Source organism: Buttiauxella izardii (genome assembly GCF_003601925.1).
Lineage (GTDB): Bacteria > Pseudomonadota > Gammaproteobacteria > Enterobacterales > Enterobacteriaceae > Buttiauxella > Buttiauxella izardii.
Genome location: NZ_QZWH01000016.1, coordinates 1 through 91,551, shown reverse-complemented (window position 1 = coordinate 91,551; position 91,551 = coordinate 1). Strand labels below are relative to the sequence as shown.

83 protein-coding genes, 2 tRNA genes, 1 rRNA gene and 4 pseudogenes are annotated in these 91,551 nt (G+C 48.8%); 38 read left to right on the top strand and 52 right to left on the bottom strand.

The window, feature by feature from the left end; translation table 11 throughout:
• Positions 1-437 (bottom strand): contractile injection system protein, VgrG/Pvc8 family (locus D6029_RS09185; protein WP_272482837.1); only part of this gene is annotated, 437 nt, incomplete at its 3' end.
• A gap of 264 nt (positions 438-701) precedes the next feature.
• Entirely contained in the window at positions 702-1,613 is a 912-nt protein-coding gene (mak, locus tag D6029_RS09180) for a fructokinase (RefSeq protein ID WP_120064480.1), read from the bottom strand.
• Positions 1,614-1,738: 125 nt separating this feature from the next.
• On the opposite strand from mak, the gene rdgC reads away from it, so the two are divergent.
• Complete coding sequence (gene rdgC, locus D6029_RS09175) at positions 1,739-2,650, top strand: recombination-associated protein RdgC (RefSeq protein WP_120064479.1); 912 nt, start codon at positions 1,739-1,741, stop codon at positions 2,648-2,650.
• Positions 2,651-2,694: 44 nt separating this feature from the next.
• Here rdgC and ppnP read toward each other — a convergent pair whose 3' ends face one another.
• The 5 genes from ppnP to D6029_RS09150 all read right to left on the bottom strand — a co-directional run bounded on the left by ppnP (position 2,695) and on the right by D6029_RS09150 (position 5,447).
• Positions 2,695-2,988, bottom strand: coding sequence for a pyrimidine/purine nucleoside phosphorylase (gene ppnP / locus D6029_RS09170; RefSeq protein WP_120064478.1), 294 nt, complete (start codon positions 2,986-2,988; stop codon positions 2,695-2,697).
• Positions 2,989-3,068: 80 nt separating this feature from the next.
• Positions 3,069-3,746: an AroM family protein gene (locus D6029_RS09165; RefSeq protein ID WP_120064477.1), complete on the bottom strand. Its 678-nt coding sequence runs from the start codon at positions 3,744-3,746 to the stop codon at positions 3,069-3,071.
• Between the two features lie 399 nt (positions 3,747-4,145).
• Complete coding sequence (locus tag D6029_RS09160; protein WP_120064476.1) at positions 4,146-4,337, bottom strand: YaiA family protein; 192 nt, start codon at positions 4,335-4,337, stop codon at positions 4,146-4,148.
• Positions 4,338-4,381: 44 nt separating this feature from the next.
• On the bottom strand, positions 4,382-4,906 hold the full coding sequence (gene aroL / locus D6029_RS09155; protein ID WP_120064475.1) for a shikimate kinase AroL: 525 nt from the start codon (positions 4,904-4,906) through the stop codon (positions 4,382-4,384).
• A 79-nt stretch (positions 4,907-4,985) separates the two neighbouring features.
• Positions 4,986-5,447, bottom strand: a complete 462-nt coding sequence (locus tag D6029_RS09150; protein ID WP_120064474.1) for a YaiI/YqxD family protein — start codon at positions 5,445-5,447, stop codon at positions 4,986-4,988.
• Positions 5,448-5,596: 149 nt separating this feature from the next.
• On the opposite strand from D6029_RS09150, the gene proC reads away from it, so the two are divergent.
• Positions 5,597-6,406 (top strand): pyrroline-5-carboxylate reductase, encoded by an 810-nt coding sequence (gene proC / locus D6029_RS09145; RefSeq protein WP_120064473.1) that lies wholly within the window; start codon positions 5,597-5,599, stop codon positions 6,404-6,406.
• Positions 6,407-6,439: 33 nt separating this feature from the next.
• Here the strand turns inward: proC and adrA are convergent, their stop codons facing one another.
• The 5 genes from adrA to D6029_RS09120 form a co-directional block, all read right to left on the bottom strand.
• Positions 6,440-7,567 (bottom strand): diguanylate cyclase AdrA, encoded by a 1,128-nt coding sequence (adrA, locus tag D6029_RS09140; protein ID WP_418230255.1) that lies wholly within the window; start codon positions 7,565-7,567, stop codon positions 6,440-6,442.
• 90 nt (positions 7,568-7,657) lie between these two features.
• The gene (locus D6029_RS09135; protein ID WP_120064471.1) at positions 7,658-7,990 is read right to left on the bottom strand and encodes a PsiF family protein; all 333 of its coding nucleotides are present in this window, start codon (positions 7,988-7,990) and stop codon (positions 7,658-7,660) included.
• Between the two features lie 129 nt (positions 7,991-8,119).
• Entirely contained in the window at positions 8,120-8,383 is a 264-nt protein-coding gene (gene iraP / locus D6029_RS09130) for an anti-adapter protein IraP (RefSeq protein ID WP_120064484.1), read from the bottom strand.
• Positions 8,384-8,540: 157 nt separating this feature from the next.
• Positions 8,541-9,761, bottom strand: a complete 1,221-nt coding sequence (locus tag D6029_RS09125) for a multidrug efflux MFS transporter (RefSeq protein ID WP_120064470.1) — start codon at positions 9,759-9,761, stop codon at positions 8,541-8,543.
• A gap of 72 nt (positions 9,762-9,833) precedes the next feature.
• Positions 9,834-10,532 carry an extensin-like domain-containing protein gene (locus tag D6029_RS09120; RefSeq protein WP_120064469.1) on the bottom strand — a complete coding sequence of 233 codons (699 nt, stop codon included), beginning with the start codon at positions 10,530-10,532 and terminating at the stop codon, positions 9,834-9,836.
• 133 nt (positions 10,533-10,665) lie between these two features.
• On the opposite strand from D6029_RS09120, the gene ddlA reads away from it, so the two are divergent.
• On the top strand, positions 10,666-11,766 hold the full coding sequence (gene ddlA, locus D6029_RS09115; protein ID WP_120064468.1) for a D-alanine--D-alanine ligase: 1,101 nt from the start codon (positions 10,666-10,668) through the stop codon (positions 11,764-11,766).
• On the opposite strand, the gene D6029_RS09110 is transcribed toward ddlA, so the two are convergent.
• Positions 11,752-12,000 (bottom strand): DUF2754 family protein, encoded by a 249-nt coding sequence (locus D6029_RS09110; protein WP_120064467.1) that lies wholly within the window; start codon positions 11,998-12,000, stop codon positions 11,752-11,754. The two genes, ddlA and D6029_RS09110, sit on opposite strands and share 15 nt — an antisense overlap.
• A 238-nt stretch (positions 12,001-12,238) precedes the next feature.
• Here D6029_RS09110 and D6029_RS09105 point away from each other — a divergent pair, with 238 nt between their 5' ends.
• Entirely contained in the window at positions 12,239-12,562 is a 324-nt protein-coding gene (locus D6029_RS09105; RefSeq protein ID WP_120064466.1) for a DUF2755 family protein, read from the top strand.
• Between the two features lie 42 nt (positions 12,563-12,604).
• Here D6029_RS09105 and D6029_RS09100 read toward each other — a convergent pair whose 3' ends face one another.
• Positions 12,605-13,708, bottom strand: a complete 1,104-nt coding sequence (locus tag D6029_RS09100; RefSeq protein WP_120064465.1) for a DUF1615 domain-containing protein — start codon at positions 13,706-13,708, stop codon at positions 12,605-12,607.
• Between the two features lie 195 nt (positions 13,709-13,903).
• On the opposite strand from D6029_RS09100, the gene D6029_RS09095 reads away from it, so the two are divergent.
• The 3 genes from D6029_RS09095 to D6029_RS09085 are packed head-to-tail and all read left to right on the top strand — an operon-like array spanning position 13,904 to position 17,104.
• A complete protein-coding gene (locus D6029_RS09095; RefSeq protein WP_120064464.1) occupies positions 13,904-14,359 on the top strand; it encodes a MarR family transcriptional regulator in 456 nt (151 codons plus the stop codon).
• Positions 14,360-14,379: 20 nt separating this feature from the next.
• Positions 14,380-15,558: an HlyD/EmrA/EmrK family protein gene (locus tag D6029_RS09090; RefSeq protein ID WP_120064463.1), complete on the top strand. Its 1,179-nt coding sequence runs from the start codon at positions 14,380-14,382 to the stop codon at positions 15,556-15,558.
• Positions 15,559-15,568: 10 nt separating this feature from the next.
• Positions 15,569-17,104, top strand: a complete 1,536-nt coding sequence (locus D6029_RS09085) for a DHA2 family efflux MFS transporter permease subunit (RefSeq protein ID WP_120064462.1) — start codon at positions 15,569-15,571, stop codon at positions 17,102-17,104.
• Positions 17,105-17,138: 34 nt separating this feature from the next.
• Here the strand turns inward: D6029_RS09085 and sbmA are convergent, their stop codons facing one another.
• From sbmA to lpxP, 3 genes are all read right to left on the bottom strand, one after another.
• A complete protein-coding gene (sbmA, locus tag D6029_RS09080; protein ID WP_120064461.1) occupies positions 17,139-18,356 on the bottom strand; it encodes a peptide antibiotic transporter SbmA in 1,218 nt (405 codons plus the stop codon).
• A 99-nt stretch (positions 18,357-18,455) separates the two neighbouring features.
• Entirely contained in the window at positions 18,456-18,977 is a 522-nt protein-coding gene (locus tag D6029_RS09075) for an isochorismatase family protein (protein WP_120064460.1), read from the bottom strand.
• Positions 18,978-19,033: 56 nt separating this feature from the next.
• A complete protein-coding gene (gene lpxP / locus D6029_RS09070; RefSeq protein ID WP_120064459.1) occupies positions 19,034-19,960 on the bottom strand; it encodes a kdo(2)-lipid IV(A) palmitoleoyltransferase in 927 nt (308 codons plus the stop codon).
• A 429-nt stretch (positions 19,961-20,389) separates the two neighbouring features.
• Here lpxP and ampH point away from each other — a divergent pair, with 429 nt between their 5' ends.
• The gene (gene ampH / locus D6029_RS09065) at positions 20,390-21,547 is read left to right on the top strand and encodes a D-alanyl-D-alanine-carboxypeptidase/endopeptidase AmpH (RefSeq protein WP_120064458.1); all 1,158 of its coding nucleotides are present in this window, start codon (positions 20,390-20,392) and stop codon (positions 21,545-21,547) included.
• Between the two features lie 33 nt (positions 21,548-21,580).
• On the opposite strand, the gene D6029_RS09060 is transcribed toward ampH, so the two are convergent.
• The 4 genes from D6029_RS09060 to proB form a co-directional block, all read right to left on the bottom strand.
• Positions 21,581-22,201 (bottom strand): helix-turn-helix domain-containing protein, encoded by a 621-nt coding sequence (locus tag D6029_RS09060; RefSeq protein ID WP_120064457.1) that lies wholly within the window; start codon positions 22,199-22,201, stop codon positions 21,581-21,583.
• Between the two features lie 151 nt (positions 22,202-22,352).
• Positions 22,353-25,199, bottom strand: coding sequence for an autotransporter outer membrane beta-barrel domain-containing protein (locus D6029_RS09055; protein ID WP_120064456.1), 2,847 nt, complete (start codon positions 25,197-25,199; stop codon positions 22,353-22,355).
• Between the two features lie 596 nt (positions 25,200-25,795).
• Positions 25,796-27,049 (bottom strand): glutamate-5-semialdehyde dehydrogenase, encoded by a 1,254-nt coding sequence (gene proA, locus D6029_RS09050; RefSeq protein ID WP_120064455.1) that lies wholly within the window; start codon positions 27,047-27,049, stop codon positions 25,796-25,798.
• Between the two features lie 10 nt (positions 27,050-27,059).
• On the bottom strand, positions 27,060-28,163 hold the full coding sequence (gene proB, locus D6029_RS09045; protein ID WP_120064454.1) for a glutamate 5-kinase: 1,104 nt from the start codon (positions 28,161-28,163) through the stop codon (positions 27,060-27,062).
• A 294-nt stretch (positions 28,164-28,457) separates the two neighbouring features.
• On the opposite strand from proB, the gene phoE reads away from it, so the two are divergent.
• Entirely contained in the window at positions 28,458-29,510 is a 1,053-nt protein-coding gene (phoE, locus tag D6029_RS09040) for a phosphoporin PhoE (RefSeq protein ID WP_120064453.1), read from the top strand.
• 44 nt (positions 29,511-29,554) lie between these two features.
• Here the strand turns inward: phoE and crl are convergent, their stop codons facing one another.
• The 3 genes from crl to gpt form a co-directional block, all read right to left on the bottom strand.
• Positions 29,555-29,956, bottom strand: a complete 402-nt coding sequence (gene crl / locus D6029_RS09035; protein WP_120064452.1) for a sigma factor-binding protein Crl — start codon at positions 29,954-29,956, stop codon at positions 29,555-29,557.
• 57 nt (positions 29,957-30,013) lie between these two features.
• Complete coding sequence (gene frsA / locus D6029_RS09030; RefSeq protein ID WP_120064451.1) at positions 30,014-31,261, bottom strand: esterase FrsA; 1,248 nt, start codon at positions 31,259-31,261, stop codon at positions 30,014-30,016.
• Positions 31,262-31,373: 112 nt separating this feature from the next.
• The gene (gpt, locus tag D6029_RS09025) at positions 31,374-31,832 is read right to left on the bottom strand and encodes a xanthine phosphoribosyltransferase (RefSeq protein ID WP_034493602.1); all 459 of its coding nucleotides are present in this window, start codon (positions 31,830-31,832) and stop codon (positions 31,374-31,376) included.
• Between the two features lie 265 nt (positions 31,833-32,097).
• Here gpt and pepD point away from each other — a divergent pair, with 265 nt between their 5' ends.
• Positions 32,098-33,555, top strand: coding sequence for a beta-Ala-His dipeptidase (gene pepD / locus D6029_RS09020; protein ID WP_120064450.1), 1,458 nt, complete (start codon positions 32,098-32,100; stop codon positions 33,553-33,555).
• Positions 33,556-33,668: 113 nt separating this feature from the next.
• Here pepD and dinB read toward each other — a convergent pair whose 3' ends face one another.
• From dinB to D6029_RS08980, 8 genes are all read right to left on the bottom strand, one after another.
• On the bottom strand, positions 33,669-34,724 hold the full coding sequence (gene dinB / locus D6029_RS09015) for a DNA polymerase IV (protein WP_120064449.1): 1,056 nt from the start codon (positions 34,722-34,724) through the stop codon (positions 33,669-33,671).
• A 107-nt stretch (positions 34,725-34,831) separates the two neighbouring features.
• A complete protein-coding gene (gene nqrM, locus D6029_RS09010) occupies positions 34,832-35,056 on the bottom strand; it encodes a (Na+)-NQR maturation NqrM (RefSeq protein ID WP_120064448.1) in 225 nt (74 codons plus the stop codon).
• Positions 35,057-35,067: 11 nt separating this feature from the next.
• On the bottom strand, positions 35,068-36,291 hold the full coding sequence (gene nqrF / locus D6029_RS09005) for an NADH:ubiquinone reductase (Na(+)-transporting) subunit F (RefSeq protein ID WP_120064447.1): 1,224 nt from the start codon (positions 36,289-36,291) through the stop codon (positions 35,068-35,070).
• A gap of 12 nt (positions 36,292-36,303) precedes the next feature.
• Positions 36,304-36,900: an NADH:ubiquinone reductase (Na(+)-transporting) subunit E gene (gene nqrE, locus D6029_RS09000; protein WP_120064446.1), complete on the bottom strand. Its 597-nt coding sequence runs from the start codon at positions 36,898-36,900 to the stop codon at positions 36,304-36,306.
• Between the two features lie 6 nt (positions 36,901-36,906).
• The gene (locus tag D6029_RS08995) at positions 36,907-37,545 is read right to left on the bottom strand and encodes an NADH:ubiquinone reductase (Na(+)-transporting) subunit D (RefSeq protein ID WP_081908371.1); all 639 of its coding nucleotides are present in this window, start codon (positions 37,543-37,545) and stop codon (positions 36,907-36,909) included.
• Positions 37,538-38,332, bottom strand: a complete 795-nt coding sequence (locus D6029_RS08990; RefSeq protein ID WP_120064445.1) for a Na(+)-translocating NADH-quinone reductase subunit C — start codon at positions 38,330-38,332, stop codon at positions 37,538-37,540. Before D6029_RS08990 ends, D6029_RS08995 begins: the two co-directional genes overlap by 8 nt.
• The gene (locus D6029_RS08985; protein WP_120064444.1) at positions 38,325-39,563 is read right to left on the bottom strand and encodes an NADH:ubiquinone reductase (Na(+)-transporting) subunit B; all 1,239 of its coding nucleotides are present in this window, start codon (positions 39,561-39,563) and stop codon (positions 38,325-38,327) included. The genes D6029_RS08990 and D6029_RS08985 overlap by 8 nt, the downstream gene beginning before the upstream one ends.
• Positions 39,564-39,566: 3 nt before the next feature.
• Positions 39,567-40,910, bottom strand: coding sequence for a Na(+)-translocating NADH-quinone reductase subunit A (locus tag D6029_RS08980; RefSeq protein ID WP_120064443.1), 1,344 nt, complete (start codon positions 40,908-40,910; stop codon positions 39,567-39,569).
• Positions 40,911-41,396: 486 nt separating this feature from the next.
• Between D6029_RS08980 and dpaA the strand changes: the two genes are divergently transcribed.
• Positions 41,397-42,134 carry a peptidoglycan meso-diaminopimelic acid protein amidase gene (gene dpaA / locus D6029_RS08975; RefSeq protein ID WP_120064442.1) on the top strand — a complete coding sequence of 246 codons (738 nt, stop codon included), beginning with the start codon at positions 41,397-41,399 and terminating at the stop codon, positions 42,132-42,134.
• Here the strand turns inward: dpaA and D6029_RS08970 are convergent.
• Both D6029_RS08970 and lpcA read right to left on the bottom strand, forming a co-directional pair.
• Positions 42,105-42,872 carry a class II glutamine amidotransferase gene (locus D6029_RS08970; protein WP_120064441.1) on the bottom strand — a complete coding sequence of 256 codons (768 nt, stop codon included), beginning with the start codon at positions 42,870-42,872 and terminating at the stop codon, positions 42,105-42,107. The genes dpaA and D6029_RS08970 overlap by 30 nt on opposite strands.
• Positions 42,873-42,954: 82 nt before the next feature.
• Positions 42,955-43,536 carry a D-sedoheptulose 7-phosphate isomerase gene (gene lpcA / locus D6029_RS08965; protein ID WP_115631891.1) on the bottom strand — a complete coding sequence of 194 codons (582 nt, stop codon included), beginning with the start codon at positions 43,534-43,536 and terminating at the stop codon, positions 42,955-42,957.
• A gap of 213 nt (positions 43,537-43,749) precedes the next feature.
• Between lpcA and fadE the strand changes: the two genes are divergently transcribed.
• Together fadE and D6029_RS08955 are read left to right on the top strand one after the other, a co-directional pair.
• Positions 43,750-46,194, top strand: coding sequence for an acyl-CoA dehydrogenase FadE (gene fadE, locus D6029_RS08960; RefSeq protein ID WP_120064440.1), 2,445 nt, complete (start codon positions 43,750-43,752; stop codon positions 46,192-46,194).
• 87 nt (positions 46,195-46,281) lie between these two features.
• Positions 46,282-47,049: an amidohydrolase gene (locus D6029_RS08955; RefSeq protein ID WP_120064439.1), complete on the top strand. Its 768-nt coding sequence runs from the start codon at positions 46,282-46,284 to the stop codon at positions 47,047-47,049.
• On the opposite strand, the gene uraH is transcribed toward D6029_RS08955, so the two are convergent.
• The 5 genes and pseudogenes from uraH to D6029_RS08935 all read right to left on the bottom strand — a co-directional run bounded on the left by uraH (position 47,050) and on the right by D6029_RS08935 (position 51,471).
• The gene (gene uraH, locus D6029_RS08950; RefSeq protein WP_120064438.1) at positions 47,050-47,385 is read right to left on the bottom strand and encodes a hydroxyisourate hydrolase; all 336 of its coding nucleotides are present in this window, start codon (positions 47,383-47,385) and stop codon (positions 47,050-47,052) included.
• Positions 47,382-47,894, bottom strand: coding sequence for a 2-oxo-4-hydroxy-4-carboxy-5-ureidoimidazoline decarboxylase (gene uraD, locus D6029_RS22660; RefSeq protein WP_244212394.1), 513 nt, complete (start codon positions 47,892-47,894; stop codon positions 47,382-47,384). Before uraD ends, uraH begins: the two co-directional genes overlap by 4 nt.
• Positions 47,883-49,133: pseudogene (hpxK, locus tag D6029_RS08945) on the bottom strand (allantoate amidohydrolase); the annotation flags it as partial. The pseudogene hpxK and the gene uraD, both read right to left, overlap by 12 nt.
• Positions 49,133-50,374, bottom strand: a complete 1,242-nt coding sequence (locus tag D6029_RS08940) for a pyridoxal-phosphate-dependent aminotransferase family protein (protein ID WP_120064436.1) — start codon at positions 50,372-50,374, stop codon at positions 49,133-49,135. The gene D6029_RS08940 and the pseudogene hpxK, both read right to left, overlap by 1 nt.
• A gap of 257 nt (positions 50,375-50,631) precedes the next feature.
• Positions 50,632-51,471, bottom strand: a complete 840-nt coding sequence (locus tag D6029_RS08935) for a MurR/RpiR family transcriptional regulator (protein WP_120064483.1) — start codon at positions 51,469-51,471, stop codon at positions 50,632-50,634.
• A 115-nt stretch (positions 51,472-51,586) separates the two neighbouring features.
• On the opposite strand from D6029_RS08935, the gene D6029_RS08930 reads away from it, so the two are divergent.
• The 4 genes from D6029_RS08930 to hpxZ are packed head-to-tail and all read left to right on the top strand — an operon-like array spanning position 51,587 to position 55,142.
• Positions 51,587-53,173 carry a gamma-glutamyltransferase family protein gene (locus D6029_RS08930; protein ID WP_120064435.1) on the top strand — a complete coding sequence of 529 codons (1,587 nt, stop codon included), beginning with the start codon at positions 51,587-51,589 and terminating at the stop codon, positions 53,171-53,173.
• Positions 53,174-53,183: 10 nt separating this feature from the next.
• Positions 53,184-53,372, top strand: coding sequence for an oxalurate catabolism protein HpxX (gene hpxX, locus D6029_RS08925; RefSeq protein ID WP_120064434.1), 189 nt, complete (start codon positions 53,184-53,186; stop codon positions 53,370-53,372).
• Entirely contained in the window at positions 53,369-54,748 is a 1,380-nt protein-coding gene (locus tag D6029_RS08920) for an AtzE family amidohydrolase (RefSeq protein WP_120064433.1), read from the top strand. The genes hpxX and D6029_RS08920 overlap by 4 nt, the downstream gene beginning before the upstream one ends.
• 10 nt (positions 54,749-54,758) lie before the next feature.
• Positions 54,759-55,142: an oxalurate catabolism protein HpxZ gene (hpxZ, locus tag D6029_RS08915; protein ID WP_120064432.1), complete on the top strand. Its 384-nt coding sequence runs from the start codon at positions 54,759-54,761 to the stop codon at positions 55,140-55,142.
• Between the two features lie 36 nt (positions 55,143-55,178).
• Here the strand turns inward: hpxZ and puuE are convergent, their stop codons facing one another.
• On the bottom strand, positions 55,179-56,126 hold the full coding sequence (gene puuE, locus D6029_RS08910; RefSeq protein ID WP_120064431.1) for an allantoinase PuuE: 948 nt from the start codon (positions 56,124-56,126) through the stop codon (positions 55,179-55,181).
• A gap of 31 nt (positions 56,127-56,157) precedes the next feature.
• A complete protein-coding gene (hpxA, locus tag D6029_RS08905; protein WP_120064430.1) occupies positions 56,158-56,895 on the bottom strand; it encodes an allantoin racemase in 738 nt (245 codons plus the stop codon).
• Positions 56,896-57,117: 222 nt separating this feature from the next.
• Between hpxA and D6029_RS08900 the strand changes: the two genes are divergently transcribed.
• Both D6029_RS08900 and D6029_RS08895 read left to right on the top strand, forming a co-directional pair.
• Positions 57,118-58,611 carry an NCS1 family nucleobase:cation symporter-1 gene (locus tag D6029_RS08900; RefSeq protein ID WP_120064429.1) on the top strand — a complete coding sequence of 498 codons (1,494 nt, stop codon included), beginning with the start codon at positions 57,118-57,120 and terminating at the stop codon, positions 58,609-58,611.
• A 155-nt stretch (positions 58,612-58,766) separates the two neighbouring features.
• Positions 58,767-59,537: a lipoprotein YafT gene (locus D6029_RS08895; RefSeq protein WP_120064428.1), complete on the top strand. Its 771-nt coding sequence runs from the start codon at positions 58,767-58,769 to the stop codon at positions 59,535-59,537.
• A 58-nt stretch (positions 59,538-59,595) separates the two neighbouring features.
• On the opposite strand, the gene D6029_RS08890 is transcribed toward D6029_RS08895, so the two are convergent.
• On the bottom strand, positions 59,596-60,114 hold the full coding sequence (locus tag D6029_RS08890; protein ID WP_120064427.1) for an Hcp family type VI secretion system effector: 519 nt from the start codon (positions 60,112-60,114) through the stop codon (positions 59,596-59,598).
• 530 nt (positions 60,115-60,644) lie between these two features.
• Between D6029_RS08890 and tssB the strand changes: the two genes are divergently transcribed.
• The 15 genes and pseudogenes from tssB to D6029_RS08815 all read left to right on the top strand — a co-directional run bounded on the left by tssB (position 60,645) and on the right by D6029_RS08815 (position 80,127).
• Positions 60,645-61,142 (top strand): type VI secretion system contractile sheath small subunit, encoded by a 498-nt coding sequence (gene tssB / locus D6029_RS08885; RefSeq protein ID WP_120064426.1) that lies wholly within the window; start codon positions 60,645-60,647, stop codon positions 61,140-61,142.
• Between the two features lie 20 nt (positions 61,143-61,162).
• Entirely contained in the window at positions 61,163-62,647 is a 1,485-nt protein-coding gene (gene tssC / locus D6029_RS08880) for a type VI secretion system contractile sheath large subunit (RefSeq protein WP_120064425.1), read from the top strand.
• Between the two features lie 2 nt (positions 62,648-62,649).
• The gene (tssE, locus tag D6029_RS08875; protein WP_120064424.1) at positions 62,650-63,081 is read left to right on the top strand and encodes a type VI secretion system baseplate subunit TssE; all 432 of its coding nucleotides are present in this window, start codon (positions 62,650-62,652) and stop codon (positions 63,079-63,081) included.
• A gap of 5 nt (positions 63,082-63,086) precedes the next feature.
• On the top strand, positions 63,087-64,925 hold the full coding sequence (tssF, locus tag D6029_RS08870; protein ID WP_120064423.1) for a type VI secretion system baseplate subunit TssF: 1,839 nt from the start codon (positions 63,087-63,089) through the stop codon (positions 64,923-64,925).
• Positions 64,889-65,926, top strand: a pseudogene (gene tssG / locus D6029_RS08865) (type VI secretion system baseplate subunit TssG). Before tssF ends, tssG begins: the two are co-directional and overlap by 37 nt.
• 26 nt (positions 65,927-65,952) lie before the next feature.
• A pseudogene (gene tagH / locus D6029_RS08860) lies at positions 65,953-67,278 on the top strand (type VI secretion system-associated FHA domain protein TagH).
• The gene (gene tssJ, locus D6029_RS08855; protein WP_120064422.1) at positions 67,275-67,805 is read left to right on the top strand and encodes a type VI secretion system lipoprotein TssJ; all 531 of its coding nucleotides are present in this window, start codon (positions 67,275-67,277) and stop codon (positions 67,803-67,805) included. The pseudogene tagH and the gene tssJ overlap by 4 nt, the downstream one beginning before the upstream one ends.
• 5 nt (positions 67,806-67,810) lie before the next feature.
• Positions 67,811-69,154 carry a type VI secretion system baseplate subunit TssK gene (tssK, locus tag D6029_RS08850; protein WP_120064421.1) on the top strand — a complete coding sequence of 448 codons (1,344 nt, stop codon included), beginning with the start codon at positions 67,811-67,813 and terminating at the stop codon, positions 69,152-69,154.
• A gap of 4 nt (positions 69,155-69,158) precedes the next feature.
• On the top strand, positions 69,159-69,920 hold the full coding sequence (gene icmH / locus D6029_RS08845; protein WP_120064420.1) for a type IVB secretion system protein IcmH/DotU: 762 nt from the start codon (positions 69,159-69,161) through the stop codon (positions 69,918-69,920).
• A gap of 16 nt (positions 69,921-69,936) precedes the next feature.
• Complete coding sequence (tssH, locus tag D6029_RS08840) at positions 69,937-72,570, top strand: type VI secretion system ATPase TssH (RefSeq protein WP_120064419.1); 2,634 nt, start codon at positions 69,937-69,939, stop codon at positions 72,568-72,570.
• Positions 72,567-73,259 (top strand): type VI secretion system-associated protein VasI, encoded by a 693-nt coding sequence (gene vasI / locus D6029_RS08835; protein ID WP_120064418.1) that lies wholly within the window; start codon positions 72,567-72,569, stop codon positions 73,257-73,259. Before tssH ends, vasI begins: the two co-directional genes overlap by 4 nt.
• Before the next feature lie 18 nt (positions 73,260-73,277).
• Positions 73,278-74,666, top strand: coding sequence for a type VI secretion system protein TssA (tssA, locus tag D6029_RS08830; RefSeq protein ID WP_120064417.1), 1,389 nt, complete (start codon positions 73,278-73,280; stop codon positions 74,664-74,666).
• A gap of 21 nt (positions 74,667-74,687) precedes the next feature.
• Positions 74,688-78,230, top strand: coding sequence for a type VI secretion system membrane subunit TssM (gene tssM / locus D6029_RS08825; RefSeq protein ID WP_147365227.1), 3,543 nt, complete (start codon positions 74,688-74,690; stop codon positions 78,228-78,230).
• 46 nt (positions 78,231-78,276) lie between these two features.
• Entirely contained in the window at positions 78,277-79,632 is a 1,356-nt protein-coding gene (locus tag D6029_RS08820; protein WP_120064415.1) for a VasL domain-containing protein, read from the top strand.
• Positions 79,633-79,647: 15 nt separating this feature from the next.
• Positions 79,648-80,127 carry an Hcp family type VI secretion system effector gene (locus D6029_RS08815; protein WP_120064414.1) on the top strand — a complete coding sequence of 160 codons (480 nt, stop codon included), beginning with the start codon at positions 79,648-79,650 and terminating at the stop codon, positions 80,125-80,127.
• Between the two features lie 398 nt (positions 80,128-80,525).
• Here the strand turns inward: D6029_RS08815 and D6029_RS08810 are convergent, their stop codons facing one another.
• The 3 genes from D6029_RS08810 to dnaQ all read right to left on the bottom strand — a co-directional run bounded on the left by D6029_RS08810 (position 80,526) and on the right by dnaQ (position 82,637).
• On the bottom strand, positions 80,526-81,365 hold the full coding sequence (locus D6029_RS08810; RefSeq protein WP_244212392.1) for a DUF4225 domain-containing protein: 840 nt from the start codon (positions 81,363-81,365) through the stop codon (positions 80,526-80,528).
• A 329-nt stretch (positions 81,366-81,694) separates the two neighbouring features.
• Positions 81,695-81,771 (bottom strand) — tRNA-Asp (locus tag D6029_RS08805).
• Positions 81,772-81,905: 134 nt separating this feature from the next.
• Positions 81,906-82,637 (bottom strand): DNA polymerase III subunit epsilon, encoded by a 732-nt coding sequence (gene dnaQ, locus D6029_RS08800; RefSeq protein WP_120064413.1) that lies wholly within the window; start codon positions 82,635-82,637, stop codon positions 81,906-81,908.
• Here dnaQ and rnhA point away from each other — a divergent pair.
• Positions 82,591-83,166 carry a ribonuclease HI gene (rnhA, locus tag D6029_RS08795; protein ID WP_167455990.1) on the top strand — a complete coding sequence of 192 codons (576 nt, stop codon included), beginning with the start codon at positions 82,591-82,593 and terminating at the stop codon, positions 83,164-83,166. The genes dnaQ and rnhA overlap by 47 nt on opposite strands.
• Here rnhA and D6029_RS08790 read toward each other — a convergent pair.
• Entirely contained in the window at positions 83,120-83,881 is a 762-nt protein-coding gene (locus D6029_RS08790; RefSeq protein ID WP_120064411.1) for a methyltransferase domain-containing protein, read from the bottom strand. The two genes, rnhA and D6029_RS08790, sit on opposite strands and share 47 nt — an antisense overlap.
• A 36-nt stretch (positions 83,882-83,917) precedes the next feature.
• Here D6029_RS08790 and gloB point away from each other — a divergent pair, with 36 nt between their 5' ends.
• Together gloB and mltD are read left to right on the top strand one after the other, a co-directional pair.
• Complete coding sequence (gene gloB / locus D6029_RS08785) at positions 83,918-84,673, top strand: hydroxyacylglutathione hydrolase (protein WP_120064410.1); 756 nt, start codon at positions 83,918-83,920, stop codon at positions 84,671-84,673.
• A gap of 71 nt (positions 84,674-84,744) precedes the next feature.
• Positions 84,745-86,103 (top strand): murein transglycosylase D, encoded by a 1,359-nt coding sequence (gene mltD / locus D6029_RS08780; RefSeq protein WP_120064409.1) that lies wholly within the window; start codon positions 84,745-84,747, stop codon positions 86,101-86,103.
• Between the two features lie 58 nt (positions 86,104-86,161).
• Here the strand turns inward: mltD and D6029_RS08775 are convergent, their stop codons facing one another.
• The 3 genes from D6029_RS08775 to D6029_RS08765 all read right to left on the bottom strand — a co-directional run bounded on the left by D6029_RS08775 (position 86,162) and on the right by D6029_RS08765 (position 89,129).
• Positions 86,162-86,929 (bottom strand): class I SAM-dependent methyltransferase, encoded by a 768-nt coding sequence (locus tag D6029_RS08775; RefSeq protein ID WP_120064408.1) that lies wholly within the window; start codon positions 86,927-86,929, stop codon positions 86,162-86,164.
• Positions 86,930-87,005: 76 nt separating this feature from the next.
• Entirely contained in the window at positions 87,006-87,803 is a 798-nt protein-coding gene (locus D6029_RS08770) for an endonuclease/exonuclease/phosphatase family protein (RefSeq protein WP_120064481.1), read from the bottom strand.
• A gap of 150 nt (positions 87,804-87,953) precedes the next feature.
• Complete coding sequence (locus tag D6029_RS08765; RefSeq protein WP_120064407.1) at positions 87,954-89,129, bottom strand: MFS transporter; 1,176 nt, start codon at positions 89,127-89,129, stop codon at positions 87,954-87,956.
• Positions 89,130-89,233: 104 nt separating this feature from the next.
• On the opposite strand from D6029_RS08765, the pseudogene yafC reads away from it, so the two are divergent.
• Positions 89,234-90,147 (top strand): annotated as a pseudogene (gene yafC, locus D6029_RS08760) (DNA-binding transcriptional regulator YafC).
• Here yafC and dkgB read toward each other — a convergent pair.
• The 3 genes from dkgB to rrf form a co-directional block, all read right to left on the bottom strand.
• Positions 90,144-90,947: a 2,5-didehydrogluconate reductase DkgB gene (gene dkgB, locus D6029_RS08755; protein WP_120064405.1), complete on the bottom strand. Its 804-nt coding sequence runs from the start codon at positions 90,945-90,947 to the stop codon at positions 90,144-90,146. The pseudogene yafC and the gene dkgB overlap by 4 nt on opposite strands.
• Before the next feature lie 177 nt (positions 90,948-91,124).
• A tRNA-Asp gene (locus tag D6029_RS08750) sits at positions 91,125-91,201 on the bottom strand.
• A gap of 64 nt (positions 91,202-91,265) precedes the next feature.
• Positions 91,266-91,381 (bottom strand): 5S ribosomal RNA (rrf, locus tag D6029_RS08745).
• Positions 91,382-91,551: the final 170 nt, after the last annotated feature.

Sequence of the window (91,551 nt, the reverse complement as noted above, 5' to 3'; positions counted from 1 at the left end):
CAGAACTCACGCTCAGGATGCGGGCGGCGGAACAGCGTGTCGTGGGTGCGGATATCCATTTCTTTAAGCAGCTTCGCAAAAATGTACGCGATGTCGTAGTTCTGAAAGCTGCGGCAGTTCTGACGTTGTGAACTGCGCCAGAACTCGGGGTGGACGGTCATGGTGTACAGCGTCTGGTGTTTGCCGGTGTCGCCCTGTTCGCAGAAGGTCACAATGCCGCACACCCGGCGCTGAAGGGTTTCCCCCTGCCAGATGGTGAGGGTGGCCATTTCGTCGAGTACCTGTTTAAAGCCAATCGCCGGGTCGTTACAGACGACGGTGATATCCAGACGAAACAGAGAAGAAAGGGACTGCTTAAGGGTAAAGCCCACCACAGCGAAGGTTTCAGCCGGAGTCCGGCCAGCGGTGAAGATAAAGCGAGTGCCATCTGAAGCCATGATGGAAGTCCTTTCCTGTCCGTGGAATTATTGACCAGAACGTATGGCTTGAGCACAACCATCACGCAGATAAATACAATGAAATCAACAATATATTGGACGTGAAAGATAAATTGGGAACGAGAATATGACCGTGACGAATGTCACATAACCAGAAATAGGAAAGCGTACAAAGTGAATGAGGAATTCAGGATAAAAATGGCAGGATGATGCTTCGCTTATCCGGCCTACTTTTGTTTTCGCAGGACAGATAAGCGATATTTTTTACTTCTCTAGCGGCCACAACCAAGCAGCACCACGCACACCGCTGGAATCCCCGTGCACCGCTTTGCGGATTGGGGTTTCACATTCGCCGCCAAATACCCACGGTTTCACCAGTTGTGGTACGGTTTTGTACAAGCGTTCGTTGTTACTCATCCCACCGCCTAGCACGATCACGTCGGGATCAAGAATGTTGACGATATGAGCCAGTGATTTCGCGAGTCGCATTTCGTAGCGAGCGATCGCCAGTTCTGCAACGGGATCTTGTTGCTCAACTAAATGCATGATCTCATTACCTTTCAGCGGCTTCCCGCTCAGGCGATGGTAGTCGGTGCCAAAACCGGTGCCGGAAATAAAGGTTTCGATACAGCCTTGTTTACCGCAGTAGCACGGGACTTCTTCGCGAAAACGCAGCTCGTCCTCATCCATCCACGGTAATGGATTGTGGCCCCACTCGCCCGCTGTGCCGTTGCCGCCAATCAGGCTACGCCCGTTAATGGCAATGCCCGACCCACATCCTGTACCGATGATCACCGCAAAGACGATAGCCGCACCTGCTGCCGCGCCGTCGATTGCCTCGGAAACCGCCAGGCAGTTAGCATCATTTGCGAAACGAACTTCACGTTGGAGCGCGTCGCACAAGTCTTTATCGAAAGGTTGGCCATTGAGCCAGGTCGAGTTAGCGTTTTTCACCATGCGCGTATACGGTGAAATCGAACCAGGAATACCGATCCCCACCGTTCCTGTCTCGCCTGTGGCTTCTTCCGCCAGGCGCACCAGCTCAACAATGGTGCCGATAGTTTGCTGATAATCGTTTTTCGGCGTCGGCAAGCGATGGCGAAAAAGTTGTTTTCCATCATTCGCCAGAGCGATAACTTCTGTTTTTGTTCCACCTAAGTCGATACCAATGCGCACAGCGATGCCCTCATTTAATTAGTGTTATCAACAGAATAGAAGCGTGCCCTTGTAAAGGCAATGAAACACAGCGCCTGATTCGTTATCATGCCCGCTGCGTTTAACTGACAGTCCGGGAAATAATCATGCTGTGGTTCAAAAATTTAATGGTTTACCGTTTAAGCCGTGACATCACGCTTTCAGCGGATGACATGGAAAAACAGTTGGCCGCGTTTACTTTCACCCCTTGCGGTAGCCAGGATATGGCGAAGACCGGCTGGGTGTCGCCAATGGGTTCGCACAGCGATGCATTAACCCATGTTGCCAACGGGCAGATTGTGATTTGCGCCCGTAAAGAAGAAAAAATTCTCCCGGCTCCGGTGATTAAACAAGAACTGGAAGCGAAGATCAGCAAGCTTGAAGCCGAGCAGGCTCGTAAGCTGAAAAAGACCGAGAAAGATTCTCTGAAAGATGAAGTGCTGCACTCTTTGTTGCCACGCGCTTTCAGCCGTTTCAATCAAACTATGATGTGGATCGACACGGTAAACGGTTTGATCATGGTGGATTGCGCTAGTGCGAAGAAAGCCGAAGACACATTGGCGCTGCTGCGTAAAAGCCTCGGTTCGCTGCCCGTTGTGCCATTAGCTCTCGAAAATCCTATTGAACTGACGCTGACCGAGTGGGTTCGCTCCGGCGACGTGCCTCCAGGTTTTGCGCTAATGGACGAAGCAGAGCTGAAAGCCATTCTCGAAGGTGGCGGCGTGATTCGCTGTAAGCAGCAGGATTTGGTTTGTGATGAGATTGCCGCGCATATCGAAGCCGATAAAGTGGTCACCAAACTGGCTCTTGACTGGCAAGAACGTATTCAGTTTTTGATTGCTGATGACGGTTCGATTAAGCGCCTGAAGTTTGCGGAAACCATCCGTGATCAGAATGACGATATCGACCGTGAAGATTTCGGCGGGCGTTTTGATGCAGATTTTATTTTGATGACTGGCGAACTGGCGGCGTTGATTAAGAATCTGGTTGAAGCGTTAGGCGGTGAAGCCCAGCGCTAGAATGACGAGTCCCTCTTCCTGTGAGGTAGAGGGACTTAAAATTCTTATTTATCGGCAAGATAGCGGCAAAGATAGGAAGTCGGTTCAGCCACTTGTAAATGGAATTCACTGTGTCCAGGAACATGGAACACGGTGCCCGCAGCATAAGTTTTCCACTCGGTTTCGCCAGGCAGTAAAACATGCAATGCCCCACTCACGACTGTCATTTCTTCTGGTTGAGCGGTACCAAAAGTGTATTCACCTTCAACCATGACCCCAACACTCGCGCGCCCAGTGCTGCTGCTGGTAAACCCAATAGATTTCACTTTACCGGAAAAGTACTCATTACTCTGAAGCATGACCAGGCCCTTTTAAAAATAGTTGAAAAAACAATATAGAGGGGAAGTTAAGAGCCTGTCACGCAAATTATTGCCTGCCGTTAAGCAAGCAATTCTGAGGCAAGTCGAGCAATCAGCACGTTCGATAACAATACCGGGACATCCAAGGATTTTTGCAGCAAATCGCGGTGTTTTTGATGGAAGCCCAGGCAATCAAGGAGCAGTACGTCAGCACCGTCTTTTAGCAGTTTCTTCCCTGCATCGATTAAATCCTTCTCCGTTCCATGAATCGGGTTTGCCAATTCGTACAACGGTTCACTCTCTAAAAGCTGCCATTTTTGGCTCTGGAATTTGAGCATTTCAGGCACAGGAATAATGATGCCGACCTGATGCCCAACAACAATCGAAGCCACCAGCGGCGGAATGATGCGCTCCGGCTCCAGCAAAATACCTTTGTGAACTGTCAGGTTGGCAAAACGGTGTGAGCTCATCAGTAGAATGACGTCGAAACCCTGGTTATCCAGCACTTCAATGACATCCTGCAACGCACGCTCGACTTTCTGTTTACTCAATGAAATCAAATGATTTCCGGATAAGAGCGTGAGGAGAAGTTCCTCGCCAGGTGCCGGCGCGTATTCTTCCATCACCTCTTCTTGCGAGAGATTACCGAGGAGGCTGAAAAGCTTAATTTGGTCTGCTGAAATGTGCTCGGTGAGCAACGGCAAGATTTCACTGACCGGAACGACGCCGATGGTGATAATTGCCAATGTTTGTTTCATGTTTCGTTCCGCCCTTGTCCCATATCAGCCCTCAGACTGCTGCGCTGGTATCTTTCCTGTGAATGATACTCTGCTGAAGGTCGCTCAATAATTAACCACAAAGCGTAGCAGCATAATTGCAGAGCATCTGCCGGAATGTTCAACGAAACGTCAACGCCATTAATACAACATCATGATAATTAATTTTTAACAAATAAATTAACTATACCCAAAATAATTCGAGTTGCAGGAAGGCGGCGACGCAGTAAATCCCCATGAGCTTACTTAAGTAAGTGATTGGGGTGAGCGAGGAAAGCCAACGCACCTGCAACTTGAAGTATGACGGGCATAAAAGATGTGATTAAGCATGTGATCAAGGAGTTAATGCGGAACTAAAAACCAGGCGTCCTTGCCAGATTGTTACGCTTTTTGCGGATCTTCGTAGCGCCGCTTTGCATCGAGCGCTTCTTGTTCTGTTTCGTGTTCGCTAATCAACGTATCAGGATGGGGATGGTCGGCTCGAAGTTGATACCAGGTCACCGTTTGGTCCGTGGCACCTTTTTCAACAGCTTCAATACGCGCTTCCCGGGGGTATGGAGGTTTGCTCGCCATCGCTCTTCCTTTGGTTATGAATGAGCGTTAAGTATAGACAAAGATTAGCTGGCATGAGCCGTGTGCAATGCCGCCAGCACCGCCGCAACGATATCTTCCGGGGAACGTGTTGCGTCAACGACATGGTGCGCAGCCTGGTTGTAGAGCGCTTCACGAGCCGCAAGCACTTCAACGATTTCATCGGTAATCGGCCTGCCGGTCAAGGTTGGGCGCTGGCCTTCTTCCGGGAATGCTTCTAAACGTGAGGCAAGGATTTGCGCTGGCGCGCGCAGGTAGATAACCACGCCGTGCTCACGCATAAACTGACGGTTACTCTCAGCCAGCACCATGCCGCCACCGGTCGCAATCACCGTGTCTGGAGCCGTCACGCTTTGCAACGCACCTGATTCACGACGGCGAAAACCGTCCCACCCTTCCTGGGCGACGATATCGGCAACACTCATTTCGGTGGTGGTTAAAAGGTAATGGTCGGTATCAACAAAGTTAAAGCCCAATGCCTGCGCTAACGCAACACCCACGGTTGTTTTGCCACAACCTCGTGCGCCGACTAAATAAATGGGTTGAGTCATCGGTGGCTAATCCTTAGAAGTCCGCCAAAGAGTGTCATCATACCAGCAAGCTAGTACGCGGTGTAGAATTACATCGGTATTAAGCGCTTTTTGAACGCTTCGCAATAAGCAGCCACTTTTCGAGTTCGTTCGCAAACAGTTGACGGTCGCGCTGATTAAGGCTGTCAGGCCCACCGGTCTGCACGCCACTGGCTCTTAATGTATCCATAAAATCACGCATCGTCAGGCGTTCGCGAATAGTGGCGGGAGTATAAAGCTCGCCGCGAGGATTTAGCGCAATCGCGCCCTTTTCCAGCACATCCGCCGCCAACGGGATATCCGCCGTCACGACTAAATCGCCCTTTTCACATCGCCTGACGATTTCGTTATCGGCCACATCAAAGCCCGCGGCCACTTGCAGGCTGCGAATGAAGCGCGAAGGTGGCGTTTTGATCCCCTGATTGGCAACCAGTGTGACCATGGTTTGTGTACGCTCAGCGGCACGAAACAGCACTTCTTTTATCACTTTTGGACACGCATCTGCATCCACCCAAATTTGCATCACGACTCCTGTTTGCCGACGCTAATAGGTGAGATCTTGCCGTGCTTTTTCAGCAATCGCCAACTTTATCTTCGCAGCCAGTTAGCCGAAGCCACAGGAATCACGTTAAGCTATGCTCATCACACAACTCAAAACGATGGAGTGAGACTTTGGATAAGAAAATTGGATTTATCGGTTGCGGCAACATGGGGAAAGCCATTCTGGGTGGCCTGATTGCCAGCGGTCAAGTGATTCCGGGCAACATCTGGGTCTATACACCATCGCCCGATAAAGTTGAAGCCTTACGCGAGCAATACGGCGTTAACGCGGCGCAAAGTGCGCAGGAAGTGGCTCAGATTGCCGACATCGTTTTCGGCGCGGTCAAACCGAATGTCATGTTAAAAGTGCTGGGAGAAGTCAATTCCAGCCTGAATAAAGATACGGTGGTGATTTCCATCGCCGCTGGTATAACCCTGGATTCGCTGGCAAAAGCGCTGGGTCATGACCGTAAAATTATCCGTGCGATGCCAAATACCCCTGCGCTGGTGAATGCCGGTATGACGTCGATTACACCAAACGCGCTTGTCACTTCTGAAGATATTGCCGATGCGGTGAATATTTTCCGCAGCTTCGGGCTTGCAGAAGTGGTAGCAGAAACCATGATTCACCCGGTTGTGGGCGTCAGCGGTTCAGCTCCAGCGTACGTGTTTATGTTTATTGAAGCGATGGCGGATGCGGCGGTACTGGGCGGAATGCCACGTAAACAGGCGTATCAGTTCGCGGCACAAGCGGTGATGGGCTCAGCGAAGATGGTACTGGAAACCGGCCAGCATCCTGGCGAGCTGAAAGATATGGTTTGCTCACCGGGAGGCACAACCATTGAAGCGGTAAAAGTTCTGGAAGAAAAAGGGTTCAGAGCTGCGGTGATGGAAGCCGTAGTGAAGTGTATGGCAAAGTCTGAGCATTTAGGTAAGTCATAATTCTGCGGCCCTCACTTGTTTCAGGTGAGGGCTTTATGCTGCAATATCAGCCACTTCAGTACGGCTTCTTCCGAGGTTTTTCGCTTTATATAACGCCACATCCACAGCTTTTAACCATTCGCGATAATTCACCATTTGCTTATCAAACTCCGCCACGCCGACGCTGATGCGCAACGGAACATGCGGCGCTCGCGGCAATCGAAACTCTTCCAGATAATCACGCACACGTGCAATCGCCTGAATCGCACTCTCTTGCGAGGTGCCTGACATAATCACGCCAAACTCATCGCCACCAAAACGCCCGATAACATCGGTAATACGCAGCGTGAGTTGCAAGTGCTCGGTAAGGGCCAGAATGGCCTCGTCACCCACATCGTGACCAAATGAGTCGTTAATCGATTTAAAGTGGTCAATATCAATCAGCACCAGTGTGGCGCTGCGTTGGTAACGCTGGCAATTGTCATATTCACCGTGCAGCAAATGCTCCCAGTGGCGACGGTTATACACACCCGTCATGCCATCCCGGGTACTCATATGCATCAATCTTCGTTTATGTTCGGAAAGTTTGAGCGCGGTTCGGTAACTGACCAGGCCAAAGTAAGAGGGATAAAGCAGCAAAAACGGCAGGCAGATAAGTACCTGAGACGGCATGGTTTCCAGATTCAGAGGAATTTGCGCCAACTCAAGTGTCAGCATACAGCTCAGCAATATCACGCCAATGCCACCTGCCAGCAGTTTCACTCCGCCGCAGCCGACGTTGTTCATACACAACATGGTGAAAACAAGTGCTGTCGGGAGCGCATTCAGTCCCATTACCGCAATCCACACGCCACCCATCAATGAATCGATCATTAGATTTCGGATTTCAGCGCGCGCAGGATCACTTGAACGATCGGCTGTTTGCCAGGCGAAATGTGGCCAGATGAAGCCATAAGCCACCAATAATAACCACCACCAGCCAGACACAGGCTGCAAAACCAAAACCGAAGAAACACAGAAGAAACCTGTCGCTAACCCGATGATTCTGGGGATGTACAGGCGCCGGGCAAATCGCCGTCCAGAGCGATGCCGGTCTTCGTCAAGGTATGTTGAGCTATCCATAATTCCCCCAGGAAGCCATCTACCAGAGCTGGATTCATCATTCATGATATTTAGGAATATTCTGAAACATTTGCCGTAATTATAGAAACTCAGGCCAGGAGGGAAGTATGATTTTTCGGGTGAGTCAGCGAACCGACTCACCCATTCAGGCTATTTGACTTGTTTTTTCAGGCAATTGCTCATGAAAGTTTTTCGCGCATCGCCGGATAATGTCTGTTTTCCGGCTTCAGCATTACACTCTTTCATCTTCTGCTGCTGCGGCGTCAGGCTCTTTTCTGCCGGGGCTGACTGACTGTTCTTCAGGCAGTTACTCATGTAGGTTTTGCGTTCATCCCCTTTCAGGGTTTGCGATGTGGCTTGCTGGTTACATGTCGTCATGCGTTGCTGTTGCGGCGTCATGGCTTTGTCTGCCGCTGAAGCCGACCCAACCATTCCTATTCCAACAACACCCGCCAGTAACACCGTCATTAATACTGTTTTCATAGCACCATCCTTTTTATTGTGGTGCTTTAATTTTGGTCGAGGTTTTAGAAAAGGCGAATGCCTCAAACTCATCAGGAAAAATAAACAGGTTCAGATTAAATAAAAAAAGTTTGAGGAAAGATGGTTCGCCTATTCAGTTATGCGGCGCATTAACAGTTTATCTAAATATTGCTTAAGAAGTTCGGTATCCTGACTCGTTACCGCTTCGGTAGGACGAGCCTCTTTTAGCGCGTTTTGAATATGGTTAACCATGGCTTGTCGATCATTGTTATCCATTCTGCACAGTATGGCGGTAACGACTATTTCCAGGGCTTCTATCTGTGCAACAAACTCTTTTGACTCTTCTTCTTTTTCGGCGAGTTTAGATAGCAACTCAGAGATGAGGTTCTTCATAATTATTGCCCAATGGGATAAGAAGCAAGACGTTAGCATTCTGATTTCATGTTGCCTAGAGGGGAATGAAACTATTTTTAACTGTCTCACTGAATATGTGGCAGAGAGCAAACAAATATTAAAACGCGTTATTTAACCGCTAAAAATAACTCAATAATCATGGTGCGATCTCATTTCTCTTTGCATCTTGTTGCTTTTTACGATGCAACATCACGGCCAATTGCCAAATGTTTAGCAACACTACCAGCGCGGTCGCAATAAATACCCAACGGAAGCCTGCCATCGCGGAAACACCGGCACCAATTAACGGGCCAACAACGTTCCCCAGATACATAAACGATTGATTGTAGCCAAATATCCGGCCAGTGACCTGATCGCTTGAATATTTCACTAACAAGGTTTGCACTGCGGGTAACATCGCCCCATCGGCAAAACCCAGTAAAAAGCGTAATACCGCTAACTGCATCGGTGATGTCACCCACGACATTGCAAAAAATAATATTACGGCAAAAATGAGTGTCGCCATTAATACGCGCGCAGTTCCAATTCGGTCGCCCAACTTGCCAAGTCGAGGGGCTGAAATAAGCGCAGAGATCCCCGGAACGGCGGCAATGAAACCGCTGATAAACGCAATATTGTTACTTTCTGGAGAAAGGTGTTTGATAAACAGCGCGAGTATTGGACTAATTGAGCCATTACAAAGTTGAATGACCAGGGTGGTGACAAACAGGCTGATCATTAATTTGGGATACGGTAAGGAAGCGAACACCGCTTTGCCAGACAAACGGTCGGCCTTACAGATATTAGGACGCCCTCCTTCTTTGATCAGAAATAACGTCACTACAAAGCTGACCATCAACAATGCGGCAGTCACGTAAAAAACCATCCGCAAGCCAAGGGTGTCGGCCATATATCCACCCAAAAGTGGGCCAACAATCACACCGCTGATTTGTGCCGTAGAAAGCGTGCTCAAAGCCCAGCCGCTGCGCTCACGCGGAACTTGAGAAGCGACTAACGCCATGGCGTTGGGAATATAGCCAGAAGTCAGCCCCATCACGGCACGGAGAATAAACAATTGCCAGACGTTGGTCGCAAATGCCTGCAATAAAATCGCCACCGCCATGCCCAATGATGCGCGTAACAACATAAGCTTACGGCCTTTGCGATCGGCAAGACTGCCCCACATTGGCGACACAATAGCCGAAACCAGGAACGTCACGCTGAAGGTTAAACCTGACCACATGGATAGCGCTTCGTGAGAAGTCACGCCGAGCTGTTCAACGTAGAGCGGTAAAAAAGGAAGAATTTGGCTAATGGCCAATCCGGTAAAAAAACAACCGAACCACACCGAGATAATATTGACCTTCCAGGATTCCATACGCAGCACGCTTAATTAAAGGAGTAAAAAAAGCCAGGCAGAATACTGTGAAGTTTATCATACAAATGGGTTTTATCGACAAAGCCCATAACCCCGCATCCCAAGATGAAAGTGATCCGCATGTGCCGCGTTGTATTCTGGCCCAAGGGAGTTGCCAAAAAATGGGCAGCCGTTTTCAAAAACAGCGTGAAGATATTCCCGCCCTTTCCCCTCTGCTCGCCAGCCTTTCAGGACGCTGACTTGTTGCTTGTTGGCAAAACCGAATCCGCTGATATCCAGCGCATCCGCCGTGGCATGTTCACTCAAACGCGCACCTTCTCGATTGTAGATATTACGGCAGGCAAAACTGCCTAAATGATTGATGCGATTAAGCCGACTACCAAATTCCCTTTGCGCCAAAGGCACTGCGCGTTGGTGTACAAACATCGTGCTGCTCAAGGCCAGCGGGCAACTGGCCAGAAAACTGCTGCTAAGCGACACGCTGCCAAAGTTCTGCACGCGTACGGCATTGGTCAGCGGGCAATTACCCGTGGTGTCAGGCACGCTGCGGAAATTCAGTTGCCCACGGGATTTTGCCTGTTCTAACAGTGCAAGGCAGGCTTGCGGATGATTAGCCAACGCCCGAAGTTTATAGCGCGTGACCAGCGTCGGCGGGTCGTCTACGGAAAGCGGGGCAAACGGGTTATATTGCGCGGGCAACCGCTCATAGAGCCAAAACCCCGATGCGGCCACAATGACCATTCCAATGATAATCGTCACGCCTTTCGCCATCCCATCACCTGATATTGTTTACGGAATAATCATTATAGAAGTTGAGGCGTTTTAAGCGGCAGGAAGCACATGAATCCTCGTAATGAGCGTGGTATGTTGTCCGCCTTTGTACTGTTTAAGGATGGGTTTGGGCATGGCAAAACTGCGGGTTGGGATCGTGTTTGGGGGCAAGTCTGCTGAACATGAAGTATCGCTACAGTCGGCGAAAAATATTGTCGACGCCATTGATAAATCAAAGTTTGATGTGGTGTTGCTGGGCATCGATAAAAAAGGCCAGTGGCACGTCAATGATGCGTCCAACTATCTGTTAAATGCAGAAAACCCAGCATTGATTGCCTTGAATCGTTCCGGAACCAATGTTGCCGTCGTGCCAGGCCAGGCTGAAAACCAGCTGATTGAATCCTCATCCGCCGAGTTTTTAGCGCCGGTAGACGTTATCTTCCCGATTGTTCACGGCACGTTAGGTGAAGATGGATCGCTGCAAGGCATGCTGCGCATGGCGAATCTGCCGTTTGTTGGCTCCGGCGTGCTGGGTTCCGCCGTCAGCATGGATAAAGACGTGACCAAACGTCTGCTGCGCGATGCAGGCCTAAATATCGCGCCATTTATCACGCTAACCCGCGCCAATCGAAACAAACTAAGCTTCGCAGAAATTGAAGCAAAACTGGGTCTGCCGCTGTTTATCAAACCAGCCAACCAGGGTTCATCCGTCGGCGTCAGCAAAGTGAACAATGCTGAACAATTTGAAACGGCGGTCGCATTAGCCTTCGAGTTCGACCATAAAGTGGTGGTTGAAACCGGTATTAAAGGCCGTGAAATTGAATGCGCGGTTTTGGGCAATGACGAACCGCAAGCGAGCACCTGCGGCGAAGTCGTGGTGAGTAGCGATTTTTATTCGTACGACACCAAATACATTGACGATAAAGGCGCGCAGGTTGTGGTGCCAGCGGCAATTCCGGCAGATATCAACGATAAAATTCGTGAGATTGCAGTTCATGCTTATCAGACGCTGGAATGCAGCGGAATGGCGCGCGTTGACGTATTCCTCACTGATGACAACGAAGTTATTATCAATGAGATCAATACGCTGCCAGGTTTTACCAACATCAGCATGTATCCAAAACTCTGGCAGGCAAGCGGCTTAGATTATCAAACGCTGATTACTCGTTTGATTGAATTGGCTCTTGAGCGAAATGAGCAAGATTGCGCGTTGAAAAGCTCAATTACTGCCTAAATCCTGGTCTTTCGCCGTCGTCGGTTCTTCTGGTTCCGGGCGACGGCGAATGATAAACCCCGCCAGCCAGAAACAAATCACCCAAGTCACAAGCCCGACCGCATAATTCTGCCAGCCTTCAGTTTTGAACCCCAATAAACCAATTACGCCATTCAAAATAAAGATAAGACCAATCGCCACAGCGTAGTAATGCCAGTCACGGCGCATTTTTGAGGACAATGTTTTAGCAGACATCAGGCAACCCGTCAGGACAAAAAGAGGGCTTATTGTGGCACAGGCAACGGCGAGAAACCGCACGTAAATGCAGGCTTAACAGGATATTGTTACGGGAATTTCACATAAGTTACGAATATGTGATCTCAGACATATATTCACAAACCAGGAGCATTCCGCCCCCGAAATTACCAACAATCTGATATTGACAAGCAATCTGACCTGCCAAAATCAGCTTAATGTTATAGGGGAGGTCGTGATGGCTGATATGAGTTTGTCGAAACAGGTTGTTCCTGTAAACCCCGTTTCCACAACGAAAGCAGAAGGATCTACCCGCAGCAATCTGGCTTATGCGGTTTTCATTTTGTTCTGCTTTTGGGTCGGTTCGCAGATTCTGAGTTTGATGGTTCACGCCCCGGGCGTGCTTGAACACCTCGCTCAGGGTAATGATGCGACACGGCCACGTATTGAAATGGGATTTGCGGTGAGCACGGTCTTTGGTCTGGTGCCATTTCTCGCCGGTTGCGCACTATTGGGATTGATTAGCCTGGCGCTGAAATTCCAACATCGTTTTCATTTTTGATACCAGATAAACGCAGGGCATTGCGCCCTGCGTCAATACATCTTAAAGCTTCATACACGCCGCTCGTCGTTCATCCACTCGCTTCGCAAACCATGCCGTCGTCAAATTACGGGTGATTTTTGGGCTTTCAAGCGTGATGCCCGGCAGCATTTCACGCGGCAATTTCTTGCCTGACTTCTTCTGCGCAATCGCATAAACCTGCTGATATAAATCCGTTTTCTCAAAGTCGATGCTGTCACCTTTTTGCAAAGCCCGGTGAATCTGGCTTTCACTCATATCGAGTTTTCCGGCCAGTTTCCTGACGGCCAATTCGGTGCTGCCCGGTTTGTCGGTGTTATACAAAATTAAGTCGCCGTCCAGTGCCAGTTTTACGCCGGTTGCCTTGCTGACAGCACTCTGGAATGCCGCATTGCGGCTGGCGTACCATCCCGCATTGAAATCTGCAAAGCGATACAGCGGCTGGGTGTAATTCGCCGGATAGTTCAGCAAATGGTAAGTGCCGAACCACAAACCGCCGCGACGGCTGAACACTTCCTGGCGCACCGTCCCTTCCATCTTCCACGGATAGCCGCTGGTATGCTGCTCGGCAAAAGCGATGCTGACTTGCATCGGGCCACCCGTATGAACGGGGTTAAGGTTGCCAAACAGTTTTTGCCCCATCGGCACCATATCAATGAAATCATCAAAAATTGCGCTCAGTTGCCCTTCGGTTTTGACGCTGTCCAGACGGTCACTGTAGCTTTTGCCATTCGGGGATTTGATGAGTAACGCGGTGTGAACCAGAAACACCGGGATATGCATTTTTTCAGCACGGCGGTCGATTTCCTTCCAGGCAATTTTACTCAGATTAGGAACCGCCGGATCGGCAACAAGATTGGATTCCTGCTGCGCCACCGCTAGCACCGAGCAGATATTCTCTTCGCTTGGGGCAATATTCTGGCTCTTAAACGTGGTCGCCAAGTCCTTAGCCCAACTATTCCTCTCTTTTACACTGGCAGGGATTTTCTGCTTTACCACGGTTTCGACATCAACCGGTTTGGTGGTTTCTGAAACAGAAGGTGCAGTTTGAGTGGTACAGCCCGCCAACACGAAAACCGCGCCAAGGCTTAATGCGAAAAAACCATATTGCCTGTTTAACATACTCATATCGTTCCATTTTGATTGTTTTTAGCGAGTCAGGCGAAACAATAACAGTTATGCGGCCAGGCGTTTATCAGAGTTTGGCTTATAGTTAGAGAACCCAATCGCGCTGACAAAATGTGCGCTTTTCTTGACACAAACTTGACAAATAGTTGCCTGGTCAGTAATTTCAATTGTAATTACTGACCAGGCAATTAATTTATGAGCGATAATCCAGGCTTAATCGACAGCAAATTCCACCTCGGTTTACTGATTCACCTCGCAAACCAATTTAAAGACCAACTCATTAGCCAGTATTTCTCCGGCATGGAGATTACTGCGGCGCAATTTAAGGTGCTGATTCACATCTATAATGGGGTGACCAGCCCGGTTGTGATCAGCAAAAACCTGGTGATGGATGCGGGCGCAATGAGCCGCATGGTTGAGCGCATGGTCAAACGTGAACTGATTGTTCGCCACCCTAATCCGCAAGATAAGCGCCAGGTAATTCTGGCTCTGACCGATAAAGGCCAGATAATTTGCGACCATTTTCAAAATGAAGCGCTCGCCTCGATCATCGGCGATCTCACCGCACGCCTGACGCAGGATGAATCGGCACAACTGGTAGCGTTGATTACCAAAATGTTGCCCGACGACATCACTGCGCCACATCGATAACAGCGAATAAAGGCCAAAAGATGGAAACCACTTCAGAAGTCCACGTTCAGCGTTCCAGTAAGCGCAAACGTAATTTTATTATTTTTATCCTGATTCTTGTGCTGGCAGCCGCGGGTTGTCTGGCCTGGTATTTGTTATATGCACGTTATTACGAGTCAACTGACGATGCCTACGTGAATGGCAACCAGGTCACTTTAACGCCGCAGATTGCAGGCACGGTGACGCAAGTGAGCGTTGATGAAGGTGATTACGTTCAAAAAGGCCAACCGTTGGTCCTGCTTGATCCGAGCGATACCGAAATTGCCCTTCAGCAAGCGGAAGCGAATCTGGCAAATACCGTTCGCCAGGTTCGTGGGCTGTACAGCACTGCGGATAATTACCGTGCGCAAGTCGCGGCGAAAAAAGTCGCCCTGCAAACGGCACAAAACGATTATGCCCGCCGCCAGAAAATCTTCTCGACCGGTGCTATCGCCGCTGAAGATCTGTCGCATTACCGCGACGCAGTCACCAGCGCACAGAGTGATTTGGCCGCCGCGCAAGAGGCGTTACGCACCAACACCGCGATGGTGGATGACACCGTTATTGATAGCCATCCAGAAATCAAAAGTGCGGTCGCCACTCTTCGCCAGCGTTACCTTGAAAACTCACGTAGCACTATCGTTGCGCCGGTAAGCGGGTTTGTGGCTAAACGCGCCGTGCAGTTAGGAATGCGCGTCACTTCTGGCACCACGCTTTTGGCTATCGTGCCGCTTAACGAAGTGTGGGTTGATGCCAACTTCAAAGAAAGCCAGATGAACACCATGCGCCTGGGGCAAAAAGTGACGCTCAATGCCGACCTTTACGGTGATGATGTGGAATACCACGGCACGATTGAAAGCCTGGGGATTGGCACGGGAAGCGCGTTCTCGTTGCTGCCTGCCCAGAATGCCAGCGGTAACTGGATCAAGATTGTTCAGCGTTTGCCGGTTCGCATCACACTGGATCCGCATGATATGCAGAAGCACCCATTACGCGTGGGCCTGTCGATGAATGTCCGTGTCGATATTCGTGACGAAGGCGGCCATCTTCTGCCACAACAAACTGTTAGCGCCCCGCGTTTCACCACGGATGTGTATCAAAACCCGCTGGCAGAAGCGGACAAACTGGTGGCTAAAATCCTTCATGACAACAGCAAAACGGTAGCCGCAAGCGCCCGTTAAGAGAGACGTTATGCAAGATAAGGCTGCATTTACGCCTCCCAATATGTGGCTGGCGGTGCTCGCGCTGTCGCTGGCTACATTTATGCAGGTGCTGGATTCGACCATCGCCAACGTGGCGTTGCCGACTATCGCCGGTAATCTCGGCGTCAGTGCGGACCAGGGCACCTGGGTTATCACTTCGTTTGCGGTATGCAATGCCATTGCCTTGCCGCTGACGGGTTGGTTTACCCGGCGCTTTGGGCAGCTCAAGCTATTTATTGGCTCGGTGGTGATGTTCACCCTCACCTCGTTCCTGTGCGGCTTTGCCCATAGCATGACCGAGCTGATTTTCTTCCGCGCCCTGCAAGGTTTCTTCGCCGGGCCAATGTTCCCCATGTGCCAGACGCTGCTGCTGGTTATCTTTCCCTCCAGCAAACGCAGTATGGCGCTGGCACTGCTGTCGATGGTGACCGTGGTTGCGCCGATCGTCGGGCCAATTACCGGCGGCTGGATAACAGATAATTACTCCTGGCCGTGGATTTTCTACATCAACGTACCGATTGGGATTTTCGCCTCGATTGTGGTCTGGACGCAGCTACGCGCTCGCGAAGAAACCACGACGCATGCACCAATCGACTACATCGGTATTGCATTGCTGGTACTGGGTGTGGGTCTGCTTCAAGTGGTGTTGGATAAAGGCAACGATCTCGACTGGTTCGCCTCGTCGCATATCATCATCATGTCGGTCATTTCGGCTGTTTCGCTGGTTTCGTTTGTGATGTGGGAGTTGGGCGAGCGCCACCCGATTGTGAACCTGCGCCTATTTAAGGATCGCAACTTTGCTATCGGTACACTTTCGCTGACGTTGGGCTATGCCGCCTTCTTCGCGATTAACATTATTCTGCCGCAGTGGCTGCAAACGCAGATGGGTTACACCGCGATTTGGGCCGGGCTTGCCGCCGCACCAATGGGCGTCTTACCGCTGATCATGACGCCGATTATTGGCCGTTATGCGACAAAATTCGATCTGCGTATTCTGGCTTCGCTGTCGTTCCTGACGATGGGGGCATCTTGTCTGATTCGCGCGCAGTTCAACACCGACGTGGATTTCCGCACCATCGCCGAAGTGCAGCTGTTTATGGGGATTGGCGTGGCGTTCTTCTTTATGCCGATTACCACCATTGTGCTGTCGAATTTGAACGGTGCCGAAGTGGCTGAAGGTTCCGGCCTGGCAACGTTCTTCCGTGTATTAGGCGGTTCGTTTGCTTCATCGCTGACAACGTGGATTTGGTCGCGCCGTGAGGTTTTCCATCACGCCAACCTGACGGAGAGTGTGTCTAACTACAACCCGGCGGCGGTGGATTATCTGGATAAAATGGGTGGCGCCACGCAGCAGCATATGGCGTTCATCGATAAAACCATCGAACAGCAGGCGTACATGATGTCGACCATCGACTACTTCTGGATTTTAGGCTGGGGGTTTATGGCGCTGATTATCGTGATTTGGTTCGCGCGCCCGCCGTTTGTTCGGTCAGGCGCACCGAGTGCTCCTTCGGCGGGACATTAAATTAAACGGGCGGGATAAATTCCCGCCCGTTTTTTTAGACTATCTCGCCTGCGGCTTCGACAGGAACATCCTGCAAGGTGCGCTCAAAACTGCGCAGACGTTTGTAGATGGACATCAGCTCAACCAGCGTGGTCCACGAGTTGATCAGATACTGGAATGCACTGCGTACACGGTCGAACACATTGGTTATTTGCGTCATTAAACCGAGGGTAATGGTTCCGGCAACAATGGACGGGAACAACAAAATCAGCCCGAAAATATTATCAACCTGCAGATAAAGAATGCGGGCGATATTAAAGTAGGTGTAATGGAAATAGAGACGGAAATAATTATGTCTCACCGCATTAAAGAGAGCTTTGATTGTCGGAGGTGCTGCGCGTGATGGGTCATCTTCCCCGTAAACCAGCTCTTTACGATAAGCCGCTTCAACACGCTGATTATTAAATTGTAATCCTGGTAATTTAATCCCTACCACCGCCAGCAAACCTGTTCCCATTACAGACCAGACAATAGCCGCAATCACCAGTCCATACGGCAAATGGCCTACAATCGGCAATTCTGGAACGTGTGGCGAAAGTGCGATAAGCACAGGTAGAAAAGCGATTAGCGTCATGATGGATTGCAATAAACTTACGCCCATATCTTCCAGCGTGGAAGCAAAGCGCATGGTGTCTTCCTGCACACGCTGTGCAGCACCTTCTATATGTCGGAGGCGTTGCCAATGATCCATATAGTATTCGTTCATTGCCGTACGCCAGCGGAAAATATAGTGGCTAATGAAAAAGTTATTTAACACGGCAACGGTCACTGAAATTAACGCAATGCCGAGAAAAATACCTAACTCACTGTAAAACTGACCAATGGTGACTTTATGTGGCGCGCTGAGCGCCTTCTGAATCAGATCATAAAATGGCGCATACCAGGCGTTAATCGCAACGCTGACTTCGACTAAGAACCAGGTGACAAAGACAATGAGCGCTGAGCCCAATATCGACCAACGCTGCCACCGATGCGGGGAATAAACAGACCAAAATAGATAAAACAGGCCCACGCTAACAGCGTAAAAACCATAGAATACAAGCGATTTTAATGACCAGAAACGCGCCGCACTAATAGGGTCTTCATTTGAAGACCCAGCGAGGCGTTGAAGCCAATCACCTCCGCCAGCCTGCCAGAAAATAACGGCGATCATCGCCCAAATAAAAGCCGACAGGAAAAACGCTGTCGGGCGTGGGAAAAACGATTTAAACATCTACAACACTCCTGAAAACAAACTCTTATTGTTATGACCATCCGGGCACAATAAGGCTCACAAAATGTTGTATCAAGAGATGTCTGGTTTAGCGTGGCTTTACCAATCGGCGAGGATATCTGCGGTGGTTTTTACCCGCAGGGTGTTTCCCGGAATCGTAAAGTTACGCCAGACATCGTTGTAATGCTCGATCAACACTTCCGCAAGAGCCGCCGGACGATTTGCTGTGGTATGGGCATCAAGAGCAACAGTCATGGCATAACCGCGACTGGCTCCATTTTTAATAGTAGCGTCAACGCAATAATCCGTTGCACAACCGCACACCACAAATTCGTTTATTTGGTGCCGATTAAGCACGTCCTCAAGATCGGTGCGGTAAAACGCATCGCAAGCGGTTTTAGTCACATAAAGCGCATCAGAAGGTCGTGACAATTCAGGCAGCAGATCAAACGCCGCAGTCCCTTGCTCCAACCCTGATTCAGTATGCTGGATGAAAATGACTTTATCGGCGGCGTGGATCAGTTGGTTAATGCGTGTCGTGCAGTTTTCGCGGTTAATTCGAGGGGCTTCAAAAACCCCATTTTGCATATCAATAACCATCAGTACACGTTGGGCTGGCATGATTTCGCTCTCTACAAATCAGGAAATAAAGAGCGTAGCACAACCCCGTTTTAGCATTAAACGGTATAAAGTTTAGGTGCGCCCTCTGGCCGAGTTTTGAACCGGCGATGCAGCCAAAGGTACTGTTCAGGCGCACGCATAATTTCTTGTTCAATTTTGCGATTCATGTACTCAGCGGCGGCCTGTTCATCATCAAGCGGGTAATCAGTAAATTCTGGCTCAATAACCAATTGATAGCCGGTGCCGTCTTTCTTGCGGATCAGCACGATCGTCAGAATTGCGGGCTTCGCCAGACGGGCAATAGTGTAAGTTCCGTTGGTGGTCGCAGCCTGCTGAACCGCGAAGAACGACGCAAATGTACTGCCTTTCGGGCCGTAATCCTGGTCTGGCGCAAACCACACGGCTTCGCCAGACTTTAGGGCTTTTACCATGCCTTTCAAATTGCGGCGGTCGATCATCGCCTTATTGGAGCGTGAACGGCCACGCGTCTGAACAAATTCCATCGCTTTGTTGTTGTGAGGACGATACATCGCCATCATCGGACGACAAAGCCCCATCACTCGTCCACCCAATTCCAACGACATAAAATGCACGCCGATAGCCAACACGCCCTGCCCTTTGTCACAGGCATTCGTAATATGTTCCAGACCCCGGACTTCAAACCATTTCCGTACTCGCTCATCTGGCCAGAACCATGCCATGCCGGTTTCAATCAACCCCATGCCCAGAGAAGAGAAATTTTGCTCCACGATGGCATCAACCTGCTCATCGGAGTAATGGGGGAAACAAAGTTTGAGATTTTGACGAGCAATCAAGACTCTGCGTTTGAGAAAACGCATTGATAACCGACCAATAAAGTCGCCCATTTTCAGTAATACTGGATAAGGTAATTGAACCCAGAGCCACAAAATTCCCAGGCCAAACCAGGTTAGCCAATAGCGAGGATGAAGGAGTTCTTTTGGAAACAGGGATTTACTAGACATTTTCAGCTTCTGTATGCGTAATTAGTGTGTATCGCATAAGGAACTAAATCATTAGCGGTACAGCGAGGTGCCAAAACTAAGACGCCACCCGGCGTTAATAGTTGCAGCACGGTCATTCAAAGTGGCCCTGATGATACGCACTTTCTGATCAAGCCATGTAGTGATGTTGTCAGTTTTTTTATGTATTTCGTCTCATTACGTCAGTTATCGGAGTTATACGCACTTTTTCGCGCGTAAAATAACCTAAATAAGTCCGATTTTGCCACTGACTTTTACGGGAACTTTGCTGCATTACTGAACGAAAATCTCGCTGAAATGCCGCGTTACGCTTTTTCTCATCACATTCCTTATTTTCCGCGTTTGCGCAGCGCTGTAGAGTAGTATAAATACCATCAATATCGCTCCACTTCGTCCAATGGGTTATCTGCGTTGAAAATTCGTCTCTCGCGCTTCGCTGCGCTCGCTATTGCTGCGCTGCCAATTTTGAGCTTTGCACAAACTTCCCCCGATCCTGTTTTTGCTTCCGACATTACAGATCGTTACGCCAACCATATCTATTACGGCAGCGGTGCAACTGGCATGGCGATGGTCGTGATCGATGGGAATCAGCGTGTGTTTAGAAGCTTTGGCGAAACCCGCCCCGGCAACAACGTGCGCCCTCAGTTAGACTCGGTTATCCGCATTGCCTCGCTGACAAAATTAATGACCAGCGAAATGTTGGTAAAAATGCTGGATCAGGGCAAGGTTCAACTCAATGATCCATTAAGCAAATATGCCCCAACAGGTGCCAGAGTCCCGACATATAACGGTAAACCTATTACTCTGGTGAATCTGGCAACCCATACCAGTGCTTTACCTCGTGAACAACCCGGTGGCGCGGCTCATCGAACTGTATTTACCTGGCCCACGCGTGACCAACGTTGGAATTGGCTAGCCACGGCGAGTTTAAAAAGCGCGCCAGGCACTATCGCCTCTTATTCAAATTTAGCTTTTGACTTGCTTGCGGATGCACTGTCACGAGCGGCAGGGAAACCTTATCCAGCGCTGTTTGAGGAACAAATTACTCGGCCATTGGGTATGAAGGACACGACGTTTACGCCTTCTCCTGACCAGTGCAAACGCTTGATGGTGGCTGAAAAAGGGGCTAGCCCTTGTGACAATACTCTTGCCGCAATTGGCAGTGGTGGGGTCTATTCCACTCCCGACGATATGATGCGTTGGATGCAACAATTCCTGACGTCTGATTTCCATCGCCGTAATACTCAAGCTGACAGAATGCAGACTCTTATCTACCAGCGTGCACAACTGACTAAAGTCATTGGTATGGATGTCCCAGGAAAAGCGGATGCTTTAGGGCTGGGGTGGGTGTATCTGGCACCTAAAAATGGTCGCCCAGGCATTGTGCAGAAAACAGGTGGTGGCGGTGGATTTATTACTTATATGGCCATGGTTCCACAAAGTAATGTTGGTGTATTTGTCGTTATCACGCGTTCACCATTGACTCGTTTTGTGAATATGAGTGATGGTGTGAATGATTTAGTTTCAGAATTAAGTGGTTTTACATCACCTGCCGGTCCCGCATCTTGACAGCAGAGCAGGTCGATAAATCGACCTGCTTTTTTAATAGCTATTTGGTAATCGATTAACTGACTTCAGCTTACCTTTATCCATTTCAATGTAATTACCTTTGCGCAAAGCGGATAATATTTCCGCAATCACAGAACGTGATATTTTTGTTCTTTTTTGGACAAAGTTAATGACACCTGTACTAGCTCGCAGTTCAGGGTTCCAGGAGTCCATCATAAGTAATGTGGCTCGAATTTGTGAATAAGTACTCGCGCCAACAAAGTTCGCATCACGTTGTTCAAGACTACGTAATAGATATGTCGTCCAGTGGCATACGTGCTGCCATAATTTATTCTTTTCGATGATCTCAAAAGCCTGGCTTGCAAGGAGAGAAAAACCTTGGCAATCGGATTGGGTTGTTATGCGATATTTAATATGAGATTTGTGCAATACATTTGCCAGGCCAATTAATGTCGGTGCAGAAACAATCTCCATCAAAACATCATCCTTTTCCCTATGTAACACAATACTTCCTTCACAAAAAAAATAAATTAATGGTTCACCTTTATCGTTGAACATAAATAATTCACTATCGGCTGGAAGTGTAAATGCTTTACCAACCTCCACCAACCTGCCACGAATAACTTCGAGCTGGGTTAATGGTTTTGTATACATAATAGATATTCCTTTATCTTAGTTGGTTTAATAAAATGCCTGTCGCTATTCGAGACAGGCATTGATTATAACCATTTGATTCAAATAAGATATAACATTAATGAGGCGCAAAAATATTATATCTTTTGATATCGTACAGGTTTTTATATTATTACCAGGTGTACTTCACGCCCACATTTGCAGACCAGTCCTGATCAACATCACCACCACCGAGGTAGTTAGTGTCTGCATAGGCTGCAAAGTTTTTGGTAAAGCTAAACTGGGTACCCAATCCTACGCGAACGGCAGAACCTTCGATGCCATTGTCGATATCATCACCATTAACATTGGCGCTATTACCGTTAGAGTCATCATAGACATATGCCAGTTTGAAGTAAGGAGTCATAGCCTGGTCGCCAAAGTTGAAGCTATATCCAGCGTCCATACCCACTTCATAACGCATGCTGTCATAAGACTGGCTATCTACACGCATGTCATTGCTGAGCTGGTAGTTATCACCGTCCTGGAACAAGCCAGAGATAGATGCATATGGTGTCAGATAACCTTTACCTTCCTGGCTGAGTTGCATGTCGTAACCCAGTTTCATGCCAAAGCCCCAGGCATCAGAAGAGCTATCACCATCAACTGCAGCGCCGTTACTCATAGTTGCAGTCAAGTCGTTACTGTAATGGCTGTAGCTCAGTGTCGAATCCAGGAAGATATTATTCTGGAAGCGAGCTGAAGAGTAGATTCGAGCAGATTGGCTGTCTTGATCGACCTGGCCGCTGTTATCACTGATATCGCCTTTAGCAAAACCAGCGGCAGCACCCACAGTCCATTTGGCATTGTTACCTTCAACCACAGTATCCAGACCAACCATGATGCCGTTTACATCCTGGTCATAATCCACAACGCCGTTATCGCCAGAGAAACCACCACCAATATAAGTCACCCATGCACCACCTGAATCAGTTGGTGTATGACGACCATTTGCCAGACGGGTGCTCAGAGCATCTTGCTCCAGGTTCCAGATATTAGTGTTAGCAGAAGGAATGCTCAACGCCATGTTAGCGGCATCGGTCAGCTCGCTTTGTTTCAGGACAACGGTATTACCATACTGTTCAGCGTGATAGGTGTAGGCACCCAAATCAGCTTTGTTAGCAGCAGAGAAGGTTGCGGTGCTGTTTTTGTCGTTAACATAGATAATTTCTTTATCTTTATAGCTTGCGACAGAACCTTTACCAGTTGAATCATTGATACGAACTTTGTAGTTACCGACTGCTGCAACTGCACGGTCGGCAGCATCATCAACAGCGAATTCTTCATCTGCGTTATAAGTATTGCCGTTACCATTAACCGTCAGATGACCATCAGAGTTCATGGCAATCACGCCATAACCGTAAGTTACATCATTAGTATTCGTGGTATTGGTATGGCCATTGACCAAATCAGCATCTAATACGTAGTCACTGCTGTTGATATTAAATACGCCACCGTTGGTCAGTTCCAGCGTGTCTGTACCAAACAGTCGGGCATCCTGATCACCAGCACCAATACTGAATTCACCACCGTTAGAAGCGGTAATAGTGTTGGCATACAAGTAAGTAGTTTCATCCGTCAAATCGACTTTACTGTAACTATCTACTGTCAGATGATCGGTACCCACTTCTCCGTAAGAGCTCAGATTCATCGTTGAACCGTTTGTCAGCGTAATGGAGTCTGCCAGCAGATAAGAACTTTGGCCTACGTTGACCTGAGAACCATTATTCACGGTCAGAGTATCAATACTTGAATCGTTGACAGTATCCCATTCTGAGCCATTGTTCAGTGCAACGTTAAATACACCACTCTGGAATGTGTGGTCATCAATAATATTACCCCAGTTATTAGAAGTAGAAATTGGCTCCAGGCTGTTGACCGCAACGTCATACATAGTTGCAGGGGTAATATATTCATAAACGCCCGTAGCCGAACCAACCCACTTACTGCCGTTATCCAGAGTAATGTTCAGTTCATCAACATTCAGGCTATCGTCGACCCAGCCACCATTGGTATTGATAACACCATCGGCGTTGGAATCATGACCTGCAGGATAGAAGTTGGCATTCCAGGTGCTGGTGAATACAACATCGCCCATCAGTGTGGAATGGTCGAATTTAACATTGTTTTTCATCGCATAATCAGATGCTGAGCTATCTACAAAAGACAGTGCAACGTCATTTCCGCCACCGGAACCAGTATAATCACTTGGTTCTTCAGAGTTGCCATAGAAACCTGAACCTTCCAGTGGCTCGATAGCACCAGAAGTTACTGTGGAGTTAACAACAGAAATATTGTTATCCCAAGTGTGAGATTCTGTGGTGTAACCTGTATTGCTTGTACTGCCCTGAGAAAGAGTGATACCTGCAACACGGGAGTTATCGCTGATGTTGATATTGCTTTCAACATCTAGCGTGACTGCAGTGCCTAAATAAGCAAAATCAGCTGTAGCATAATTTTCTGATGCTGCTTTACTATCACTATTCAAATAACTATCAGTAAAGTAGAAATACTCGTAATCATCATCAATAGTAGAATCAGCAATATTCAACGTGAATACATCACCATCAACCCAGTTGTAATCAACATCTGTGCCATTCGTCCAGCCATAGCCTTCATGGTCATAAACTTTCGTTGAAGTGACCATGCCGTGAATAGCTGAATTGGATATATTCAGTGTATTTTCAACACCGCTTGCGTAATCATGATTCAGATAATGGCTGGAGATAACACCATTAACTACATCGTTATTGAAGGTTTGATCGTAAGCGCCATCAGCCGCATTGTTATAGATATAACCGTCATAAGTAATGTAGTTAAGCCTATCGGTATTCTCCCAATCACTCCAACTGAAAGCGCTGCTCGCGTCGTCGTGATAGCCGAATGTATTATATGTGGAAGCATTTGCCTGAGAGGCAATTGCCAAAGTGCACGCCAGTGCTAGTTGAGATACAACGAGTTTGCTTTTCCAAGAATGCATTTGTCATCCCTCCCAAGGGACTTAATTTTATGTTGGTCCATCAATAGTCAATGCAGTAAGCAGTTAACAGTAATACGCGTAATTGTATTAGCAGGGAGGATTATTATGTGGCGAGAGCAAATCGTTCAATTAATTTCTTAAGTAAGTACGAAAACAGACAAATAACCCAAAAGAGTTAGTAGCAAAAAACACTAAAACAATAATTGACAACCTTGGAAAATTAAAAAGATTAGACTAACAAAGGAAATTAACAATTAAAGGATAGTTATTATTAAATATAAACCAACATTACTCAGCCAAATGTAAATATTAGGTATTATATGTTTTAACCACCTATTCCAGGTCATACATTCATGAATCTTTCGGAGTAAATAAAACGGCTATTGGAAGTTATTGATTGAATATAAAAATTTAATTTCAGGAAGGATACTGTATGAGGAGAATAATTTGAAATTAATAACTGATTAGGTAATACATAAAATCTGATAGTTTCCAGATCTGTATGTATACCCGTTAGCCTTCAAGTTGCGGGTAGGCGGCAAGGGAGCAACACCCCTGCCGCTTGAAGGATGACGGGTAGATTACCGGTTTATCAATTACGAACGGATAGTATCGTCACCGAAACCGATCCATTTGTAAGTCGTGAGGGCTTCAAGACCCATTGGACCACGGGCATGGAGCTTCTGCGTGCTCACAGCGACTTCTGCACCCAGCCCAAACTGCCCGCCATCGGTGAAACGAGTTGAAGCATTAACGTAAACCGCAGAAGAATCGACTTCATTCACAAATCGATTTGCATGACTTAACGTGCGCGTCAGGATCGCATCGGAATGCTGCGTGCCGTGTTCACGAATATGTTCGATGGCGTCATCAATATCGGCAACCACTTTCACATTCAAATGCAGCGACAGCCATTCGTCGTCGTAATCTTCTGCTTTTACAGGTAACACTTCTGCCGGGCCGTTTTGCAACAGTGGCAAAGCTTTTTCATCAGCATGCAGCGTGACACCGGACTCGGCCATTTGCTGGCTTAAGGCGGGTAAGAAAGTGCCCGCTATTCCCTGATGCACCAGCAGAGTTTCAACAGTATTACAGGTGCTCGGACGCTGTGTTTTCGCATTTATGATGATATTCAGTGCTGGAGTAAACTCTGCACTTTCATCAACAAAAATATGGCACACGCCAATGCCACCAGTGATTACCGGAATAGTGGATTGTTCACGGCAGAGTTTATGCAACCCAGCACCTCCACGTGGAATCAGCATGTCGACATATTTGTCCATACGCAGCAACTCATTCACCAGAGCACGATCCGGGCTTCCAATCGCCTGAACCGCAGCCGCAGGCAGCCCACATTCAGCCAGGGCTTGCTGAATAACTTTCACCGTTGCAGCGTTCGTACGCCAGGTTTCTTTCCCGCCACGTAAAATCGCCGCGTTACCTGTTTTCAGGCACAGCGAGGCTACATCAACGGTCACGTTTGGGCGTGCTTCATATATCACACCCACCACACCTAAAGGCACGCGACGACGTTCAAGACGCAATCCGCTATCCAGTAAACCGCCATCAATGAGCTGACCCACTGGGTCAGCTAAATTGCATACCTGACGGACATCATCAGCGATACTTTTTAAACGCGCCGGTGTCAGTTGCAGGCGATCCAGCATCGCTTCACTCAAGCCATTCGCTTTTGCTTCAGCCAAATCTTGCTGATTGGCGATTAAAATATCGTCAGCCTGAGCTTCCAGATAATCAGCAATTCGTTCCAGTGCACGATTTTTTTCGCGACTCGAGAGCAGTGCCATCTTATAAGAGGCGGCTTTAGCTGCTTTGCCCATTTGTTCCAGCATTGCCTGCTCCTTAATTAACAATCATGTCATCACGATGAACGGCGACCGGGCCATATTCATAGCCCAGGATTTCATCGATTTGTTGAGAATGGTGACCCGCAATGCGACGCAGAGCATCACTATTATAGCGGCACACACCATGAGCAATATCGCGCCCTTGCAGGCTGCGGATACGGATGACTTCCCCACGCGAGAAATTACCCGTCACGCTTTTAATGCCTTTCGGTAACAATGAACTGCCGCGCTCTAAAATTGCCGCGAGTGCACCATCATCAACGGTAATTTCACCCGCTGGAGGCGCACCAAAGATCCAACGCTTACGATTCTCTAAAGGTGACTGCTGTGCGTGGAAACGCGTCCCGACAGAATTACCGGCCATCACGTCGCCAATTACGCCAGGTTTACTGCCTGCTGCAATGACAACATCGATACCTGCACGGCAGGCAACATCAGCAGCTTGCAGTTTCGTGCCCATTCCGCCCGTTCCGAGGCCAGAAACGCTGTCACCAGCGATGGCACGCAATGCGTCATCTATGCCGTGAACTTCTTTGATTAATTCAGCAGCCGGATTATTGCGCGGATCGGCAGTGAACAGGCCTTGCTGATCCGTCAACAAAAGTAGCTTATCCGCACCCGCCAGAATTGCGGCCAATGCCGAAAGATTATCGTTATCGCCGACTTTTATTTCTGCTGTCGCAACAGCGTCGTTTTCATTAATGACCGGCACGATGTTGTTATCAAGCAGAGCGCGTAAGGTGTCACGCGCATTCAGGAAACGTTCGCGATCTTCCATATCTGCACGCGTCAGAAGCATTTGCCCGACATGAATGCCATAGATGGAGAATAGTTGTTCCCAAAGCTGAATCAGCCTGCTTTGCCCTACCGCTGCAAGCAGTTGCTTTGAGGCGATAGTCGCGGGGAGTTCGGGGTAGCCTAAATGCTCACGCCCGGCGGCAATCGCCCCGGAGGTGACAATAACAATACGATGCCCTGCGGCATGGAGTTGCGCACATTGACGCACTAGCTCAACGATATGAGCCCGATTCAGGCGGCGTGAGCCACCGGTTAATACGCTAGTGCCTAGTTTTACCACCAGCGTCTGGCTGTCACTCATGATTCTCTGCCGTTTAAACGAAATTGGAAAAATTAAAATGTCAGATCACGTTGTAACAGGAGTCACGCGGCTTGCCAACTATGAGGATAAGGAAAACAACGAAGTTTGCGTAAAGGATCGAGCAACGTACCGGCAAATTTTTACATATTTATGACAATCATAATTTATTACTTTTATTTAAACTTTATCTGACTCTGTCATAAATCTTTCATCTCAAAACGATAAAACTCTCTGCGTTTTTTAACGGGAATTTCCCGATTAAATTTAGCGCGTATCACACTATTGGGATGAAAAATGAAAAAGACCACTCTGGCATTAATGGTATTGAGCATTGTTGCATCAGCATCTTCTCAGGCTGCGGAAATATACAATAAAGACGGCAACAAGCTTAATGTTTATGGAAAAGTCAAAGCCATGCATTATTTAAGCGACGACAATACCAAAGATGGCGATCAAACCTATGTTCGTTTCGGTTTTAAAGGTGAAACGCAGATTAACGATCAATTAACCGGTTATGGTCAATGGGAAGCCGAGTTTTCAGGTAATAAAGATGAAGGCAGTTCCACCACTAAAACACGTTATGCTTTCGCTGGTGTGAAATATGCTAATTTCGGTTCATTTGATTATGGCCGTAGCCTGGGCGCGTTGTATGACGTAGAAGCCTGGACCGATATGTTCCCGGAATTTGGTGGTGATTCTTCAGCCAGAACAGATAACTTTATGACCAAGCGAGCATCCGGTCTGGCAACGTTCCGCAGCACCGATTTCTTCGGTGCTGTAGATGGCCTGAACATGACGCTGCAATACCAGGGCAAAAATGAAAACCGCGATGTCTCTAAGCAAAACGGTGATGGTTTCGGTAGCGCTCTGACTTACGATTTTGGCGGCAGTGATTTCCAGGTCGGTGGTGCCTATACTACTTCTGACCGTACTGATGCCCAACAGGCTATGGCACGCGGTGACGGAAATAAAGCTGATTCCTGGGCCACAGGTGTGAAATATGATGCAAATAATTTGTATGTCGCATCGATGTATTCTGAAACACGCAATATGACACCTATTTCTGGTGGGTTCGCAAATAAAACACAAAGCTTCGAAGCGGTCGTACAATATCAATTTGATTTCGGCCTGCGCCCATCATTAGGTTATGTGCAACAGAAAGGTAAAGAAATCGAAGGTATTGGTGATGCTGATTTAGTTAAATACATTGATATTGGTGCAACTTACTATTTCAATAAAAACATGTCTGCTTTCGTCGATTATAAAATTAACCAACTGGATGATAATAACCCACTGGGTATTAGCAGTGATGATATCGTCGCGTTAGGTATGGTTTATCAGTTCTGATATACGAATAAAAAGCCCTTCTCATTTGAGAAGGGCTTTTTTGTTTATGCAGAAAGCTTCACCGGCTTTTCTGCAAAATTTTCTGCGGGCACCAAACTAAGACCTAGCGTGCTGAGTAACTCTCGTAAACGCTCGTGGAAGCCACGTAATGTTTGCTCAAGTCTTTCATCCACTTCTTTGTCTTTTGCTGCCGTCTGAGTCCACTTTCCATCTTTATCGAACAGACCAAAGTGGTAGGTGTAGGTAAATTGCTTTTCCTGCGCTTCTAATTCCATCCACCAGCCCCAGAACTCACGTTTCTCTGGTGCAGGCTTCACATTGACGCACACAGCCAGGCAATCGAAGAAGAAACGGTTATCTTCACATTGCTCTTCCCTGATATATGGGCCAAGCGAGGCGAATTTTTTAATCAATCTACTTTTCGGGTGTCCACTCGGTAACGTCATTGCGATCTCCTGTTGTGAAGCAACTGTTTTACCAAACCAATGAAATTTAGCAAATCATTAACGTAATCTCTGCTTGATCCAACTGGTAATTTCTTTCAACGCTTTGTCAAAGTTGCGATACACCGGGTTAAACGGGATCGCCAGTAACTTACCATCCGCAGATGACGAAGCGATTAACCGGGAATCGATTTCAGGGCTGAACGGATCATTTTCCCAATAACCAGATAACATCGGTGTTGGGCAATGGCGACCTAAAAGCCCCTGTGTTTTTAGCGAGTAACGATTTAACTCAACTCTCAACGCGCTATCAGACGCATCATTCATTCCAAGACGACTTGCCAGCACGTCAATATACATCTCTGGCACCTGCGCCTGGCGTGATGCATCGCTCAATAAACTGTGAACAACCGGTCCAAGACAGGCAACAGCTTTCAGGCGAGGGGCTTCAATGTAGCCTAAGCGCACCGCTACGTTTGCACCGAAACGGAAACCAAACGCCGCGACACGGGTATGGTCCACCCACGGAATATTTGGCAATGCTTTCAAAACATGCTGGTGCAACAGGCTGGAATCTTGAGTCAGTTTCCATTTTGATGAAAACCCGACTGATGGCATATCGATAGTCAGCATCGCGATGCCCTGAGGCTCAAAATATTTCTCAAACAGGGTGTAATAATCGCTTTGTAGCGCGTCCAGACCGCCGCAAATAAGTACCGTCGGGAATGGCCCTTCTCCTACTTTTGGAACATGAAGGAATCCAGTGATTGCACCGCCACCAGGGATCGTAAACTCCAGTTCACGTAAGCCACCAGAAAGACGTGGAGCCGCCTCTTCGTATGCACGATTTGCCAGTACTTGCGCCTGTTCAGCAAGCAGATCGCCTTTCAAATGCGGGTACGCTGCGATGCTATAAAGATTGGCGGCCTGTAACCAATATTTGCCGCTTTTTACTTTGTCCGTTTCCTGATTGGCCCGCTGCTGCCACACCATGGCCTGCTTCGACCATTCATAAATCCAGTTGCCACCGCGATAACCGACCACCGTATCGTATAAATCTTCATTAGTGCGCTCGCCCGTATTGGCCGCAATTCGGGCCTGAACTTCAAGAATTTCACGCGCGTCAACGCCACGCCATACCCAAAGCAGGCGGTTAATCATGCGATACCAGTGAGGTACGGTTGCGCCGTCCAACGCAGATTGAATCACAGGGGCAGTTTGATGATGAGCGCGACGAACTAAAGTCGACGTCTCGGGGTGTTTAAAGCGGGGTTTAAATAGCGTTTCGCTAAGATTGGCCTGCGACATCGTTTCTGCCTCCATACAAACGTCAGGAATGGGGCTATTGTACTCTGTCAGTGACCAAATAACACAAACGCCCGGCAATGCCGGGCGTAAATCAGTGCAAATTCTGAGACGATTAACGACCCGCTAAAGGTGGAATAAACGCAACACCCATATCCCAGGGTTGTTCAATCCAGGTATCCTGCGGGATATCAATAACGTAATCATCGACTAAAGGCTGACCAGCAGGTTTAGCGAAGATAGTCACGAAGTGCGCTTTTGGATACATTTCGCGGATAGCCACCGCGGTGCCGCCGGTATCGACCAGGTCATCAATAACGATGAAACCTTCACCATCGCCTTCAGCACGTTTCAGGACGGTCAGCTCACGCTGGTTGTCGTGGTCATAGCTGGAGATGCAAACGGTATCAACATGACGAATCCCCAGTTCACGTGCCAGCAGTGCGCCAGGAACCAAGCCGCCACGGCTAACGGCAATAATGCCTTTCCACTGTTCAGCAGGAAGCAGACGGCTTGCAAGCTTACGTGCGTGAATCTGCAACATGTCCCAGGTGACGATGTATTTTTCGCTCATGTGAAGTTATCCCAGCCAGTTATTAACGGCTTAAAAATGTTCAAAGGGGTTTTGGTTGCGCGAGATTATAGAGATCTGGCGCACTAAAAACCAGTGTTGCAGGCCTGTCCTTCTGGTTTTTACGTGCTTTAGGTCGTCACAGCCTTGGTTATAGTGATATTCTCAGACCAGCACACAAACCTGACTTGTGTTGTATTTCATTAAGTTCAATCCCGCTCTGCGCGAATCAATAATGTTAGCAGAGCCGATATCCAGGAGACTCATCGTGTCTGAATTGTCTCAATTATCTCCGCAGCCACTGTGGGATATTTTTGCCAAAATCTGTTCTATTCCGCACCCTTCTTATCATGAAGAGCAACTTGCGGAACATATTCTGTCCTGGGCAAAAGAAAAAGGCCTGCATGTTGAGCGTGACCAGGTAGGCAATATCCTGATCCGTAAACCTGCGACCGCAGGCATGGAAAACCGTAAAGCGGTGGTCCTGCAAGCTCACCTTGATATGGTGCCGCAGAAAAACAACGACACTGTCCATGACTTCACCAAAGACCCGATTCAGCCGTACATCGACGGTGAGTGGGTTAAAGCTCGCGGTACGACTCTGGGTGCCGATAATGGCATCGGTATGGCATCCGCACTGGCGGTACTGGCTGATGAAACTGTCGCTCATGGCCCGTTAGAAGTTCTGCTGACCATGACCGAAGAAGCGGGTATGGATGGCGCTTTCGGCCTGCAAGCGGGCTGGTTGCAAGCTGACATTCTGATCAACACCGACTCTGAAGAAGAAGGTGAGATCTATATGGGCTGTGCTGGCGGGATTGATTTTATCTCCACGCTGCCACTGCAACGCGAAGCGGTTCCGGCGGGTTATGAAACCTTCAAGCTGACCATTAAAGGCCTGAAAGGCGGCCACTCAGGTGCGGAAATCCATCTGGGTCTGGGCAATGCCAACAAACTGCTGGCGCGTTTCCTGTTTGCTCACGCAGCGGAACTGGATGCACGCCTGATCGATTTGAACGGCGGCACACTGCGTAACGCTATCCCACGTGAAGGCTCGGCCATTGTCGCGATTCCTGCCGACAAAGTTGCACAGTTCAAAGACCTGGCAGCCCAGTTCCTGTCAATTCTGCAAAATGAATTGGGTGCGGTCGAGAAAAACACCACGGTATTGGTTGAAGCTACCAGCACAGACAAAACTGCGCTGACTGCAAAAAGCCGTGATGCTTTCATCAACCTGCTCAATGCAATGCCAAACGGTGTTATTCGCAATTCCGACGCCGTTAAAGGTGTCGTGGAAACCTCACTGAACGTGGGCGTTGTCTCAATGACCGATGAAAGCGCAGAAATTATCTGCCTGATTCGTTCACTGATTGATAGCGGGAAAGACTATGTTGTTGGCATGCTCGAAGCTTTGGGTAAATTGGCTGGCGCACAAAGCGTTGCTAAAGGCAGCTATCCTGGCTGGCAGCCAGACGCTCAATCCCCGGTGATGGGTCTGGTGCGTGAAACCTATCAGAAGCTGTTCAACAAAACGCCAAACATCATGGTTATCCATGCGGGTCTGGAATGTGGTCTGTTCAAAAAACCTTATCCGGATATGGACATGGTTTCTATTGGGCCAACCATTACGGGTCCACACTCCCCGGATGAACAGGTTCATATTGCAAGCGTAGGTCAGTACTGGATTCTGCTGACTGAGTTGCTGAAAGCGATTCCAGCTAAATAAGTACTAAACGCCCTCACCCTAACCCTCTCCCCCAGGAGAGGGAATTTGGTTTTCTTCTTCGCCAGGGGGGTTTTCTCCTTCTCCTGAGGGAGAAGGCCGGGATGAGGGCAATTTTACAACCCCAGAACCAACTGGCGTTCCAGTTGCGGATCCAGCAACGTCACATGCACTCCCACTAACCGCACACCTCGCTCCCCTCGCCGCTCATCCCACGCTTGCTTTGCGGTTGCGATTAAATCGGCTTTATTCAGTTGCGGCCAGACATGTTCCTGAGTCGTTTGCTGGAAATCATTAAACTTGAGTTTGATCCCCTGCCGGGCTATCAGCAGATCAGGCTTCACTTTTATCAGCCGCCGTTCAAGTTCTGAATAAAGCTGTTCAATGATGGCTTCACACTCATGCCATTGATGAATATCCTCGGCCAGGGTTTTCTCAACGCCTACGGATTTACGCTGCCGCTCATTGTTAATTTCGCGCTCATCAATGCCCTGACTTCTTTCCCACAACACCCGCCCAAACTTGCCAAAACGCTTGAGCAGCGAAGCTAAATCCGTTTTCTGCACATCGGCACAAGTGCGCAACCCCAGACTTTCAAGTTTCCCCGCCGTCACTTTGCCAACGCCCGGAATTTTGCCGAGTGGCAACGTTTGCAAAAATGCAGGGATTTCCTCTGGCGTAATAACGTACTGCCCATTCGGCTTATTAAGATCGGATGCTATTTTCGCAAGGAATTTAACCGGAGCGATCCCCGCAGAGGCCGTGAGATTCAGTTCATATGAAATAGTCTGGCGAATTTCTTTTGCCATGAATGTGGCAGAGCCGTGGCAGTTCAGGCTATCGGTGACATCAAGATAGGCCTCATCCAGAGACAGAGGTTCGATAAGTGTGGTGTAGCGACTAAATATTTCACGGATATGGTTTGATGCTTCTTTGTATGCATCAAAGCGCCCCGGCAAAAGCGTCAAATGCGGGCACAATTTTAGTGCCATAGCCGTCGACATTGCGCTGTGAACACCAAATTTTCTTGCCGGATAATTTGCGGTGCTGATCACCCCGCGCCGCTGCGCGCTGCCGCCAATCGCCAACGGGATATCCCGTAAAGACGGGTTATCACGCATCTCAACGGCTGCAAAAAAGCAGTCCATATCGACATGAATGATTTTACGCATACTTTTTCGCACCAGTGTTAATACTGGATAAGTATACAGTTAAGCTGAGATTAAGGAAAGTCAGTGAGAAAGAAAACCTCCCGCATCGGCGAGAGGTTTTGAGGGGCTTATAGGATACGGTTTTGCTGAAGTTTCGCCTGCCGCTCCGCTCTCGCGATTCGTTTCTTACGCGCATCGCAAGGTTCAGGGCAATTGCAAACTTTCTCCATGCCAAGCGCGGCAATACCACCGCAGCTACCCTGAAGCGTTTTGCGCTTCACGATAACGCCGAGCGACATACCGAATATCACCAGAATAAAAATGGCGAAGGTGGCTAAAAATACTGTCAGCATATTGGCTCCCGTCAGCCGCCGAAGTCATCGAGCATGATGTTTTCATCCTCAACGCCCAGGTCTTTGAGCATTTTGATCACCGCAGCGTTCATCATTGGCGGCCCACACATATAGAATTCACAATCTTCTGGGGCCGGATGGCTACGCAGATAGTTTTCCAGCAATACGTTGTGAATGAAGCCCGTGTAGCCCGTCCAGTTATCTTCTGGCTGTGGATCAGAAAGCGCCACATTGAAGGTAAAGTTCGGATTTTCCTGCGCCAGCTTTTCAAACTCATCTTCGTAGAACATTTCACGCAGAGAACGAGCGCCATACCAGAAGCTGATTTTGCGAGTGCTATGCAGGCGTTTGAGCTGGTCAAAGATGTGCGAACGCATTGGCGCCATACCGGCACCACCGCCAATAAACACCATTTCAGCTTCCGTTTCTTTAGCGAAGAACTCACCAAACGGCCCGGAAATTGTCACTTTATCGCCTGCTTTCAGCGACCAGATGTATGAAGACATAATCCCCGGAGGAGCGTCTGGCACATTCGGCGGTGGCGTCGCGATACGCACGTTCAACATGATGATGCCTGCTTCATCCGGATAGTTCGCCATGGAGTAAGCACGAACACACGGCTCTTTCACCACTGATTTGAAGCGGAAAAGGTTGAACTTATCCCAGTCACTACGGTATTCCTGTGGCACGTCGAAGTCTTGATAGTTAACTTCGTGAGGCGGGCTTTCAATCTGGATATAACCACCGGCACGGAACGGAACCACTTCGCCGTCAGGAATTCGCAGCTTGAGCTCTTTGATGAAAGTCGCTTTGTTATCGTTAGAGATAACTTCGCATTCCCATTTTTTCACGCCGAAAATTTCTTCCGGCAGCTCAATTTTCATGTCCTGCTTCACAGCCACCTGACACGCAAGACGGCAACCCTCTTTCGCTTCACGCTTAGTGATGTGCGAAAGTTCGGTCGGCAGAATATCGCCACCACCTTCTTTAATGGTCACGCGGCATTGCCCGCACGAACCACCACCGCCACAAGCCGAAGAGATGAAAATCCCTTGATTTGAAAGCGTGTTAAGCAGTTTGTCACCAGCCGGAGCATGGAACTGTTTGTCGGCTTCGTTGTTAATCTCAATCAGCACATCGCCGGAGTTAACAAGCTTTGACTTGGCAAACAGAATCATCAGCGCCAGTGCCAAAACAATTAGCGTGAACATCACCACGCCAAGAATAATTTCCATACGTTTTCGCCCTTATAGCTGCACACCGGAGAATGACATAAAGCCCAGCGCCATTAATCCAGTGGTGATAAAGGTAATTCCTAAGCCACGCAATCCTGCGGGCACATTGGCATACTTCATTTTTTCGCGAATACCGGCCATTGCGACAATCGCCAGCATCCAGCCCACACCGGAACCGACACCGTAAACGATAGATTCACCGAAGCTGTAATCACGCTGCACCATAAACGACACGCCACCGAAGATGGCGCAGTTAACGGTGATAAGCGGCAGGAAGATCCCCAGCGCGTTATAGAGAGCCGTGAAGAAACGATCGAGGATCATTTCAAGGATCTGCACCAGCGCGGCAATCACACCAATAAAGGTGATGAAGTTAAGGAAGCTGAGATCGACACCTTCAACCAGCGCGCCGTCACGCAGAACCAGGTTATAAACCAGGTTGTTCGCAGGCACTGCGATTCCCAAAACGACCGTCACCGCGACACCCAAACCAAATGCCGTGGAAACCTTTTTGGAAACGGCAAGGAAGGTACACATGCCAAGGAAGAACGCGAGCGCCATGTTTTCAATAAACACAGCACGCACAAACAGACTAATCATATGTTCCATAGTCAGTTAGTCCTTTTCCTGTTGCGCAGGCTTCAGCGTGCGCAGGGCCCAAATCAGCAGGCCGATAATAAAGAACGCACTCGGCGCTAACAGGAACATACCGTTTGGCTGATACCAGCCACCGTTCTGAACAGTTTCCAGCACCGTGATACCAAAGAGTTTGCCACTGCCGATGAGTTCACGCAGGAAGCCAACCAGCAACAGAATCACGCCATAACCCAAGCCGTTACCGATGCCATCCATAAAGCTCGCCAGCGGCGGTGACTTCATGGCGTAGGCTTCGGCGCGCCCCATCACAATACAGTTGGTGATGATCAAGCCGACGAATACGGAGAGCTGTTTGGAAATCTCGTAAGCATAAGCACGCAGAATCTGATCCACGACGATTACCAGTGAAGCAATGATTGCCATCTGCACGATGATGCGGACACTGTTTGGAATCAGGTTACGAATCATTGAGATGAACATGCTTGAGAACGCCGTCACCACCGTTACCGCTATCGTCATAACAAACGCGGTTTCCAGTTTCGTGGTCACCGCTAGCGCCGAACAAACGCCGAGTATTTGCAAGGCAATCGGGTTGTTGTCCACCAGCGGACTCACCAGAACCCGTTTGACCTCTTTCATGTCTGAAATATCAGCCATTGTTGAGCGCTCCTTCACGAACTTGTTTCAGGAACGGGCCAAACCCAAGTTCGCCCATCCAGAAATCAAAAGTGTGTTGTACTCCGTTTGCCGTCAGCGTTGCGCCAGACAAACCGTCGACCCCATATTCATCACCCTGACGCGCCCCGCCTTTTACAACGCGCAGTGCGGGTTGGCCGTTGTCATCAAGCAATTTCTTGCCGATCCACTTCGCCCGCCAGGTTGGGTTTTCAATTTCACCCCCCAGACCCGGTGTTTCACCCTGATCGTAGTAAGTGATGCCTTTTACAGTGCGACCATCAGTCTGCAAGGAGACAAAAGCGTTCATCATTGACCACAAGCCCTTGCCATACACCGGCAAGACAACTTCCTGGACCTGGTTTTGCTCGTTACGCACCAGATAGATTTCCACGATGTTGCTGCGGCGTTTGATTCCGGCGCGGTCATCGTTAGAAGCCAGTTCAACACTTTGCTGCGGGTCCCGCAGTGCAGCGGCTTGATCAAATTTTGCTGGGTCTTTATCTAGCATTTCGCCAGATTTCAAATCTAAAAGACGCGGCGTAATACGGGATTCAAAAGTAGATTTCACTTCCTCACCGCTCATCTTCGGCGTGGCAAGACCTGCTACGTCCAGAATATTACGCTGTTTATCCAGTGCTTTTTGTTCCTGCTGGCGCGACTTCAAACCAACAGCAGAGCCTGCAACCACCACGGAACAGACCAGGCAAAGCACCAGCACCACCAGCAGTGTTCTGCCAATGCTATCGTTACTTTTTACTTCAGCCACGCGACTTCCTCCGCTTGATATTGGCTTGCACCACCAGGTAATCGAACAGCGGTGCAAAGAGGTTGGCGAACAGAATCGCCAGCATCATCCCTTCTGGATAGGCCGGGTTTACTACACGAATCAACACACACATCACACCGATAAGCGCGCCGTACCACCATTTACCTTTGCTAGTAAATGAGGCGGAAACCGGGTCAGTCGCCATGAACATCATGCCGAAGGCAAAACCACCCAGCACCAGATGCCAGTACCACGGCATAGCGAATAGAGGATTGGTATCAGAACCAATGAAATTAAACAGGGTTGCGGTGGCAATCATGCCGAGCAAGACGCCTGCGACAATGCGCCAGGAAGCCACGCGACCGAACAGGATAATCGCGCCACCAATCAGGATCATCAGGGTCGAGACTTCACCAATGGAACCCGGAATGTTACCGAGGAAAGCATCCATCCAGGTGACAGGCTGGCCAGAGACAACATTAACCAGCGCTTCACCGCCGCCATGTGACCACTGTGAAAGTGGGGTCGCGCCGGAGAAACCATCCGCCGCCGTCCATACCAAATCACCGGAGATTTGCGCAGGGTAAGCGAAGAACAGGAACGCACGCCCCGCCAGTGCCGGGTTGAGGAAGTTACGCCCTGTCCCACCGAAGATCTCTTTCGCAATCACCACGCCAAAACTGATACCGAGCGCGGCTTGCCAGAGAGGCAAAGTGGGTGGAACCACCAGAGCAAACAGGATGGAGGTGACGAAGAAGCCTTCGTTAACTTCGTGTTTGCGGATGATGGCAAACAACACTTCCCAGAACCCGCCCACCAGGAATACCGTGGCGTAAATTGGCAGGAAGAAGACCGCGCCCAGCGTCATCATGCTTAGCCAGCCAGCATCAGGCGTGAAGTTCACCCCCAGCCACTGCGCGACCACATAATGCCAGTCAGATGAAATCACCTGCTGGAGTTGCTCCGCACCGTACATTTTGTTCAGTGCAGGAATGGTTTGTAGGCCGACGTTGTACATGCCCCAGAACATCGCCGGGAACACGGCGAACCACACCAGGATCATCATGCGTTTCAGATCGATAGCATCACGAACGTGTGAAGCGCCAGGCGTGACAATGCCTGGCGTATAAAACAGTGTCGCCGTCGCTTCAAAGAGCGGGTAGTACTTTTCTAGCTTTCCGCCTTGCGTGAAGTGCGGCTCTAGTTTTTCAAATAAATGCTTCAAGCCCATGACTTATCCTTCCTGCTCGATGCGGGTTAAGACCTCGCGTAGAACCGGGCCGTACTCGTATTTCCCCGGACACACATAGGTACAAAGCGCCAAATCTTCTTCATCCAGCTCAAGACACCCCAACGCCTGCGCGCTGTCGGTATCGCCCGCCAACAAATCACGCAACAGCATCGTCGGCAGAATATCCAGTGGCATCACGCGTTCATAGTTGCCAATGGGCACCATTGAACGTTCACCGCCATTCGTGTCTGTTGAGAAGCTAAAGAGTTTGCGCTTCAGGAAGTGGCCGATGGTCGTGCGGGTAATCGAATATTTATCGGCCCCCGGCATCACCCAGCCAAACAACTCTTTTTCACGGCCTTCTTTCAGAACGGTAACTTGCAGATGGAAACGCCCCAGCCAGGCACGAGGGCCTGCTGCGATCGTTCCGCTCAGCACAGAACCGGAAACCACACGGTTTTCACCTTCTGCCAGTTCACCTGCTGTCAGAACTTCTATTGAAGCCCCCAAACGAGTGCGAATCAGGCGTGGCTTTATAACCTGCGGCCCAGCGAGCGCAATAACGCGTTCGGTCCACAACTCGCCTTCAACGAACAGTTTGCCGATGGCGATAACATCCTGGTAATTCAGGTGCCAGACCGATTTTTGCAGGCTGACCGGTTCGAGGAAGTGAATGTGTGTACCCACTAACCCGGCAGGATGTGGGCCTGCAAATTCATTAAAAGTGACCTGCCCAGCAGAATGACCACCCAGTTTGCCGCCGCCCGCCTGGCAGACATGGACTTTGCCATCGGTCAGGCGTGAAAGCACGGTTAAGCCCGCATCAAACATTTCGCGATGCGCACGAATAATAGGTTGTGGGTCAGCCGCCAGCGGATTGGTATCTATCGCCGTGACAAAAATGGCCGCAGGAACGCTGGCTGGTGGTGGTGTTTTGCTAAATGGACGAGTGCGCAACGCAGTCCACAAACCGGAGGACAATAAATGTGCCTGAACGGTTTCACGCGGCAGTTTGGCAAGGGTTTCTGGAGCAAAGCGTTCAAAAACAACCTGCTCGTCGCCTTGAACTTCAATAACCAGAGATTGCAGCACGCGACGTTCACCGCGATTAATCGCAGTCACCGTTCCACACGCAGGAGCGGTAAACAGCACGCCAGGGTTCTTTTTATCTTCGAAGAGAGGCTGACCTTTCAATACCTTGTCGCCTTCCTGCACCAGCATAGAAGGACGCATGCCGACATACTCTTCACCGAGCAGGGCCACGAAAGGTATCGCTGGGCCGTCATGGATTTGCTGTTCCGGCAAACCGGCAATAGGCAAATCCAGACCTTTTTTGATTTTTATCATAAGGTTATCACGTTTAAAATTGGCTTAAACATACCGACAAAAAACTGTAGCCGACAACGGATGGGTTGAATTAACGTTCAACCGATGCGACACATAAGGCAGAAAAAAAAGGAAACGCATCCATTCACTATTGCGAGAGGGAGGTATAAGTCGCCCGGAAAGCCGGTACAACTGACTTATGGATAGTTTCCGTTCATATCCGCAGGTCAACATTCGGCGGGATTTTAGCATCATTAGCGCCCGGAAGGGGCACAAAACAACATACAGATATGCAGCTATGCGAGCTGTTACGCAAAAAGCTAATACTTTCCCTTTCCAGAAGTATTCTATAAAGTCCAATTTTATAACTTCGCACGCCCTGTTTTGGGGTTGCGAAAAATCATAACGATGCTAATGTGAGCGCTCCTAATCCAGAGTAATCTGATTTCAGGTCTCCATTTTGCCGTCCTGGCATTCGGTATAAGTTTTATCAAGGAATAAAGCAGTATGCGTAAGATCGCACTCGTTATTGCGATGCTTTTGATGCCGTGCTTGTCGTTTGCCAGCTTGTTAAGCAGCAACTCGTCAAACACGCCTGTCAGCAAAGAATTCAAGCAACAACTCATGGGCTCTCCTGTTTATATTCAAATATTTAAGGAAGAGCGCACGCTAGAGCTATACGTAAAAATGGGCGAGAAGTTCCAGTTGCTCGACAGCTATAGCATCTGTAACTATTCCGGTGGATTAGGTCCAAAACAGCGTCAGGGTGATTTTAAAAGTCCTGAAGGTTTTTATAACGTGAGTCGCAGTCAGTTAAAACCTGATAGCCGTTTCTATAAAGCCATTAATATCGGCTTCCCGAACGAATTTGATCGCCAGCATGGTTATCAGGGTCAATATCTGATGATTCACGGTGCTTGTGTGTCCGTTGGCTGCTATGCCATGACCGACACCAACATTGATGAGATTTTCCAGTTTGTGACCGGCGCATTAGTCTTCGGCCAGCCAAGCGTGCAGGTCAGCATCTATCCGTTCCGCATGACTGATGCCAACATGCAGCGCCACAAATATTCTTATTACATCGACTTCTGGAAACAGCTAAAACCGGGTTATGACTACTTTACGGCGAATCATCAGCCGCCGGGCGTTTCTGTTGTAAGTGGTAATTACGTGGTTAGCAAGCCGGTTACGCCTTCGACGCAACCGCAGTTGGCATCAAACTACGCGCTCCCCGAGACAAAATAATTCCGACTCGCCTGGCGCAATCTTGTGCCAGGTTTCGTTCCCTGTCAGAGGCTGAGTCGCGATAACAGTGACCACATCGTTGAGTGTGGTCTCTTCCTGAAAATCAATTTCCACATCCTGATCCAATAATTTTGCCACACCAAACGGTGCCCGTCGGGTAATCCAGTATAAGTTTGTGGAACAAAACGCCATCACGTAGCGCCCATCTGACAACAACATGTTGAACACGCCTTTTTCACGCAATTGCACTGCAAGTTCGGTGATATAACGGAATACCGCCTGCATATTGCTCGGCGTTCGTGGATAACGTTGTGTCAGTTTATGCAGCAACCAGCAAAACGCCTGTTCACTGTCGGTTTCACCAATCGGGCGAAACGGGCCGGTATCCAGCGAGCGATGCCCTTTAAGCTGGCCGTTATGAGCATAGGTCCAGTTGCGGCCCCAAAGTTCGCGGGTAAAAGGATGGGTATTTTCCAGCGCCACTTTGCCGCGGTTTGCCTGGCGAATATGGGCGACCACAGAACAGGATTTGATCGGGTAATCCTGCACCAGTTTTGCAATGGGAGAGTTAAAACTCGGTTGCGGATCTTTGAACGTACGACAGCCTTTACCTTCGTAGAAAGTAATGCCCCAGCCGTCTTTATGCGGCCCCGTTCCCCCGCCACGCTGCACCAGACCAGTAAAGCTAAAGCAAATATCTGTTGGCACATTGGCGCTCATCCCGAGCAGTTCGCACATCTTAACCTCCCACCACTTTTAACTACCCTCACCCTCACCCTAACCCTCTCCCTGATGGAGAGGGAACAAGATCAGGCAAAACTTAAGCCTTAACCATCTCTTTTTCGATCAGCTGAATCAGGATATGAATCACTTTGATGTGGATTTCCTGAATGCGGTCAGCGTAACCAAAGTGCGGCACACGAATTTCAACATCCGCAGAACCGTCCATTTTGCCGCCGTCTTTACCGGTCAGGGTAATTACTTTCATGCCTTTCGCACGCGCCGCTTCAATCGCTTTGATCACGTTGCCGGAATTGCCAGAAGTGGAGATCCCCAGTAAAACGTCGCCTTCACGGCCAACCGCTTCAACGTAACGAGAGAAAATGTGGTCGTAGCCAAAATCGTTGCCGACACAAGAGATGTGGCTAACGTCAGAAATCGCAATCGCCGGGTAACCAGGACGGTTCTCGCGATAACGCCCGGTCAGTTCTTCAGCAAAGTGCATTGCGTCGCAATGTGAACCACCGTTGCCACAAGAAAGCACTTTGCCACCCGCTTTAAAGCTATCAGCCAGCAACACTGCTGCGCGCTGAATGGCGTGAATGTTAGCGTCATCTTTCAGGAAGTTAGCCAGTGTTTCTGCCGCTTCATTCAGTTCGTTACGAATAAGATCCTGGTACATGAGGATATCCTTCAGCATTTTTTGATTGATTAACCCAAGCAGTTTACCGGATAGCGCGAGAAGCGCCATATCCTCCTGCTTTTGCTGTTCCGTGCGGTAACAATGTGAGCTGAGTTGTAATTATTTTGTGAAGATATTGCTAAAAAAAACCACATGAACTAAAACGAATACATCCAAGTGGTCAGACCTCCTACAAGCAAGGGAGTTTTCCTTATGTTAATGTTGAGTATCGTTGCAACCGTTGTTCTCCTCGGTGTGCTTTTCTATCACCAGGTCAATTTACTGCTGAGTAGCGCAATTTTGCTGGTGTGGACGGCAGCGCTTGGTTTCGCCGGTATCTGGTCAATCTGGGTACTGGTTCCGCTGGCGATTATTCTGGTGCCGTTTGTTTTCACACCAATCCGCAAATCTTTGATTTCCGCTCCAGTCTTCCGCAGCTTCCGTAAAGTCATGCCGCCGATGTCGCGTACTGAAAAAGAAGCTATCGATGCCGGTACAACCTGGTGGGAAGGCGATTTGTTCCGCGGGAAACCAGACTGGGAAAAACTGCACAACTATCCGCAGCCTAAGCTGACTGAAGAAGAGCAAGCCTTTATTGACGGCCCGGTTGAAGAAGCTTGCCGCCTGGCAAATGACTTCCAAATCACTCACGAAATGGCCGATTTGCCGCCAGAACTGTGGGCATATTTAAAAGAACATCGCTTCTTCGCGATGATCATCAAGAAAGAGTACGGCGGCCTCGAGTTCTCTGCTTATGCACAATCTCGCGTGTTGCAAAAACTGTCGGGCGTTTCCGGGATTCTGGCGATTACCGTCGGTGTGCCTAACTCTTTAGGCCCGGGCGAATTGCTGCAACATTACGGTACTGAAGAGCAGAAAGATCATTACCTGCCACGCCTGGCGCGTGGTCAAGAGATCCCATGCTTTGCACTGACCAGCCCTGAAGCAGGCTCCGATGCGGGCGCGATTCCCGATACTGGCGTTGTGTGTATGGGCGAATGGCAGGGTCAGCAAGTTCTCGGTATGCGTCTGACCTGGAACAAGCGCTACATTACGCTGGCCCCAATCGCCACCGTTCTTGGCCTGGCATTCAAACTGTCTGACCCGGATAAACTGCTGGGCAATGAAGAAGAACTCGGCATTACCTGTGCGTTGATTCCAACTCACACGCCGGGCGTGGAAATTGGCAAACGCCACTTCCCGCTGAACGTACCGTTCCAGAACGGCCCAACTCGCGGTAAAGATATTTTCGTGCCGATTGATTACATCATCGGTGGTCCGAAAATGGCCGGCCAGGGCTGGCGTATGCTGGTGGAATGCTTGTCCGTTGGCCGTGGCATTACCCTGCCGTCTAACTCTACCGGTGGTTTAAAATCTGTGGCAATGGCAACCGGTGCTTATGCGCACATTCGCCGCCAGTTCAGAATTTCTATCGGTAAAATGGAAGGGATTGAAGAGCCATTAGCGCGTATTGCCGGTAACGCTTATGTGATGGATGCGGCGGCTTCGCTGGTGACTTACGGGATTATGCTCGGTGAAAAACCGGCGGTGCTGTCGGCTATCGTGAAGTACCACTGTACCCACCGTGGCCAGCGCGCGATTCTCGACGCGATGGATATTCTCGGCGGTAAAGGCATTATGCTCGGCAACTCCAACTTTGTGGCGCGAGCGTATCAAGGCGCACCAATCGCCATTACTGTTGAAGGGGCGAATATCCTGACCCGCAGCATGATTATCTTCGGCCAGGGTGCGATTCGTTGCCATCCGTATGTTCTCGACGAGATGAATGCGGCGCAAAACAATGACGTCAACGCGTTCGATAAGCTGCTGTTCAAGCATATCGGCCACGTCGGCAGCAACAAAATGCGCAGCCTGTGGCTTGGCCTGACCAACGGTTTGACCAGCGCCACACCGACCAAAGACTCGACTAAACGCTACTACCAGTACATGAACCGTCTGAGCGCCAACCTGGCATTGCTGTCAGATGTTTCCATGGCGGTATTGGGCGGCAGCCTCAAGCGTCGCGAGCGCATTTCAGCTCGCCTGGGTGATGTGTTAAGCCAGCTGTACCTCGCCTCTTCCGTGCTGAAACGCTACGACGACGAAGGCCGTAACGAAGCGGATTTACCGTTGGTTCACTGGGGCGTTCAGGATGCGCTGTATCAGGCCGAGCAAGCGATTGACGACCTGCTGCGTAACTTCCCGAATGCGTTTGTGGCTGGCATGTTGCGCGTGGTTATCTTCCCGCTGGGCCGTCGTTACGATGCTCCATCGGACAAGCTGGACCACAAACTGGCGAAGATCATGCAGATCCCATCCGCTACCCGTTCACGTATCGGGCGCGGCCAGTATCTGACACCAAGCGAGTTCAACCCGGCTGGCCTGCTGGAAGAAGCATTGATGGACGTGATGGCTGCTGAGCCAATCCATCTGCGCATCAGTAAAGAAACCGGGCGTAACCTGTCGTTTACCCGTCTTGATGAGCAGGCCAAACAATGGCTGGCAGAAGGGAAAATCAACGCTGAAGAAGCGGCGATTCTGACCAAAGCGGAAGCAAGCCGTCTGCGCAGTATCAACGTTGATGAGTTTGAGCCGGAGGAACTGGCAACCATGCCGGTAAAGGTGCCGGAAAAGCATCGCAAGATTGAAGCGGCATAAGCCTTCTTAAAACCCCGTTCGCGGGGTTTTTTCTTTTCTACTCATGCTAAAGTGAATGAAACACTGTTTATCATGAGGCTTCCGATTGTGTCTGGTTTGAAAATCACCGTTCTGCAACAACCGCTGGTCTGGATGGACGGCGCGGCAAACTTGCGCCATTTCGATGTACAGTTGGACGCTATTCATGGCCGCGATCTGATTGTCTTGCCGGAAATGTTCACTACCGGTTTTGCAATGGAAGCCGCCACACAGTCGCTTGCTGAAGAAGAAGTGATTGACTGGATGCAGTTTAAAGCCCAGCAAACTCAGGCGATGATTGCCGGAAGTGCGGCATTGCAAACCGAACGTGGGCCAGTAAACCGTTTTCTGCTGGTTCAGCCCGACGGCAAAGTCCACTTCTACGATAAACGCCACCTCTTCCGCATGGCGGATGAACATCATCATTATCAGGCGGGCAATGAGCGAGTTATCGTGGAATGGCGCGGCTGGCGCATTCTGCCGCAAGTGTGTTACGACCTGCGCTTCCCGGTATTTTCACGCAACCGCAACGATTATGACCTGGCGTTGTATGTGGCGAACTGGCCTGCCCCGCGCTCTCTGCATTGGCAAAGTTTACTGATTGCTCGCGCCATTGAAAACCAGGCGTATGTCGCGGGCTGCAACCGTGTTGGCACCGACGGTAACGGGCATCATTACCGTGGCGATAGCAAAATTATTAATCCTCAGGGTGAAATTCTGGCGAATGGCGAAGCCCATCAGGCGATGCGGCTCGATGCCGATTTATCGCTGATTGCATTGCAAGAATACCGCGAGAAATTCCCCGCCTGGCAAGATGCCGATCCGTTCAGCCTTTAACTACGAACCTCTGTAAGTCGACCACGACCACGGGGAAATCAGAAACGGCAGGTGATAATGCCCGCCGTTTTGCGTAATCATGAAATCAATTTGCGCGCTGGGATAAAGCGTTTCCCGCTGCGTTGCGGCAAAATAATGCCCGATTTCGGCAGTCAGGCGATAACGCCCCGCCGCCAAATGCGCTGGGGTGAAATCTTTTAGCCGCCCGTCCGCATCCGTCACACCTTGCGCAATCACTTCCCATTGCTCTGCAATCTGCTGTTCAAGGCGAATCACCACGTCCTTCGCAGGTTTTCCCAACGCGGTATCAAGAATATGAGTACTTAACTGGCTCATGCGGCAAACACTCCTTCGAGGCGTAACAACGTGATTTGGCGTAATTGCTCCAGCGCTTCAAGCTCTTCTTCTTCCGGCGAATTATTCAGGCGGCGCTTAAGCTCCCCGAGAATTTCTTCACCGCAGCGACCTTTAGCTCGAATCAAAAAAACACGCCCAAATTGCGCCTCGTATTGCGCATTGCCTTGCGCCAGCGCGAGCGTTAATGCACTGTTTTCGGTATCAACGGCGGATTGTTCACCTTTCGAAAGTGCCGCCTCTTGACTGCTGCCCTGCGCTTTTTCGCCGATGCGCGGATGTGCGCTAAGCGCCTGATTTAGCTCCTCACGCCCCCAATCCAAAGTCAGTTGCGAAGCATAATGCTGCAATACATCGACGCTCGAATAAGGGCGAGCGGCAACCAGGTTTTCAGCCCAGGTCGCAATCGCGACGCATGGCGCAACCAGATTCAGCGCATCGCTGTTAGTGGCGTCGTTAAATTCAGCCAGAGGATTCGCCGCCAACGCCATTACCGTTTGTGTAAACGCCTGCACTGCCTGCATCACATCAGCTTCAATCACAGACTCCGCCGGATGGTGGCTTATCCCGCGGTCGCAGCGCACAAACATCATGCCCACCGGCCAGTGTTCTGCGATGGCGATAGCATCGTGCCCCGCGCCACTTGGCAAAGATAAACTGCGCCCCTGCACCGCAGAAATAGATGATGTTAACGCTTGTTGTAAACGAGTATCGCAAGGTGTCGCAGGGATGGAATAGTAAGTTTCGGCGCTAAAGGTTACGCCTCGTTGAGCGGCGATTTGCTGCGCCTGGTTCAACAATTTTGCGAGCAACAATTCGAGGTCAGAATCTCGTGGGCTGCGAATATCCAGCGTCAGATTCACTTCGCCGGGAATCACATTCGCCGCTCCCGGTAAGCATTGCAGCGTGCCGACCGTCGCGACAATATCCGGCGCATAAGCCGCTGTCGCTGTTTCGATGTCAGTCATCCACGCGGCAGCGGCGGCGAGCGCATCTTTACGAAGAGTCATCGGAACCGTGCCTGCATGGCCTGCTTCGCCAACAAATCGGCATTTCAGACGGCGAGCACCGTTAATCGCCGTCACCACGCCAAGCGCCAGATTTTCACGCTCAAGCACCGGCCCTTGCTCAATATGCATTTCCAGATAAGCGCTGAATTCTTCCGGGCTGCGCGCGGCACTCTGAATACGCGAAGGATCAAAACCGGCATTTACCAGCGCTTGCCCGACGCTGATTCCTGCCGCATCTTCGCAGGCCAGCCAGTTATCCGGCCAGGTTCCGGTTACACCACGGCTGCCTAATAATGTGATGCCAAAACGCGTGCCCTCTTCATCTCCAAAGCCAACAATTTCAATCGCCTGCTCTAATTGAAGATTGTTTTCATAGAGAAATGCGACCACTTCCAGCGCGGTAAGTACGCCCAACATGCCGTCGTAGCGCCCGGCATTGCGTACCGTGTCGAGGTGCGAACCCAGCAAAATCGCCTGAGCGCCTTCACTTGCCCCTTCGTAGCGCCCACAAATATTGCCCACCGCATCTTGCCAGGTGGCCATGCCGATTTGTTCCATCCATGCTCCAAGCATGTGGTTAGCCCGCAGATGTTCAGGGGAGAGATAAACGCGCGTGAGCTGGCCCGGTGTTTCGCTAATTTGCGCGAGTTCATCCGCGCGCTGCATAACCCGGCGAGCGGCGGCGCTGGCCTGCGCGGCATTCATGACATGTTTAACCATCAGCGATTTTCCTGCGCATAAACATCCCAAGCCGACTGCATTGCTGCCCCTTGCGTCGACTTGAACCCAAGACGATTCAGCACCGCCTCCAGCGCCGTCAGCGTTTGCAGCACACAATCTTTGCGCGCGTTATAACCCATGGTGCCGATGCGCCAGATTTTGCCTTGCAGCGGGCCAAACGAGGTGCCGATTTCAATATGGAAATCTTCTAGCAGCATTTTGCGCACTTCTTCGCCGTGAACGGCTGAAGGGATCACCACGCCGAGCACGTTATTCATTTTATGTTGCAGATTGCCGAAGGTTTCCAGCCCCATGCCCTGAATCCCGGCCACCAGCGCACGTCCGTGCAGTTCGTGGCGAGCAATCCCCACATCCACCCCTTCTTCCAGAATAATGCGCGCGCATTCACGGGCGGCAAACAACATGCTGGTCGCTTCCGTGTGGTGGTTCAGGCGCTCCGGGCCCCAGTAATCCATGACCATGCCGAGATCGAAATAATTCGAGTAGATCATTTCGTCATCGCCATCCTGATGCGCGGAAGTACGAATGCCCTCTTCCACACATTTACGGCGGCGGATCACTTCTTCCATTTGTGCGCTGAGGGTGATCGGCGAGCTGCCAGACGGGCCTCCGAGGCATTTTTGCAACCCGGCTGAAACCGCATCTAAACCCCAGGCGTCGGTTTCCAGTTTGTTGCCACCAAATGACGCCGTGGCATCGGTGTAAAACAGCACGCCGTGGCGGCGGCAGATTTCACCGAGTTCTTCCAGGGGCTGTAGCATGGTGGTGGATGTATCGCCCTGAACCGTCAGCAGCAAACGCGGTTTTACCGTTTTGATAGCATCTTCGATTTGGTCGGGTGTGAATACTTCTCCCCACGGCACTTCAATAGTGTGAACTTCTGCGCGGCAGCGGCGGGCAATTTCACATAGCAGATGACCGAAACGGCCAAATACCGGCACCAGCACTTTGTCGCCGGGGCGAATCGCAGAAAGCAAAATCGCTTCGATGCCGGAGCGAGAAGTGCCATCCACCAGCATTGTCCAACGGTTTTGAGTACGGAAAAGTTCGCGATACAGCACCATCACTTCGTTCATATAACCGGTCATGACCGGGTCATATTGCCCAATCAACTGGCTCGCCATCGCCCGTAATACGCGGGGATCGGCATTAATTGGCCCCGGCCCCATCAACAACCGATGTGGCGGATTGATTTGTGAGAAGTGCTGAATATCGAACATGGCATTTCCTTTTATTTTGCGTGAAACAAAAGATTCTTAATAAAAATATTCTGCAACTAATGTGCCACCAAATTTCGATAATGACAAAGGGTGAAAAACGGATTTTGTAGGGTGGATAAGCGTTAGCGTCATCCACCATTTACGGCAATCGTGTCGGATGACGCTGCGCTTATCCGACCTACGAAGAGATTGGCCACCCCTGTAATTTTGAACCAGAATGGCTCCCATGATGTGTGCAATTGCACCACTAAAGTGCGCTAGCGTTGCTCGAGCTCATCCAGTTCAGAATACAACTCAGCAATATGATGAATACGCTGGCGGCCTGTGGTTAACGCTTCGTGGAGAACGGCGTTGGATAACAAATTGACGAGGCTCATCGCGCTGCTGTAACTGTCGAAGGCTGAAACGCTGTCCAGCGGGGCGGCAAAATGCCAGCGGCAATAAGGCGTCAAGCCCGAACCCTGCGCTTCACTCATTACCAAAAGCGGCACCTGCCGCTGATGCAGATTCGCCAGCAGCGGCTTGATAATGCGCGGACGCCTGCGGAACGCGATAGCGATAACACAATCTTGTTCGCTGATATCCACCACTTCTTCGGCCAGCGTCTGGCCCGGCTGCGGCAATAGATAAACGTCGCTACGTACCTGCAATAACTGTTGGCGCAGGTGCATTGCGACCGGCCACGAGTTTCTTAAGCCGATAATAAAAATACGTTTTGCCGTCGTCAGCGCCGTCACAACCTCGGAAAATTGCTGCGTTTCGAGCAGGCTGACCCACTGCGTCAGATTCGCCATTTCCTGTTTATAATGCCGCGCCAACAGCGTGTTACCTTGCACCGCATCACGGTTTTCTGTGAGCGGCATTCCGCTCTGACGCAGATTGCGCAGTTCTTCACGCATATCTTTATAACGGTCGTAGCCAAGGCGCTTAAACAGGCGGCTCACCGTGGCTTTTGAAACGCCAGAAAGACGGGCCAGTTCGGCGCTGTTGTAGCTAATCAGGTCATCAAAATGATCGACAATAAACGCAGCAACTCGCTGTTCCTGCGGGGAAAGCTGTTCGTATGTCGCCCTTAAGCGTTCATCTAATTGTTTCATCATGACCTCTGTAACTTTTGTTTCACTCGAGCCTGGCACAGTGAAACTAACCGAGTCAACCTGGAACATCTCTTGCTAGAGATACACTTAAGCTTCCATTCTGAGAGATAAAACGATGATGCAAAGCAATATGGCCCCGTCCGGTATGGCGGTGACACCGCACCATTTAGCCAGTGAAACCGCATTATCCGTGCTGCGCCACGGTGGCGATGCTATCGAAGCGATGGTGGCAGCGGCGGCAACGATTGCCGTGGTTTATCCCCACATGAATGGTATTGGCGGTGATGGTTTCTGGCTGATTGTGCCGCCGGAAGGCGAACCGATTGCCATTGATGCCAGCGGTGCTGCGGGTTCTCTCGCATCTTTGGAATTTTACGCAGGCGAAACGTCAATCCCGCATCGTGGCCCTAAAGCAGCGCTTACTGTGCCGGGAACCGTGAGCGGTTGGGACGAAGCTTTAAAGATAGCGACACAACTGGGCGGCGGGCAATTGCCGCTGTCACGTTTGCTGGCCGATGCCATACGCTACGCGGCTGACGGCATTCCAGTCACCCAATCTCAGGCGCTGGCGACGCACAGCAAATACGACGAGCTGGTTAACATCTCCGGATTTGCCGAAACTTTTTTAGACCGAGGCGAAATCCCACGCGCGGGCAGCCGTTTCACTCAGCCACGGCTGGCCGAAACCTTAACCCGCCTGACCGTTGAAGGGCTTGAGAGTTTTTATCGCGGCCCGTTGGCGGCGCTGATCACCGAAGAGCTTGCTGAATCAGGTATGCCGATTACGTTGCAGGATCTCGCCGCGCAACGCGCCAAACGGCGTATCCCTCTGCATCTGGGCCACCATTTGGGCGATGTTTATAATATGACGCCGCCGACGCAAGGCCTGGTTTCGCTGGCGATCCTAGGGATCACCGAGAATCTGGATATGGCGCAAGCCAATGAAACACAAACGGTTCATCGCATCGTCGAAGCGACCAAAAAAGCTTTTGCGCTGCGTGACAAATACATCACCGATCCGCGCCATATCACCACTTCAATCCAGAGTTTGCTGGAACCTGAACCGCTCGCCGCACTCGCCGCAGAAATTGATGACCACAAAGCCGCAGACTGGGGAACCGGCAAAGGCCCCGGCGACACGGTCTGGATGGGTGTGATTGATAGCAGCGGCCTGGCGGTTTCGTTTATTCAAAGTATTTATCACGAATTTGGCAGCGGCGTGGTGCTGCCTAAAAGCGGCGTGTTGTGGCAAAACCGGGGCGCGGCGTTCAGCCTCAACCCGGAAAGTTTGCTCAGCCTGGCTCCCGGGAAACAGCCATTCCACACGCTGAACCCAGCCGCCGCACGCCTGGCTGATGGGCGCACCATGGTTTATGGCTCGATGGGCGGTGACGGACAGCCACAAACTCAGGCCGCCATTTTTACCCGCCACGTCATTCAGGGCATGGCACTTCAGGAAGCGGTCACCGCTCCACGTTGGCTGCTCGGCAGAACCTGGGGGCAAGCTTCCGACAGCCTGAAATTAGAAGGCCGCTTCAGCCCTGAAACTTTCAAAGCGTTACAAGAATTGGGGCATGACGTTGAGGCATTGCCCGATTTTAGCGAAGCCGTCGGCCATGCGGGTGCCATCGTGCGCCACACCAATGGCATGCTCGAAGGCGCATACGACCCACGCAGCAACGGCAGCGCCGCAGGATTCTAAGGAGAACAAAATGCTATTAAATTCTATCGACTGGCCCGCGTATATCAAAGTCATGGAGCAACTGCTTGACGTTCCCGTTGATGAGCCACGCCGCCAGGAACTTGAAGTGCAATTGACACGCATGGAGAAAATGGCAGAACCGTTAATCGATTTCCCATTGCCTGAACGCCAGGAAGTCGCGGGGATTTATAAGTTATGAACGCACTTTCCATTCGCGATATTCAGCAAGGATTAGCTATCGGCGAGTTTTCCGCACAGGATTTGGCTCAGGTCACGCTTGCGAAAATCGAGCAAGTTAATCCTGATATTAATGCGTTTACGGAAATTACCGCCTCGCGTTTACTGCAAGAAGCCGCCGCCATTGACCAACTGCGCGCGCGCGGGGAAACGCTGCCTCCGTTGGCTGGCGTGCCTTATGCGGTAAAAAATCTCTTTGATATTGAAGGCGTAACAACACTTGCCGGTGCCGAATTGTTTAGTACAAAACCGCCCGCCGCCATTGATGCTTTCGCGATTAAAAAATTAAACGCTGCCGGAGCGATGCTTTCAGGCGCGCTGAATATGGATGCCTACGCCTACGGCTTTACCACCGAAAATAGCCATTATGGCGCGACCCGCAACCCGCATGATTTAACACGAATTGCGGGCGGTTCATCCGGCGGCTCTGCGGCAGCCGTCGCGGCTGGAATGGTAAATTTTACCCTCGGCACTGATACCAACGGATCGATTCGTGTCCCCGCTTCGTTATGCGGCATTCTGGGGCTGAAACCGACTTTCGGCAGATTGTCGCGCAGAGGCAGCCAGCCTTTTGTTGCAAGCCTCGATCATATCGGCCCGCTGGCTCGTAGCGTAGATGATCTGGCTCTGGTTTATGACGCGCTTCAGGGAAGGGATGCGGATGATCATTTTCAGTCGACTCGGGAAACTGAACCCGTCGCCGATAAACTGGGACACTCATCGCATTTACGGTGCGTGGTGTTGGGTGGTTTTTTTGAAACCTGGTGTGATATTGATGCCAAAAATGCCGTCGCTCGCGTGGCTCAGTCGCTCGAAGCACTGGATTGCATCACGTTGCCCGAAGCCGAATTAGCGCGCTCGGCGGCTTTTTTACTCTCTGCGGCTGAAGGGGGAAACCATTATTTGCCCGCGTTGCGCGAAGAGGCGGAACGTTTTGAAATTAACTCTCGCGAGCGCCTGCTGGCTGGGGCGATGTCGCCATCCGCCTGGTACACGCAGGCACAACGTTTCCGCGCATGGTTCCGTGATAAAACGCTGCCGCTATTCGACAAATTTGATCTGTTAATCGCCCCGGCAACGCCATGCAGCGCCACACTTATCGGCCAGCAAACCATGCGAATCAACGGAACCGATCTTCCGGTAAAAGCTAGCATGGGAATGCTAACCCAGCCGATTTCGTTCCTCGGCCTCCCGGTCGTAACAGTGCCGTTAATGACGGCAAGCGGCAACCCAATTGGCGTGCAGCTCATTGCGCCGCCATGGCGAGAAGATATCTGCCTGAGAGCCGCCCATCGGCTTGAAATACAGGGTATGCTGGCAGGGAAAATCACCAGGTAAGGTAAATATTATGATGCGAGACAATATTGATCGCCCGGCAATCGTCAATGAAGTGAGTGCCGCTTTTTACCGCTACGAACAAGCGCTGATTAGCAACGATGTTGCGGTGTTAGATGAATTATTTTGGTCCGATCCGCGCACTGTTCGCTACGGTGCCAGTGAAAACCTGTATGGGATCGATGAGATCAGAGCGTTCAGAAATACACGATCATCACAGGGCTTAGACCGGCTTTTACAGAACACGACGATCACCACTTACGGTGATGATATGGCCGTTGCCAGCACCGAATTTACTCGGGAAGGCAGCGACAAAATTGGCCGTCAGATGCAAACATGGGTGAAGTTTCCCTACGGTTGGCGCATTGTCGCCGCCCATGTCAGCTTGATGAGTTAAACAGAGAATGGCGGGTCAACACACCCGCCACTCGAATCATTTGTTAAACGGATGCGTCTTCACCCAATGCTCGGCAATATCCTGACGACGGCAAATCCACACATCGTCATGTTGCTGCACGTAATCCAGAAAACGCTGTAGCGCTTTGAAACGACCAGGGCGACCTAGCAAGCGGCAATGCATGCCAATCGACATCATTTTCGGAGCGGTTTCCCCTTCCTCGTACAACACGTCAAAACTGTCTTTCAGATAAGTATAAAACTGCTCGGCGGTGTTAAAACCCTGCGCGGTGGCAAAGCGCATGTCGTTAGCATCCAGCGTATAGGGCACGATCAGATGGGGTTTTACGCTGCCATCGCTGCAAGCGACTTCGCTCCAGAACGGTAGGTCGTCGCCGTAATAATCGCTGTCATACATAAAGTTGCCATTTTCCGCCACCAGCCTGCGAGTGTTCGGGCTGTCGCGCCCGGTGTACCAGCCGATGGGTTTGCTGCCGAACAAATCCTCAAGGATTTCGATGGCTTGATGCATGTGCTGGCGCTCGGTGGCTTCATCAAGATTTTGATAGTGGATCCAGCGCCAGCCGTGACTCACCACGTCGTAGTCCGCCGCTTTGATCGCCTCCACAATTTCGGGATTTCGCGCCAGCGCCATCGCAACACCAAAAACCGTCATGCTCAAGCCGCGTTTCTGAAATTCATTGTGAATGCGCCAGAACCCGGCGCGCGAGCCATATTCATAGAGCGAATCCATCGACATATGGCGGTCAGGGAAACTGGCCGCGCCGATGATATCGGAAAGGAATTGTTCAGAACCGGCGTCGCCATGCAGAACGTGGTTTTCACCGCCTTCTTCAAAATTAAGCACAAATTGCACGGCAATACGGGCGTTATTCGGCCACTGCGCATGGGGCGGCTTACCCGCGTAACCCTTCATGTCACGCGGGTAGTTTTCAGTAAAGTTATAGGTTTTTACAGCAGTCATGGTTCGGTTCCTTATGAGCCGAGCCAGAACATCAACTCAGCATGTCAAAACAGCCTGATAACGGCTTTTTATTCGGATACGCGAGGTCGCCGTGTTTACTGGTTCCAAGGCCAAGTGCGATGAGGGATTCCACCATTTTCACCGCAGCCGTGACGCCATCGATAACCGGAATGCCTAATTCGGCAGTCAGTTCCCGGGCAAGATTCGCCATCCCACCGCAACCGAGCACAATGGCTCCGCTGTTATCTTCCTTCATAGCTTGTATACAACGCTCGCGTACCTTCATCTGAGCAAGACCCGTGCCATCTTCCAAAGCGAGAACCGGAAGATCGATCGCATGTAGCGCCGCACAGTGGTGCTCAAATCCATACTGTTGTAATAAATGGCGCGCGATGATGACCGTGCGCGGCAAGGTAGTCACAATTGAGAAGCGTGTCGCAACCATCGTTGCAACATGCATCGCCGCTTCGGCGATACCGATAACCGGCCCATCCGCCAGTTCACGCGCTGCCAGCAAACCAGGATCGCCAAAACAGGCAATCACATGGCCACTCACGCCCTGCTCCTTGCCACGCTTGATTTGCTCAAGCACGCCGATGGCGGCAATGGCTTCATCAAAATGTCCTTCTATAGATTCCACACCTTGCGTGGGGCAAACGGCAACGATCTCGCTTGATGGAGCCGCCACGCTTCGCGCTGCTTCTGCAATAGTGTGCGTCATCGCAATGTTCGTATTTGGGTTGATCACCTGGATCAAATGTTTCGTCATGCTGAGTCCTCTGTATTTTTTACCTTCGATTTAGCACCAGATCCGGGCAATAAAATGATCGGTTGCACTATGGTGAAGCGTTATGTGCATTGCCACGGACTTATTCCTGCCCTTAAAAGCCTGAAAAATCCATTCGTTCCATAAAATATGAAACCTGGCCTGGTTAATGCAACAAAAGTTGCAGACATTCCGTCAGCATCTGTTTTTAAAGGAGCAGATTTCATGCCAAACACTGAAAATACGTCAGCAACCATGACCGATAGCGCCAATGCCGGGTACGGCCCGCGCCTGTGTAACGAAGATTTGGCGCCGACGCGCAACCAGACATGGTCCTGGTATAATATTTTTTCTTTCTGGATGTCCGATGTGCACAGTATGGGTGGCTATGTGGTGGCCGCCAGTTTCTTCACATTAGGGCTGGCGAGCTGGCAAGTTTTGCTGTGCCTGTTGGTCGGAATTTGTATCGTGCAACTGTGTGCAAACCTGGTCGCAAAACCAAGCCAGATGGCGGGTGTGCCTTATGCGGTCATTTGCCGCCAGGCATTTGGCGTCTTCGGGGCAAATATTCCGGCGGTGATTCGCGGGCTTATCGCGTTCGCCTGGTACGGCATCCAAACTTATCTGGCAGCCAACGCGCTGATGTTAGTCATGTTGAAATTCTGGCCGTCGCTCGCGCCGATGACGACCGGGCATTTCCTCGGCCTCTCACATCTCGGCTGGATCTGCTTTGGCATCATGTGGGTACTGCAAGCGATGGTGTTCTGGCACGGCATGAACGCCATTAAGCGCTTTATTGATATCGCTGGGCCTGCGGTTTATGTAGTGATGATGGCTCTGGCAGGCTGGATTTTGTATCAAACAGGGTTTGACGGAATTTCGTTTACTCTTGCCAGCAAACAACTCACTTCAGGCGAACAAGCCTGGCAAATGCTGACCGCAACGGCACTGGTCGTTTCCTACTTCTCCGGCCCATTGTTGAACTTCGGTGACTTCTCGCGCTACGGAAAAAGTATGAAAGAGATCCGCCGTGGCAACCGCTGGGGACTGCCGTTTAACTTCCTGCTGTTCTCGATTGTGACCGTGGTTATTGTTTCCGGCACACAATCACTATTTGGCAAAATGATTACCGACCCAATCGAAACCGTAAGCCACGTGGGCAATAGCCTCGCGATGGCCATTGGCTTGCTGACCATGATTACCGCCACCATTGGCATTAATATCGTGGCGAACTTCGTCTCCCCGGCATTCGACTTCTCTAACTGCTCGCCGCAGAAAATCAGCTTCCGTACCGGTGGGATGATTGCAGCTGTGGGTTCTGTATTGCTGACACCGTGGAACCTGTTCCAGTCACCTGAACTTATTCACTACACGCTCGATGTGCTGGGATCGTTTATTGGGCCGCTATTTGGCATTCTGCTGACCGATTTCTACGTGATTAAGCGCAGCAAGATTTACGTCGACGACTTGTTTGATGACACTTCCAAAGGCCGCTATTGGTACAAAGGCGGATTCAATCCCAAAGCAATTCTTGCGCTGGTGCCGTCCGTCGCCATTTGTCTGACCATCAGCTTTATTCCTTCGCTTCATGAAGTGGCGAACTTTAGCTGGTTTATCGGTGCATTTATGAGTGCAGGCTGCTACCGCTGGCTGGCTCGTGCCGAGAAAGTCTCTGATGTGCCTGAATACAACGGGCAGGTTGTGGTTTCGAAAGATTAAAACGATGAAAGCCTGAATCAATTCTGATTCAGGCAATTCACATTAAGAAAGTACGAAAACCGATACTTTCTCAATGCGTCATTTTCCCTGATGTACCTTATTATTTTCGGCTAACCCGATGTCATTGTGAATTGCTGAAAAGGTACATCATTATAATGGAATATAAAAAGATCATTGTTGGTATCACCTCTACTATTTTCTGCCTGACACTGAGCGGATGTAATCAGCAGGGGAAATTTATTGACACTCAAAAATCAACATATAAATCACGCCCTGCCGTATCAACTCAGCTAACGGAACAAGAACTTTTTGGTTGGGACCCTACGGCTGAAATCACTGAGGAAGATATCCAGGATGCTATTGCTCAGGCTGAAGAAGAAATAAGTATTCCGCGTGGGGCTTCCTTAATTCTGGTGCAGTCGGGCGAGAAAAACCCCGATGCCGATATGCAAAAAGAACTAGAGAAATACTATAAAGTCGCGACATTCTCTGGTATTCCTCCTTCGAAAAGAAGTCACGCTAACAAAGAACCATCGGCTATTGCCAATAGTTACGCGCTGACCTTACGTTATTTAGGTGCAAAAGGTAGACAAAGCACGGTGATTGTCTATTGGCCAACATTGCAAATGGGTAAGTTCGATAAAGAAGCTAACGCGGTTGTGTGGCAGGATTATCAGCCTGGCAGCAATAACGATCAAATAAGCTCACTACGTTATTTAACGCGCTATGCCGTTATTGATGTCAAAACGGGTAACTGGGAAATGTATTCACCAACGAGTATTGAGACAGCGATACCCACTCCTCCCGTCAATACAACTAAAGTAAAAGATTTGGAAAATGTAATTAAAAAATCAAAACAACAGACCTATCAGGTTAATGCTCAGGAGATTTATTCACGGTTTACTAGTGGGAAAAGCAAACACTGATTATTTAAAGGATATAAAAACGTCCTGCATGCAGGACGTTATTACCTTTAACCTGGAATTAAGATTCCAGTGGAGCACGCCAGTCGTCAGCACCTGAAGTACCAGCAGACGTGTGTTCCCATTCAATTTTGCGGTAAGCAAGAGAGACTTGGATCAACTGGGTGAACTCACGCTTAGTTGAGTCCTGGCAATGCGGCATATGGCAATTGATATCCACAATGGTGGAGTCAGTCAGGCGCGTAGTGAAGAAATGCTCCTGCTTACCTTCTACAGATGTACGGAACCATTTCAGTTCTGTCGTTGGCAACATTTCACCGGAAGCCAATGCGTTATAAAGCAGCGGTACAGCTTTATTCAGCGCCACGGTGAAAATGAAAGGTTTGTGAGCACGTTGACCAGCAGGCTGGCCTGATTGCGGATCTGTAGGAACCGTGACGATATGCTGGAACTCTTGCACCAGCATTTCATCTTCATGCCCCTGAACATAAATATTCCCGACCGATTCAGAGGTGAAAGCGCCAGCGGTAATATGTCCCTGGGTCTGACCCGTCATTGATATATAACATGGGGTTGGCATTGAAAAAACTCCTGTAAGTAATAAACATCACTATAAATCAACGTTGATTCCCACATATTCATTAGGTTGGCCAGCCACTCAGAGAACTAAATAAAATGGATGAAATAAAATCACTCGCATCGTTAAAACTTCTCAACTGGCAAACAGAACAAAAATGAAATCAGCGATAAAATAACATTAGTAAATAGATGAAAAAACCAAAAATAAGGCAATGTCCGTATCCCTACCTTAATCACTATTTTAAATTATAAGTAACCCATGAAATATACAAAAACATAATACAACAACCCCTAAAAGTGGTGCTTTCCCACTTGGGGTCAAGTTGTAAACATACACCAGTAGCAAATAATAAATTTGGAAAGTCGTTTTCTGTACTTTTGCACCTATACAAAATATCGACTTATAGTGATAACGTAGCCGCAATTCAGGGTTAACCAGCAAGATATTACCGTCCATATTGTATTTATTAATAAAGCCGGTCAATCGATGCCTGGCATGCTAAAAGTGCGTAACAAAAAGGGTAACCAAATATGAGTAACAGTAAAGACGGTAGCGTCGCACCTAAAGAGCGAATTAACATCCGTTATGTTCCAAAAGCTGATGGATTAAATTCTGAGGTTGAATTACCGCTGAATTTATTAGTCGTCGGCGATATGAAAGGCCGAGCGGAAGATTCACAGTTAGATGAACGCAGTTCAGTTTCTATCAACAAAAACAATTTTAACTCAGTCATGAGTGAGACGGGTATCAACCTGAATTTTAGCGTGGGCAACGCCCTAAGCGAGAAAAAAGGTGAAGAGATGCAGGTCGAGCTTGATGTGAAATCACTCGAAGATTTCTCCCCGGATAACATCGCCAGAAAGATTCCTGAACTCAGAAAATTGCTTGAACTCCGTGAGGCTTTGGTCGCATTGAAAGGGCCAATGGGCAATGTTCCTGCTTTCCGCTCTCAGTTACAGGCATTGCTGGATCAAGAGGAGTCGCGTGCCCAACTCCTCAAAGAGCTCGATATCGTCAATAAGGCATAATTTTAAGAAGGATTTTGAACATGTCATTACAGGAAGAACTTGCCTCGCCCGTGAAGGGAGCGGTTGCTAAATCAACATCGCTTCTGGATGAGATCATGGCTCAGACCCGCATTCAGCCAGAGTCTGACGGTTATGATGTTGCTCGCCAGGGCATTGCCGCGTTTGTCACCAGCATCTTGCAGACGGGTAATCACCAGGATCCAGTGAACAAACTCGCGGTCGATCGCATGATTGCAGAGCTGGACAGCAAAATTAGCAAGCAGATGAATAACATTTTGCATGCTGAACCATTCCAGGAAGTTGAGTCATTCTGGCGCTCGATGAAGCTGCTAGTTGACCGCACAGATTTCAAAGAAAACATCAAAATTAATATCCTGCATGCGACCAAAGAAGAGCTGCTGGAAGATTTTGAATTTGCTCCTGAGATTGTTCAATCTGGATTTTATAAGCACGTTTATTCATCGGGTTATGGTCAGTTTGGCGGCGAACCTATTGCTTCAATCATTGGCAGCTACGCATTTAACAATACCGCTCAGGATATGAAGCTGCTGAACTATGTGAGCGCAGTAGGAGCAATGGCTCACGCCCCATTCCTGACTTCTGTATCGCCTGATTTCTTCGGTTTAAAATCCTTTACTGAATTGCCAACGATCAAAGACGTCGCATCAATTTTTGAAGGACCGTCATATACCAAGTGGCGCACATTGCGTGAATCTGAAGATGCCCGTTATCTGGGCCTAACGGCACCACGCTTCTTATTGCGCCTGCCTTATTCACCTATCGAAAACCCCATTAAAAACTTTAATTTTCAGGAAGATGTTAGCCATCGTCATGAAGATTATTTATGGGGAAACACGGCCTTCTTATTGGCAAGTAGCCTGACGGATAGCTTTGCTAAATATCGCTGGTGTCCAAATATTATTGGCCCACAAAGCGGCGGAGCGGTAAACGATTTGCCAGTGCATCTCTTTGACGCATTAGGTCAAACACAAGCCAAAATCCCAACAGAAATCCTCGTCACCGACCGTCGTGAATTTGAGCTTGCCGAAGAGGGATTTATTACGCTGACCATGCGTAAGGGGAGCAATAATGCAGCCTTCTTCTCTGCAAACTCAGTGCAAAAACCTCGTAAATTCCCTGGCACACCGGAAGGGAAAATTGCGCAAACCAACTATAAGTTGGGTACGCAACTGCCGTATATGTTCATTATCAACCGCCTGGCGCACTACATCAAAGTGCTGCAGCGCGAGCAAATCGGTTCGTGGAAGGTTCGTAACGATCTGGAACGCGAGTTGAATAACTGGATCAAGCAATACATTGCCGATCAAGAAAATCCACCAGCAGACGTACGTAGCCGCAAACCTCTTCGCGCAGCCAAAATTGATGTATTAGATGTTGATGGTGAGCCTGGTTGGTATCAGGTCGCTATTTCAGTTCGCCCTCATTTTAAATACATGGGTGCTAACTTTGAATTATCTCTTGTTGGCAGGCTTGACAAGGAATAATCATGATAACGCCAGGTCGAAAAAGAGGGGCTTCTGCCAGTTTATTTGAGCGCATTGAAAGTGGATCGGTTAGCTATTCACGTGCAATGCAGATCGAAAACTTACAGTTATCGATTAAACGTAATCTGCGCAGCATACTTAATTCCAGGCCTGGCAGTTCTCAAAGTACATTGAATTTAGGGGTTATCGATCTCAACGATGCGACTGCATCAACGGCAGATTTTAGAAGGACAATCGAAGAAGCGATTAAACAATGCATCGAGGATTACGAACCTCGTATAAAACAAGCAGAAGTCCATGCTGTAAGCAGTGATGGATATAATCCCATGGATCTTAGTTTTCATATTGTGGCGCATATAGACTTTAATGGCCTCAGAGATGTCGTGGAATTTAATATGCAATTAGATAATCAAAACCACTACAATCTGGATTAAGTTATATGTCATTTGAGGAAAGATATTTTCGAGAAGAACTGGATTATCTGCGCCAGTCGGGAAAACTATTGGCTAAAGAAAAGCCACATTTAGCTCCCTTTCTGGCAGAGAAAGAAGCAGACCCTGATGTTGAACGCCTATTAGAAGGGTTTGCATTTTTATCGGGTAATTTACGTTCCAGAATTGAAGATGAATTTCCTGAATTGACTCATAGTCTACTCAATATGTTGTGGCCAAATTACCTGCGCCCGACACCTAGTATGACGATTATCGAATACACACCCAATCCGAAAACCGTTACCACTGCATTTTTAATAGACTCAAACTCACAAGTTATGAGTGCTCCGGGTGATGCTACTGGGATAAACACGGATCAGCATGCTGAAGAATCTATTCCAGCATGCGTATTCACATTGAGCCGCGACGTCTGGTTATTGCCCATTAGCATTGCTGATGTTGCCACTAATAGCAGCCATAAACATGGCATGATTGATATTACATTCACTTTTGGTAAACCACAGGACATCAGTACGCTAGATTTTGACAAAATTCGCCTGTGGTTAGGTAACGACGATAATTACACTCGCTACCAACTCTACCTGTGGTTCTGCGAATATATGACAGAAGCAGAGTTAGTTGTGGGCGAAGACATTTTGCGTATGCCTGATTTCAGACTGACTCCGGTAGGTTTTGAAAAACAAGATGCATTATTACCTTATCCAAAGAATGTTTATAGTGGCTATCGTATATTGCAAGAATATCTGTGCTATTTAGATAGCTTTTTCTTTTTCGATACCACGGGTGTTCATTCGATCCCGACAGATACAGTCACTGAGGAATTCACGCTACGGTTACATTTTTCAAAACCATTGCCTCCCGATCTTAAGCTACGGCAGGAATCTGTTCGTTTGTATTGCACACCTGCGGTGAATCTTTTTTCACAAAGCGCAGAGACTATTGTACTTGATAACACCACAACGGATTATTTGTTAAAAGCACACCATCGGCTCTCTGAATGTTACGATATATTTTCTGTTAATCATGTTGAAAGTGGCTGGCGTTTTGATAACGAAAATCAAGGAAAGCTCACCGAATCGATTACACGAACCTATTCATCTTTTGAAAGTTTCCAGCATCAGGTTGAATATGCGCAGCAACGTGAAGCTTTATATTATCGGGTTAAAGCCAAAACCTCGATTTCCTATCATGGGCTTGAGCATTTTATTTCATTTGTTCATGGTGATGGTACGTCACCTGAAAGAGAATATAAAAATGGTGAATACGAAGTGGTGTCGGTCGAATTAACTTGTACCAATCGAGACTTGCCTGCACAGCTCAAAACTGGCGATATCCATCGTGCAATGGGGAAAAATCCAGCGGTGTCCTCGTTCAGGAATGTCACCCGCCCTTCGCATCCTTTGTATCCGATTCTTGACGGAAGTCTACACTGGTCGCTGCTATCAAATATGAGCCTTAACTATCTGTCTTTGCTAGATCTTGATGCCTTGAAACAAGTACTACGTACCTATGATTTACCGGGTATTCATCATCCTCAAGCGGCACGGTTATCTCAACAAAAATTAGATGCGATTGAGAAGATTGAAACCAAACCGGTCGATCATCTTTTTAAAGGTGTGCCAATCAGAGGATTAGCGTCAACCATCTATATCCGTCAAACCCCATTCGTTTGCGAAGGTGAGCTTTATTTATTGGGCACGGTGCTTTCACACTTTTTTTCACTCTACGCCAGCGTAAATAGCTTCCACGAATTAAAAATTGTCAACATCGATAATCAGGAGTGTTACGAATGGCCGGAAAGAATAGGTCAGCACGCGCTGATTTAATGGTGAATAATCCATTTCACGATGTCTGCCGCTACAATTTTTATGTACTCGTTGAAGCGATATATAAACAGACCGGAAACTATCAACTTATTTCGCTTCAAACTGAACCGCAGAATGAAGTGTTACGATTTCAGGCAGATGCCAGCATTGCTTTTCCTAAAAGCGATGTGCAAGCGCTTACGCGTAATAAAACTGGTCCGTTGATTATGACCACCACGTTTCTGGGATTGCATGGCAGTCAGTCTCCATTGCCTGGCTATTACCTGGATAATCTCGCGTGGGGATCTGCGCAAGGTGAGAAAAAACTTGGCGACTTTCTCGATATGTTTTCCCATCGCTGGACTCAATTCGTCTACCACATCTGGCGCAAATATCGTTATTACGCCTGTTTTCGCAATGGCGGCGTGGATGCCTTTTCACAACGGATGTATTCCCTCGTTGGATTAGGTAGCGAAAGCATTCGTAGTCGCCTGGTAATCAATCACAGCAAAATGCTGGCCTACTCAGGAGCACTGGCTAATCCAGGCCGTTCGCCCGAAGTGATTTGTAGCCTGGTCACTCACTGCTTTGATCATGACGAAGTCGCATTACACGGCTGGCAATTGCGCAAAGTGCGTATTGCCCCTTAGCAACAAAACAGATTGGGAAGCCGGGTTATGCGCGGCAGCAATAAATACCTGGAAAAATCAGTGCTGGGTAAAAACTTCTCCATCGGGGCTCAAATTCCTGACCGCGGCGGTAAGTTTTTGTTGTGCCTCAATAATCTCACTCGCGATCGTTTTCTTTCTTTTTTACCTAATGGCAAAAATTTCCTTCCGCTAACGCTTTTTGTCGCCTTCGTTTTAAGAGACCAGTTCGCCTGGGATCTGCGCTTAGGGATTGCCCCGCAACAAGTGGGCGGCATGACGCTTGGCAATGAACAAAATTCACTTCTGGGATGGACGAGCTTTCTCGGGCGCCCCGATCAGTATCCTCACGTGACAATCACGGTGAGATCGTAACCAAGCTTTAAAACACGGAGCGCAGTATGGCAGAGGATAAACAGCAGCCGTCACTCTCATTACAGATTTTGAACGGTAATGAACTGGAAAGTGGCCGGGCAGCAAAATGCCTGTTTACGACAGAAGGCGGTGATATTGGCCATGCCGAAATGTGTTATTGGTCTATACAAGACAACAAACAAAACATTGATGACAAAGCCTGATCCATTGTTTGGCAAGACGGCACCTTTTGTTTGCAAATACTCACCCGGAATTTACAGATAAATCAGGCTCCTGTAACACAAAGCGCGGGTTTAATTCGCTTGCGCCAGGGGGATGAAATTAGCCTCGGTTCGCTGCGTATAAAAGCACAGTTTCATCTGGGTGAAGGTGCCGATTTTGATCTTCAAAATGCGACGCCTGAAACTATTGTGATGAACCGCGATCGGCTAGCGGAAACATTACTCACCACCGAAGGGCAACCCAGCTATCAAAGCACTCTACCCTATCGAGAAATAGCGCCTTCCGTTGTGAATGGTTTTTCTCAAGACCCTCTTGCGGCATTGCAAAAAGAGAATCTGACGACTCACCACGCGACATTCTCAGCATTTGAAGAACCTTCTCTTATGCAATATACCCATCACGTACCGCTAACCGCGCCAGGTTCGGACATTGCTCATAAAGGTGGCATTGATAACCATTTTATGGATTTGCCCGATATCCAGAATTTACGTACTGAAAAAGATGAAAAATCGCACCAGAATCATGTCAACGACCTGACTTATCACCACGTTGCCGTATCACCGCTGATGCGTGGTTTAAGTCATGCACTTCCATTGCATAATTCGCAAAATGCTGATGATTTCCTTGAAGAAATAGGCCGCACTTTACAAGCGACGGTAAAGGGGTTGTTAGATTTGCAACATCAGCAAAATAGCCTATCTGATAAGCACTTACGCCCACTGGAAGATAATCCACTACGCCTGAATCTAAGCTATGAAAGCGCATTGAATGTGCTGTTTGCCGATGAAAAGAGTCCAGTGCATTTATCTGCTCCGGCGGCCGTCGCAGAAAGTCTACGTAACATGAAGCTGCACAACCAGGCGAATCAAATCGCTATCGTTGAAGCACTGCGCCTGATGCTTGAAGCCTTCTCTCCAAATCAATTAATGACACGTTTTGCCCAGTACCGCCGTAGCCACGAGCAACGTCAGGAGATGAACGAAGCCTGGGCCTGGAACATGTACTGCAACTATTACGATGAGTTGGCATCCAGTCGGCAACTGGGTTTCGAAAAGTTGTTTAACGAGGTTTACGCTCAAGTTTACGACCGCGTATTACGCCAATCGAACCGGGAGGCGGATGCACTATGAAGTGTCGATGGCCCCTGACGATGGCGCTTTTGTGCCTCATCGTAGGAACACTTAACGGATGCGAAACGGCAAAAAAATTAGGCCAGGTGATCGCCGATCCGAATATTCAAGTGGGTGAGGTCGCCGACCAACCTTCAGAAGTGATCGTCACGCTATTAACCGAGCCGAATACTAATCCCAACGAAAGTGGTGAAGGCTCGCCGGTTAGCCTTCAGCTTATCTATATGAGTGAAGATTCAAAGCTTCAGGAAGCTGACTTTGATCTGATTGCCAGCACCAAACTCGATGAAGCATTAGGCAAAAATTATCTCGATCACCAGGATTTCAGTTTGCTGCCCGATGTTATTAAAACCTTGCCGACGATGAAGATGAATCCTGCTACGCGTTATATCGGCGTAGTGGCCTATTTCTCTGACGATCAAACGACCGAATGGAAGCAAATAACATCTGTTGAAGGCATCGGACATACCTACCACCTGCTGATACATGTGCGCGACAGCAGTATCGAAATAAAAAAAGAGGAATAACGATCGTGGCAACCATGAAAAATAAAGTTATCTGGCAGGAAGGTTTATTTATTAAACCCCAGCATTTTCAGCAACAGCAACGTCATAACGACTATGTTCTCCACAATCGTTTGCTGGCGCTGAGCAATATCAACTGGGGTTTTACCGAGCTGGATATAGATGAAACGCAGCTCAAGCATGGCAAAGTGAGTATTAATAAAGCGATCGGTTGCATGTCCGATGGCTCGGTATTCAGTATTCCCGATCAGGATATTATCCCTGTCCCCTTGCTGATAAATGAACTGAAAACCACCGCCAGCCGCGATATTTATCTGGCGCTGCCTATTATCAGCGATGTGATTAATGAGGTTGAGGGAATGCATAGCGCCGGGCAATCGTCAGGCCGCTACCGTATTAGCTACAGCGATGTTCGTGATCTTCACACCAATGAAGGAGATGCCAGCGCGCTTGCGCTTGGGCAATTGCTCCCTTGCCTGATGAGCGGTGCCGAAGATTTAAGCGCGTGGGTGACAATCCCTTTGTGTCGTATTAAGGAACGTCATCCCAACGGGATGCTAGAACTTGACCCCGAATTTATTCCCAGTGCAATGACGACACATGCCAGCACTGCGTTAACACGCTATCTGGGCGAAGTGAGCGCTTCTGTTTCTCACCGCGCTGAAGAATTAGCAAAACGTATTGGCTCACCTTCCCAGCAAGGCATTGCCGATGTCGCCGAATTTATGATGCTGCAAATGTTTAACCGCAACCAGACAAAGTTCGCTCATCGTTCCGCACTCGCCCGTCTGCATCCTGAAGATTTTTATCTTGATTTGATTTCATTGTATGGCGAGCTCGTGACTTTCACCGAAGAAAGCCGCCTGTCAGAAAAACTCGGTTTTTATCAGCAGGAAAACCTGACCGAAACTTTCAATCAGATCATGCCTCGTTTGCGCAAAGCGCTGAGTACAGTATTGGCTCCGCGTGCGATGAATCTGCCATTTAACTATATGGACGGTATTTACGTTGCCGTAATCAATGACGCAAGCCTGCTGCAATCCGCGACTTTTGTGCTGGCAGTAAATGCGCAAATGCCACACGAAATTCTGCATCGCCAATTTGTGCAGCAATCCAAAATCAGCTCAGTGGAAAAAATCCGCAATGTCGTGAGCGTTCAGGTTCCTGGCGTGCAGCTCGTGCCGCTTTCCACCGCACCGCGCCAGATTCCATATCATGCCAACTATGTCTATTTCACACTGGATAAAAACAGTCCGGCCTGGGCTGAAATTATACGTAACAACGGAATCGCGTTGCACGTCTCCGGGAACTTCCCGGAATTGGCTCTGCAGCTTTGGGCAATAAGAGGATAACGCTATGAGCGAAATCTCTGCAGCTTCCGTTTTTGCGGATGAGACGAATGAAGATAGCCGTCGTCAGTACCGCCAGGCGCTACGCGGTAATAGCCTGAACCCTATGATTGATGCGGCAACGCCGCTGCTCGGCATGGTGTTGCGCCTGAAAACCATGAGCAGCCGTGGGTTACCGGATCATCTTTTTGGCCAGGTGGTAACCGATGTCCGCGCTATCGAACAACTCCTTCAGAACCAGGGTTACGAACCGGGAACCATTATTTCGTTTCGCTATGTCCTCTGCACTTTTATTGACGAAGCCGCGCTGGGGCAAGGCTGGTCGAGTCAGAACGAATGGGTAAAACAATCGCTCCTGGTGCATTTCCATAACGAAACCTGGGGCGGCGAAAAGGTTTATATCCTGCTTGAAAGACTGATTGGTGAACCGAAGCGTTACCGCGATTTGCTGGAGTTTCTGTACTTATGCTTTTCGCTCGGTTTTCGTGGCCGCTACAAAGTGAGTACGCAAAACAACGATGAGTTCGAGCATATTTTTCGCCGCTTGCATCACGTACTCCACCAACTGCGAGGGGATGGGCTGTTCCCGTTATTGCATCAGGACAAAGGAAATCAGCATTCACCTTACCGCTTGCTCAAACGCCTGAGCATTAAGCATCTGCTGATCGGCGGCATCACTCTTTTGCTTGCCACCTATCTGTTTTATCTGCTGCGTTTGAATGCGCAAACCCAGGATATTTTGCAGCAGCTCAATGGCTTGCTGAGATAACAATAAGGATATTGAGATGATCCAGATTGATTTGCCTACGCTGGTTAACCGGCTGAATCTTTTGTCAAAACAGGCGCTGGAAATGGCAGCGGCTGAGTGCATAAATCAGCAAGCTTCAGAAATCACCGTCGCCCAAGTGCTGCTACAAATGCTAGCGACACCTCGTAGCGATGTCCGGGTGATTGCCGAACAGTCCGGAATAGATTTTGCGCAATTGCGTGATGCTCTAACGCTGGTTGGTGAATATAAAGGGCAATCTGTTGATAGCTATCCCAGCTTCTCGCCATTACTGGTGGAATGGCTGAAAGATGCCTGGCTGCTGGCTTCTGCGGAAATGCAGGTGACACAACTGCGTGGCGGAATCTTGCTACTAACCCTACTTCATACGCCTTTACGTTATGTGCCGCCTGCCGCTGCGCATTTACTGGCACAGATCAACCGCGACCTGCTCCGCTTGAATTTTGCCTCCTGCACTAAAGACTCAGCAGAATCCGTGATTCTGGATGATCAGGCCAAAGCGCAGGCACTGCCACACGGCGAGGAAAGCCTTCTCGCTCGCTACTCCACCAACGTGACGAATGACGCCCGTAACGGCAAGCTTGATCCCGTATTGTGCCGCGACACCGAAATTGACCTGATGATCGATATTCTCTGTCGACGCCGTAAAAATAACCCCATTGTCGTGGGTGAGGCTGGCGTCGGGAAAAGCGCGTTAATTGAAGGTCTGGCCCTGCGTATTGTTAATGGCCAGGTTCCTGAAAAACTGCTGAATACGGAACTTGTCACGCTCGATTTAGGCGCGCTTCAGGCTGGAGCATCCGTTAAGGGCGAATTTGAAAAACGCTTCAAAGGCATCATGGCGGAAGTGCGTGAGTCTGCAACGCCGGTGATTTTATTTATTGATGAAGCGCATACGCTGATTGGTGCCGGTAACCAGCAGGGTGGGCTGGATATTTCCAATCTGATAAAACCCGCACTGGCTCGTGGCGAGCTGAAAACCATTGCCGCGACCACCTGGAGTGAATACAAAAAGTATTTTGAAAAAGATGCTGCCCTATCGCGGCGTTTTCAGCCGGTTAAGGTCAGCGAGCCGACCGCAGCTGAAGCCACTATTATTTTGCGCGGCCTGGCATCTGTATATGAACTCGCGCATGGCGTGTTAATCGACGATGAAGCATTACAGGCCGCAGCCACACTGAGTGAGCGCTATCTTTCAGGCCGACAACTTCCCGACAAAGCTATTGATGTATTGGATACCGCCTGCGCACGCGTGGCGATCAATCTCTCTTCTCCTCCTCGCCAAATATCTGCACTCACCACACAGTGCCATCAGTATCAGGCGGAAATCCGACAACTGGAGCGGGAGCTGCAAATTGGTTTGCCGCAGAACGATGTCCGACTGGCCGAGCTGCATTTGTTACATGAAGAAGCCAACGTGCAGCTTGGTGAACTGGACGCTTGTTGGCGCAAACAGCAGGATTTGGTGCAAAAAATTGTCGCGCTGCGCCATGAGCTTTTAGCCAGCGACGAAGAAACAGATACCGCGACATTGCCTGAACAGCTCGAAGCTCTTCAGTTACTCATGGTCGAACTTGAAGCGTTGCATCAGGAAAGGTTACTGGTTTCCCCGCATGTCGATAAACGCCAGATTGCGTCGGTCATTGCCGAGTGGACAGGCGTGCCGCTTAACCGCTTATCGCAAAGTGAAATGGCGTTGATCACTGAATTGCCAACATGGCTGGGTGACAAAATTAAAGGCCAGGCCTTAGCCATAGAACATTTGCATAAACATTTGCTGACGGCGAGAGCCGATCTGCGTCGCCCGGGTCGCCCATTGGGCGCATTTTTACTGGCCGGCCCAAGCGGCGTGGGGAAAACAGAAACGGTGTTGCAACTGGCTGAATTGTTATTCGGTGGCCGCCAGTATCTCACCACCATCAACATGTCGGAATTCCAGGAAAAACACACCGTTTCGCGCCTGATAGGTTCACCTCCCGGCTACGTCGGTTACGGCGAAGGGGGCGTGCTGACGGAAGCCATTCGCCAGAAACCCTATTCCGTTGTGCTGCTCGATGAAGTGGAAAAAGCCCATCCTGATGTGCTGAACCTCTTCTATCAGGCATTCGATAAAGGTGAAATGGCCGACGGCGAAGGACGCCTGATCGACTGCAAAAATGTGGTCTTTTTCCTTACGTCGAATTTGGGCTACCAAGTCATCGTCGAACATGCACAAAATCCGGAGCAACTTCATGAAGAGTTGTATCCGGTGCTGGCCGATTTCTTCAAACCGGCTCTGCTGGCACGCATGGAGATTATTCCTTTCCTGCCGCTTTCAAGCGAAACCTTAAAAACCATTATCGCCTCCAAACTGGAAAGGCTGGCCGCGCTGTTAAAACAGCGATTTGGCGCTGAAACAGTGATTGCAGCAGAAGTCAGTGACGAAATTATGCTGCGTGTCACGCGTGCTGAAAACGGTGCCCGTATGCTCGAATCCGTCATTGATGGCGAAGTGCTGCCACCGCTTTCGTTGCTATTGCTGCAAAAAATGGCATCGGGTTCGGGTATTGAGCGCGTTTATATCGCTGTTGATGAGCATCGCTTCACCGCAGAAATTGAAGATTCGGTTGCTGCGGCGCAGGACGTGTCATGAAGGGATTGACAATAGCCAGCCTGGTGTTGGTGTTGGTTTTGCTACCACTAACGGCCAGTTGTGCAACAGCTCAGCCCGATAATCTGCCGACAGAAGCCACGCTAAAAGCGATGCTCACCTGCCGGGCAGAACCGGCTTCACTGGTGCGCCTCGACTGTTATGACCGGGTTCTGGCACCGCAATATCCCGGCTTTGGTGGCGCGCTAAAGAAAGCGCAACAACAAGGCGAAGCCTGGATGCGTGCCTATAGCCAGGAGCTACTGCGAGACGATCATTCCACCACTTTTTTGACTCGCCAAACGGAAGGTGAACGCCCTTTGGTCGTGATTACCACGCCAGCACTGGGAAGCGTGCCTCCGCGTCCGGTATTGATGTTCAGCTGCATTGATAACATCACGCGAATGCAAATCGCGTTACCTGAGCCGCTTAAAAGTGCGCCGGACCTGACGATTACCACGGAAAAAACGCGCTTTAACGTCCATTGGTTCCTGCGTGAAAACGACTCTCTTCTTGAGTCCAGCCGTGGCCTTGCCGGAATTGATGAAATCAAACAGTTATTCGCAGCAAAGACGCTGACGGTCGACGTTAACGGCCGGTCGCAACCTTCCCTACATGCGATGACCTTTGCAATTACCGACCTGGAAAAAACACTTGAGCCATTGCGGGTTGCCTGCCACTGGGCAAGTTAGTTCTACAAGGAATCTAATATGGATATTTCAACACCGCACACATGGGTGAAACAGGTTGTCGCGCCCCTGTCAGAAGAACAAATCCGTTCTACGCTCAGCGAGAGTAATGTTGACTGGGAGTACATCGACAGGGAAATGGTTAAGCTTGGGTCGCTCAATCACGCACTACTGAATATTGCTGAGGTACAGCAGCGCTCACTGAAATTACTGGCAACCGAAAGCAAAGATTTTCGTTTGATGGTTCATCTGCTGCGCACGCTGCAACACACCGGAAAAGCGGCTGAGTTGATTCTCGCGATGCAGTTGCTAAATCAGTATTTACAACAATTCTGGGCGCAGTCATGGCCACAAAAAGAGGCTCATAAGAGCCGCTTTTCTCAACAGATCCTTCAGCGTTTTGAAGCCGCCGCCGCAAGCTTTGCTTGTGATTCAAACGAGAGCCAGCGTGAAGCGATCAATGGTGAATTTACTCAACTCTCAATGTTCTGGAATAAGGCTGGCTGCACACCACTAGCCGCAACAGCGCATGAATTGATTGCGCTTTATCAACGACATATTCAGGAACAGGCTTCCAGACCGGTTGAAAGCATCGCAACACCGTCAACACCAGGTTCATCGACTGCAGCCAGTGCGCCAATCCCCGTCATTCCGGTTGAAAATCATGATGATAAATCATGGCGACAGACAATGTTAAAAGTCGCGGATTTACTATGTGAACGCAACCCACAATGCGCGGTCGGCTATCGCCTGCGCCGCCATGCTATCTGGCAAAGCATTACCAGCGCCCCTCAAGCTGAAACAGATGGCAGAACGTCGTTGGCGGCATTTTCTGTCGATTTAATGGAGGATTACCAGGCTCGCCTGGCTTCTGCAAATAGTGAACTTTGGGAACAGATTGAGAAAAGCCTGCTACTCACACCTTACTGGTTCGACGGACATTATCTTTCGGCGCACATTGCGATCCAGCTCGGGCATTCCGACACAGCGGAAGCAATACGCGACGAGCTTAATCATTTCTTAAACCGAATTCCTGCGCTTAAGACTTTGCTGTTTAACGATTACTCACCGTATTTGTCGCAGGTTACGCAACGCTGGCTGGAGACTAGCGCGGCAAATTCATCTTTGAATAGTGATTCCAACACGCAAAGCCTATGGCAGTGTTTTTCAGAACAAGGCCTTATTCCTGCATTGCAATTAGTTGAGCAATATCAGCAACAAGCCCACGAACCTCGAGATCAATTTTATCAACAATTTTTCAGCGCCCAGCTTTTTGAACATGCCGGCATGGTCGCCTCTGCGCGTCAACAATACAAAACACTGCATCAAACTGCATGCCAGATGACGTTATCCCAGTGGGAACCCGCCTTGGTTGAACAATTAGAAGAAAAAATCACGACAGGACAGTGATGTATAAACAGGAGTTTTATTGTGTTCAAAGTATCTAAACCCAGCTTTCTAAGAGCGCTAAGGCCAACACTTAAGCCAGCCATGCCGAGGCTAAAAATCTCTGCAATGATATTGCTGATTGTTGCCTGGGTATTATCACTGGTGTGGATTTGGTGGAAAGGACCCGCATGGATTCTGGGCGAGCAACATCCACTCGCTCCGCAGGCTAACCGCTGGCTGGCAACCGCCGTCTGGGTACTGATTGCACTAGCGTGGCTGACGGTGCGAATCGTTAAACGATTGCAGGTTCTTGAGACGCAGCAACAGCAACAACGCCAGCATGAAAAAGATCCGTTAAGTCTGGAGATCCACCAGCAACAGCGCCATCTCGATCATTGGTTGTTACGCCTGCAACGCCATCTCGCACGACGAAATTATCTCTACCATCTGCCGTGGTACATGGTCATCGGCACTTCCGGGAGCGGCAAAAGCACGCTACTTGGGGAAGGTTACTCCTCCGACACTATTTATGTGCCTGAAAAAGTACGCGGTGAAAATAGCTCAACCTGGCATATCGCCCCTCGAGTGGGCGCGCACGCGGTTATTTTCGATATTGATGGAGCGCTGATTGAGCAACCCGTTAGTGGCCAGGAAGAAGCAAACGCTAATGCGCGACTATGGGGGCACTGGCTGGAATGGCTAAACCAGAAGCGCCCACGCCAACCGCTCAACGGGATTATTCTGACGGTGGATTTGCCTGAATTATTGACGGCCAGTAAGTACCAACGCGAACGCCAACTTACGGTATTGCGCCAGCGCCTGCAGGATATCCGTCAGCAGTTACATTGCGAACTCCCGGTGTATATCACCCTAACAAAGTTGGATCTGCTTCATGGATTCGCCCCGCTTTTCCAACCGCTCGATAAGCAAGAGCGGGATGCAACGCTGGGTGTGACTTTCTCCGTCGGCGCTCATGAAAATGAACGTTGGCGCGAGGAACTGCGTTCTTTCTGGCAAGAATGGATGGAGCGTTTTAATCAGGCGTTACCGAACTTATCGCTCAATCATGTGGAAAGCAGTCAGCGTAGCACGCTGTTTAGTTTTAGCCGCCAGATCCAGGGAATTGTCGATCATCTTGAAGCACTGATTTCTGGTTTGTTGGCAGGTGATAATATGGCGGTGATGTTGCGCGGGGTTTATCTCACTTCATCGCTGCAACGTGGGCAGGTTGACGATATGTTCATTCAATCAGCCGCAGCTCAATATCGCCTGGGGCAAAATGCCCTCACCTCCTGGCCAATGGTCGAAACACAACCCTACTTTACCCGCAGGCTATTCCCACAAACTTTACTAGCAGAGCCTAATCTTGCTAGTGAAAACAGTGTCTGGCGTGGGAAAAGCAGACGCCAACTCACGGTCTTCTCCGCTATTGGCGGCGTTGCAGTTATCGCTTGCGTTGCAGGCTGGCATCACTATTACAAATCAAATTACCGCTCGGGCGTTACCGTTCTGGCACAGGCCAAAACCTTTATGGATATCCCTCCGCCACAAGGCATTGATGAGCTGGGTAATCTGCAATTGCCACTACTGAACCCTATCCGGGATGCCACGCTCGCTTACGGTGATTATCGTGAACATAACGCACTGACAGATATGGCTCTTTATCAGGGACGAAGAATTGGCCCTTACGTCGAGAGAACCTACTTACAACTGCTTGAGCAGCGCTATTTACCGGCACTGCTCAACGGTTTGATCAAGGACTTGAACAACGCAGAACCTGAGAGTGAGAAAAAGCTCGCGATACTGCGGGTTATCCGCATGCTCGAAGATAAAAGCGGGCGTGATAATAAAGTCGTAGAGCAATATATGGCCCAACGCTGGAGTGATAATTTCCATGGGCAGCGCGGATTGCAGGGGCAACTCATGGCGCACCTGGATTATGCCCTTGAGCATACCAACTGGCAGGCACAACGTATGGCGGGCGATAACGATTCGATCAATCGTTTTATTCCCTATGCGAAACCCATCGCTGCGGCGCAAAAAGAGCTGAGTAAGCTCTCAATCTATCAGCGCGTTTACCAGAGTTTGCGCACCAAAGCCTTAGGTGTGTTGCCTGCTGACTTGAATCTGCGAGATCAAATTGGCCCAAGCTTTGACAAAGTGTTTGTTGCTAATAAGGAAGAGGATTTATCTGTCCCGCAATTCCTGACGCGCTACGGTCTGCAAAGCTATTTCGTTAAGCAACGCGACAGTCTGGTTGAGCTGACAGCGCTGGATAGTTGGGTGCTAAATATCACCAAAAATGTGACATACAGTGCGGCCGATCGCGAAGAAATCCAGCGGCATATTACTGAGCAATATATCAGCGACTATACCGCCACCTGGCAAGCGGCTCTGAATAATCTCGATGTTCGTGATTATGAGGATATGCAGCAAGTTATTGATGCTCTTGAGCAAATCATCAGTGGCGATCAGCCGTTCTATCGCACGTTGCAAACCCTGCGTGATAATACTCAATCGCCACCGCCACCTGCCAATCTCCCGGATAAAACGCGTGAAGCGATGATGTCTGCACTGGACTTCCAGTTGCTCACACGTCTTGGTCGTGAATTTGCTCCAGAAAATAGCGTGTTGACCGAGGTAAAAGATAAAGACAGCACATTGCAGACGGTCTATCAGCAATTAACGGAGTTACACCGTTATCTGCTGGCAATCCAGAACTCACCGGTACCGGGAAAATCAGCCCTTAAAGCCGTGCAGCTTCGCCTCGACCAAAACAGCAGTGATCCTATTTTCGCAACTCGCCAGTTGGCAAAAACTCTGCCGGCGCCATTGAACAGATGGGTAGGCAAACTCGCGGATCAAGCCTGGCATGTCGTGATGATTGAAGCGGTTCATTACATGGAAGTGGAGTGGAACGAAAAAGTCGTGAAAACCTGGCAACAGACATTGGCCGATCGCTATCCATTCGATCCGCAGTCAGCCCAGGATGCCTCGCTTGACGCTTTCGACCGTTTCTTTAAACCGGGCGGGATTCTGGACAGTTTCTACCAGGAAAACCTGAAACTGTTTATCGAAAGCAAACTCACTTTAGGTGAGGACGGGCAGGTGCTGATTCGTCAGGACGTGCAGCAACAACTGGAAACGGCACAAAAAATTCGCGACACCTTCTTCACGCAGCAAAGTGGTTTGGGTACGCAATATGCCGCAGAAACGGTCGAGTTGTCTGCCAATAAACGCCGCAGTGTTTTGAATATGGATGGTCAGCTACTGGATTATAACCACGGACGTAATTTCACCGCACATCTGGTGTGGCCGAACACGATGCGTGAGGGATCTGAAAGTAAGCTGACACTGATTGGAACCGGTGGTGGCGCACCTCGCAGCATTAGTTTCAGCGGGCCATGGGCGCAATTCCGCCTGATAGATGCAGGCACCCTGACCAATGTGGATGACGGTTCATTTGACGTTAGGTTTAACGTCGATGGCGGCCATATGGTTTATCGCATTCACGTCGATACCCAGGACAACCCATTCACCGGCGGGCTTTTCAGCGAATTCACCCTTCCTGACACTCTTTATTGATCTCATTCCCCGGCGCTAATGCCGGGGTCTTTCAGGGAAAGACAACATGAACGATACAACACACATCATCAAACTCGGTGAAGATCCTCGTAGCCTGCCAGAGTTCAGTGCCATTCGGGAAGAGGTGAATAAGGCCAATCATCCCACTCAGCCAGAAGTGAACTGGAGGCTAGTGGAGTCGCTAGCGCTGACACTTTTTAAAAGTAATGGCGTCGATTTGCACAGTGCAACCTATTACACCCTGGCGCGAACCAGAATTAATGGTCTAGCGGGTTTTTGCGAAGGTTGCGAATTATTGGCGGGGTTAATTACTGCGGAGTGGGAAAATTTTTGGCCTCAGAACTATCAGGCCCGCTCAGATATGCTGGAATGGTTTAATAGCCGTGTAGGAAATATCTTGCGTCAAAATCCTTCCTTACTTAGTACGGATATTAATCTCCTGCAGCGTACAGAAAGAACGCTACAACTTATTTGCGATAAACTTCAGCAAGTACAATTAAAACGTATCCCTCGCGTTGAGAATCTGCTTTATTTCGTGCAGAACATCCGCAAGCGAGTGGAAACGGATCAACAAACATTATCCGTATCCTCTCATCAGTATGCCTCCCCAACTCTGGTTTATATGCCTTCACAGTCAGAGATGGTCGATTCAGTTATTTACCCTCTGCCTGGAGTAGAACAAAGTCCCCAACCCGCTAGAGTAGAAGTGCATTTCCCCGGTTCAGAAAACCATACCAAGAAATCATCATGGAATTCTACCTGGGCTTTTCTGGCAGGTGTGGCTTGTGCCGCTACCGTAGCGCTAACACTTTGGTGGTGGCAGGTTCTTCCTATGCAAAAACAGATCGCGCAGTTGGATGATACTAGCCAGGGCAGTGCCGCATTGTGGTTAGCGATGCCAACCCTCGAAAATTACCCGCAAAACCTGAAGAGATTGCTTAATGCATCACCGCTTCAGACGTTGGAAACGGGAGAACGACTCACCAAAACCGCAAACTCAATCTGGCCCAATAGCGAGCAACAGCAAAAGGCAACGGCAAGCTGGAACAATGCGCTGAAATTACGCGCAGCAAATAGCCCTCAGTTACGTGGCTATCTGCAGGTACAACAGGATCTTCATCAATTTTCAGCGTTGCTTGTAGAGCGAGAGAAAAATAAAGAGGGGCTGACACTTTCCTACCTTAAAACTGTGGCTTATCAGGCAGAAACTCAACTGAATAAAGAAATTCCATTGGAAGCATTACTAACGCAACTCGAAGACGCCCGGAAGCAGAACCAAAATACGCAAACCCTAGAGAAGCAGATTAACGAACGAATAGATGCTTTATCGAGCCGGTATTTTTCGATAAGAAACATCCTTGAACCGAGCGCGTATTCAAATATTGTCGAAACTAAAAACTAAAGATAAGGGACTAACATGGCAAATTTAATTTATCTGACACTGACTGGATTACAGCAGGGACTGATGTCCGCAGGCTGCTGTTCGCTAGATTCAATTGGCAATAAAGCTCAGATCGCACATTTAGATCAGATTATGGTTTATGAGTTGTCTCACTCGATAACAAGGCAGCAAAATGCCAACCATAATCCCGTTATTATCACCAAACCTATCGATAAATCTTCACCACTACTTGGCAAAGCCATCTCCGAGAATGAGATACTAAACTGTGATTTTTATGTTCATCAAACCAATAAATTTGGCATCAACGAACTTTTCTATAAAATAAAACTCACCCAAGCGAGATTGGTAGATATCCATCTAATGCTTCCCCACACAGTTCATAACAATAAAGGTCAACCGCAAGAGAAACTTTCTCTGGTCTATGAAACTATCACTTGGGAGCATATCAACGCTGGGACGAGTGCTTATAGCCTTTGGACTGACCGGGTTTACTGATTTGTAGCTTAATACTATTATTAAAATGCTGATTAAGTCATGTTTCTTAACCAGCATTTTTATTTTCCATAAAACAGGTTCTCCCCCTCCAAGAATCACCTATTATAATACCTGGATTGAGCGATATAAAAAGGTATGGCATATGAATATGCACATACAAAAGGAATCAATACAAACCCCATGCTACCATCACCACTAATATCAACATCAAAGAAAGGAATTACCCCCGTACGAAAAGCCGCAAAATGAAATAACGCACACAGAACTAATATAATGATAGCCAGAAAATTAACATAGACATTTATGGAGTACAAAAGATGGCTAATAATATAATAAAATGGAATCAATGTAACCGCTGTACATAATACATACAAAGTAATTATTGTCATTAAACTCATCTAGTATGCCCTATATTGTCCAAAGACTGTGTTTGCATCACCTAACACTTCTAATACCAACTCCTTTTTGGACATGAGTTTCATACCCATTTGTTTCATACCCCAAAGCAAGTCAGCATTTATATACCGATATAACCGTGTTGCGTCCTCTGTAAGTTTGTATGCAAGTAAGCCATTCAAAGAAATACCAACATCAACAAATGTATAAATAACATCAGATTCTTGCTTATTGAGACCAATTATCTCACCAACCCCCTCATAGATAAATCTAACCGGTCCAGTGCAACTATCTCGAAAAAGTAAAAAGTATCCATTCTCTATGACATTATTTATGCCATGAGCAAGTAAAAATGATCCGGGGATAATACCAACACCACTACCAATCAGCGCGGCACCGGACGCTATTTGCAAACCACCAGCAACAAAACCGACACCAGCGACAATTAAATCAATGTTTTCTTTCTGCCGACTATTTTTCGTATCTTCTAAAATTGGCTTAACAATAATAACTTGCCTGCGGTCATTTCTACTTAGCTCTTCACTTTGTTTCTTCAACGATATTATTTCATTGTTTATAGCATCAATCGCTTCATTGACCGATATTATACCATTATTTATTTTCGAGTTTATATCTGAAGAATACGCTATGACCTCACTTATAAAATGATCTTTTGCCATACTCCATTGTATAAACTTACGAGCAACCTCATTCATTACCTGAATGAGTTCGTTTTGTTTATTTAAAAATGTTTCTATATTTCTGCGTTCTTCATCCGACCCCATATCAACATGGTTCTTGATATCTGGATTTCTCTCTAAATATTCTTTCCATGCATCCATTATTAGAGCCTCAATATTTTAAATAACAGGTTTAATGAGTATTCTATATAATTGCATGAAAATTGTTTGGATTTTTATTTATTGTATTGATGTATACCAAAGTTTGATATCGAATATTTAGTACAAATAAAATATTCATACATTAATGATTATGAATAACTACAATTTATCATATTTTTGTATGTTTTAATTAATCGATAAGGAAATAATTAATTTAATCAATCGGAAAAAAGAAAAAAATGAAGGAATAGGTTTAATTGGAAGAGTAATTTTTCACTTTATAGAAACGACGAAAGCCTGAATCATTTCTGATTCAGGCTTTCTAATTGTGGCGGAACGGACGGGACTCGAACCCGCGACCCCCTGCGTGACAGGCAGGTATTCTAACCGACTGAACTACCGCTCCGCGTTTTGTTCCCCGTCGGGAACGAGGCAGATAATACGTATAGCACTGATAAGCGTCAACGATTTTTCTTCTAAAACTAACCGTTTGCCGCAATTTTCGCCCAAACGGTTAGTTTTAATCCATTCTTGCTGATTTTACATGCGCCACAGGCAGCTTCCGCCCTTCTTCTCAACGAGGTCGAGCCGCGATTCATGCGCATCCAGTTCAACATCACTGGCACGAATGATGCGTATACCCGATGCATGACGCACAACACGCTGAATTTCGTTGTCTCCAGTTCGTTGTTGTACATCCCCTTCCATGGCGAATTTCAGAGAAGTTTGCCCACCCGTCATCATCAAATAGACGTCGGACAGGATTTGGGCATCGAGCAATGCGCCGTGCAGTGTTCGTTTGCTGTTGTCTATCTCATAGCGAGAACACAGTGCATCAAGGCTATTACGTTTGCCCGGAAACATCTTACGCGCCAGCGCCAGGCTATCTGTAACTTTGCAGAAGGTATTAGTTTTAGGGATATCGCGTTTGAGTTTACTGAATTCGTAATCCATAAACCCGATATCAAACGAGGCGTTATGGATAACAAGTTCCGCGCCGCGGATGTAATCCATAAATGAATCAGCAACCTGCTCAAAGGTTGGTTTGTCCGCCAGAAACTCATCGGCAATTCCATGCACGCCAAACGCTTCCGGGTCCACCAGCCGATCGGGTTTCAGATAGACATGGAAGTTATTACCCGTCAGGCGGCGGTTGATAACTTCAACCGCACCGATTTCAATAATACGATGCCCTTCATAGTGAGCACCGATTTGGTTCATACCGGTGGTTTCTGTATCGAGGACTATCTGTCGTGTAATTGGTGTGCTCATGGCGCTCGTTTATGTCAGACTTGGTTTTTTAATCACAGGAAGTCTACCAGAGATGCGCAAACAGGTAGAAATTTTCACCGATGGCTCTTGCCTCGGTAACCCCGGACCGGGTGGGTACGGTGCTATTTTACGATACAAACAGCATGAAAAAATCTTCAGCGAAGGTTTTCGATTAACCACAAATAACCGCATGGAAATGATGGCGGCAATCGTGGCTCTTGAAGCTTTAGTTGAACATTGTGACGTCGTTCTAAGTACCGATAGCCAGTATGTGCGCCAGGGTATTACTCAATGGATTCATAACTGGAAGAAACGGGGCTGGAAAACGGCCGATAAAAAACCCGTGAAGAATGTCGATCTATGGCAGCGACTGGATGCGGCCTTGAGCGAACATAAAATCACATGGGAATGGGTAAAAGGCCATGCCGGTCACCCTGAGAATGAACGCTGCGATGAACTTGCGCGTGAAGCAGCGTCCAATCCTACTCGTGAGGATGTTGGCTATCAGCCAGAGGCGTCGAAACCTTAGTCGTTTCTCTAAATTGCCTGGTCGCGCCGACCGCTGATCGAATTTGTGTTTTTGCTTTTCGACTTTTCATTGGGTTAAGCGTAAGTGGCAAAGTCCGCTTACGCGCCACAATGACATGCATACATCCCAAAGCCGGAAGATGGGTACTGAGCATTTTCCCACCTTGCTTACTCCAGGGTAAAACCTGGAAACTGCGCTGATGCATCACCTCAAAATTCAGTAATGACAGCCAATCGAACATCCTCATGGGAGTGAACATTCGACAATGATATGGCGAACGTTTGCGCACAAACGGTATTGTTTTGCCCAACCCAAGCAAACTCACCGGGTTAAAACTACTCAGAATTAGCCAACCATCATCAATCAATACACGATCAGCCTCGCGGAGCAATCCGTGAGGATCCTGGCACCAGGGCAATGTATGAGCCAACATACAAGCATCCACTGATTTTGCGGCAAAGGGCAAATAAAGGGGATTTGCATTAACCTGAAGCCTGTCGCCTTGCAATGCGACATTCACCTGATGTGAAATTGCGCATGCTTCAGTGTTAATTTCTGTGCTTAAGTTACCAATCTTCAACAGATGCAAACCAAACATTTTAGCGAGCCAGGGCTGAAGCTGATTTTCCAGAGCTTCGCGGTAGTACTCGCCCCAGGGCAGCTCTCCCCAATGATGTGGTGAAACGAAATAATCAGGTATCCTTGCCGGCTTCATCACTACCTTCTTAACGTAATTCAGAGAGGTTTAATTATGAATCTTAACAGTATTCCAGCATTTCAGGATAACTACATCTGGGTTCTGAACGACGAACAGGGTAAATGCATTATTGTCGACCCGGGTGAAGCCGAGCCAGTACTTAAAGCCCTTGAAGAGAACCAGTGGCAACCGGAAGCTATTTTATTGACCCATCACCATCACGACCACGTTGGCGGCGTAAAAGAACTTCTCAAAAAGTATCCAGGCCTTGTGGTATATGGTCCCGAAGAGACACAAGATAAGGGAACGAACCGGGTAGTCAGAGAGGGAGATAAGGTCAATATTTTAAAGTCTGAATTTACTGTAATTGCTACACCCGGTCACACTTTAGGACATATCTGTTTCTACAGTAAACCTTATCTTTTTTGCGGCGACACGATGTTTTCAGGGGGATGCGGCAGGCTTTTCGAGGGTACCGCAGAAAATATGTATGATTCTTTTCAAAAGCTTAACCACCTGCCAGCAGAAACGTTAATTTGTTGTGCTCATGAGTACACGCTCTCAAACATAAAGTTTTCCTTATCCATCCTGCCTGAGGATGATGAGTTAAACCAATACTGTCGTAAAGTTAATGAGTTACGCGCAAAAAACCAATCAACCCTCCCCAGTTCTTTAGGAAATGAGCGGAAAATAAATTTATTTCTAAGAACTAATGACGTTGATTTAAAAGAAAAAATCAACAAAGAAACAAACTTGCAACAACCACAGCAGATATTCGCCTGGTTACGGACAAAGAAAGATACATTCTGAATTTTCTGGTTGTGTTGTTTTAAAGTGGAAGGTATTCTTGCTCGTCTTTTAAGCAACCAATTGACACACACATGAAGGCAAAAGCGATATTACTCGCCTCTGTCCTGCTAGTGGGGTGCCAGGCGTCGAAGCATGACGGCAACATCCAACAGCACGCACAGAGTCTGTCTGCAGCTGGTCAAGGTGAAGCAGGAAAGTACACAGGTACGCGATGGATGGACGATGGGACATACCTCGCGCAGAATCAAAACTTGTGGAACTTCATTGGCGACGAGCTAAAGATGGGGATACCGGAGAATACCCGGATCCGCGAAGAGAAACAGAAGTACCTAAAGAATAAGAGCTATCTCCACGATGTAACATTACGGGCAGAGCCGTATATGTACTGGATTGCCGGGCAAGTTAAGAAACGTAACATGCCAATGGAACTAGTACTACTACCCATAGTGGAGAGCGCTTTTGACCCGCACGCTACCTCTTCTGCAAATGCCGCTGGCATCTGGCAGATTGTACCGAGCACGGGTCGAAATTATGGTTTAAAACAGACCAAAGCATACGATGCACGTCGTGATGTAGTGGCTTCGACCACTGCTGCTCTCGATATGATGCAGCGTCTGAATAAGATGTTTGACGGCGACTGGTTGTTAACCGTGGCGGCGTACAACAGCGGCGAAGGTCGTGTACTGAAGGCAATGAAAGCGAATAAAGCTCGTGGTTTACCTACGGATTTTTGGTCGCTTTCACTGCCACGGGAAACCAAGATTTACGTGCCAAAAATGCTGGCTTTGAGTGATATTCTCAAGAACAGCCAAAAGTACGGTGTGCGTCTACCAACAACTGACGAAAGTCGTGCTTTAGCACGAGTTGAAGTGAGTGATCCGGTAGCGCTGACACAAGTGGCCGAAATGGCGGGAATACCATTAAGTACGCTCAAGACGTTCAATGCTGGGGTTAAAACCTCGACGGTTGGCAAAAATCAGCGTTATGTGATGGTGCCCAAAAAACATGCTGATCAACTGAAAGCCTCTCTGGCCTCAGGTGAAATCGAAGCCGTGCAACCTCGCATGATCGCTGATAACAGCAGAACTGCAGGTGGCAGCAAGTCTTATCGTGTTCGTTCAGGTGATACCTTATCGAGCATTGCTTCCCGCTTAGGTGTAAGCAGCAAAGATTTGCAAAGCTGGAACGGCATACGTGGTGCACACATTAAAGTTGGCCAAACGCTTAGTGTCAAAAATGGCGCTCAGAGTTTAGCTAAGAACGACAGCATCACTTATAAGGTGCGTAAGGGTGATTCCTTGTCGAGTATCGCGAAACGTCACGGTGTGAACATCAAAGATGTTCTGCGCTGGAACGATGATACGGACAACCTGAAACCTGGCGATCAGTTAACGCTGTTTGTCAGCAATAACTCTACACCGGATACGTGATTGTTTATCTGAAGAAAAGGCACCTTGATGGTGCCTTTTTTATTTCTATTTCTAAATGTCAGGCTTTTTTCGCCTCTAACATCACAATGTCACTGGTAAACGAGCCATCTGCCTGCAGCTCAAAGTAACGCTGTACTTCGTCTGATGCACTTTGCTGGTAAGCACGAATAGCATCGGCCATCACCGCAGGTGTACGCATACGTGCGATCCAGCTTGAGTATTCCAGGACTAAACGGTCGCACAGTAAGCTTTGGGTTACCAGGCCTGCATCATTAAACAAACTCAGAAATTCTCCACTGGAATAATTATGGACATGCGAGGTATCCCGCAATGCTTCCACCGTTTGCAACCAGATATCAAGAACCGGATGTCCTGGGGACATCACATCCATAAAGATAACCATACCGCCGGGTTTCAACACACGCTTAACTTCACGCAGCGCTTTTCCAACATCATGCCAGTGGTGGGCTGAATAGCGGGTAATCACAATATCAAAGGAACCATCGTTAAATGGTAAGACTTCAGCATATCCATGCTGCGTCGTGATATTCGCAATACTGCGGGCTCTTGCTGCATCACTGACAACTGACAGCATCTGTTCAGAAAGGTCATAAGCGACAACTTCTTTCACCTGCGACGCGGCAATAAAACTTGCATGCCCTGCCCCACATCCTAAATCGAGCAGTTTTGCCTCAGGAAAATCAGCCAGACGCGCATTTAAGCGCTCCAAGTCTCGCCCCGAAGCATGTACAGCGCTACTCAGGTAGGCACTTGCCTGCGAGCTGAATTGTTGACTGACTTTGTCATGGTGAGTTTGTGTTGTCATTGTATTGTCCTTGCAGTTGATTATAAGTAAGGGCAGCACACAGCTCTGCCCAGTGGCAGACCTGACTAACCTCACTTCAATCAGGTTTGCCGGGACGGAATTCGACTAGTAGAGGGTTGTGATCAGACGCACGGGTAACCAGCACAGAGGCTTCAGTAACGTTTAATCCACGGTAAAACACAAAATCGAGAGGGCGACCAAAAGCGCGACGGCGGTGATCATCAGTAAAGCGAACTTCGCGCAAAGCCATCTCACGAGCAAAGCGGTACAGCGCATTCATACGTGATCGGCTCCAGGCGTTGAAATCTCCCGCCATGATAATCGGACCAGTATGATGCCCGATTTGATCACCAATCGGCCCGAGCTGCTTGCTGTAGACATCCACGCCCAAGCTGAAATTCACAGCATGAATATTCACCACCATCAATAAGCGACCATCAGGCAGTGGATAAACAGTGACTAATGCAGATTTAGATAAACGTAAAATAGGTTCCCGTTCACGCAGTGGGCAGCAATAGACGGGATGTGCAGCGGACAGAGTCATCACACCTGAGGGGTGCTGAGGCAGTACAAATGCCGGAACCTGATCTGCGGCCAGATAGTTACTGGTGGCAAATTTCACAAGCTCAGGAGTAGCCTGTGCTTCTTGCAATAAAACGAGGTGAGCATCTTTACCAAAATTTTGCAGCACCGAAAGCCATTCGGCTCGCTGTTGCTTAAAGATATTCCAAACCAAGACTTTTAAAGAAGCTTCGCTAGGTAAAGGCTCTCCGGGCGGTAATGCCTGACCAATAGTTGCAAAAGAGCCAGGCGGCAGAATGCGTTCTGCTGGCTGACCGGCAACATATCTCATGGCATAAGTATTTTTGCGCACGTTTTTACTAATGACCCCTTTAACTAAAGAAGCCTCCACGTCGAAGGCTGTCTTTCAGTTATAGGGACTTTAGTACAGAGTTTCAACGACCAATTCAAACCATTGATGAACAAGACCGTAAGTAATTGCTAACGGTCTTGTTCAAATGTCTTATCCGATAGCTACTTCACGGCGTGTATCAAGTCGGCCACTTAACGTAATTAAGAGTAATGCCCCCACAACAATGACCGCGCCAATCCACGGCGTTTGAGCCAAACCAAAGCTTTGAACAGTCTGACCACCAATTACCGATCCTAAAGCGATGCCAACATTAAAAGCAGCGATATTCAAACCAGAAGCAACATCTACCGCATTTGGCGTGTAAAGCTCCGCTTTCTGCACAACATAAACCTGCAAACCTGGTACATTGCCGAAGGCGAAAATACCCATAACTAACACCGTTACCAAAGCGCCAATATGTGAGCTCGCCGTAAACTGGAAGACCAAAAGTAATGCAGCAAGAGCTGCAAAAATAAACTTCAACGCGGGTACGGCACCGTGACGGTCAGCCAGTTTTCCGCCCCAGATGTTACCCACCGCAACGGAGACACCATAACCTAATAAAATCCAGCTTACCGCTGACGGTGAATACCCAGCAAGATCTTGCATCATCGGCGCCAGGAAGGTAAATGCAGTAAACACGCCACCATAACCCAGAGCAGTGATTGCATAAATGATCAATAAGCGAGGGTGAGTCATCACTTTCAATTGTTCTTTTATGCTGGCAACCGCACGAGTTGGAATATCTTTAGGAACCAAAATCGTGCTGCTGATTAATGCAATTACACCAATAGCAGAAACTGCGAGGAATGTTTCACGCCATCCAAAATGCTGACCAATGAACGTCCCAAGTGGTACGCCGGTTACCAGTGCGACGGTTAAACCACCAAACATAATGGCGATAGCAGATGCCGCTTTTTCTTTGGGAACCAGGCTGGTTGCGATGGTTGAGCCAATAGAGAAGAACACACCGTGTGCAAGTCCCGTAAGCAGACGAGCAACAACCAACGTTTCATAGTTTGGCGAAAGCCATGCTAGTAGATTACCCGCTGTAAATAACGCCATCAGGCCAATTAATAATTGCTTGCGAGGCAATTTCCCGGTTAATGCCGTTAGAACCGGAGCACCGACAGCAACGCCCAACGCGTAAATTGAAACTAACAATCCAGCAGAGGGTAATGAAATTGAGAGTTGATCCGCAATTGTTGGCACCAAACCAACAATCACAAATTCTGTAGTACCGATTGCAAATGCACTGATCGTCAGCGCCCATAGTGCCAGAGGCATAATTTACTCCATAGCAGGTGTCTTTTGATGACACGTAGTATGGCCCGATGGTTAAATAACAAAAATATGCAAAATCTCAATACAATTTTGTCTCAGGAGCAATAATGAAAGCCACCTCTGAAGAGTTAGCAATTTTTGTCGCCGTTGTGGAAAGCGGGAGTTTCAGTCGAGCGGCAATGCAGCTTGAACTCGCTAATTCAGCCGTGAGCCGCTCGGTAAAGAAATTAGAGATGAAGTTAGGGGTAACTCTTTTAAATCGCACAACCCGCCAGTTGAGCCTGACAGAAGAAGGTGAGCGTTATTTCCGCCGCGTACAACAGATCTTGCAAGAAATGGCGGCGGCGGAAAATGAATTAATGGAAACCAGGCAAAGTCCTCGAGGTTTACTGCGCATAGACGCTGCAACGCCTGTGATGCTCCATCTTTTGATGCCGCTAATTAAACCGTTCCGAGAGCGTTATCCAGAGGTGACACTTTCGCTCATTTCTTCTGAGACATTTATTAACCTGATTGAGCGTAAAGTCGATGTCGCTATTCGGGTGGGGACATTGACGGATTCAACTCTTCGGGCCAGACCACTTTTTACTAGTCGGCGTAAAATTATCGCCTCCCCGGAATATTTAGCGCAAAACGGAATACCACATAGCGCAGAAGATCTTCAGGATCATATTTGCCTTGGATTCTCTGAAACAGAGAGTCTGAACAAGTGGCCTGTCGCGCAAGCTGATGGGCTCAGGTATGACATAACACCGGGAATAACATCCAATAGCGGGGAGACACTCAAGCAACTTTGCCTTACCGGTAATGGTATTGCTTGTCTGTCTGACTATATGATTAATAAAGAAATTACGGATGGAAAGTTCGTCGAGTTGCTGGCAGATAAACTATTGCAAGTTGATATGCCGTTTAGTGCGGTGTATTACAGTGATAGGGCTGTCAGCAGCCGCATTCGGGCTTTTATTGATTTTCTGAGTGAGCATGTGCAACAGCCCCCGCAGGGGCTGTAATCGATAATTAATCCCAATCAGGAGCCAGGCCTTCAGGGCTCACAAGACGGTCGCTACAGTCGAGGGTAGCAATAGCGGCCATGTCTTCCACATCTAGAATGAGATCTTGCGCCTGTAAATTACTTTCCAGGTTCTCTCGTTTTGTTGATGAAGGAATAACTGCATAACCTAGTTTCATTGCCCAAGCCAAAATAACCTGAGCCGGAGTTGCGTTATGCTTCCCGGCAATTTGGGCGATGACTTCGTCTTTCAAAGCTTTACCATAAGCAAGTGTCATATATGACGTGATATGGATACCATGTTCTTGTGCCCAATCAACCACTTTATTGTTCTGTAAATAAGGTGAAAGCTCAATTTGGTTGGTTGCGATATTTTCTACACCAACAGCATCAATCGCCTGCTGCATTAAATTAATAGTGAAATTAGAAATACCAATCTGGCGCGTCAGTCCTTCTTTTTTTGCTTCGAGTAATGCCGTCATAAATTCAGCTACCGGAACGGCATCATTTGGCGAAGGCCAGTGAATTAAGGTCAAATCAACATAATCTGTGCGTAATTTGCGCAAGCTTTCATTCAGGCTTGGAATCAATTTATCTTTGCTTAGATTCTCAATCCAAATTTTGGTGGTGATAAACAGCTCATCACGTGAGACACCACTCTCTTCGATAGCCTGCCCTACAGCCGCTTCATTATCATAAATCTGTGCGGTGTCTACAGCACGATAGCCCAATTTAAGAGCTGTTTTTACTGATGCGATAACTACGTCGTCTTTTAAACGGAAAGTACCTAAACCAAATGCAGGGATTGTCATTTCTTACCTCGTTGGGTGATATGTGTTTGTTATACGAGGATTATGCAGGGAATAATTTTGCTGAAAAAGGCAGAGAAATGCAGAAGATATTTGCTTTAAAAGCAATAATTGAACGATTTTTACTGAATTTTAGGCAAGAAAAAAGCCCTGAGTCTAAAAGACTCAGGGCTTAATAAGTGGCGGAACGGACGGGACTCGAACCCGCGACCCCCTGCGTGACAGGCAGGTATTCTAACCGACTGAACTACCGCTCCACCGAATTTCTTTTCTTACTGCCACCAGATGTCACTTTCTGGCTCTTACTGCTTTGAATTTGGAGCCTGGCAGTTCCCTACTCTCGCATGGGGAGACCCCACACTACCATCGGCGCTACGGCGTTTCACTTCTGAGTTCGGCATGGGGTCAGGTGGGACCACCGCGCTAGTGCCGCCAGGCATATTCTGTTTCATCAACCGTCACAGTCTTATCTGTAACCATTAACTTAAAATCTCGGTTCAAGCTGAAAATCAATATCTTAGTCTCTCAACCAAAACACCTTCGGTGTTGTAAGGTTAAGCCTCACGGTTCATTAGTACTGGTTAGCTCAACGTATCGCTACGCTTAC

Excerpts from the sequence above, each read along its gene's own strand:
- rdgC (WP_120064479.1), top strand. The coding sequence starts at position 1,739 with ATGCTGTGGTTCAAAAATTTAATGGTTTACCGTTTAAGCCGTGACATC.
- ppnP (WP_120064478.1), bottom strand. The coding sequence starts at position 2,988 with ATGCTTCAGAGTAATGAGTACTTTTCCGGTAAAGTGAAATCTATTGGG.
- D6029_RS09165 (WP_120064477.1), bottom strand. The coding sequence starts at position 3,746 with ATGAAACAAACATTGGCAATTATCACCATCGGCGTCGTTCCGGTCAGT.
- D6029_RS09160 (WP_120064476.1), bottom strand. The coding sequence starts at position 4,337 with ATGGCGAGCAAACCTCCATACCCCCGGGAAGCGCGTATTGAAGCTGTT.
- aroL (WP_120064475.1), bottom strand. The coding sequence starts at position 4,906 with ATGACTCAACCCATTTATTTAGTCGGCGCACGAGGTTGTGGCAAAACA.
- D6029_RS09150 (WP_120064474.1), bottom strand. The coding sequence starts at position 5,447 with ATGCAAATTTGGGTGGATGCAGATGCGTGTCCAAAAGTGATAAAAGAA.
- D6029_RS09135 (WP_120064471.1), bottom strand. The coding sequence starts at position 7,990 with ATGAAAACAGTATTAATGACGGTGTTACTGGCGGGTGTTGTTGGAATA.
- iraP (WP_120064484.1), bottom strand. The coding sequence starts at position 8,383 with ATGAAGAACCTCATCTCTGAGTTGCTATCTAAACTCGCCGAAAAAGAA.
- D6029_RS09125 (WP_120064470.1), bottom strand. The coding sequence starts at position 9,761 with ATGGAATCCTGGAAGGTCAATATTATCTCGGTGTGGTTCGGTTGTTTT.
- D6029_RS09120 (WP_120064469.1), bottom strand. The coding sequence starts at position 10,532 with ATGGCGAAAGGCGTGACGATTATCATTGGAATGGTCATTGTGGCCGCA.
- ddlA (WP_120064468.1), top strand. The coding sequence starts at position 10,666 with ATGGCAAAACTGCGGGTTGGGATCGTGTTTGGGGGCAAGTCTGCTGAA.
- D6029_RS09110 (WP_120064467.1), bottom strand. The coding sequence starts at position 12,000 with ATGTCTGCTAAAACATTGTCCTCAAAAATGCGCCGTGACTGGCATTAC.
- D6029_RS09105 (WP_120064466.1), top strand. The coding sequence starts at position 12,239 with ATGGCTGATATGAGTTTGTCGAAACAGGTTGTTCCTGTAAACCCCGTT.
- D6029_RS09100 (WP_120064465.1), bottom strand. The coding sequence starts at position 13,708 with ATGAGTATGTTAAACAGGCAATATGGTTTTTTCGCATTAAGCCTTGGC.
- D6029_RS09095 (WP_120064464.1), top strand. The coding sequence starts at position 13,904 with ATGAGCGATAATCCAGGCTTAATCGACAGCAAATTCCACCTCGGTTTA.
- D6029_RS09090 (WP_120064463.1), top strand. The coding sequence starts at position 14,380 with ATGGAAACCACTTCAGAAGTCCACGTTCAGCGTTCCAGTAAGCGCAAA.
- D6029_RS09085 (WP_120064462.1), top strand. The coding sequence starts at position 15,569 with ATGCAAGATAAGGCTGCATTTACGCCTCCCAATATGTGGCTGGCGGTG.
- sbmA (WP_120064461.1), bottom strand. The coding sequence starts at position 18,356 with ATGTTTAAATCGTTTTTCCCACGCCCGACAGCGTTTTTCCTGTCGGCT.
- D6029_RS09075 (WP_120064460.1), bottom strand. The coding sequence starts at position 18,977 with ATGCCAGCCCAACGTGTACTGATGGTTATTGATATGCAAAATGGGGTT.
- lpxP (WP_120064459.1), bottom strand. The coding sequence starts at position 19,960 with ATGTCTAGTAAATCCCTGTTTCCAAAAGAACTCCTTCATCCTCGCTAT.
- D6029_RS09060 (WP_120064457.1), bottom strand. The coding sequence starts at position 22,201 with ATGTATACAAAACCATTAACCCAGCTCGAAGTTATTCGTGGCAGGTTG.
- D6029_RS09055 (WP_120064456.1), bottom strand. The coding sequence starts at position 25,199 with ATGCATTCTTGGAAAAGCAAACTCGTTGTATCTCAACTAGCACTGGCG.
- proA (WP_120064455.1), bottom strand. The coding sequence starts at position 27,049 with ATGCTGGAACAAATGGGCAAAGCAGCTAAAGCCGCCTCTTATAAGATG.
- proB (WP_120064454.1), bottom strand. The coding sequence starts at position 28,163 with ATGAGTGACAGCCAGACGCTGGTGGTAAAACTAGGCACTAGCGTATTA.
- phoE (WP_120064453.1), top strand. The coding sequence starts at position 28,458 with ATGAAAAAGACCACTCTGGCATTAATGGTATTGAGCATTGTTGCATCA.
- crl (WP_120064452.1), bottom strand. The coding sequence starts at position 29,956 with ATGACGTTACCGAGTGGACACCCGAAAAGTAGATTGATTAAAAAATTC.
- frsA (WP_120064451.1), bottom strand. The coding sequence starts at position 31,261 with ATGTCGCAGGCCAATCTTAGCGAAACGCTATTTAAACCCCGCTTTAAA.
- gpt (WP_034493602.1), bottom strand. The coding sequence starts at position 31,832 with ATGAGCGAAAAATACATCGTCACCTGGGACATGTTGCAGATTCACGCA.
- dinB (WP_120064449.1), bottom strand. The coding sequence starts at position 34,724 with ATGCGTAAAATCATTCATGTCGATATGGACTGCTTTTTTGCAGCCGTT.
- nqrM (WP_120064448.1), bottom strand. The coding sequence starts at position 35,056 with ATGCTGACAGTATTTTTAGCCACCTTCGCCATTTTTATTCTGGTGATA.
- nqrF (WP_120064447.1), bottom strand. The coding sequence starts at position 36,291 with ATGGAAATTATTCTTGGCGTGGTGATGTTCACGCTAATTGTTTTGGCA.
- nqrE (WP_120064446.1), bottom strand. The coding sequence starts at position 36,900 with ATGGAACATATGATTAGTCTGTTTGTGCGTGCTGTGTTTATTGAAAAC.
- D6029_RS08995 (WP_081908371.1), bottom strand. The coding sequence starts at position 37,545 with ATGGCTGATATTTCAGACATGAAAGAGGTCAAACGGGTTCTGGTGAGT.
- D6029_RS08985 (WP_120064444.1), bottom strand. The coding sequence starts at position 39,563 with ATGGGCTTGAAGCATTTATTTGAAAAACTAGAGCCGCACTTCACGCAA.
- D6029_RS08980 (WP_120064443.1), bottom strand. The coding sequence starts at position 40,910 with ATGATAAAAATCAAAAAAGGTCTGGATTTGCCTATTGCCGGTTTGCCG.
- dpaA (WP_120064442.1), top strand. The coding sequence starts at position 41,397 with ATGCGTAAGATCGCACTCGTTATTGCGATGCTTTTGATGCCGTGCTTG.
- D6029_RS08970 (WP_120064441.1), bottom strand. The coding sequence starts at position 42,872 with ATGTGCGAACTGCTCGGGATGAGCGCCAATGTGCCAACAGATATTTGC.
- lpcA (WP_115631891.1), bottom strand. The coding sequence starts at position 43,536 with ATGTACCAGGATCTTATTCGTAACGAACTGAATGAAGCGGCAGAAACA.
- fadE (WP_120064440.1), top strand. The coding sequence starts at position 43,750 with ATGTTAATGTTGAGTATCGTTGCAACCGTTGTTCTCCTCGGTGTGCTT.
- uraH (WP_120064438.1), bottom strand. The coding sequence starts at position 47,385 with ATGAGCCAGTTAAGTACTCATATTCTTGATACCGCGTTGGGAAAACCT.
- uraD (WP_244212394.1), bottom strand. The coding sequence starts at position 47,894 with ATGGCGTTGGCGGCGAATCCTCTGGCTGAATTTAACGACGCCACTAAC.
- D6029_RS08940 (WP_120064436.1), bottom strand. The coding sequence starts at position 50,374 with ATGTTCGATATTCAGCACTTCTCACAAATCAATCCGCCACATCGGTTG.
- D6029_RS08935 (WP_120064483.1), bottom strand. The coding sequence starts at position 51,471 with ATGAAACAATTAGATGAACGCTTAAGGGCGACATACGAACAGCTTTCC.
- D6029_RS08930 (WP_120064435.1), top strand. The coding sequence starts at position 51,587 with ATGATGCAAAGCAATATGGCCCCGTCCGGTATGGCGGTGACACCGCAC.
- hpxX (WP_120064434.1), top strand. The coding sequence starts at position 53,184 with ATGCTATTAAATTCTATCGACTGGCCCGCGTATATCAAAGTCATGGAG.
- D6029_RS08920 (WP_120064433.1), top strand. The coding sequence starts at position 53,369 with ATGAACGCACTTTCCATTCGCGATATTCAGCAAGGATTAGCTATCGGC.
- hpxZ (WP_120064432.1), top strand. The coding sequence starts at position 54,759 with ATGATGCGAGACAATATTGATCGCCCGGCAATCGTCAATGAAGTGAGT.
- puuE (WP_120064431.1), bottom strand. The coding sequence starts at position 56,126 with ATGACTGCTGTAAAAACCTATAACTTTACTGAAAACTACCCGCGTGAC.
- hpxA (WP_120064430.1), bottom strand. The coding sequence starts at position 56,895 with ATGACGAAACATTTGATCCAGGTGATCAACCCAAATACGAACATTGCG.
- D6029_RS08900 (WP_120064429.1), top strand. The coding sequence starts at position 57,118 with ATGCCAAACACTGAAAATACGTCAGCAACCATGACCGATAGCGCCAAT.
- D6029_RS08895 (WP_120064428.1), top strand. The coding sequence starts at position 58,767 with ATGGAATATAAAAAGATCATTGTTGGTATCACCTCTACTATTTTCTGC.
- D6029_RS08890 (WP_120064427.1), bottom strand. The coding sequence starts at position 60,114 with ATGCCAACCCCATGTTATATATCAATGACGGGTCAGACCCAGGGACAT.
- tssB (WP_120064426.1), top strand. The coding sequence starts at position 60,645 with ATGAGTAACAGTAAAGACGGTAGCGTCGCACCTAAAGAGCGAATTAAC.
- tssC (WP_120064425.1), top strand. The coding sequence starts at position 61,163 with ATGTCATTACAGGAAGAACTTGCCTCGCCCGTGAAGGGAGCGGTTGCT.
- tssE (WP_120064424.1), top strand. The coding sequence starts at position 62,650 with ATGATAACGCCAGGTCGAAAAAGAGGGGCTTCTGCCAGTTTATTTGAG.
- tssF (WP_120064423.1), top strand. The coding sequence starts at position 63,087 with ATGTCATTTGAGGAAAGATATTTTCGAGAAGAACTGGATTATCTGCGC.
- tssJ (WP_120064422.1), top strand. The coding sequence starts at position 67,275 with ATGAAGTGTCGATGGCCCCTGACGATGGCGCTTTTGTGCCTCATCGTA.
- icmH (WP_120064420.1), top strand. The coding sequence starts at position 69,159 with ATGAGCGAAATCTCTGCAGCTTCCGTTTTTGCGGATGAGACGAATGAA.
- tssH (WP_120064419.1), top strand. The coding sequence starts at position 69,937 with ATGATCCAGATTGATTTGCCTACGCTGGTTAACCGGCTGAATCTTTTG.
- vasI (WP_120064418.1), top strand. The coding sequence starts at position 72,567 with ATGAAGGGATTGACAATAGCCAGCCTGGTGTTGGTGTTGGTTTTGCTA.
- tssA (WP_120064417.1), top strand. The coding sequence starts at position 73,278 with ATGGATATTTCAACACCGCACACATGGGTGAAACAGGTTGTCGCGCCC.
- D6029_RS08820 (WP_120064415.1), top strand. The coding sequence starts at position 78,277 with ATGAACGATACAACACACATCATCAAACTCGGTGAAGATCCTCGTAGC.
- D6029_RS08815 (WP_120064414.1), top strand. The coding sequence starts at position 79,648 with ATGGCAAATTTAATTTATCTGACACTGACTGGATTACAGCAGGGACTG.
- D6029_RS08810 (WP_244212392.1), bottom strand. The coding sequence starts at position 81,365 with ATGGATGCATGGAAAGAATATTTAGAGAGAAATCCAGATATCAAGAAC.
- dnaQ (WP_120064413.1), bottom strand. The coding sequence starts at position 82,637 with ATGAGCACACCAATTACACGACAGATAGTCCTCGATACAGAAACCACC.
- D6029_RS08790 (WP_120064411.1), bottom strand. The coding sequence starts at position 83,881 with ATGAAGCCGGCAAGGATACCTGATTATTTCGTTTCACCACATCATTGG.
- gloB (WP_120064410.1), top strand. The coding sequence starts at position 83,918 with ATGAATCTTAACAGTATTCCAGCATTTCAGGATAACTACATCTGGGTT.
- mltD (WP_120064409.1), top strand. The coding sequence starts at position 84,745 with ATGAAGGCAAAAGCGATATTACTCGCCTCTGTCCTGCTAGTGGGGTGC.
- D6029_RS08775 (WP_120064408.1), bottom strand. The coding sequence starts at position 86,929 with ATGACAACACAAACTCACCATGACAAAGTCAGTCAACAATTCAGCTCG.
- D6029_RS08765 (WP_120064407.1), bottom strand. The coding sequence starts at position 89,129 with ATGCCTCTGGCACTATGGGCGCTGACGATCAGTGCATTTGCAATCGGT.
- dkgB (WP_120064405.1), bottom strand. The coding sequence starts at position 90,947 with ATGACAATCCCTGCATTTGGTTTAGGTACTTTCCGTTTAAAAGACGAC.